The organism is Secundilactobacillus collinoides DSM 20515 = JCM 1123 (assembly GCF_001435975.1).
GTDB lineage: Bacteria > Bacillota > Bacilli > Lactobacillales > Lactobacillaceae > Secundilactobacillus > Secundilactobacillus collinoides.
Genome location: NZ_AYYR01000023.1, coordinates 1 through 110605, shown reverse-complemented (window position 1 = coordinate 110605; position 110605 = coordinate 1). Strand labels below are relative to the sequence as shown.

General features: G+C 46.7%; 114 protein-coding genes and 1 tRNA gene. 31 read left to right on the top strand and 84 right to left on the bottom strand.

What is annotated here, in order from left to right:
* Positions 1 to 271: 271 nt before the first annotated feature.
* On the bottom strand, positions 272 to 688 hold the full coding sequence (locus tag FC82_RS05720) for a MerR family transcriptional regulator (RefSeq protein ID WP_054761987.1): 417 nt from the start codon (positions 686 to 688) through the stop codon (positions 272 to 274).
* A 178-nt stretch (positions 689 to 866) separates the two neighbouring features.
* Here FC82_RS05720 and FC82_RS05715 point away from each other — a divergent pair, with 178 nt between their 5' ends.
* Both FC82_RS05715 and FC82_RS05710 read left to right on the top strand, forming a co-directional pair.
* Complete coding sequence (locus FC82_RS05715) at positions 867 to 1817, top strand: aldo/keto reductase (protein WP_056996447.1); 951 nt, start codon at positions 867 to 869, stop codon at positions 1815 to 1817.
* Between the two features lie 308 nt (positions 1818 to 2125).
* Positions 2126 to 3241, top strand: a complete 1116-nt coding sequence (locus FC82_RS05710) for a low temperature requirement protein A (RefSeq protein WP_054761991.1) — start codon at positions 2126 to 2128, stop codon at positions 3239 to 3241.
* A 115-nt stretch (positions 3242 to 3356) separates the two neighbouring features.
* Here the strand turns inward: FC82_RS05710 and FC82_RS05705 are convergent, their stop codons facing one another.
* Positions 3357 to 3818 (bottom strand): MarR family winged helix-turn-helix transcriptional regulator, encoded by a 462-nt coding sequence (locus FC82_RS05705; protein ID WP_056996446.1) that lies wholly within the window; start codon positions 3816 to 3818, stop codon positions 3357 to 3359.
* Between the two features lie 116 nt (positions 3819 to 3934).
* On the opposite strand from FC82_RS05705, the gene FC82_RS05700 reads away from it, so the two are divergent.
* Positions 3935 to 4474 carry a LysE family translocator gene (locus FC82_RS05700; protein WP_162260925.1) on the top strand — a complete coding sequence of 180 codons (540 nt, stop codon included), beginning with the start codon at positions 3935 to 3937 and terminating at the stop codon, positions 4472 to 4474.
* Position 4475: 1 nt separating this feature from the next.
* Here the strand turns inward: FC82_RS05700 and FC82_RS05695 are convergent, their stop codons facing one another.
* The 3 genes from FC82_RS05695 to FC82_RS05685 all read right to left on the bottom strand — a co-directional run bounded on the left by FC82_RS05695 (position 4476) and on the right by FC82_RS05685 (position 7197).
* Complete coding sequence (locus tag FC82_RS05695; protein ID WP_054761997.1) at positions 4476 to 5243, bottom strand: amidohydrolase family protein; 768 nt, start codon at positions 5241 to 5243, stop codon at positions 4476 to 4478.
* Positions 5244 to 5540: 297 nt separating this feature from the next.
* A complete protein-coding gene (locus FC82_RS05690; RefSeq protein ID WP_054761999.1) occupies positions 5541 to 6227 on the bottom strand; it encodes a fructose-6-phosphate aldolase in 687 nt (228 codons plus the stop codon).
* A 19-nt stretch (positions 6228 to 6246) separates the two neighbouring features.
* A complete protein-coding gene (locus FC82_RS05685; RefSeq protein ID WP_056996445.1) occupies positions 6247 to 7197 on the bottom strand; it encodes a sugar-binding transcriptional regulator in 951 nt (316 codons plus the stop codon).
* Between the two features lie 403 nt (positions 7198 to 7600).
* Between FC82_RS05685 and FC82_RS05680 the strand changes: the two genes are divergently transcribed.
* Positions 7601 to 8707, top strand: coding sequence for a glycerol dehydrogenase (locus FC82_RS05680; protein WP_056996444.1), 1107 nt, complete (start codon positions 7601 to 7603; stop codon positions 8705 to 8707).
* 72 nt (positions 8708 to 8779) lie between these two features.
* Here FC82_RS05680 and FC82_RS05675 read toward each other — a convergent pair whose 3' ends face one another.
* Genes FC82_RS05675 through citD form a run of 4 tightly spaced genes read right to left on the bottom strand, consistent with a single transcriptional unit; the run spans position 8780 to position 12488 of the window.
* Positions 8780 to 9685 (bottom strand): PhzF family phenazine biosynthesis isomerase, encoded by a 906-nt coding sequence (locus FC82_RS05675; protein ID WP_056996443.1) that lies wholly within the window; start codon positions 9683 to 9685, stop codon positions 8780 to 8782.
* Between the two features lie 35 nt (positions 9686 to 9720).
* The gene (gene citF, locus FC82_RS05670; RefSeq protein ID WP_054762003.1) at positions 9721 to 11295 is read right to left on the bottom strand and encodes a citrate lyase subunit alpha; all 1575 of its coding nucleotides are present in this window, start codon (positions 11293 to 11295) and stop codon (positions 9721 to 9723) included.
* Positions 11292 to 12194, bottom strand: a complete 903-nt coding sequence (locus FC82_RS05665) for an aldolase/citrate lyase family protein (protein ID WP_056996442.1) — start codon at positions 12192 to 12194, stop codon at positions 11292 to 11294. Before FC82_RS05665 ends, citF begins: the two co-directional genes overlap by 4 nt.
* Positions 12195 to 12488 (bottom strand): citrate lyase acyl carrier protein, encoded by a 294-nt coding sequence (citD, locus tag FC82_RS05660; RefSeq protein ID WP_054762004.1) that lies wholly within the window; start codon positions 12486 to 12488, stop codon positions 12195 to 12197.
* A gap of 197 nt (positions 12489 to 12685) precedes the next feature.
* Here citD and FC82_RS05655 point away from each other — a divergent pair, with 197 nt between their 5' ends.
* Positions 12686 to 13561, top strand: coding sequence for a LysR family transcriptional regulator (locus tag FC82_RS05655; RefSeq protein ID WP_056996441.1), 876 nt, complete (start codon positions 12686 to 12688; stop codon positions 13559 to 13561).
* A 115-nt stretch (positions 13562 to 13676) separates the two neighbouring features.
* Here FC82_RS05655 and FC82_RS05650 read toward each other — a convergent pair whose 3' ends face one another.
* The 9 genes from FC82_RS05650 to FC82_RS05610 all read right to left on the bottom strand — a co-directional run bounded on the left by FC82_RS05650 (position 13677) and on the right by FC82_RS05610 (position 21453).
* On the bottom strand, positions 13677 to 14486 hold the full coding sequence (locus tag FC82_RS05650) for an SDR family NAD(P)-dependent oxidoreductase (RefSeq protein ID WP_054762007.1): 810 nt from the start codon (positions 14484 to 14486) through the stop codon (positions 13677 to 13679).
* A gap of 129 nt (positions 14487 to 14615) precedes the next feature.
* Positions 14616 to 15167, bottom strand: coding sequence for a TetR/AcrR family transcriptional regulator (locus FC82_RS05645; protein ID WP_056996440.1), 552 nt, complete (start codon positions 15165 to 15167; stop codon positions 14616 to 14618).
* A gap of 142 nt (positions 15168 to 15309) precedes the next feature.
* Entirely contained in the window at positions 15310 to 16158 is an 849-nt protein-coding gene (locus tag FC82_RS05640) for an aldo/keto reductase (RefSeq protein ID WP_054762012.1), read from the bottom strand.
* Positions 16159 to 16186: 28 nt separating this feature from the next.
* A complete protein-coding gene (locus tag FC82_RS05635; RefSeq protein WP_054762013.1) occupies positions 16187 to 17029 on the bottom strand; it encodes an aldo/keto reductase in 843 nt (280 codons plus the stop codon).
* 13 nt (positions 17030 to 17042) lie between these two features.
* Positions 17043 to 17546 carry a MerR family transcriptional regulator gene (locus tag FC82_RS05630; RefSeq protein WP_054762016.1) on the bottom strand — a complete coding sequence of 168 codons (504 nt, stop codon included), beginning with the start codon at positions 17544 to 17546 and terminating at the stop codon, positions 17043 to 17045.
* A 12-nt stretch (positions 17547 to 17558) separates the two neighbouring features.
* The gene (locus FC82_RS05625) at positions 17559 to 18551 is read right to left on the bottom strand and encodes a zinc-binding alcohol dehydrogenase family protein (protein WP_054762018.1); all 993 of its coding nucleotides are present in this window, start codon (positions 18549 to 18551) and stop codon (positions 17559 to 17561) included.
* Between the two features lie 63 nt (positions 18552 to 18614).
* Positions 18615 to 19445: an SDR family NAD(P)-dependent oxidoreductase gene (locus FC82_RS05620; protein WP_054762020.1), complete on the bottom strand. Its 831-nt coding sequence runs from the start codon at positions 19443 to 19445 to the stop codon at positions 18615 to 18617.
* A 6-nt stretch (positions 19446 to 19451) separates the two neighbouring features.
* Positions 19452 to 19967, bottom strand: coding sequence for an SRPBCC family protein (locus tag FC82_RS05615; RefSeq protein WP_054762022.1), 516 nt, complete (start codon positions 19965 to 19967; stop codon positions 19452 to 19454).
* 463 nt (positions 19968 to 20430) lie between these two features.
* Positions 20431 to 21453, bottom strand: a complete 1023-nt coding sequence (locus FC82_RS05610; RefSeq protein ID WP_235809182.1) for a lipocalin-like domain-containing protein — start codon at positions 21451 to 21453, stop codon at positions 20431 to 20433.
* Between FC82_RS05610 and FC82_RS05605 the strand changes: the two genes are divergently transcribed.
* Together FC82_RS05605 and FC82_RS05600 are read left to right on the top strand one after the other, a co-directional pair.
* Complete coding sequence (locus FC82_RS05605; RefSeq protein WP_235809181.1) at positions 21379 to 21837, top strand: amidohydrolase family protein; 459 nt, start codon at positions 21379 to 21381, stop codon at positions 21835 to 21837. The two genes, FC82_RS05610 and FC82_RS05605, sit on opposite strands and share 75 nt — an antisense overlap.
* Positions 21838 to 22203: 366 nt before the next feature.
* Positions 22204 to 22875 carry a B3/B4 domain-containing protein gene (locus FC82_RS05600; RefSeq protein ID WP_056996438.1) on the top strand — a complete coding sequence of 224 codons (672 nt, stop codon included), beginning with the start codon at positions 22204 to 22206 and terminating at the stop codon, positions 22873 to 22875.
* A 41-nt stretch (positions 22876 to 22916) separates the two neighbouring features.
* Here the strand turns inward: FC82_RS05600 and recO are convergent, their stop codons facing one another.
* The 8 genes from recO to rpsU form a co-directional block, all read right to left on the bottom strand.
* Entirely contained in the window at positions 22917 to 23705 is a 789-nt protein-coding gene (gene recO, locus FC82_RS05595) for a DNA repair protein RecO (RefSeq protein WP_056996451.1), read from the bottom strand.
* 286 nt (positions 23706 to 23991) lie between these two features.
* Entirely contained in the window at positions 23992 to 24897 is a 906-nt protein-coding gene (gene era, locus FC82_RS05590) for a GTPase Era (RefSeq protein ID WP_056996437.1), read from the bottom strand.
* 21 nt (positions 24898 to 24918) lie between these two features.
* Positions 24919 to 25308, bottom strand: a complete 390-nt coding sequence (locus tag FC82_RS05585; RefSeq protein ID WP_056996436.1) for a diacylglycerol kinase family protein — start codon at positions 25306 to 25308, stop codon at positions 24919 to 24921.
* The gene (ybeY, locus tag FC82_RS05580) at positions 25292 to 25777 is read right to left on the bottom strand and encodes an rRNA maturation RNase YbeY (RefSeq protein WP_056996435.1); all 486 of its coding nucleotides are present in this window, start codon (positions 25775 to 25777) and stop codon (positions 25292 to 25294) included. Before ybeY ends, FC82_RS05585 begins: the two co-directional genes overlap by 17 nt.
* 64 nt (positions 25778 to 25841) lie before the next feature.
* Complete coding sequence (locus FC82_RS05575) at positions 25842 to 26810, bottom strand: PhoH family protein (RefSeq protein WP_056996434.1); 969 nt, start codon at positions 26808 to 26810, stop codon at positions 25842 to 25844.
* A gap of 228 nt (positions 26811 to 27038) precedes the next feature.
* On the bottom strand, positions 27039 to 27389 hold the full coding sequence (locus FC82_RS05570; protein WP_056996433.1) for a glycoside hydrolase domain-containing protein: 351 nt from the start codon (positions 27387 to 27389) through the stop codon (positions 27039 to 27041).
* Between the two features lie 255 nt (positions 27390 to 27644).
* A complete protein-coding gene (locus FC82_RS05565) occupies positions 27645 to 28091 on the bottom strand; it encodes a GatB/YqeY domain-containing protein (protein WP_054762030.1) in 447 nt (148 codons plus the stop codon).
* A 68-nt stretch (positions 28092 to 28159) separates the two neighbouring features.
* Positions 28160 to 28345, bottom strand: coding sequence for a 30S ribosomal protein S21 (gene rpsU / locus FC82_RS05560; RefSeq protein WP_054710489.1), 186 nt, complete (start codon positions 28343 to 28345; stop codon positions 28160 to 28162).
* A gap of 189 nt (positions 28346 to 28534) precedes the next feature.
* On the opposite strand from rpsU, the gene FC82_RS05555 reads away from it, so the two are divergent.
* Positions 28535 to 29374, top strand: coding sequence for a pyruvate, water dikinase regulatory protein (locus FC82_RS05555; RefSeq protein ID WP_054762032.1), 840 nt, complete (start codon positions 28535 to 28537; stop codon positions 29372 to 29374).
* A 278-nt stretch (positions 29375 to 29652) separates the two neighbouring features.
* Here the strand turns inward: FC82_RS05555 and FC82_RS05550 are convergent, their stop codons facing one another.
* The 8 genes from FC82_RS05550 to hisS form a co-directional block, all read right to left on the bottom strand.
* A complete protein-coding gene (locus tag FC82_RS05550) occupies positions 29653 to 30576 on the bottom strand; it encodes a deoxyribonuclease IV (protein WP_054762635.1) in 924 nt (307 codons plus the stop codon).
* 3 nt (positions 30577 to 30579) lie between these two features.
* Positions 30580 to 31800 carry a CDP-glycerol glycerophosphotransferase family protein gene (locus FC82_RS05545; RefSeq protein WP_056996432.1) on the bottom strand — a complete coding sequence of 407 codons (1221 nt, stop codon included), beginning with the start codon at positions 31798 to 31800 and terminating at the stop codon, positions 30580 to 30582.
* 28 nt (positions 31801 to 31828) lie between these two features.
* The gene (locus FC82_RS05540; RefSeq protein WP_054762633.1) at positions 31829 to 32635 is read right to left on the bottom strand and encodes an ABC transporter permease; all 807 of its coding nucleotides are present in this window, start codon (positions 32633 to 32635) and stop codon (positions 31829 to 31831) included.
* A 23-nt stretch (positions 32636 to 32658) separates the two neighbouring features.
* On the bottom strand, positions 32659 to 33813 hold the full coding sequence (locus FC82_RS05535) for a CDP-glycerol glycerophosphotransferase family protein (RefSeq protein WP_056996450.1): 1155 nt from the start codon (positions 33811 to 33813) through the stop codon (positions 32659 to 32661).
* A gap of 404 nt (positions 33814 to 34217) precedes the next feature.
* On the bottom strand, positions 34218 to 35093 hold the full coding sequence (locus tag FC82_RS05530) for a YitT family protein (protein ID WP_056996431.1): 876 nt from the start codon (positions 35091 to 35093) through the stop codon (positions 34218 to 34220).
* 95 nt (positions 35094 to 35188) lie between these two features.
* A complete protein-coding gene (gene msrA, locus FC82_RS05525) occupies positions 35189 to 35731 on the bottom strand; it encodes a peptide-methionine (S)-S-oxide reductase MsrA (RefSeq protein ID WP_056996430.1) in 543 nt (180 codons plus the stop codon).
* 340 nt (positions 35732 to 36071) lie between these two features.
* A complete protein-coding gene (aspS, locus tag FC82_RS05520; RefSeq protein ID WP_056996429.1) occupies positions 36072 to 37862 on the bottom strand; it encodes an aspartate--tRNA ligase in 1791 nt (596 codons plus the stop codon).
* Between the two features lie 13 nt (positions 37863 to 37875).
* Positions 37876 to 39162: a histidine--tRNA ligase gene (gene hisS, locus FC82_RS05515; RefSeq protein ID WP_054762631.1), complete on the bottom strand. Its 1287-nt coding sequence runs from the start codon at positions 39160 to 39162 to the stop codon at positions 37876 to 37878.
* Positions 39163 to 39682: 520 nt separating this feature from the next.
* Between hisS and FC82_RS05510 the strand changes: the two genes are divergently transcribed.
* Together FC82_RS05510 and FC82_RS05505 are read left to right on the top strand one after the other, a co-directional pair.
* Positions 39683 to 40540, top strand: a complete 858-nt coding sequence (locus FC82_RS05510) for an N-acetylmuramoyl-L-alanine amidase family protein (protein WP_153020975.1) — start codon at positions 39683 to 39685, stop codon at positions 40538 to 40540.
* A gap of 36 nt (positions 40541 to 40576) precedes the next feature.
* A complete protein-coding gene (locus tag FC82_RS05505; protein ID WP_056996428.1) occupies positions 40577 to 41413 on the top strand; it encodes a fructosamine kinase family protein in 837 nt (278 codons plus the stop codon).
* Positions 41414 to 41453: 40 nt separating this feature from the next.
* Here the strand turns inward: FC82_RS05505 and FC82_RS05500 are convergent, their stop codons facing one another.
* The 8 genes from FC82_RS05500 to FC82_RS05465 all read right to left on the bottom strand — a co-directional run bounded on the left by FC82_RS05500 (position 41454) and on the right by FC82_RS05465 (position 49044).
* Entirely contained in the window at positions 41454 to 42098 is a 645-nt protein-coding gene (locus FC82_RS05500) for an HAD-IA family hydrolase (protein ID WP_054762629.1), read from the bottom strand.
* 135 nt (positions 42099 to 42233) lie between these two features.
* Positions 42234 to 42680: a D-aminoacyl-tRNA deacylase gene (dtd, locus tag FC82_RS05495; RefSeq protein ID WP_054762627.1), complete on the bottom strand. Its 447-nt coding sequence runs from the start codon at positions 42678 to 42680 to the stop codon at positions 42234 to 42236.
* Between the two features lie 30 nt (positions 42681 to 42710).
* Positions 42711 to 44948 (bottom strand): RelA/SpoT family protein, encoded by a 2238-nt coding sequence (locus tag FC82_RS05490; protein WP_056996427.1) that lies wholly within the window; start codon positions 44946 to 44948, stop codon positions 42711 to 42713.
* 24 nt (positions 44949 to 44972) lie between these two features.
* The gene (locus FC82_RS05485) at positions 44973 to 45293 is read right to left on the bottom strand and encodes a hypothetical protein (RefSeq protein WP_056996426.1); all 321 of its coding nucleotides are present in this window, start codon (positions 45291 to 45293) and stop codon (positions 44973 to 44975) included.
* Positions 45294 to 46087: 794 nt separating this feature from the next.
* Positions 46088 to 46831 (bottom strand): 16S rRNA (uracil(1498)-N(3))-methyltransferase, encoded by a 744-nt coding sequence (locus tag FC82_RS05480; protein ID WP_056996425.1) that lies wholly within the window; start codon positions 46829 to 46831, stop codon positions 46088 to 46090.
* Positions 46831 to 47790: a 50S ribosomal protein L11 methyltransferase gene (gene prmA, locus FC82_RS05475; RefSeq protein WP_056996424.1), complete on the bottom strand. Its 960-nt coding sequence runs from the start codon at positions 47788 to 47790 to the stop codon at positions 46831 to 46833. Before prmA ends, FC82_RS05480 begins: the two co-directional genes overlap by 1 nt.
* Positions 47791 to 47795: 5 nt before the next feature.
* Complete coding sequence (locus FC82_RS05470) at positions 47796 to 48443, bottom strand: DNA-3-methyladenine glycosylase (protein WP_056996423.1); 648 nt, start codon at positions 48441 to 48443, stop codon at positions 47796 to 47798.
* Between the two features lie 250 nt (positions 48444 to 48693).
* Positions 48694 to 49044, bottom strand: a complete 351-nt coding sequence (locus FC82_RS05465; protein WP_054762065.1) for a hypothetical protein — start codon at positions 49042 to 49044, stop codon at positions 48694 to 48696.
* Positions 49045 to 49434: 390 nt separating this feature from the next.
* Between FC82_RS05465 and FC82_RS05460 the strand changes: the two genes are divergently transcribed.
* Together FC82_RS05460 and FC82_RS05455 are read left to right on the top strand one after the other, a co-directional pair.
* Positions 49435 to 50343, top strand: a complete 909-nt coding sequence (locus tag FC82_RS05460; RefSeq protein ID WP_056996422.1) for a magnesium transporter CorA family protein — start codon at positions 49435 to 49437, stop codon at positions 50341 to 50343.
* A 96-nt stretch (positions 50344 to 50439) separates the two neighbouring features.
* Positions 50440 to 51498 carry a baeRF6 domain-containing protein gene (locus tag FC82_RS05455; protein ID WP_056996421.1) on the top strand — a complete coding sequence of 353 codons (1059 nt, stop codon included), beginning with the start codon at positions 50440 to 50442 and terminating at the stop codon, positions 51496 to 51498.
* Positions 51499 to 51645: 147 nt separating this feature from the next.
* On the opposite strand, the gene FC82_RS05450 is transcribed toward FC82_RS05455, so the two are convergent.
* The gene (locus FC82_RS05450) at positions 51646 to 52230 is read right to left on the bottom strand and encodes a TetR/AcrR family transcriptional regulator (protein ID WP_056996420.1); all 585 of its coding nucleotides are present in this window, start codon (positions 52228 to 52230) and stop codon (positions 51646 to 51648) included.
* Between the two features lie 175 nt (positions 52231 to 52405).
* Between FC82_RS05450 and FC82_RS05445 the strand changes: the two genes are divergently transcribed.
* Positions 52406 to 53152: a sulfite exporter TauE/SafE family protein gene (locus FC82_RS05445; RefSeq protein WP_010078387.1), complete on the top strand. Its 747-nt coding sequence runs from the start codon at positions 52406 to 52408 to the stop codon at positions 53150 to 53152.
* Positions 53153 to 53201: 49 nt separating this feature from the next.
* Here FC82_RS05445 and FC82_RS16445 read toward each other — a convergent pair whose 3' ends face one another.
* Positions 53202 to 53651: a MerR family transcriptional regulator gene (locus tag FC82_RS16445; RefSeq protein ID WP_082620214.1), complete on the bottom strand. Its 450-nt coding sequence runs from the start codon at positions 53649 to 53651 to the stop codon at positions 53202 to 53204.
* Between the two features lie 161 nt (positions 53652 to 53812).
* Here FC82_RS16445 and FC82_RS05435 point away from each other — a divergent pair, with 161 nt between their 5' ends.
* The 3 genes from FC82_RS05435 to FC82_RS05425 all read left to right on the top strand — a co-directional run bounded on the left by FC82_RS05435 (position 53813) and on the right by FC82_RS05425 (position 56137).
* Positions 53813 to 54577 carry an SGNH/GDSL hydrolase family protein gene (locus tag FC82_RS05435; RefSeq protein ID WP_054762057.1) on the top strand — a complete coding sequence of 255 codons (765 nt, stop codon included), beginning with the start codon at positions 53813 to 53815 and terminating at the stop codon, positions 54575 to 54577.
* A 294-nt stretch (positions 54578 to 54871) separates the two neighbouring features.
* On the top strand, positions 54872 to 55153 hold the full coding sequence (locus FC82_RS05430; RefSeq protein ID WP_056996419.1) for a hypothetical protein: 282 nt from the start codon (positions 54872 to 54874) through the stop codon (positions 55151 to 55153).
* Between the two features lie 135 nt (positions 55154 to 55288).
* Positions 55289 to 56137: an SDR family NAD(P)-dependent oxidoreductase gene (locus FC82_RS05425; protein WP_056996418.1), complete on the top strand. Its 849-nt coding sequence runs from the start codon at positions 55289 to 55291 to the stop codon at positions 56135 to 56137.
* Between the two features lie 31 nt (positions 56138 to 56168).
* Here FC82_RS05425 and FC82_RS05420 read toward each other — a convergent pair whose 3' ends face one another.
* On the bottom strand, positions 56169 to 56588 hold the full coding sequence (locus FC82_RS05420; protein ID WP_054762054.1) for a MerR family transcriptional regulator: 420 nt from the start codon (positions 56586 to 56588) through the stop codon (positions 56169 to 56171).
* A 383-nt stretch (positions 56589 to 56971) separates the two neighbouring features.
* Between FC82_RS05420 and galU the strand changes: the two genes are divergently transcribed.
* The gene (gene galU / locus FC82_RS05415; protein WP_082620212.1) at positions 56972 to 57946 is read left to right on the top strand and encodes a UTP--glucose-1-phosphate uridylyltransferase GalU; all 975 of its coding nucleotides are present in this window, start codon (positions 56972 to 56974) and stop codon (positions 57944 to 57946) included.
* Between the two features lie 946 nt (positions 57947 to 58892).
* Here the strand turns inward: galU and lepA are convergent.
* The 13 genes from lepA to rimP form a co-directional block, all read right to left on the bottom strand.
* A complete protein-coding gene (gene lepA / locus FC82_RS05410) occupies positions 58893 to 60731 on the bottom strand; it encodes a translation elongation factor 4 (protein WP_054762052.1) in 1839 nt (612 codons plus the stop codon).
* 686 nt (positions 60732 to 61417) lie between these two features.
* Positions 61418 to 62584 (bottom strand): molecular chaperone DnaJ, encoded by a 1167-nt coding sequence (gene dnaJ / locus FC82_RS05405; RefSeq protein ID WP_056996417.1) that lies wholly within the window; start codon positions 62582 to 62584, stop codon positions 61418 to 61420.
* Positions 62585 to 62765: 181 nt separating this feature from the next.
* On the bottom strand, positions 62766 to 64655 hold the full coding sequence (gene dnaK / locus FC82_RS05400) for a molecular chaperone DnaK (protein ID WP_056996416.1): 1890 nt from the start codon (positions 64653 to 64655) through the stop codon (positions 62766 to 62768).
* A gap of 39 nt (positions 64656 to 64694) precedes the next feature.
* A complete protein-coding gene (gene grpE, locus FC82_RS05395; protein ID WP_054762048.1) occupies positions 64695 to 65342 on the bottom strand; it encodes a nucleotide exchange factor GrpE in 648 nt (215 codons plus the stop codon).
* Between the two features lie 41 nt (positions 65343 to 65383).
* The gene (gene hrcA / locus FC82_RS05390) at positions 65384 to 66427 is read right to left on the bottom strand and encodes a heat-inducible transcriptional repressor HrcA (protein WP_054762046.1); all 1044 of its coding nucleotides are present in this window, start codon (positions 66425 to 66427) and stop codon (positions 65384 to 65386) included.
* A 105-nt stretch (positions 66428 to 66532) separates the two neighbouring features.
* A complete protein-coding gene (gene ribF / locus FC82_RS05385; RefSeq protein WP_056996415.1) occupies positions 66533 to 67495 on the bottom strand; it encodes a riboflavin biosynthesis protein RibF in 963 nt (320 codons plus the stop codon).
* Between the two features lie 22 nt (positions 67496 to 67517).
* Positions 67518 to 68417, bottom strand: coding sequence for a tRNA pseudouridine(55) synthase TruB (gene truB, locus FC82_RS05380; RefSeq protein ID WP_054762044.1), 900 nt, complete (start codon positions 68415 to 68417; stop codon positions 67518 to 67520).
* A 341-nt stretch (positions 68418 to 68758) separates the two neighbouring features.
* Complete coding sequence (gene rbfA / locus FC82_RS05375) at positions 68759 to 69118, bottom strand: 30S ribosome-binding factor RbfA (protein ID WP_054762042.1); 360 nt, start codon at positions 69116 to 69118, stop codon at positions 68759 to 68761.
* Positions 69119 to 69152: 34 nt separating this feature from the next.
* A complete protein-coding gene (gene infB, locus FC82_RS05370) occupies positions 69153 to 71831 on the bottom strand; it encodes a translation initiation factor IF-2 (RefSeq protein WP_056996414.1) in 2679 nt (892 codons plus the stop codon).
* A 14-nt stretch (positions 71832 to 71845) separates the two neighbouring features.
* Positions 71846 to 72151, bottom strand: coding sequence for a L7Ae/L30e/S12e/Gadd45 family ribosomal protein (locus tag FC82_RS05365; RefSeq protein WP_054762040.1), 306 nt, complete (start codon positions 72149 to 72151; stop codon positions 71846 to 71848).
* Entirely contained in the window at positions 72138 to 72440 is a 303-nt protein-coding gene (gene rnpM / locus FC82_RS05360) for an RNase P modulator RnpM (RefSeq protein ID WP_056996413.1), read from the bottom strand. Before rnpM ends, FC82_RS05365 begins: the two co-directional genes overlap by 14 nt.
* A 14-nt stretch (positions 72441 to 72454) precedes the next feature.
* Entirely contained in the window at positions 72455 to 73768 is a 1314-nt protein-coding gene (gene nusA / locus FC82_RS05355) for a transcription termination factor NusA (protein WP_054762036.1), read from the bottom strand.
* 23 nt (positions 73769 to 73791) lie between these two features.
* Positions 73792 to 74268 carry a ribosome maturation factor RimP gene (gene rimP / locus FC82_RS05350; RefSeq protein ID WP_054762034.1) on the bottom strand — a complete coding sequence of 159 codons (477 nt, stop codon included), beginning with the start codon at positions 74266 to 74268 and terminating at the stop codon, positions 73792 to 73794.
* A gap of 778 nt (positions 74269 to 75046) precedes the next feature.
* On the opposite strand from rimP, the gene FC82_RS05345 reads away from it, so the two are divergent.
* Positions 75047 to 75736 (top strand): helix-turn-helix domain-containing protein, encoded by a 690-nt coding sequence (locus tag FC82_RS05345; protein ID WP_056996412.1) that lies wholly within the window; start codon positions 75047 to 75049, stop codon positions 75734 to 75736.
* Positions 75706 to 76647, top strand: a complete 942-nt coding sequence (locus FC82_RS05340; RefSeq protein ID WP_338057154.1) for an IS3 family transposase — start codon at positions 75706 to 75708, stop codon at positions 76645 to 76647. Before FC82_RS05345 ends, FC82_RS05340 begins: the two co-directional genes overlap by 31 nt.
* Positions 76648 to 76711: 64 nt before the next feature.
* Here the strand turns inward: FC82_RS05340 and FC82_RS05335 are convergent, their stop codons facing one another.
* The 10 genes from FC82_RS05335 to rpsB form a co-directional block, all read right to left on the bottom strand.
* Positions 76712 to 81043, bottom strand: coding sequence for a PolC-type DNA polymerase III (locus tag FC82_RS05335; RefSeq protein WP_056996410.1), 4332 nt, complete (start codon positions 81041 to 81043; stop codon positions 76712 to 76714).
* Positions 81044 to 81298: 255 nt separating this feature from the next.
* Entirely contained in the window at positions 81299 to 83023 is a 1725-nt protein-coding gene (locus tag FC82_RS05330; RefSeq protein WP_054761829.1) for a proline--tRNA ligase, read from the bottom strand.
* A 29-nt stretch (positions 83024 to 83052) separates the two neighbouring features.
* Positions 83053 to 84327, bottom strand: a complete 1275-nt coding sequence (gene rseP / locus FC82_RS05325; RefSeq protein WP_054761831.1) for an RIP metalloprotease RseP — start codon at positions 84325 to 84327, stop codon at positions 83053 to 83055.
* Positions 84328 to 84366: 39 nt separating this feature from the next.
* Entirely contained in the window at positions 84367 to 85155 is a 789-nt protein-coding gene (locus FC82_RS05320) for a phosphatidate cytidylyltransferase (RefSeq protein ID WP_056996409.1), read from the bottom strand.
* A 24-nt stretch (positions 85156 to 85179) separates the two neighbouring features.
* On the bottom strand, positions 85180 to 85959 hold the full coding sequence (locus FC82_RS05315) for an isoprenyl transferase (protein WP_054761833.1): 780 nt from the start codon (positions 85957 to 85959) through the stop codon (positions 85180 to 85182).
* A 108-nt stretch (positions 85960 to 86067) separates the two neighbouring features.
* Positions 86068 to 86478, bottom strand: a complete 411-nt coding sequence (locus FC82_RS05310; protein ID WP_056996408.1) for a hypothetical protein — start codon at positions 86476 to 86478, stop codon at positions 86068 to 86070.
* 30 nt (positions 86479 to 86508) lie between these two features.
* On the bottom strand, positions 86509 to 87072 hold the full coding sequence (frr, locus tag FC82_RS05305; protein WP_169790572.1) for a ribosome recycling factor: 564 nt from the start codon (positions 87070 to 87072) through the stop codon (positions 86509 to 86511).
* Positions 87069 to 87791, bottom strand: coding sequence for a UMP kinase (gene pyrH, locus FC82_RS05300; protein WP_056996407.1), 723 nt, complete (start codon positions 87789 to 87791; stop codon positions 87069 to 87071). Before pyrH ends, frr begins: the two co-directional genes overlap by 4 nt.
* A gap of 365 nt (positions 87792 to 88156) precedes the next feature.
* Positions 88157 to 89038 (bottom strand): translation elongation factor Ts, encoded by an 882-nt coding sequence (gene tsf, locus FC82_RS05295; protein WP_056996406.1) that lies wholly within the window; start codon positions 89036 to 89038, stop codon positions 88157 to 88159.
* A 143-nt stretch (positions 89039 to 89181) separates the two neighbouring features.
* On the bottom strand, positions 89182 to 89958 hold the full coding sequence (gene rpsB, locus FC82_RS05290) for a 30S ribosomal protein S2 (protein ID WP_054761835.1): 777 nt from the start codon (positions 89956 to 89958) through the stop codon (positions 89182 to 89184).
* Positions 89959 to 90164: 206 nt separating this feature from the next.
* Here rpsB and FC82_RS05285 point away from each other — a divergent pair, with 206 nt between their 5' ends.
* A complete protein-coding gene (locus FC82_RS05285; protein ID WP_082620210.1) occupies positions 90165 to 90905 on the top strand; it encodes an HAD family hydrolase in 741 nt (246 codons plus the stop codon).
* Positions 90906 to 91036: 131 nt separating this feature from the next.
* Here FC82_RS05285 and FC82_RS05280 read toward each other — a convergent pair whose 3' ends face one another.
* The 3 genes from FC82_RS05280 to FC82_RS05270 all read right to left on the bottom strand — a co-directional run bounded on the left by FC82_RS05280 (position 91037) and on the right by FC82_RS05270 (position 93218).
* Positions 91037 to 92032, bottom strand: coding sequence for a D-2-hydroxyacid dehydrogenase (locus FC82_RS05280; RefSeq protein WP_054761839.1), 996 nt, complete (start codon positions 92030 to 92032; stop codon positions 91037 to 91039).
* A 105-nt stretch (positions 92033 to 92137) separates the two neighbouring features.
* Positions 92138 to 92410: a GIY-YIG nuclease family protein gene (locus tag FC82_RS05275; RefSeq protein ID WP_054761841.1), complete on the bottom strand. Its 273-nt coding sequence runs from the start codon at positions 92408 to 92410 to the stop codon at positions 92138 to 92140.
* Entirely contained in the window at positions 92403 to 93218 is an 816-nt protein-coding gene (locus FC82_RS05270; protein ID WP_420806428.1) for a tRNA1(Val) (adenine(37)-N6)-methyltransferase, read from the bottom strand. Before FC82_RS05270 ends, FC82_RS05275 begins: the two co-directional genes overlap by 8 nt.
* Before the next feature lie 49 nt (positions 93219 to 93267).
* Here FC82_RS05270 and FC82_RS05265 point away from each other — a divergent pair, with 49 nt between their 5' ends.
* Positions 93268 to 93891, top strand: coding sequence for a lysophospholipid acyltransferase family protein (locus tag FC82_RS05265; protein WP_056996405.1), 624 nt, complete (start codon positions 93268 to 93270; stop codon positions 93889 to 93891).
* 491 nt (positions 93892 to 94382) lie between these two features.
* Here the strand turns inward: FC82_RS05265 and FC82_RS05260 are convergent, their stop codons facing one another.
* The 4 genes from FC82_RS05260 to FC82_RS05245 form a co-directional block, all read right to left on the bottom strand.
* Positions 94383 to 96176 carry an ABC transporter ATP-binding protein gene (locus FC82_RS05260; protein ID WP_056996404.1) on the bottom strand — a complete coding sequence of 598 codons (1794 nt, stop codon included), beginning with the start codon at positions 96174 to 96176 and terminating at the stop codon, positions 94383 to 94385.
* Complete coding sequence (locus FC82_RS05255; protein ID WP_056996403.1) at positions 96176 to 97924, bottom strand: ABC transporter ATP-binding protein; 1749 nt, start codon at positions 97922 to 97924, stop codon at positions 96176 to 96178. The genes FC82_RS05260 and FC82_RS05255 overlap by 1 nt, the downstream gene beginning before the upstream one ends.
* Positions 97925 to 98209: 285 nt before the next feature.
* On the bottom strand, positions 98210 to 98443 hold the full coding sequence (locus FC82_RS05250; protein ID WP_191982794.1) for a YneF family protein: 234 nt from the start codon (positions 98441 to 98443) through the stop codon (positions 98210 to 98212).
* A gap of 83 nt (positions 98444 to 98526) precedes the next feature.
* Entirely contained in the window at positions 98527 to 98772 is a 246-nt protein-coding gene (locus FC82_RS05245; RefSeq protein WP_056996401.1) for a DUF896 domain-containing protein, read from the bottom strand.
* 169 nt (positions 98773 to 98941) lie between these two features.
* Between FC82_RS05245 and lexA the strand changes: the two genes are divergently transcribed.
* Positions 98942 to 99571 (top strand): transcriptional repressor LexA, encoded by a 630-nt coding sequence (gene lexA, locus FC82_RS05240; RefSeq protein WP_054761843.1) that lies wholly within the window; start codon positions 98942 to 98944, stop codon positions 99569 to 99571.
* 58 nt (positions 99572 to 99629) lie between these two features.
* Here lexA and FC82_RS05235 read toward each other — a convergent pair whose 3' ends face one another.
* On the bottom strand, positions 99630 to 100799 hold the full coding sequence (locus FC82_RS05235) for a hydroxymethylglutaryl-CoA synthase (protein ID WP_056996400.1): 1170 nt from the start codon (positions 100797 to 100799) through the stop codon (positions 99630 to 99632).
* Between the two features lie 13 nt (positions 100800 to 100812).
* Complete coding sequence (locus FC82_RS17125) at positions 100813 to 101067, bottom strand: hypothetical protein (RefSeq protein WP_235809179.1); 255 nt, start codon at positions 101065 to 101067, stop codon at positions 100813 to 100815.
* A gap of 230 nt (positions 101068 to 101297) precedes the next feature.
* Between FC82_RS17125 and FC82_RS05225 the strand changes: the two genes are divergently transcribed.
* The 5 genes from FC82_RS05225 (at position 101298) to FC82_RS16710 (ending at position 102762) form a co-directional block, all read left to right on the top strand.
* Positions 101298 to 101510 carry a hypothetical protein gene (locus FC82_RS05225; RefSeq protein ID WP_054761847.1) on the top strand — a complete coding sequence of 71 codons (213 nt, stop codon included), beginning with the start codon at positions 101298 to 101300 and terminating at the stop codon, positions 101508 to 101510.
* Between the two features lie 112 nt (positions 101511 to 101622).
* Positions 101623 to 101889, top strand: coding sequence for an HPr family phosphocarrier protein (locus FC82_RS05220; protein WP_162260924.1), 267 nt, complete (start codon positions 101623 to 101625; stop codon positions 101887 to 101889).
* A 33-nt stretch (positions 101890 to 101922) separates the two neighbouring features.
* Positions 101923 to 102288 carry a hypothetical protein gene (locus FC82_RS05215; protein WP_054761849.1) on the top strand — a complete coding sequence of 122 codons (366 nt, stop codon included), beginning with the start codon at positions 101923 to 101925 and terminating at the stop codon, positions 102286 to 102288.
* Positions 102289 to 102305: 17 nt separating this feature from the next.
* Positions 102306 to 102437: a hypothetical protein gene (locus FC82_RS17315; protein WP_268873495.1), complete on the top strand. Its 132-nt coding sequence runs from the start codon at positions 102306 to 102308 to the stop codon at positions 102435 to 102437.
* A gap of 148 nt (positions 102438 to 102585) precedes the next feature.
* Complete coding sequence (locus FC82_RS16710; RefSeq protein ID WP_153020973.1) at positions 102586 to 102762, top strand: 50S ribosomal protein L4; 177 nt, start codon at positions 102586 to 102588, stop codon at positions 102760 to 102762.
* Between the two features lie 112 nt (positions 102763 to 102874).
* Here FC82_RS16710 and FC82_RS05210 read toward each other — a convergent pair whose 3' ends face one another.
* Complete coding sequence (locus tag FC82_RS05210) at positions 102875 to 103315, bottom strand: universal stress protein (RefSeq protein ID WP_054761851.1); 441 nt, start codon at positions 103313 to 103315, stop codon at positions 102875 to 102877.
* Between the two features lie 285 nt (positions 103316 to 103600).
* On the opposite strand from FC82_RS05210, the gene FC82_RS05205 reads away from it, so the two are divergent.
* The 4 genes from FC82_RS05205 to FC82_RS05190 all read left to right on the top strand — a co-directional run bounded on the left by FC82_RS05205 (position 103601) and on the right by FC82_RS05190 (position 106799).
* On the top strand, positions 103601 to 104149 hold the full coding sequence (locus tag FC82_RS05205) for a GNAT family N-acetyltransferase (RefSeq protein ID WP_056996399.1): 549 nt from the start codon (positions 103601 to 103603) through the stop codon (positions 104147 to 104149).
* A gap of 1096 nt (positions 104150 to 105245) precedes the next feature.
* The gene (locus tag FC82_RS05200) at positions 105246 to 106190 is read left to right on the top strand and encodes a phosphoglycerate dehydrogenase (RefSeq protein WP_056996398.1); all 945 of its coding nucleotides are present in this window, start codon (positions 105246 to 105248) and stop codon (positions 106188 to 106190) included.
* A gap of 125 nt (positions 106191 to 106315) precedes the next feature.
* Positions 106316 to 106403 (top strand) — tRNA-Ser (locus FC82_RS05195).
* A 201-nt stretch (positions 106404 to 106604) separates the two neighbouring features.
* Complete coding sequence (locus tag FC82_RS05190) at positions 106605 to 106799, top strand: hypothetical protein (RefSeq protein WP_054761855.1); 195 nt, start codon at positions 106605 to 106607, stop codon at positions 106797 to 106799.
* Between the two features lie 644 nt (positions 106800 to 107443).
* Here the strand turns inward: FC82_RS05190 and FC82_RS05185 are convergent.
* From FC82_RS05185 to FC82_RS05165, 6 genes are read right to left on the bottom strand one after another with little or no spacing between them, the layout of a single operon-like run.
* The gene (locus FC82_RS05185; RefSeq protein ID WP_054761857.1) at positions 107444 to 108556 is read right to left on the bottom strand and encodes a GH25 family lysozyme; all 1113 of its coding nucleotides are present in this window, start codon (positions 108554 to 108556) and stop codon (positions 107444 to 107446) included.
* Positions 108557 to 108558: 2 nt separating this feature from the next.
* The gene (locus tag FC82_RS05180; RefSeq protein ID WP_054761859.1) at positions 108559 to 109101 is read right to left on the bottom strand and encodes a hypothetical protein; all 543 of its coding nucleotides are present in this window, start codon (positions 109099 to 109101) and stop codon (positions 108559 to 108561) included.
* A complete protein-coding gene (locus tag FC82_RS05175) occupies positions 109101 to 109460 on the bottom strand; it encodes a hypothetical protein (RefSeq protein ID WP_054761861.1) in 360 nt (119 codons plus the stop codon). The genes FC82_RS05180 and FC82_RS05175 overlap by 1 nt, the downstream gene beginning before the upstream one ends.
* 12 nt (positions 109461 to 109472) lie before the next feature.
* Complete coding sequence (locus FC82_RS05170) at positions 109473 to 109784, bottom strand: hypothetical protein (protein ID WP_235809178.1); 312 nt, start codon at positions 109782 to 109784, stop codon at positions 109473 to 109475.
* A 42-nt stretch (positions 109785 to 109826) separates the two neighbouring features.
* Positions 109827 to 109997 (bottom strand): hypothetical protein, encoded by a 171-nt coding sequence (locus tag FC82_RS16705; protein ID WP_156405124.1) that lies wholly within the window; start codon positions 109995 to 109997, stop codon positions 109827 to 109829.
* A complete protein-coding gene (locus FC82_RS05165) occupies positions 109997 to 110476 on the bottom strand; it encodes a hypothetical protein (protein ID WP_054761863.1) in 480 nt (159 codons plus the stop codon). Before FC82_RS05165 ends, FC82_RS16705 begins: the two co-directional genes overlap by 1 nt.
* Positions 110477 to 110605: the final 129 nt, after the last annotated feature.

Genomic DNA, 110605 nt, shown 5'->3' with positions numbered 1-110605 from the left:
CTAGTCTAATTGGTCTAGTTATCAAGTGTTGCACTTCAATTTTAAATCGGGGAACTTTCTCCAGAATAAAAAATGTCCTCTATTAAAATCCAAATGTCGAATTTAGATTTTAATAGAGGACGCTTTTATTTAGAAACCGCGCGCTTAGACTAAATACCCCACTGGCACTGCAGTTATAACTTTTTATTCGATGATTGATCTGCATTATATAAACTACGCCTCAAGTGGCCACGATTTTATAGCACAAATGTATATTGCATCTGTTATTTATCTATTGAAATCGTTGCAAATAATGATCAAAGTCCTCATCTTCATCGATTGACGCATCCAGCTTTCCTTGATACCAGTCGATCTTATGCCGAACGATCTCCAGGTTAGCTTCAAGTTCCTTGATCTCATCTTCCGCATTGCGTTTAACACGGTCCAGTAGTTCGACCCGCTGCGGAATCGTCGCATCACCCTGAGCCCGCCAAGTGACATAGTCTTTTAATTCACCCATGCGCATCCCGGTGCCCTTTAAATGCAGGATAAAACCGATCCACTTGATATCCTGATCCGTGTAAAAACGCTGGCCGTTACCATCATAGTGCGGCTTGATCAGCCCTTCGTCTTCATAGTAGCGCAGGGTCGAGTTTGGCAAGCCAACCTTCTTACTAAACGCACCAATTTTATATATTGTTTCTGCCATGTGCGCACCTCCTCGTATCGCTGTCTATTAGCATATTACTTCAAGTACACTTGAAGTCAACAATTTAGGACCCTTTTTTTTGAACACAAATGCCCTGCAAGGCCATAATCATCAGCTATTAGCCAATTTCTAAAAGTGCTAAACTAAGGGTAACAAATCCCTTTTGGAGGTTAGGTCAATGACAACTGAACAAACACCAAAAATTGCATTAGGTACTTGGGCTTGGGGCGATGCCGGTGGTGACGATTACTTCGGAGGTAATGTGAAGACTGAAGTTAATCTGCGACCTGTGGTGGACGCTGCCATGCGTTCCGGATTAACTTTCTGGGACACTGCCTACGCTTACGGCACCGGTGCTTCTGAGAAAATTCTTGGCAACCTCTTGCAAAGTTACAAGCGCCAGGAATATGTGTTGTCGACAAAGTTTACGCCGGGTATGACTGCTGATTCAGAAACGGCCATGAGCGACATGCTGGCGGGCAGTCTCAAACGGCTGCATACGGATTACGTGGATCTGTACTGGATCCATAACCCAACCGACGTTGAAAAATGGACACCGCAGCTGATTCCGCTGGTAAAGAGCGGCCATATCAAGCGGGTCGGTGTCTCAAACCACAATCTGGCTCAAATCAAACGAGCAAACGAGATTCTGGGTAAAGCTGGCATTCAGGTCAGCGCCGTCCAGAACCACTTCAGTCTGCTCTACCGTTCCTCAGAGGAAGCGGGCATTTTGGACTACTGTTTACAACACGACATCGATTTTTTCTCCTACATGGTTTTAGAGCAAGGCGTTCTAACGGGAAAGTACAACGTCGACAACCCGCTTCCAGAAGGCAGCCAGCGCGCCAAAAACTATAATCCGCAACTGCCAAAACTCGAAAAATTGACAGCTGCACTCACCGAAATTGGTGCCAAACAGTGCGCATCAGCAGCTGATGTTGCGACGGCTTGGGCCATTCAAAAAGGCACCATCCCGATTATTGGCGTCACCAAGGCTAAGTACATCGCTGATGAGCAACGGGCCATCAAATTTAAGCTTTCGCTTGAAGAAATGCACCGGCTTGAATCCCTAGCGAGTGAGACGGGTGTTGATACCCGTGGCTTCTGGGAAAAACCAATGACGGATTAACAAACTCTTTATGCAAGGCATCTTGACATTTTAACTGTTAAGATGCCTTTTTGCTATATACAAATGGACTAACACCACCCTGAAATTTCACATGAACCAATGCCTGCATCGTTTTTTAACCAAGAAAGTGTGAAGACGCATTCTTTGAAATAACCGGGCTGGTTCGCTACACTTGTTTTAAGATCATTCGTATCTAAAACCCACAAATAGCTTAATTGGCGGACCAATTTGGCCTTAACCATGAAATCTTTTTTATTTGTATCATGCAATATGCTGATAATTTAGGCTGTTTAAAGAGAAGGTGTGCCATGGAAGTGCCAACAGGTAAACGTGTCTCCATGTTCGAATTGTTTTATGACTTAGTCTTTGCGTACATGATTGCGCAGGCAACTGACCTGATTCACCATCTTCACCACGGCGTACTCAGTTCAACGACCCTGTTGATTTTCGTGTTTGTGATTGTTGTTTTTATCAACTCTTGGATGGTCCAATCGGTCTTCACGAACCGCTATGGAAAATCATCCTGGATCGATATCGGCTTTACTTTCGTTGACATGATGATTCTGCTTTACATGTCCAACGCGTTTGCAGCAACACTCAATACCGACTTGCACCCCTTTTTCATCGCTGCGGGACTGTTATCATTAACCCTGCTGCTGCAGTACCTCATTGTCTTCATCCGAACGCGGGAACCGGTCGACCGGCGCATCGCTGCTGATTTCGCCGCGATTCTTTTGTTACGAACGGTGACATTGTTAGTCGCCGGCATCCTCCCGTTACGGTATGGATTGCCTTTAGCACTCGTCGGAATCCTCGTGAGCTGGATTGCACCGGCCTTCACAGGACACCATACCCGCCAGCATCCAATCATTTTCTCCCACCTGCTAGAACGACTCACACTGTTGACGATCATTACCTTTGGTGAGGCCATTGTAGGCATCGCTACGTTTTTCACTAAGATCGAGCTCTCCTGGACGTCCGTTTGCGTTTTTATGATTATCGCCGCACTGTTTTTCATTTACATTGTTCAGTTTGATCATTTGATTGAAACAAAACGAACTGGTGAAACTGGTAACCTATTGATATATTTGCATTACCCAATCATCTTTGGGCTCAGCCTGGTGACGGTGTCCCTGCACTTCGTAGCTGATGCTGAAGCAAACCTCAATTTTGCGGTCACGGCATTGTACATCGGCATTGGTCTGTTGCTGTTCGGCACCTGGGTTGCTAAGCATTACAATCAGGCAGCTTTTCTGAACCATAACCACATGGGCGTCTGGTTCACACTGACCACTTTGATCGGCTATGCCTTAAGTTTGTGGTTTGACGCGTTTCCCGAAATCGTCACGACCACGGCGATCATGACCGTCATTGCTTGTAGCTACACCGTTTATTACCATTTTCATGCCCAAAATAACTCATAAAAAGACTAGATTGCTGCTGTTTGCTGGCAATCTAGTCTTTTTTAAGTTTGAACCACAGTCAATATTATCTTTAAATCATCCTAAAATACTGGCTCTTTGCCACTAAAACCAACTATTACTTCACATTTTTTTCATCATCAGCCTGCGTCAGTTGAGTGAGTCGTACCCGCTCCAACAGTTGTTTCAACGTTTGAACATCGGTATCCGAAAGATTGCTTAAGTAGGCGTCAAACGTGTCACTCTCAAACCGAAACAACCGGTCCTTCAATCCCTCACTCTTCGCCGTTGGGTACAACACTTTCAACCGGCTCTGCGTCGGGTGATCACGTTTTTCGAGATACCCATCCGCGACTAGCTTTGAAATGGCACGAAAAGCGGTGGTCCGGTCAACGCCAATTGCCGTTGCCAACTCCTGCATGCCAATGCCCGGGTGTTCCAACACCCTGATTACGTAAATAAACCGATTATCGCCTAAATGTTCATCTCGCCATTCACGATTAGCAGTACTATTGACCTCGCGGGCGATCCAACCGATGTCCCGCCAAATTTGTTTACCATTTTTTTCTTCATCTGTCATGGATCTATTATACCAAATAGATGTTGCATATACAACATGAACGTGATATTCTTGTTGCAAATACAACAAGAAAGACAGGTGAACACATGCTCTCATTTTTAACTTTTAATTGGATCATGGCTATCACACCGGGACCAAACACGATCATGGCCCTTTCTGAAGGTCAAAACAAAGGCTTCCGACGCGGTTTATCGTTTAATTTTGGCAGTTTCATCGGCTTTTGGCTGGTCGGCCTCTTGGTGGCTGGACTGTCGGCAACCGTTTTTGATAATCCGCAACTTACAGCAGTACTCAAGGTCATCGGGTCGCTATATCTGGTTTATCTTGCCATTCACAGCCTCATGCCCGCCAGTGCTATTAATACTACTGACGGTCTCCGCCATCCGATTTGCTCGGCCATCCTGCTCCAGGCCGCAAATATCAAAATTTACCTGTATTACATTGCTGGCTTAACCGGGTTTGCGACCGTTTTCCCCAACACCCAATACAGCCTGTGGTTCAAGCTCATTATCATGGTCACCATTGGGATTTTAGGCACGCTGATCTGGACGCTGATCGGCAACTATTTGAAGACGTTTTATGATCACCATCACCGTAGCGTCAACCTGGTTGTTGCGCTGCTCCTACTGGTCAGTGTGATCGATCTGTGGCGCTAACCTACTTCTGATTGATGTACCAATCGTAGGCGTTGTCGTGAAGAATGCGCTGCTGCGCCGTGTCATCAAACAAGCTGTCAAAATGGGCAATATCAGCCTTCTCAAATTTATGGGCTACCCGCGTACCGGGAATATCTGAGCCGAACATCAGTGCCTTTGGATTTATGTCATTGAGCTTGACCAGTACCGGCCAAGGATCAAAGTCTAAGCGACCGAAACCAGATGCTTTAATTTTGACGCCTTTATCAGCCAACTCATACAGCGTTGGAATCGACACCTTGCGCATCCCCACGTGGTCTATGGATAACCGCGGAATTTGTGTCAAAACGGGTACCATGTCGGCTAACTGCTGGGGGTTAACCTGCAGTTCAATCGTCCACCCCGCCACCTCATAGGCTCGTTGCGCAAAGTCAGCAATGGCCGTCACGCTGGCGCCGTTGCCCCGAAACAGATTGAATCGTGCCCCAGCCACACCACGTTGCGCTAAAGCCAGAATATCAGCATCGCTGGCAGTCGTTTTTACGTTAGCAATCGCGACGTACTTGCGGTCTGGGTACTGCGCTGTTAATTCTTTCAGAATCTGTAAGTAGCCGGTATCGTACCCCTGAAATGAACCGGAAATAATCGCGCCGCCATCGACCTTAAGCGCCATGCTGGTCAGCAGATTCTCATAACTGGCAAAGGGAAACGCATCGGGAATGAAGCCATTGTTTGCTTCAAGGTGGAACCGGGTATCAATGACGTGGAAATGTGCGTCAAATAATTTCATTGTTGTGCCTCCGCATTAGGTTATTGTTGTTAAGATTAACTATAGTCCATTTTGGGTACTCACAAACACCTTATTTTATAAGACCGTAAAAGTCTGGGGCAAACGCTCATATTAGCGATAAACGGGGCTAAAAAGCGTACTTTGATGTGTTGTTCTCCCCTCGCATTAAACATCTTTTCTCTTACCCGTATCACACCACGGCAAGCACAGAAGCGGCCTATTTTACAAAATCTCAATCTGAGATCTGATAAAATAGGCCGTTTCCGCGTAGTCTTTATCGAGTTTGCCGATCGCACTCTACTTTAATAGTGAGGTGACGGTTTCACCAGCACCATACAGCGATTCCCAGTCTTCGGTAAACTGGTCGACCGCATTGCTGATTGCTGGGTTGGTCAACGCTGTGTGTAAAACATCCACACCCATAGTGGCTGCTTGAGCTCCGGCCGCAAACGCATCGTTGACCTGCTGAACCGTGTGAAAACTGGCAGCCAGAATCTTCGTTGATGCGTGCTCACGGGCGATTTGGTCAGCCAGTCGGCCAATCACCGCATAGGCATCAACATTCATATTGACCATTCGGTTGACATAAGGTGCTAAATAATCGGCCCCGGCAGCGATGGCCAGGCGACCCTGAAACTCACTGTAAATGGCGGTGGCTGTCAAATGAACACCTTCTGATTTCAGTTGTTTCATCGCAGCGAGGCCGGCCTCGTTTGTTGGCACCTTTATATAAACAGTGTCGTCAACTTCTGCCAGGATCGTATGCGCATCACGCACCATTTGATCAGTGGTCCGGCCAACCACCTGCGCGTGCAGCGTTCGGTCAGGGCCAATCAGTTGGCGGACTTGCCGCAGCTGCTCGAAAAACGGCACCGGCCCCTCCTTTTTAACGATGGACGGATTCGACGTCACACCGGCGATGGGTAACGTTGCGATGGCTTTTGAAATATCATCGAGGTGAATTGTATCTAGTAAAAATTCCATATGATTGCCTTCCTTTACATTATTGTGCTAAGACCCGTTTGGCTGTTTCTTCATCGGTGATCAGCGTATTCAAAATGCCCATCCCCAGTAACGTTTTGATGGCGGGTGCCTTGGTCAATGAGCGCGCCACACCAACGCTGTGCGGCACTGTCTGCAGCTGAGTCAACGGGATCGCAATCGTGCGGTCCAATAAGTCACCCTTCAAAATTTTCCCAGAACGATCAAAGAATGTGCAACAGCAGTCGCCAACAGCGTGCCGTTCTCGTAACAACTGGCAATCCGCGGCTGTCAACAGGTCCCGCCAGCGGCTTGTCGTATTCGTCAGCGGCCCGCCGATACCAACAAACGCAATGTCAAGATTCTGCCAACAGTCTTGAATATCATGAAAGTACTGTGAGCTGATAATCCCATCGCGCACGTATCGCGACTCCTGAACAGCTGCCGCGTCCACAAACAGCGAATGACCGCCAAACTGCCGCGCGGCATCATACACGATACCGTTCACATGGTAGCGGGAATTCGAAGGGCTTGGTCCACCGACCAACGGCACAAACGTTGCATCGGTCTTGATCGGGGCCGACTGTTCCAGCTGACCGATCATGCCAGACAGCACCGACCCCCAGGCAAATCCGACCGTGTTGTGCGGCTTAATGATCTGTTTGAGGTATTGGCTAGCAGCTCGCGACAGCCGCTGATCTTTTTGCTGTGGCGTTTCTTCCCGATTATCGGGGATGATGACCGCTTCGCGAATGTGGAAACGAGCCTTCAATGCTGCTTCAAGTTTAAAAAGAGTCGCGTTAAAATCGTTGATCTCGATTGTGACGATGCGTTGTTCACGCGCTTGCTTGAGCAATCGGCTGATTGTTGTGCGATAGATGTCTAAGTCTTTAGCAATCTGGGCCTGCGTTTCGTTTTCAACGTAGTAGAGATAAGCCACCTTTGCTAATAATTCTCTTCTGGCTGAATTCATTGCACCACCCCGTTTCATAGCTATACCAATTATCGACATTCGGCATCGAAATGTTGTTATTATTTTCACATGTTATGACATAAATCAGGTTTAAAATCATAGTCTATCATGGCGTTCAAAAATGAATCAAGTTTGTTTAGCAATCATTTTTTCAGCTGATTATGAAAGCCTATCGTCAAAATAATTTTCGATCAAATGCTGTTATATCAAGTCTATCACACTGCACACATTTGCGACAGTTTATTTTTTTGCACAAATGTGCACATTTATAGGAACCCGAAATGCAACAAATACCGGTCTGATAGTCACACTTGAGGTCAAGATGACGCTTGTTTCTGAAAACGCTTTCCTTATTGTTTGAATTATCACATAATTAAGACATAAAAAACAGGAGGTCTTTATCATGGTTAAAATTTTTGCTAGTCCATCCACTTACGTTCAAGGTCCCGGTGCGTTGTATGACAGTGCCGACTACATCAAAAAATTAGGCACGAAGGTAATTCTGTTAACGGATAAAATTGTGTTTAACATCGTCGGAAAAGATTTGTTGGCCTACTTACAAGACAACAAGTTTGACGTTAAAAAAGTGTCGTTTGCCGGTGAAGCATCCGACGAGGAAATCACCCGGGTCACCGGAATCGGCAAGGAATTTGGAGCCGAAACCATTATTGGCCTTGGCGGTGGGAAGACCTTGGATAGTGCCAAGGCAATTGCCGACAACCTTGGAATCGCCGTTGCCATCTTGCCGACCCTTGCTTCAACCGATGCGCCATGCTCCCGGTTGTCCGTTATCTACACCCCAGATGGTGCTTTTGAAAAGTACCGGTTCTACACGAAGAATCCCGACTTGGTTCTCGTAGACACAACGGTCGTTGCCGGTGCACCTGCCCCACTATTGGCTTCGGGAATTGCTGACGCGTTAGCCACCAACGTTGAAGCACAAGCTGTGGCAAAGGGCGCCGGTCAAACGATGCTCGCTGCCGACCAAACACTGGTTGGTAACGCCATCGCTGAAAAGTGTGAAGAGACCCTGTTCAAGTACGGAATCGAAGCCTACACCTCAGTTCAGGGGCACATCGCATCAAAAGCCTTGGACAAAATTGTTGAAGCGAACACCCTGATGAGCGGCGTCGGTTTTGAAAGCGGCGGCCTGTCAGCTGCTCACGCCATTCACGATGGTTTGACAGCCCTTCACGGTGAGATCCACACCATGACCCACGGCCAAAAAGTGGCCTTCGGAACACTGACCCAACTCTTCTTGGAAGGTGCCGAAAAGGAACGTGTTGACAAGTTCTTGAACTTCTACCTGAAACTTGATCTGCCAACCACTTTTGCCGATTTAAAGATTCCTGATGTCACTGATGAGGAATTGTTAGCCGTCGGGAAACAATCCTGTGCCGATGGCGATACCATGTCGGAGATGCCGTTTAAGGTTGAACCCGAAGACGTGGTTGAAGCCATGAAGGCTGCCAATGCTTACGCGACTTATGTAAAAGAAAACCAGAAATAACGGCCTGATAGAAAAACACCCAGCTTCCAAATAAAAGGAAACTGGGTGTTTTTTGTGTCCCAATTTAAAAATTCAAACCTCAAGTTTAGTCTGAAAAACGTGTACGATACCTCCAGCTATTTTCACTGCACTTGGCCGGTCGCCCTGCTTTTCAACGGCAACCTCAACCACACCGGGTCTGTGCAGTACGTTGCCCATATAAGCCTTAAAGAAAAATGACGATGTGCCCTTCTCAGAAAAACCATACTTCACTAAATAAGCACCCAATTCACCATTAGCATTCCCCGTTACCGGATCCTCATCATTATCAGAAATCGGCGCGAACATCCGTCCATGAATGTGAAATTCCGGCTGTTTAGCGGTGACCACAAACGGATAAAATCCGTTTGCACCAACCTCTTGGCTAATTTTAGTTAATAATGCTAAATCTGGTTTCAGCTGGTTTAAAGTTGCCAGTTCGACTAGTGGCACCATGACCTTTGAGTGGCCTGTATTGACGATTTGAATTGGCAAATCTGGTATCAAATCCGCCTTCGTCACGTGAAGCGCTTGAAACAAATTTGCTAGTGTCTGGCCTGTAAGTCGTGCTTCAAAGGCAATTTTATTTTGCGTCATTGTTGCGAGCGTTTGCCCATCGTCATCAAGCGCAATCGTAACCGGAATAATGCCCGCCTTCGTCCTGATTTTGAACTGACCGGTTGTCAGTTGCTGCAACTGTGCAAGTAAATTGGCCACCGCAATCGTCGCGTGACCACAGACAGGCGTTTCGCCTGTGGGCGTAAAAAAACGAACCGTAACATCAGCTTCCGTATCCTTCCCTGGAATGACGAAAGCAGTTTCCGAATTGTTTAACTTCCTCGTGATCTGCAACATTTGCGCATCGGTTAAGCCCCTTGCATCCGTGAGAATACTGGTGGCATTGCCTGTGAATTTTGTTTTGGTGAAAGTGTCGACTTGATAGAGATCGTATTGTGTCATTCGAACCCTCCTTGTAATGGCAGCACACTGCTCATTCAGAATTTGTCCAAGGCCTTTTGAGAATAATTCAGGCGCTTTGGTTTACGAATCACATCAATAATTGTCCCATCACGATATTCGACTAAGGCGACCACCTGATCATCAAATTCGACCGGTTCCGGTTTTCCTGCATATTGATAAGCTAAATCACGTAATTCTTCAATCGTCTTTAAAGGAATGTCTGTGTCCGCAAAGGCTTTCAAGAGATCTTGCCGCTTAGGATTTACCGCAACGCCATAATCAGTCACAACGATATCAATGCTTTCACCTGGTGTTGTCACGGAAGTTACCCGGTCACGGACAGTTGGCATCCGACTTCGGATCAATGGTGCAACAATAATTGAAACATCCGCACCAGCCGCGGTATCCGGATGACCGCCCGGCGCCCCGCGAAGGACACCGTTAGACCCCTGGACAACGTTAACGTTAAATGCAGTATCAACTTCCAGTGCGCCTAAAATCACGAAGTTGAGTTGGTTAACGAATGCGCCTTTGTTAAACGGGTTAGCGTACTGCGATGCAGATATCTCAAAGTGGCCCTTAGTATGTGCCGAAGCAACAGCCGCTAAATCAAACGCTTGATCATCCAACACCTTGTTGACGAAGCCTTCATTGAACAAATTAACGATTGGTTCTGTAATGCCACCCATTGCCCAGCCGCATTTAATGTTATCCTTGGCCATATACGCTTTGAGAAAGCTCGTCGTGGCTAACGAAGAGCCGCCAGCACCTGTTTGAAAAGTAAACCCGTTTTTGAAATAGCCAGAATGATACATACACTTTGCCACTTCTTTGGCCATATTCAGCTCGCGCGTGTCCTTCGTCAACCGCAGTGCACCACTGGCGATTTTGCTGGCATCACCAATTGAGTCAACCTTGACCACGTAATCAACGTCGACGCCTTTAATACTGGCTGGAAAATTAGGCGCAGCCACGATTTTGTCAGTAATGATCACGACCTTGTCAGCGTACTTGGCATCACCATCAGCGTATGATAAAACACCGGTATCCGATTGACCGCCTTTGCCGCTGGCATTCCCATATGCGTCACTAGTTGAAGCGCCAATAAAAGCTACGTCAATTTTAACCGAACCATCCTCAATTGCTCGGGCGCGGCCACCATGTGAACGAATGATTGCCGGATGTTTTAGCTTCCCGGCAGAGATTACTTCACCAATTTCATCACGAATGCCGCTGGTTGAGATACCAGTCACCGTTCCGTCTTCGATACAGGGTACCAAATAATTGTGCGCCCTTCCTAAACTGGACGCACACACGGTCAGATTCTTGATGCCAAGCTTATGAATTTCCTTCATGACTAGGTTGACAACGAAGTCCCCATCCCGCAAGTGGTGGTGAAATGAGATCGTCATCCCATCTTTCAGACCAGATTTAATAAGGACATCATGAATTGAATCGACCAGTTTATCACCATTTGGCTTCACATAAGCATGTACTGTCGGCGCGGCTTTTGTATATTCATAGTCGTCACGATAATAGATTCCCTGAAATGGTTCAACACCATCTTTTAAATACACGTCAGGAATATCCCGACCCACTTGATTGATCATACGAGTGCCCCCTTATAAATTCCGGCAGCCTTTGCAAGCTTCAGAGTTCGTTGCGACCCTTCAACCCATGCAATATCCACCATTTTGCCATCCACTGTTAACACACCAACGCCGTTATCCTTACTATTTTGAACAGCCTCTAAAATGTGTTCAGCATGCGCGATCTCTTGAACAGTCGGGTTAAAGACTTCATGCGTGACACCAATCTGCTTTGGGTTAATGCAGGATTTTCCATCAAAGCCCATGTCTTTGATCAGCTGTAATTCTTTTTTGAAACCAGGTTCATTATCAGTATCGGTATAAACGGTATCAAATGCCATGATTCCAGCAGCCCGAGCAGCCATTAATAACTGCGAGCGGGCAACAAATAATTCGGTGCCGGCAACGGTGCGTTTGGCATGCATCGTTCTGGTAAAATCACCTGCACTTAATGCGATACCCATCATGCGTGACTTATCTGCAGTCGCAATTTCATAGGCGTTCATGATACCCAATGGCGATTCTATGGCCGCCATCATCATGGTGGAACCAACCTTTTTCCCGAATTCTTTTTCAGCCGCTTCAATTTTCTTTGCAACTGCCTGAATTTCCGCGGCCGTCTCTGTTTTGGGCAACCGAATACCATCGATGCCGCCAGCAACAGCTGCTCTGATATCTTCGTTGATGAGATCTGAATCTAGTGCATTGACCCGAACCCATCTTTCGACGCCCTGATAATCCACATTTTTTAGTGTTTGATAAAGCTGAATCCGAGCAGAATCTTTCTCACCTGCGGCTACTGCGTCCTCTAAGTCCAAAATGACACAGTCAGGTTTGTAGACGAAAGCATCTTTGACTAAAGCGGCTCGTTGCGTATTCAAAAAAATCATGGACCGCCGTATCCGGTTAATAACTGTCATCTAAAGCACCTCCCAGGGTAACCCAGATTGTTGGTCTATTGCCCGATAAAAAGCGGTTTCAATTCGTGCTTTGATCGTACAGTCTAAGGCGCCTTTATCCACAATCTTCACGGTGGCATCCTCAAGCTGTAATGTCTTGGCCGTTTGTTCAGCTAACGCAATAATATGCTTACCATACTGGTCATAAACACTGCTGTCCAGCGTAATTTTTAACCCGCTCGAATTAGGTAAAATCATGACTTGCGCGTCACTGGATTCTAAGGTCCCAGCGACCGCTTGAGTCTTTATTTTCATGTCGTTACCTCCCGAATTTATTCGTTTACGGCTTCATCATAGCCTGATGAAGTTAAACGGTAAAAGGTAAATAAAGCATTCTCATCATGCCCAAAAAGAATGGCAAATTATCGATTCTCATCATTATTATTCCTAATTAGGTTATAATACAGGCGAAGCCATTTATTATCACGACTCAAATAGGAGAGTGTCATTTCTTGGACGAAAAAGATATTGAAATGCTTTTAGCCATTCAAAAAACACACAGCATCACGCACGCGGCAGAATTATTGTTCATCAATCAATCATCCCTGTCCAAACGACTGCAGATATTAGAACGCCGGCTACACGCAAAGCTTGTTTCCAGAACGAATCAAGGGGTTCAATTCACACCAGCTGGTGAAGCAACACTGCAAACCGCGATTGAAATCAATAAACTCAATAGTGATTTGCAGGAAACCTTGGCGACTGATGAATTAGAGGTTCGCGGAACGCTCAATTTAGGATGTTCCATTAATTATGCGCAATATGAATTACCAGCTTTGTTAGTTGCGTTTCAAAAACAGTACCCCAAAGTGCGGCTCAACATTACAATTGATTATAGTCGAACCATCTATCAACGCTTATTAGCAAACGATGCTATCGATGTCGGCATTATTCGAGGCGAATTTAAAGGCCCACTCCGAAAGATTCCCATTTCAACTGAAGCAATTAATTTAATCTGCCAAAAATCTTCTGACGCTGACAAGCTTCAGGAACTCCCCTTCATTCAACGAAAAACTGATTATCATTTTCAAGATGAGATGAATGATTGGTTAACGGAACACCAATTATCGGTTTTAACCCATCAAACGATCACCGTGAATAATCTGACCTCCTGTGTCGAATTTGTCCGACACGGATTAGGCTGGGCAATCGTGCCAGATATTGCGCTGCACAATTTTGACGGCTACCACCAGGCACTGCAATTAAACCAGCATGCGTTTACACGAACAACTTATTTGATGGCCAAGGCAAATACACTTAACCTGCCTGTTGTCGATGCGTTTTACGAAGTATTAATGCGGGAACGTCAGCAAAATAAAAAGGCATGATCGCTAATGCCTTTTCGTGGCTGCTTCTGTCAGACACAATCAGCTACATTGTAAATGCTCTCTGTACGTCAAAGAGCTTGGGAAAGGTGTGCCTTTCCCAAGCTCTTTTTTAACTTTATTTCGTTTTTTCTTCACCCGTAAACATCTTCATATTAGCCTTCATAGTCCCATAATACCCAGCAGTATACAGCCCACCGTCAACCGGAATATCCAGCCCAGTGATATAGGACGATGCATCACTCGCTAAGAACAAAGCAGCCTGAGCTAACTCATTGGTTTTACCAGAACGGCCAAGCAGTGTCATCTTACCCATGACATCCTGGCCACCAGTCTTTTCCAGAATAGCCTTGGTCATATTCGTGCCACCAATGAATCCTGGCGCAATCACGTTGCTGCGAATGCCCCAATCTGAAAATGAGAACGCTGCGTTGGCGGACAGACCGCGAATTGCCCATTTCGAAGTTGAATAGGCTGTTGACGGTGTCCCGTACATGCCGCCAAGTGACGAAATGTTAACAATGGACCCGCCACCGGACTGTTTCATCAGCGGCGCGCAAAGGTCAATGCCCATCATTGGTCCAGTGACGTTCGTGGCCATCACCTTCTCCCATTCTTTCAGGTCAATATTGGGGTAGGCACAAATTTCATTGGTTCCGGCGTTGTTCACTAGAATGTTTAATTGACCATACGTGTCTTGAGCGAACTGAACCGCCTTTTTCCAGTCGTTCTGTTCAGTAACTTCAAGATGAACGTACGAGGCATCGAAACCTTGATCCCGAATGTCTTTCACGATTGACGTCCCGATTTCGTCCTTTCTTCCGCCAATGATCACCTGTGCGCCTTCGCTGGCAAACAACCGTGCGATTGCTTCACCGATTCCGCTGGTTGCACCGGTCACTAATGCTGTCTTACCTTTTAATGTCATATTAACCACTCCTTTATACTGTTAATGAACATTGTGTCCATCAATTACAAACCACAGTATAAATCCTTCACGGAAAATGACAATCCCTAACCGCAGATACTGGACACATGGCGCAAATCAACCATTAAATCACGACAAAAATAGATTTTTAACAACTTGATTCAACATTTCTGGTGACGCCTTTTGACCAGCATCCACCCACTCTTGGATCAACCCAAAAATAGCGTTACTGAGCGCCACTGCAAGATATTGTTTTTCACTGGCGCTGCTGTACGGAATTTTGAAATGGTCGATTACAAACGACTTAGCAGCTTCAGTCATCGTTTGTTTAATCTGGGTTTGAATATCGGCAGCCCCATTTTTGCCGATTAACAGGGCCAACAGCTGGCCCTCGTTTGTTAATAACTGCAGCAGTGTGGCGAATAGATCATCTTGGGCTAATTGATTCTGAAACGTGATCAATAAGGAGCCGCTCTTCATGAGTTCGTGTTGATACTGATTCACGAGGTCATACTTGTCTTCGTAATGCAGGTAAAATGCGCTGCGGCTAACATGTGAGACGTCGCAGATATCCTTCACAGTTACATCGTCAAACGATTTATGCTGCAATAGCGTAATCATACCCGTGATAATTTTCTGCTTGGTTTTTAAAAACCGCGCGTCGGTGGGTGTCTCTGACATAGAAACGGGACCTCCTTCGTTGAATGATTAGGTTTAATTGTAATCGGTTCACCCGCTGCTGACAACCCGCCCTTACCGTAGCGACTCAGAGACTGGGTCAGCAAGTCAGTCAACGCAAAAAAGCGGCCAACGATGACCGCTTTTACTGTCTTGGAATTTCGGGATCAATGGCTAACACTCGTCGGAGTAAATCACCTGACGTATCGCGTGAGACCGGCTGCTGATTTAGGCCATCGACTGCCTGTAAGTCTTCTGCGGACAGTGTGAATTGCTGTGACGCTAAATTTTCCTGCATCCGTTGCGGGTGCGTCGACTTTGGAATGGTCATGATGCCCTGCTGGGTCTGCCAGCGTAAAATAATCTGTGCGACCGTGGCATCATGGGTCTCGGCAATCCGCGTCAATAGTGGATCATGCAGCAGGTCAGAACTGCCCTGGGCCAGCGGGCTCCAGGCAGCGATCACTGTTCCGTCCCGCTCTGCCTCGTCTCGAGTGACCCGCTGTTGCAGATACGGATTCAATTGAATTTGATCAACGGCCGGCGTCACCCCGCTAAACAGCGACAGATCCGCTAACCGGTTGCCATTGAAATTTGAGACCCCGATCGACCTGACCAGTCCCTGCTGCTGCAGGTCGACCAACGCCCGCCACACACCATAGTAATCGCCAAACGGCTGGTGAATCAAATAGAGGTCGATATAGGCAAGCTTCGTTAAACTGCGCTGTACCGCCCGCTTCGCGCCTTCATAACTGGCATCGGTAGGCCACAGCTTGGTGGTCACCATTATCTGGTCGCGGGGCACTGCACTGTTGCGGATTGCCCGGCCGACCGCGGCTTCGTTGAAGTAGCCCGCGGCCGTATCAATGTGGCGGTATCCCATGGCTAAGGCCAAGGTAACCGCTTGTTCAGCAGCCTTGTCATCCCAAATTTGAAAGGTGCCGAATCCAATCAGCGGGGCCTGAACACCGCCGTTTAATGTGACTGTTTCCAACTCATCACGTTCCTTTATTCATAACCGGTTACATCATTTCAAAGGGTGAATCAGCAGTAGGCCGCGGGTAAGTTTGATCGATCAACCGCAGCTCATCTTGACTAAAGGTCGTCCCAATCACCACCATGTTGGCCTTCATATGCGCCACGGTACTTGCTTTAGGAATACTGAGCACATCGCCGTCGCGCAGGGTCCACGCAAGCATTAACTGGTGCGGGGTAAGCCCCTTATCGTGGGCTAAATCAACCAACGATTGCGGTAAGGTGATCCGACCGCCGTCACCTGACCCAAATGGTGAGTAGCCAATCGTTGTAATACCCTTTTTTATCAGATCTGGTTTTAAACTGTACTCCAGACTGCGTTTATCAAAATTATAGTACAATTCGTCAGCAACCACGGCCTCGCCCCCTGGTACCGCAGCGGTTTCCGCCAAATCTGCAGCACTAAAGTTGGACACACCGTAAGCGCGGATCAGCCCTTCTTGCTTGAGTGCTTGCAGCGTTGCAAAACTTTCCGCCAAGGGCGTTTCGCCGCGCCAATGGTACAGATACAGGTCGAGATAGTCGACCCCTAATCGTTTAAGACTGCCTTCCAACGCAGTTTTAATCGCAGTTGATGAGGCGTGCCACGGCGCAAATTTCGACACCAAATAGACTTGGTCGCGTGCGTATTGGTCAATGGCTTCGCCGACCAAGGTCTCCGAAGCGCCTTCACCATAAATTTCGGCTGTGTCGAGAACCGTCACCCCGTGGTCCAGGCCGTAACGCAATGCGTCAATCTCATTTTGCCGCTGCGACGGTGTTTCACCGAGCCGCCAGGTGCCCATGCCTAATATGGGTACCGTTGTGTTACCAATCGTGAGCGTTTGCATCCAACCACCTCCGTTAATTTTTATTCCGATAATCGCGAACGTTTAAGAATCGTTGAAGCTCTTCCGGATCATCATCCTTCAAATGCGCGATGTATTCCTGATCTAGATCTGGTTTAACCTCGTTTGATCCGGGCACAAAGTGTAACGTTTCAGTTCCCGCATCAACCGCCGTTTCGTAGTACCATTTCTTGAATTTCAGATAACTCAAGGTTTCCTGCAGGTCATTGATCTGCCGTTTTAAATCATCTTCGTGGTCTTCCAGAAGGTGATACCGCTGTTTGAGCGTGCTGTCGCCCATCAGTCGCAGCTGAATGAACTTAGCGATGTCGCTGACCGAAACGCCGGCATTTTTCAGGCAAATAATCGTGCGCATCAGGTGGATATCGTTTTCAGTGAACTGTCGGCGTCCATTGGCGCTGCGTTTTACGAAGGGCAGCAACCCTGATTTATCATAGTAGCGCAGCGTATCAATGCTGACGCCCAAGGTGCCGGCCACTTGGCCGATACTGTAACTCATAGTCATTCCTCCCTATTTTGGCACTTCAACCACAATTTTGCCGACGACCGCGTTGGCCTTTAAGAGGGCGTGTGTCTGGCCTATCGTTGTTGCGTTGATTGGCGCCACAACCCGTTTTGTGAGGGTTGTCTTGATATCACCATTATCCAACAGGCGACTCAGGAGTGCCAGCGCTTGGCCCTGTGACGCCATATCATACCCTAAACTGGATTTAGTAAACATCAGCTCCCAGTCGAAACTGAACGATTTTGCCTGCAACCTGATGATATCGATTGGTTCAGGTGTCAGCGCCACGTTAACGAGGTGCCCAAACGGCCGAACAATCTCGCGGGCAATATCAAAATACCCGGCAGTATCAAAGAAGTTAACAACGGCATCAACACTCTGGTAACCGGCATCATTGAGTTGTGCTTGGATGTCCCCGTGATAATCAATGCAGACGACTGTGCCATGTGTGCGCAACCAATCAAAGTTCCTTGGGCTTGCTGTGGCGATCACCGTCAATCCCAGCCAATTAGCAAACTGCGTCAGGACGGACCCAGCACCGCCTGCCCCATTAATGACCAGAATCGTGTCATTTTTGTTCGCGCCTTGGGCTGGCTGATACCCCAATTTATCCACTAGAATCTCATACGCAGTCAACCAAGTCAACGGCATCGCCGCTGCTTCAGCAACCATCGTTTTCGTTGGTGCCAAAGCCGTCAGCCGCTCATCGACCAGCTGGTAATCCGCGTAACTCCCATTCCGGTTAGTCCCGCCGGCGTAAAAGATCACGTCACCGATCTGGTACTGGTGCGCATCACTGCCGGTTGCTACCACTTCACCTAGTGCATCGTAACCCAACACCCGCGGGTCATCCGGTGTGATCCGGTGAATCCGTTTAATGTCAATTGGGTTAATGGAAATGGCCTTGATCTGCACTAACACATCATGAGGTCGGGGCGTCGGACGTGCGATTTCTACATCCACGAGGTCCCGGTTTTCGTTTACAGCCACAGTTTTCATGTAATAATCCCTTCTGTCGCTAAAAGACCTGGCCAATAAGCGGTCAGGCCCTTTTGCAGTGTTCTATGCTGGTGAATCGGCCTTCAAAGAAAGGTCGTGATACTTGTCGACATCAGCTAGCGTCTTTGTCAATTCCTGTTTCATGCCGTTAGTAGCGAATTCACCCAGTGGCAAATGCGCCGGCACTGGGTCGTCACCCGTTGCAACGTCAAACATCAACTGGGCGATGCGAACTGGGTCACCAGGTGCCTGAGTAGTTCCGCTGGCAGCGCCGTTGATCATGTCCGCAAACTGCTTGTAGTCGTCAATTTGCACGGGCGCCGTTTTACCGGCATTCCACTTGGTCCGAGCACCGCTTGGTTCTGCCAGCATAACGTTGATACCAAGGCCGTTCACTTCTTGACGCAGGGCATTTGAGTAACCCTCCACGGCAAACTTGGTTGCACTATACCAGCCAAAGGTTGGAATCGAAGTAATCCCTAGTACGGAAGAAACGTTAATGATCAAGCCGCTCTTTTGCGCGCGCATCACTGGTAACACGGCCTTCGTGACGTTGGCGAGACCAAATACGTTAACTTCGAACAACTGGCGGACATCCGCTTCGTTTGATTCTTCAACGGTGCCAAAGTAGCCTAACCCCGCATTGTTGACCAAAACATCAACCGTGCCGAACTTCGTCTGTCCCTGTTGAACGGCCGTAGCAATCTGTTCCTTGTTTGTTACATCAATGATCACTTTTTCGATTTTTGTTTGATCGTACGCGTTCAAATAATCTAAATCCGACAATTTACGGGCGGCCGCGATCAAATTTGTCCCATCGTGCTGCGCAACAATTTGTGCTAATGCCTTACCAAACCCGCTTGAAGTGCCCGTAATTAACCATGTTTTTGCCATTTTATATTATCTCCTCTCGGCCTTATCGGACGCCTTTACCAGACCATCTAACCATGCTTGATGTCCGTTCAACATTGGGTTGGGACTCTGGGTTGCCAATTCAGCCGCCGGTTTACCGATTTGTGACTCCTGCGTCAGCAAGCGGATCCGACCGTCTGCCAGCTTTTCAATCACAAAGGCGTGGTAAACGTCAAACTGTGTGTCGGCGTCACCATTTTGCCAGCCATGCCATGCCAGCCGGGCAACCTGACCATCCGTCGGTGCAACTAGTTCCATGACCTGAGCGTCGATTGGAAAGCCGAAGGTGTCAAACCGGAAGTGTTCAGCAAAGTGCAGGTTGGTATCCTGCGTATCATCCAACTTGATGTTGGCTGCGTTGTCGTAATACGTCTCCCACTTGCTGGTGTCCACAAGGTTTGCCCAAACGCCATCTAGGGTGATGCCACTGGCGATCACCTCATTTGACACAAAGTTGTCGGTGGTTCCTGGTAAATATTCTGTTGACCAATTAATTGACTTCATTATAGTGCATCCCCCTAAAAGATAACTTAATTTGTTGATGGATACACCATAAAACCTGGAGTCGACTTCAGGTCAAGGATTTTAATTGTCTTTTTTTACCGAGTTGCATAAAAGACTGTCATAGCAGTCTTTAGTACAATCATTTATTTCTAATCGTGTGACGAAACGCGAGATACTGAAATTGAATTCATGAAAACAAAAAAGCCTCACAAAGTGGCATGTGTCATTTTGCGAGATGTATATTAACAAGCTATTGAATTGGAAATACGTTGCTTTGTTTAAATTCTGAGCACCATTTATTATCATTATTTAAAATAATGCGGGGTAAAAGACATTTTCAACTTGATTTTACGAGCACAGCGACCTGATGAAAAGTAGTATTCTTCCTCACTTAATCATCCATTCAGATTAACCACGCGATAATAGGCTTGAATTATCGGCTAGCAAACATTTAAGCAAGCTCTTAAAAGTTATTAAATTTATCGTATGGTCCATTGTGCACTTTACGAATATCCATGGTTTCAGTCACGGCCCAACCAACTTGATTACCGTATGAATCAAGCAAACGACTTAAGCCCTCGAATAGGACCTCATTTTCCCCCTGCGCAATAACATTTTTTGGACTCAAGGGCACAAGATGATACGCACCATCTTTAACCGGCATGTGATAATCCCAACCATAACTGAACCAAACATTATTTTTGGATTTAGCATAACTATTTTGGACAACTTTAAATGAATTAAACGGCGTGTTTTTACCGTCAGAAGTTTGCAGGAGGCCAACTTGATAACCACTATCAAAATTATATGTGTTCACGCGATCGCCATCAGCGAATCGAAATGAAGTCCATTCCCAATTTCTGGTCAAGAAATCGCCCCATTGTCGATCGATCCAACCCGCACCTGAGACCTGTACGTCACTACTTTCAATAGCTTCAATATTCAAAGCACCAGTCACGGGCAGCTCATGTAGAGAATAATAAAAACTGCGATCACCCTCAACACCTTCACGGATCAATCCATCTGTTTTTAAAGCATTATCCGTCATCCACATGACCCGGTCAGCACCGCTCATCTCTAAATTACATGAATAGGCTTCCGTTTCGGCCTTTAAATGTACATGGCCACCCTTAAAACCAAAGCTGACATCCAGGTTATTTTGAGGCTGATGAATTTCAATTGAATTAGTTTTTTTGTCGAAAATATTTTCTAAATTAACAAAAACTGGCTTCGCAATCGACTGAAACGTGCCAGTTGTATAATCACAAACCTGCGATAAAACAACCATTGGCGACGTGCCCTTTGGCAATTCGGGCAAATTCGGTAATCGATAGTTTTTTGAATCTAAGTTGAAAAGACAGAAAAATTGAACTGTCCACTCTATATCCACCCCGCCATCCCTCCTCAACCTGTGATCAATACCTACTACAATGTTGCCGACCCCTACGCAAAAATGGTGCTCACCTCCGGCGGTTGGGGCTGGCATATCGAAACTGGAACCCACGTTCTGCGCATGATTGCCGGCGGCGTTTTTGACATGCATCCGCATTTAAAGGTGATTGTCGGTCACTTAGGTGAGGGGCTACCCTTCTTTTTAGAACGACTCTATAACACATCCGGCGGGAACCTGGAACATCCATATGGGTACTATTTGCAAAACAACATTTACTACACGATTTCAGGCTTTCACTATCAAAACCTGTTGCAATATGTTCTCAGTGTTGTGGGTGAGGATCACGTCATGTTTTCATCCGATTATCCCTTTATGCCCTTGCAACAGGAGACCGATTTTATTAAAAATGTCAGTTTAACTGATACGATCCGCGAAAAGATTGCCCATAAAAATGCAGAAAACCTGTTAGGCTTGTAGATTGCCTTGTTCATTTTCGTTTTCTCATTGACTTCTCATAATCAACATGCTATAACTAAACCAATTTCAATTTCATAAAAGCGCAAAGAAGAGTACTTACTGTAAGCTGAGCCAGAGAGTCCGGTCGCTGAAAAAGGACACGGCAACCGGTAAGGAAGATGATCTTTGCTATGTTGCCGAATAGTTCACGCTGTCCAGCCGGTAGGAACCGTTAACTTCCCTGGTATCCCATGGGTACCGTTTGAGGCATTTTGTAAATGTAAAATTGGGTGGCACCACGACGCGTTCGTCCCTTGTCTAGTTTGACGAGGACGCACGCGTTTTTTCGTGTCATTCAGTATCAATTATAGAGAGAGGTATCCATTTATGGCATTTAACATTGATCAACAAGTACTAGATCTGGGCGTCACCATTCGCGGCGTTGAATTGACCGGCGTCGATAACAGCGCCTATCCAGCAACCCTGAAGACTGACATCCAAGCACAGATTGCGACCGTTTTAAAAACGCTGGACCGCGACCAAATCAAAACTGACCCGATCATTCAAGGCTTCTGGGATCTGCACAAGGCGGTGCATTTACCAAAACGCAACAACACCCCGGCTCCGGCCACTTTGCTGAAACTCATTTTAAAACGGGGCGAACTGTTTTCAATCAATCCAGTGGTCGACCTCTACAATTTAATCTCAATTCAATCAAAGTTGGCGTTGGGTGCCCACGACCTCGACCACGTGGACGGCAACATTAACCTGCGTTTAACCGATGGTACAGAGCGGTTCGTGCCGATTGGCGGTAACGGTGAACCAGAACCGGTCAAGGCTGGTGAGTACGGCTACATCGATGACAGTAATGAGATCATCTGCCACTTGGAAACGCGTCAAGTTGAGAAAACAAAAGTAACTGCGGCCACCACCCATATTTTTTACATTGTTCAAGGCAATCAGAACACGACGCAGGACTACGTGGATGACGTGGCCCAGCAGGTCATCGATCAAACTACCCACTACCTTGGTGGTGAAGGCCATTTTTTGAACGCCTAATAATTTGAATGCCAAATAAAAAGAACTAAGGTCATTTGGCCCTAGTTCTTTTTATCTGTTGGATTAGGCAGTTTATCCGCCCATTTATTCATTTGATCGATAAAGCGTTTGCTGCGGGGATAGACCCCCACCGTATCGCTGTAAATCATATCCAGTGCCATTCTGAGATGCTGTTTCGTTTCAGGATGAACTTTGATCGATGATAATTTAGTCAAATCCACGGCCGAAAATTGGCGCAGATAAAAGATTGTCCGCTGATCAAGTTTCAACCGATTCGGATCCATGTGCCAGTGTGCCTGACACAGCAGCCCGCCATACGACTCAGAGTAGTCAAATGGCAAGTCCGTCCGCCCGCAGATCACACAGTTGCGCAAATTCGGCGCCACGCCAAACAATTCCAGTAATTGCACTTCAAATATATTGGCAACAATACCGGCATCCAGCCCCTGGTCGATAGCCAAAAGACCATGGTACAGCCGATTATACCAGCCGCCAAGCAGCTCGTTATCCGGAATCGCACGATCCAGCAACGACATAATGTACGTCGCATAGGCGTTTTTTTCGATATCCTGACTAATATTTTGAAAGTGGGCAGTTTCTTTGACGGCGTTAATGTATGACAGTCCCGGATCCCGAAGATCACCCACGTAGGTGCCGTAAGTAAAGGGCAACAGGTCAGCCGTCATTTTAAACCCGCGCTTCTTTGCGCCCCGAACAAAAAACATCCGTTTTCCCGCTTCCATGGTAAAAAATTTCACCAGTAGATCGCGTTCGCGATAGTTCTTCTGCATCATAACGATACCGTTAAAATCCATAATTTGGCCGGCCATTGTGTCACCCGATTCTGTTTGTTGATTGTTGTAACTGGTTCGGATTTCTTGACCACAAAATAAACGCGACTCAGCCACGCCTCTTGTATTAAAAAAATGGCGTTGAAACAACTCCGAATTTGTCTCAAATTTCGGATGGTCGCTTTAAAATGTGCGTTATCGCCCAATTAGAACGCAGCCGTTACTTGTTACAATCAAAATGTGAACGGCGGCGTCCTAATTTTCTGTCATCAACCCGCATCAGCGGAAATAAACGCTGCAGACATCCGATGAAACAGGAGCAATACTAATAATCACTCTTCTTATAACCATAAGCCTGAAGTGCTGACTTCTTGTCTTTCCAGCCTGGCACAACTTTGACCCACAGCTCCAAAAAGACCTTGTCGCCCAACAGCCGTTCGATATCCTGGCGGGCAAGTGTCCCGATCTTTTTCAACATCGAACCGCCCTTGCCGATCAAAATTCCCTTTTGCGTTGGCCGTTCCACGATAATCGTTGCTTGAATGTGAACCTTCTTTTCATCTTGACGACTCATTTTTTCGACATTCACAGCTACTGAATGCGGAATTTCCTGACGCGTTAACTGCAGGATCTTTTCACGAATCAGTTCTGAGACAACGAAACGTTCTGGGTGATCTGTGACCTGATCATCTGGGTAGTATTGCGGACCCTTTGGCAACGTATCGATGATCTTCTCAAGCATTTCAACGACATTGTTACCTTCAAGCGCGGAAATTGGAACAACTTCCTGCCATGGTAAAGCGTCCTTGTACTGTGAAATAATGGTCAGCAAATCATCTGGTTTCACTTGGTCAATTTTATTGATCACCAAGTAAACCGGCTGTTTCACGTTCTTCAATCGGTCGATGATGAAGTTATCACCGGCGCCGCGTTTTTGTGTGGCGTTAACCATCATCAAAACGGCATCGACTTCGTTCAATGAGGAAAGTGCAGACTGCACCATAAAGTCGCCTAACTCACTCTTTGGTTTGTGGATTCCGGGCGTATCGATGAACACGATTTGTGCTTCATCAGTGGTATAAATACCCTGAATTTTGTTTCGCGTGGTTTGCGCCTTATCGGACATGATGGCGACCTTTTGACCCACCACCCGGTTCAATAAGGTTGACTTGCCCACGTTGGGCCGGCCGACAATAGCAACGAACCCTGATTTAAAGTTTGGATTATCCAATTATTTTTCCTCCTGTGCTGATCAAACAAACTTGAGTAGTTCTGGAATATAAACAAAACAGCCGATAATGACCGCAAAAAACGCCGCCAACAAGACGCCGCCTGCTGCCACATCTTTGGCCTTTTTCGCAGCCGCCTCGTAGCGCTCACCGACAACCAGATCAACGATTGATTCCACCACGGTATTGAGGACTTCCGCAGTAACCACCATAAAAATGGCCAAAGTGACCCACAGCCATTCGTTGATCGTCAAGCGCACAATGATGCCAAGCACAACGGCAAGTATTGCAAATACCAGGTGCTTGCGAAAGTTTCGCTCCGTCAGCACCAGACTCTTCACGCCATCAAATGCGTGGCCGAATGACTGCCAAAACGACTTGTTTTTTTTAACTTGTTTATCGTTTAAGCCCATAAGCGTCCAGAATGTCCCTCTGTAGTTTAAACATCACTTTTTCGTCTTCCGGTTTCATGTGATCATACCCGTTCAAATGCAGGAACCCGTGCACGACTAAGAAACCCAGTTCACGATTGTACGAATGTTCCAAAAAATCAGCCTGTTCGCCGACTTTGTCGACAGAAACGAAAATATCACCGATGTTTTCAGGAATCTCCTCACTCAATTCATCATCCATGACGATTGGAAATTCATCATCCTCGGCACTATCCTCAATAGCAAAACTAATAACGTCCGTTGCCCGGTCAACACCGCGGTATTCTTTATTGATTTCTTGAATCCGATCGTTATTCACCAAAGTCACTGACATCTCAGTATTTTCGCCAAGCTTAATGTACTTGCCGGCATACTCCAAGACGTCACGGATCAGCTTCACCTTTTCTTCTGGGAACCCATCGTTTGTTTCATCGTAAATCTCTAAATCCATTTATTTTACGCTCGCTTTTTTATATTTTCTGTATGAATTTTGCCTAGTACGCCTATCGAAACGACTAGTTGCTTTCAAGTTTCTCGTAGGCGTTGATGATGGCCGCAACCACTGGGTGCCGAACCACGTCATCAGCGGTAAACTCAACGAATTCAATGTGTTTAACGTCCTGAAGAATCTTGGTGGCTTGTACCAGTCCGCTCTTAGAGTTGCGCGGCAGGTCGATTTGAGTCACGTCACCGTTGACGATCATCTTTGAGCCAAAGCCCAACCGGGTCAAAAACATCTTCATCTGTGCGTTAGTTGTGTTTTGGGCTTCATCCAAAATGACGAATGCACCCTCCAGCGTCCGGCCACGCATGTAGGCCAGCGGCGCGATTTCGATCACGCCCCGCTCCATCAGGCGGTTCGTATGCTCTGCACCCAGAATTGCATACAGCGCATCATAAATTGGTCGCAGGTACGGATCAACTTTATCTTTCAAATCTCCGGGCAAAAACCCAAGGCTTTCCCCAGCTTCAACAGCAGGCCGGGTTAAAATGATTTTTTCGACGTCGCCGCGTTTCAAAGCAGCGATGGCCATGACAACTGCCAGATACGTTTTCCCGGTTCCGGCAGGTCCGACCCCAAAAGTCACGTCGTTGTGCTTAATGGCGTTAATGTATTGGCGTTGGCCGTAGTTCTTGACCCGAACCGGACGACCCTTGGCATCCTTAATTAAAGTTTCAGTGTACAGGTCCAAGAAGTAATCTAACGTACCGCGATCAGCCATCTTCATGGCGCTCACAACATCGGCACTGTTGATTTGGATGCCCTCTTCAACTAGTTTATCCATTTTTTGTAAAATGGTAATTGCCTTTTCAACTTGGAAGGGTTCCCCAGCAACCTTAATGGTCGTACCAAACGGATTAACCGTGACGTTGAGGCCTTCTTCAAGTAATGAAACGAATTGATCCTGCGCGCCTAATAACGAAATTTCACGTTCAGGATTGGCGAGGATAAATTCTTTTTCGGTTTGTGTATTGTCAGCCAAATATCATTGACTCCTTTGTATTAGAATAGTCTTTCGCTCTATATATTATACGACAAATGCACGCAAAAAGCTTGTCACACTTACCCGTAACAGTGTAAGTTGCGACAAGCGTCTCGGAACGCTCATCTTTGCGGAAAAGCAGGAACGTATCGCACTCATAAAATGCAAGAAAAAACAGGGCTACCAGTCAACCGACCAGTAGTCCTGTTTATTGTCTTAAACCAAGCGTTAGTTGTCTATCGCACTGATTTCATCGATCAAAGCCAGTGTCTCCTTCTCTGCTTGCTCATACTGGTCAAGTTCCTGACCATATTTTTCGTTAAAACCTTCCAACCCGCCGGCAACAAACGCATACTCATAATTAAAGACCTTTTCATAGGCTGCTGAAAACTTTGCCAGCAGCTCGTGATGTTCGTCCCCAGACAACTGCAATGCCATTTGAATCACCCGAAAATCCGTGTAGGCCAGTTCAAACTGAATTGCCCAGGCTCGCATAAAGTCGTGTTGCGCCTGAATGTGCAAAAAATGATGTTCTACCGTCCATGACAACCGCTCAATTGAATTCTTTACATCGAGCATGTCGACCCCTCCAAACTATAATTGACTCATCTAATGGACTTAATTTTCTTTAGGGTAAGCGCTTTTATGATTAATTGCAACGAAACAGCTCAAAGTAATAGAACCGTATGTTATCAATCAATTGTATATGACAACTGTGCCTTATATTAACACTATTTGAGGTAATTGGCGTTTTGATTCAGCCACAGTCTCGCTAACTATGTACGAGCAAATCAAAAAAGCCTGGGCAATACTTGCCCAGACTTCAATATCAATTTACTTGCTCAACAGCGCCTTCACGTGTTTGTTGACAATGGCACCGTCAGCCTTGCCCTTCAGCTTTGGCATAACTGCACCCATCACCTTACCAAAATCAGCCATGGAAGAAGCACCGACTTCACTGATCGTATCAGTGACGATCTGCTTTACTTCGTCATCGCTCAATTGTTTTGGTGCGTACTTAGCAAGAAAATCAAGTTCCTTGTCCAAGCCGTCAACGAGATCCTGACGGTTAGCGGCAGCAAATTCTTCGCGGGATTCTTTACGCTGCTTGATCTCACGTGATAACACGGTGAGTTCATCGTCGGCAGTCAGATCATGGCCTTCCTTCACGCGTTCGTTGGTCAGTGATGCTTTAACCATCCGAATGACGTTCAGTGCCAGCTTGTCGTGGGCCTTCATAGCGGTCTTTAAGTCTTCATTTAATGTAGTCTCTAATGACATTTCGTATTCCTCCCAGAGTTAATTTCATAAAAAAAGGCCCCGCGTAAACACAGGAACCTTTTCAACAACTAGAAACGACGCTTGTTCTTACGTTTCCGTGCTGCTTCAGATTTTAATTTGCGTTTAACGCTTGGCTTTTCATAAAACTCACGTTTACGGTATTCTTGTAATGTACCGCTTTTTGAAACGGTTCGTTTGAAGCGCCGAAGAGCATCGTCAAGAGACTCGTTTTTGCGAACGACTGTCTTTGTCATGTAAATTCCCTCCCTCCGGACTCAAGTAGTAACTTGTAAAAAATGAGCATTACGAAAATAACGTTCACCTCAACAGTTCTTTTTAATTATACATATCTCGAAGCGAATCGTCAATAAAACAAACGCTTTTTTCGAAAGGTTTTATGCTAAACTAGACTTAAAGCTATCTGACATCAGGAGGTAACGAAAATGGCCGAAAATGAACTCATTGAAATCTTTATCATTTCGGATTCATCCGGTGAAACTGCGCTGACGGTAGCCCAAACAGCCGTCGCGCAATTCCCTGATTTAAACGTGAAATACCAGCGGTTTCCATTTATCCAAACGGAATCAATCCTAAAGGGTATTTTAGACTTGGCAAAGAAAAAGAATGCCGTGTTGTATTATACATTAGTCACGAAATCACTGACTGAACAAGTCCGAGATTTTACTAAGGCGAACAATCTCGAATCGTTTGATTGCATTCAACCTGCCATGCAGGTGCTCTCCAACCGCAGCCACGTTCAACCAGCTGCAATTCCAAGCATGAACCACAGTTTAACCGACACCTACTTTGACCGTATCAGCGCCATGGAATTCGCTGTCGCTTACGATGACGGCAAGGACCCCGCTGGCCTCTTAAAGGCGGACATTGTCATTTTAGGCGTGTCACGGACCTCGAAAACACCACTGTCACTATTTCTGGCAAACCGTGGCATTAAGGTAGCCAATTTACCGCTGTCGCCTAAGTCGCAGCTGCCAGACAATCTGTGGAAGGTCGACCCGAAGAAGATTATTGGCTTAACTAATAGTCCAAAAGTTCTGCGCCGGATTCGTCAGCAGCGTATGATTTCATACGGGCTGCCAGCTGAAAGCGATTATTCAGACACCACCAAGATCAAAGCTGAACTCGAGTACGCAGATACGATTTACCGGAAAATCGGTTGTCTTGAGATCAACGTAGCCAATAAGTCGATTGAAGAAACCGCCACCCTCATTCTTGAAAGTTTGAACCTGGAACCGGCTGAAGTGGATACGATTAAGGATTAAAGTAATTATAGCAGGCGGGTATGGAGCGGAATCATTTCCATTCCCTGACCTAGCGAGACTTGCCTCCTAGATGTATCTAATAACAACGCGTGCTGTAACTCGACTGATGAAAGCCACAAAAGCGGCCTATTTTACAAAATTCTTGATTTGAATTTTGTAAAATAGGCCGCTTTTGTTTAAGTCTTTGTCCTGCGGGAAGGAGTGATCTAAAAAGCACAGATGAAACGCAACTACTGAACTGTTATTAGAAAAAGGTGTGGCACACTTCAACACCCCTATTATCTGTTCAAATACGCATCAACCGGCACCCCAGCAAGCACGTCTGCTTCAAGCTGCGGATTAAATTGTTGGTGTTTTAACATCGCAATTTCGTACGCATAAGGCGGTAATTTGTGCTTTTTGTCAATGGCAACCCATGGCGTTTCCATGATTTTCGGAACATTTTCCAGTAGCGGATGATGGGCAACAGCGTTCAACGCATCGAACCCAATCGTCCCATTTCCCAGCAGTTCATGGCGGTCCTTATGGCTGTCACGGGGGTTCTTGGAATCGTTCAAGTGAATCACCTGCAACCGCTCCAGACCAATAACGTTGTCGAAGTGTTTTAACACACCATCAAAGTCGCCAGCAATATCGTAACCCGCATCACTGGTGTGGCAAGTATCAAAACAGACTGACACCTTATCATCCAACTTGATCTGATCAATCATTTCAGCAATCTGTTCAAACGTAATGCCGACCTCGGTCCCTTTACCAGCCATGGTCTCAATGGCGATGTGAACGTGCTGGTCTGCCGTAATGATTTCGTTTAACCCCTTTGAAATTTGTGCAATGGCCGGTTCTGGTCCCGCGCCAACGTGAGCACCAGGGTGCAAAACGATTTGAGTGGCACCCAACGCATCCGCCCGCTTGACCTCTTCCTTCAAGAACTCGACCGCAAACGGATAGTTCTCTGGTTTCACCGTATTACCCAGGTTCACAACGTACGGTGCGTGGACCACGATCTGCTGCAGGCCGTGTGCCTTCATAAACGCGTGTCCAGCTGGAATATTCAACTCGTCGATCGGTTTGCGACGGGTGTTTTGCGGTGCCCCAGTGTATACCATAAACACATTTTCATCATAGCTGGCGGCTTCCTGTGCCGACCCCAGCAGCATGTCTTTACCCTTCATGCTAACGTGTGACCCAATCAAAAATGTCATGTCCTACAACCCCTTTTCGATAACCTGAACAACCTGCGCTGAAGCAGTGCCGTTTTCCCAACTGCAATACTTCTGGTTAAATCCCAAAAGCTCCGTGTGATGATCCTGAAAACCACCGTCACGTTGAAACGCTGCTAGGTCAGTCATCAGCTGATCTTCATTGGTGGCTAGCGGACCAGGTATCTCAGCTTGGTAATCAAAGTAAAAGCCGCGCAATTGATCACGGTAATGTTCCAAATCGTAAGCATAGAACAGCATTGGTCGCTCCAGATTGGCAAAATCAAACATTACTGACGAATAGTCTGTGATCATCAAATCGGTGATGAGGTACAAGTTTGCAATGTCCTCATCAGCTAGAATCTTGACCCGGTCTTCGAACCCGTGAATATCGATTTTATCCTTAACCAAATAGTGTGGGCGCAACACCAAAATTGTGTCCTCGGAAACCTGGTTCAAAAATCGCTGCAGGTCAAACGGCAATTGGAAATGGTACTGTCCCTTCTTAATAGCGTCATCGTCACGCCACGTTGGCGCGTAAGTGATCACGGAGGCATCCGGATTGCCAACAAGTCGCGATTTCAGATCACGAATCGTATCTGGGCGGTTATTTTGATACAGCACGTCGTTTCGCGGATAGCCGATTTCCAAGAACTGGTTATGGAACTGAAAGGCTGACCGGAAAATCTTTTTTGAATACTCATTCGGTGCAATCAGGTAATCCCAGCGACTGGCTTCCCGGGTAAACTGCTGGTAATAATCCTCAGTCGTCGTGCCCGGAATCGACACGTTTTCAATGTCGACGCCTAAGTGCTTCAGCGGCGTCCCATGCCAGGTTTGAATGTAAATCGTCTTGCGGTTTTTGCGCCACCAGTTTGGCATCCGGGAATTAAACACCCAGTAATGGGCGTGTGCCATTAGCCAGACCCACTTGAATGAAAAACGTTTAACCAGCAAAATATGAGGATATTTCGCCTTCAGTTTTGCGTAGTACCGCGGTTTCACACCAAAATACGCCGTTTTCGCTAGTTCCGGGTGTGTTGCCACCAATTGATGATAAATGGCGGCCGGATTGTCATTGATATCGTTGCCGTTAAAACTTTCAAACATTAACAGATCTTTTTTGGGTGAAAACAAAATAAACCCATCGTTTATCACGATGAGTCCATAACGAATCACGATTTTGAGTCCCTTAACGATCTGGTTAATTACCCGAGACAGTGCCATCATGATTCCTCCTAAATTAAAATACTCACTAAATTAAATCAACGAACCGTGCTCGGAACTTGTAGTGCAGGTGTGACCCGACCAACAGGAAGAACAGGACAAAGAACCAGAAGCTCAGTGTCAGCGTTGGTCGTTGCCAGAACCAGCCTTGCCCAAACAACGTTTCCCGGAAACCGGAAACCACGTAGAAGAATGGGTTAACTTGCATGATCCGAACAATAACTGGTGGGAATGAGCCCGTTTCAAAGTTAAACAGCACGCCTGACAGGTAAAACAGTATCCGCATAACAGATTGCAGCAGGATGTGGTAGTCCCGAATCAGAACCGAAACGGCGGAGTTGAAGATCCCAAAGGCCAGCATCAGCATCATCATCGCAAAGAAGTAGTAGATGGACTGGAACCAGTAAAGGTTTGGCCGGACACCGTACAGAAAACCAACGAAAATCGATACCACCAACATGGTCCAAAATGAACTCAGGTTAGAGATGATCCGGATGGAAGGCAGCACCGATACAGGGAACTTCATTTTTGAAACCATGTTCACCCGTTGGTAAATACTCTTTGAAGCATCTAGAGTTGCCCGGTTCATGAAGAACCAAGGTGTGATCCCAATAACCATCCAAGGCAGGTAATCTACGCCGCTGCTCGTGCCGTGCTTCAAGCCGACCCCGAACACTAACCAGTAAATACAAATTTGGATCAACGGGTACAGGTACTCCCAAACTAATCCTAGATAATGACTTTGGTAGCTCGCCATATCCTCATAACGTGAGATTCGAAACACGATTCCCATGTTCTTGAACTGCTCTTTGAATAAGGTGATAACCTCTTTCAAGTTATGACACTCCTTTAAACCGACTATTTTCCTAAATAGCCGCAGTAATATTTCACAACCCGCTGAGTGGCTTGACCATCATTGTAGGTGTTCCAATGACGGTTAAACGCTGAATAATCAGTAGCTTGATCAGCAATAATTGCTTGCCTAAGTTCCGTCGGCGTCTTTAAGGGCTGCGCTGGCAACCACTTTAAGAAGTGCGGCTGGATGCCCGGATTTTTCGCATAGGATTCTAAGTCCGACATGTAAAATAATAAACTGTGGGCTGAATGCAGTAAGCTAAAATCAAAGGCAATTGACGAATAATCAGTAATCAGCGTTTCGCTAACTGCCAATATGTCCGTCGTGGACAGATTCGGGTAAAACCGGATCTGGTGGTGCGAGGCCTGGCTAAACTGCTGCTCGTATTTTCGTAACACGGGATGCAGCTTCACAACAACGATAGCATCTGGATCCGCCATCAAGGCCTCTTTCAAGTCCTTCGACAGCTCAAAATGCATGTTCTCCCGGTATGTTGGGGCATACAAAATGACCCGGTGCTGCAACAGATCCGGTGCGACACGCTGGACGCGCCGGACTGCAGTTTGCCGCCAGTTCTCCGAAAAGAATCGGTCAGACCTTGGATAACCAAGCAGTTGCATGCGGCTTGCGGGCACTCGGTAGCTTTCTTCAAACACCTTGCCCATCGCCTGTGATGCAACGACGTAGTCATCAAACTGGTTATAGACCCGTTGAAACCGGCGCTGGTCTGTCTTTGAACGCTGCACGGTTTTGGGGTCGCCCCAGCCAAAACGCTTTATAGCGCCATTGGCATGCCACAGCTGCACGATTTTTGCGTGCCGCGGGTGTACCATACCGCCTAAAAACGCATAGTAGTTATCGCAAAAAATCAGCTTTGCCTGCATTAACTTCGGGATTCCCTCCAAGACAAAGTGAAGATTATCTTGAAACGGCATCACCTGAATGCCCAACGCAGCTAATTCGGTGGCTTCCACCTCTGCTGAAGGCCGATACAACACTAGTAACCGTTCCCGGTCAGGCAGCTCATCAGCTAGTTTGGCGATAAAATGCAAATTATTGCCAAAACTCATCAGATAAATAACCCGCTTGGTCTTGGAACTGGAAAAATAGTGCAGGATCGACACAAAACGAACTAACCATATATAAATTGCTTTCACGACAACCACCAATTCTATGAATTCTCGTGCCCCTTCCGACGCACAACTTGGTATTATACCACATCACTTTAAGCTAACCGTAATTTTAAGCAGAATTTAATGCTTATGAATTGCTTAAACTTTAGGACTTGGCACAAAAGCCGAGAAGTTGGCTAGAATGACAACACATACACATCTTCCTGGTGATTAACTGACGCACTTACACATTGTTGTATCCCACCTCAGACGACAACCTTTGCCAGTTATCTCTCATTAATAGCATTAATTATACTGGCTGTCTGATTTTTAAGGCTACGCAGGTCAATCAGCAGTTCTGGTTCCAGACCATTACACCCATTTTACCCTGTTCGACAGTAAAAGCCTAGTGTGGAATTTTTCCACACTAGGCTTTTTGCGGTCTTATCCTATAGTTTCGGTTCGTAGAAGTGCCCCAGAACCTTGTACAGCTCTGAGATACTGACGAAGGCACTGTTATCTGCCTCGTTCATCGCTTCTTCCAAATCGTTCATTTCATACTGTGAAATAACGGTAAATAAAATTGTTTTGTTATCGTGATGGTACGCACCTTCGGCATCGTGCACAATGGTGATTCCCCGCCGAATGTGGTTTTGTATGGAATCAATCACGGTTTTTGGCCGGTCAGTGATGATCATCACCTGCATCAGCTGCTGTCGCGTATACGTCATGTCCATGACCCGCGCATTAACCACCAGCCCAATTGCGGAATAAAACGCATAGGGCCAGCCGTACATAAAGCCAGCCGCGATAATGATCAGTGTGTTAAAGGCCATGTTGATCGTCCCGATAGAGCGCCCCGTTTTGCAACGAATGACGATACCGAGAATATCAAGCCCCCCGGTAGAAATACCGTTTCTGAGTGCTAATCCAGTCCCAAACCCGTTGACCGCCCCACCGAAAATCGCACAGACGATCGGGTCCGTGGTTAAGTGAACTGGGTGCAGCATTTTGATCATTAAACTGGCCATAAAGACTGTGATCATCGTGTACATTGCAAACTGGTGGCTGATTTTTCGCCAGGCCAGAATGAATAATGGCACGTTCAGTAAAAACAACCCAATGGCCGTTGAGATTGAAAACGACAAATGCCGTTCAGACAAGGTCGTGACCAGCTGGGCCAGCCCAGTGATCCCGGAAGAATAAATGTGACCCGGTGTCCAGAAAAAGTTCATGGCCACTGACACTAAAATACCGTAAATAAAAGCAGTTGAAATCTTTCCAATTGATTGATGGCGTTTAATTAGGCGCTGTACGTCGTCCATGTAGTAACCCTCTTTGATTATTGTCTCTATCTATGCTCCAACAATCTTACCATAACTTATCGCTTAAACCGATTCAACTGTCATTTTTTCATGGTTTACTTAATTTTAGTGTTATTTTCCCAGTATTTCTTAACAAAATCGGCCCGACCAGCAGCTTCTTCGGCCGCCATCCGCTCTGGATGAAACTTGTAGAATTCCTGATGCTCAGGCTCTGCATCGTAAAACGGTCTCACGTCTTCGATCTGCGTCACGATCGGCTTATCGAACAGGCCGCTGGCTGCTAATTTGGCCTTAGAATCTTCAGCAATCCGACGTTCCGTTTCATTTTGAACAAAAATTACTGGGCGGTAGTTGTCGCCGCGGTCTTGGAATTGGCCCATGGCATCGGTTGGATCAGTCTGTTGCCAGTAGATGTCCACCAATTTAGCATAGGAAACCACCGTTGGATCATAAACGATTTTGATGGCTTCGGTATGACCCGTTTTGTGTGCCTTGACCTGTTCGTACGTCGGGTTGGCCACGTGTCCGCCCGTGTAACCGGAAATCACCTGCTTGATACCAGGCAACGTATCAAAGGGCTGAACCATGCACCAAAAACAACCCCCAGCAAAAATTGCTGTTTCTTCATGTTCACTCATGTACTTCACCTCGAAATTTAATGCCATTTATTTTACCGCAGTTGTCACTGGCTTACAAGCTATGTGTGTCGCAGGTCTGACCACACAGGCAAATCACGTGATGCGAATTAAACCGGTAGATCTGCAAAATGAAGTGAGACACCAACCCGTCCACGTATAAATAGACGATTGCCTCACGCCCACAACGTCGACCAGGCTTGAAGCAATGAAATTCGATACTCAGTTTTAACTGGACTGCAACATCCAAAATTTCTCTGATAGCAGAATAAAGCGGACCTCCTATCACCTACTCGATGACATTAAAAAAGCACCGCCGCAACGGCAGTGCTTCATATGAATATTATTTTTTATCGTCGTCTTCCTTAGTCACAAACAAGCTCAAATCTTGCAGTTGCTTGTCTGAAACCGTGGTAGGCGCTTCGGTCAGCGGTTCGACAGCCTTTGAGTTCTTAGGGAACGCAATGACGTCACGAATGTTGCCGCGCTTAGCCAGCAACCGGGCGAACCGGTCGAGACCGATGGCCAGACCACCATGAGGCGGGAAGCCGTAGTCCAAGGCATTCAGGAGGTAACCAAATTGATTTTCGGCCCGTTCCTTAGTAAAGCCAAGGGCTTTCAACATCTTCATTTGAAGCTCACGAGTGTGGATCCGGATCGATCCGCCGCCAAGTTCCAAACCGTTTAAGATGATGTCATATGACTGGGCGTAAGCTTGATGAGGATCTTCGCCTTCGTCCAAGTAGTGCTCATCACCCTGCTTTGGCATCGTGAATGGATGGTGCGCTGGAACCCAGCGCTTCAAGTCGACATCGTAGTCGAACAGTGGCCAGTTCACGACCCAGAGGAACGCAAACTTGTTTTCGTCGATCAAGCCAAGTTCATTAGCAATGGTCCGACGCAAGTAGTCCAACGTTTGGGCAACGACCCGCTTTGAATCACAAGCGAACAGCAGCATGTCGCCAGGTTTGGCACCAGTGCGTTCAGTGATCTTTTGGTAAAGGTCGGCGTTGTCCTTAAAGAATTTGGCAATTGGCCCGGTGAAGTTATCTTCAGTGACCCTTAACCAAGGCAAGCCCTTGGCGCCAAAACGGTCGATGTGTTCAACGAACTTGTCGATATCTTTCCGGGAGTACTTGTCAGCACCGCCAGGAACAGCAATCGCCTTAACTTGGCCGCCATCCTTCAACACGTTGTTGAAGACGTTGAAGCCAAGGTCATCGACTAAGTCGCCCAAGTCCTTCAGTTCCATACCGAAACGAACATCCGGTTGGTCGGTCCCAAAGCGGGCCATTGAGTCGTCCCAGTCGAGACGGTCAAATGGCAGCTTGACATCAATGCCGAGGGTTTCCTTCATAACACGGGCAATCAAGCCTTCAGTCAAATCTTGAATTTCTTCAGCATCGAGGAAGGATGTTTCCATATCAATTTGGGTAAATTCTGGTTGACGGTCGCCACGCAAATCTTCATCACGGAAACAACGGGCGATTTGGTAGTAACGGTCAAAACCGGCCCCCATCAGCAACTGCTTGAACAGTTGCGGCGATTGTGGCAAGGCGTAGAAGTGCCCTGGATAGACCCGTGAAGGTACCAGGTAATCCCGAGCCCCTTCAGGCGTTGACTTAGTCAGATCTGGCGTTTCAATATCAATAAAACCATTCTCATCGAAGTAGCTGTGGACTGCCTGAGTGATTCGGTTACGAATCAGCAGACCGCGTTGCATCTCAGGCCGACGCAGGTCCAAGTAGCGGTACTTCAGCCGCAATTCATCAGACACGTTAATGTCATCTTGAATGTAGAATGGCGGGTTTTTCGCCTTGTTTAACAGGTTAATTTCAGTGACCCGTACTTCAATTTTACCGGTCTTCATCTTCGGGTTGATCTCGCGGTCGGCCCGGTTTACAACGTGGCCCTTCACTTCAATGACGTATTCGTTACGAAGTTGGTCAGCCACGGCCAACGCGTCCTTGTCATATTCTTCTGAGAACACAAGTTGAACGATACCTTCCCGGTCACGGAGGTCGATAAAGATCAATCCCCCGAGATCCCGGCGCTTTTGTACCCAACCTTTGAGGACAACGTCTTGGTCGAGGTACTGCTCGTCAACGAGTCCTGCGTATGTTGTTCGCTTCATTAAAAATTTCTCCTTAGTCAATATTGGCAATAACTGCCGCAAAATCAGATGTCACGTTGGCCACCGGAACCGTGACTTCATTACCAGAAGCCATGTTCTTCACGTGGATCGTGTTCGTCTTTAATTCTTCTTCACCAATCGTCAGGGTGTACTTGGCGTTTAACTTATCGGCCGTTTTAAACTGGGCCTTTGGTTTACGTGCCAAATAGTCGCGGTCAGCTGCGAAGTCTTGGCCTCGCAAGGCTTGAACGACTTGCAGTGTAGCAGCGTTAGCGCCCTCACCGATACCTACCAGGTAGGCATCCAGTGGGTGCTGGTCAGGAAATGCAACGCCCTCGCCCTGCATCAATAACAGGAGACGTTCAACACCCATCCCGAAGCCGACACCTGACATTTCGGGGCCGCCCAATTCTGATACCAGACCATTATACCGGCCGCCAGCACAAATTGTCGTGTAGCCATGACCCAGCGCCTTTGAGTTCACCATAAATTCGAAAATCGTGTGGTTGTAGTAATCCAACCCTCGAACCATTGTCGGGTCGATTTCAAACGGAATGTCCAATGCCTTCAACAAATTTTGAACCTCGTCAAAATGTGCTTGTGCTTCCGGCGTCAGATAGTCGAGGATCGATGGTGCGCCCTCAACAAACTTTTGATCCTGTTCGTCCTTGCTGTCAAGGACCCGCAGTGGGTTCTTGTAAAGCCGGGTCTTGGAGTCGTCACTCAGTTCCTCATAGTGGGGTTCCAAGTAAGCCACAAGTGCCTTACGGTAGTCGTCACGGGTTTGTTGATCACCCAATGTGTTTACCGCAAGCCGAACATTATCGATGCCGAAATGCTTCAGCAGGTCGCGACCCACTGCAATCACTTCAACGTCAAGAGCCGGTTCGTCACTGCCGAATGCTTCCACCCCGATTTGATGGAATTCACGCAGCCGGCCGGATTGCGGCCGTTCGTAACGAAACATTGGCCCCATGTAATAGACCTTGTAGGGCTTTTGCGTTTCGGGACCGTATAATTTATTTTCAACAAAGGCTCGCACCACGCCGGCAGTCCCTTCAGGCCGCAGTGTGATGTGACGGTCACCCTTATCTTTAAAGTCATACATTTCTTTTGTCACGATGTCTGAAGTATCCCCTGAGGTACGAGAAAAGACTTCAAAGTTTTCAAACATCGGCGTGCGGATCTCTTCAAACCGATACTTGGCAAAGACGTCGCGCGCGATGCCTTCCACGTACTGCCAGTGACGCGTGTCAGCTGGCAACGTATCGGCGGTTCCTTTTGGTCGTTGGTAACGCATATAAAACTCCTTTCTTGATTATCGGTTCATGTGCGAATGAAACTAAAAAGCACCCTTGTTTTCACAAGGGTGCTTGGCACGGTACCACCTTAATTTTACTCATCCATAACGTTGGACACGAATAATCTGCATTATTCACCTCGAAAGTGTCTTGAGCGGTCACACTGCTGTATCCTTTCATCAACCGGATACTTTCTGAAAGCTGGCAGCCGCCTACTGGTCTTCGTCATCGGTGTATCTTATTTAACTATGGTTAAGATTAACGATTTCACAGATAAAAGTCAAGGCTATCTTAATTTTTAATTTCGTAACAAGTACACTATAATATAGGGATAATGTCTCACCAAAATTATTGCGTGGTGCAAAATGCCCAGCCAAACATCTCGGCTGGTCAGTGCCATCATGCAAAATCGTGAAACAATTTCTTCACATAAGCATCACCCACGGGGGTAACGCACAACACATTCGCAGACGGGCTGCCTAGCCGTTCTGCAACAACGTTAGGAATAGAGGACGTATCGTGAACTATCTCAGAAAACATTGGCTGCCGATGGTGGTCGTTATTGCAATTCTTATTATTGGCGGCGGGACAATTTTGACCACCATTTGGAAAAATCGCCTCACCGTCCCCATGAGCAACATCAACGTTCGTAAAGGACCCGGCATCAGCTATCAAGCCACCGGCACCCTAAAGAAGGGCTCAGCCGTGTACGTTGTTAAAAAGAAGGATAACTGGTACCGTATCCGCTACAACGACCACCATTTCGGCTGGGTAGCCAGCTGGCTGATCAATCAGAACACAAAGGTCAAGAGTGCCACCAGTTTATCTGAGGCAACCATTGTATTGGATCCAGGTCACGGCGGCAGCGACTCCGGTGCCCTGTCGATCGACCAAAAACACGATGAAAAAACGTATACGCTGCGATTAGCTAAGAAAGTTCGCAAACTGCTGAAGGCCCGCGGCGCGCACGTGATTATGACCCGCACTGGCGACCAAACGGTATCACTGGGTGCTCGACCGGAACTGGCCACGGATAACCACGCGGACGCCTTCATTAGTTTTCACTTTGACTCCGCCCCATCGGATAATCTTGGTTCCGGCTTTACAACGTACTACTATCACAAGTCGACGTCCCTGAAATTAGCCAAGACAATTAACAGCCATCTGACCGGATTGCCGTTGACCAATCGTGGTGTCGAATTCGGCAACTTCGAAGTGATTCGCGACAATCTGCGGCCTGCGTTGCTACTGGAAATGGGTTATATCAACACCGCAAAGGATTTCAAACACATCCGCTCAGCGAAATACCAAGAGCATGTAGCCAAGGATGTGACCAAGGGCTTAGCCGCCTATTTTAAGGCAAAAGCAAACAATTGATTATTAACACTCACTAAAAGAAAGGTCGCTTCAGTTATGGTTTCAAACACATGGTTAGCACAGTTGCCCATTGCGCCGGTGGATACCGCCACACCCGTTTCCGGCGGGGACATTAACGAGGCTTACCGACTCACCAAGGGCAGTGACACTTATTTTCTGCTCGTCCAGCCGCATCGCGAGGCTGTTTTTTATCAACATGAGATCGACGGGCTTAACTTGCTGGGTCAAGCAGCACTGGTACCGCAAGTGATTGCCAACGGCCAAATCGACGGCGACGCTTACTTGATCCTATCTTGGCTGGAGAGCGGTTCCGGCAGTCAGCGTGATCTCGGCCACCTCGTTGCTCACGTTCACCAGGTGCACAATGACCAGTTTGGGTTTGCCCACAACGTTGATGGTAAACTTCCTAAAATCAACACCTGGCAGGACAACTGGGGTGAATTTTATGTTTATCAACGGTTAGATGTATTGGCCAAACGAGCCAGTGAGCACGGGTTATGGTCTCCTGATCGGCAAACCCATCTCGATCATCTGCGCACCATTATTCTCGATTTTTATCACCAAAACAAGACTGAAGCCAGTTTGCTGCACGGTGACTTATGGGCGGGCAACTACATGTTTACCGCCGATGGGAAGCCTGCGTTGATCGACCCAGATGTGGTGTACGGTGACCGGGAGTTTGACCTTGCGATGACCACGATTTTTGGCGGCTTTGATGCCGATTTCTATGCCGGCTACAACGAAGTTTACCCAGTTAAGCCTGGGTTTAACGATCGGTTGCCATGGTATCAACTGTACTACTTGATGGCGCACCTGAACCTGTTTGGCGAAACTTACGGTGGCGCTGTTGACCGCATTCTTAGGGCCTACTAAACAAAAAAACGTTTGGGCAAAAATGCTCAAACGTTTTTGTTTATGCCAATAATGCTTTGCTTAGGGCTTGAATATCCGTCACATCGATTTCTGGATGGCTGGCGGCCGCGTTGATGACCCGGTGCGGATCAAATAACGCGCCCGCGATGCCAGCGTTATGGCCAGCATCAATATCTAAAGTCCGGTCGCCCACCATGATGGCCGTTGCACGGTCCACGTTGTTTTTCTCAATCAGATAATTCAACGACCCAGGATTAGGTTTCCGTTCAAAGGGCTGCTCCTTTGTCACAAAATCCTCAAACAGCGATTTGATCCCGGCCGTTTCCAACAGTTTCAATGAACTCTTGTCGCGGTGTGTCAGCAGAAGATGCAGACCACCAGCATCATGAATGGCTTGCAGCAGTACCACCATGCCGTCAAACGGTTGCGCTGCATCGATCATCGTCGGCTCGATAGCACGATAATCCCGTTCTAACTGACCTTTATCGATTGAAAATTGCGCACTGAACTGTGATAACGCCGTTCCCAGCGAGTGTTGGCGCATCACTTCGTATATTTCAACTTCGTCTAATTCATATTCCGACACGCGCTGTTTCAATAGCGCCTGCATGAACGCTTGAACCATAATCGGATACGTGTCGAACAAGGTCCCATCAAAATCCCAGAAAAATGTATGTCGTTGCATGGTTTTCTCCTTTTTAATACGCACAAAACGGATAGTAGCCTGTGTGCGCTGCTATCCGTTTTTTCGGTATTGCATTATCAATATCCGCTTCACAGGGTCAGGCACTTGAAAAGAACCATTGATCTCTCTGTTCCGCTATTTATTATCCGTATCAAACACAATCGTAACCGGTCCATCATTCACTAAACTAACCTGCATATCAGCACCAAACTCACCCGTCTCAACAGGAATACCTTCCTGCTTCAGCTGAGTATTAAACTGCTGGTAGATCTTATCAGCGTGATCTGGGTTACCCGCCTTCACAAAACTTGGGCGATTGCCCTTTTTAGTGTCGGCATAGAGTGTAAACTGTGACACAGAAAGAATTGATCCGTGAATGTCTTGAATGGACAGGTTCATCTTACCCGCATCATCAGAAAAGACACGCAGCCGACTGATTTTTCGAACAAGGTAATCGATCTCCTCAGCACCATCGGTGTCTTCAGCGCCCACCAGCAACATATATCCCTGGTTAATGGCGCCGACCTGTTTCTCATCAATACTGACTGAAGCTGAACTTACCCGCTGTAATACAACTCGCACTATAGTTTCCCTCCAACGATGGTGACAGGCTTATCTAAACGGCCGTTTCACCACGTAAACGTCTTGAACATTTTTGATGTTATCAATGAGCCGCTGCAGTTGCGCCACATTCCGTATTCCCAGTGAAATGGAGATGATGACCATCTTGTTATGGTCGACCTTCCCGTTAACCAGGTTTACTTGTTTAGTCGTGTTGTTCACGATACGCAGCACTTCGTTTAACAGACCGTTCCGGTTATATCCCTGAACTTCCAAATCAGCGTTATACATTGACGTGGTTTCATTCGGATTCTCCCAGTGCACATCAATCAACCGCTCGCCATTTGCTTCAGCGTGGGCCACGTTAGGACAGTCTTTGCGGTGAACGGAAACACCGCGGCCCTTTGTGATATAGCCGACGATCTGGTCGCCTGGTACTGGTGAACAACAGTGACTCAACCGCACCAGCAGGTTATCAACACCCTCGATAATGACGCCCTCGGAAGCCTTTTGTTTCCGTTTACGTTGTGTGTCGGTCTCCTGCGTGTCGTTTTTGATCGACTGGTGTTCCTCCAGCAGTTCGCGTTCTTCCTGCCGTTGGCGAGCTTCTTCCCGTTCGTGACGAACGTCTTCCGTCAGTCGGTTCACTACCCCAACGGGCTGCAAGTCGCCAAACCCAACCGCTGCGTATAAATCATCGACGTGTTGGTAATGTAAACGACCAACCACCTTGGCCAAATTTTCTTTGGTCATGATTTCTCGCGGATCAAACTTCTTTTCGCGCAGTTGACGGGCAATAATATCTTGGCCATCAGAAACGTTTTGTTCACGGTCTTTTTGCCGGAAAAATTGTTTAATTTTATTCCGTGCCCGACGTGTCGAAACCAGTTTAAGCCAGTCACGATTAGGACCCGCAGAGTTCGCAGACGTTTTAATATCGACAATGTCGCCATTTTTAACTTCGTAATCCAGCGGCACGATTTTACCGTTAACGGTCGCGCCAGTTGTGTGGTTCCCGATATCGGTGTGAATTTGATAGGCCATGTCCAGCGGGCCGGCACCCTTCGGCAGTTCCAGCACGTCACCCTTTGGTGTGAAGGCATACACGTGGTCACCAAACAGTTCACCCTTGACACTATCCATGAAATCGGAGGCGTCATCAGTTTCTTCCTGAAGTTCAATAATTTCCTTGAACCAATTGAGTTTATTCCCGGTGTTTGTGGTCTCGACTTTGTCAGTCATACCTTCTTTGTATGCCCAGTGCGCCGCAACCCCATATTCAGCCACGCGATGCATTTCTTCAGTTCGAATTTGAACCTCCAACGGGCGGCCTTCAGGACCAATGACCGTGGTATGCAGCGACTGGTACATGTTGGCCTTTGGCATTGCGATGTAGTCCTTAAACCGGCCAGGCATTGGCTTCCACTGCGTATGAATGGCACCTAAAACAGCGTAACAATCCTTAATCGTATGCACAATCACCCGAATTGCCAATAAATCATAGATCTGGCTAAACTGCTTGTGCTGGTCGCGCATCTTCCGGTAAATAGAATAAATATGCTTCGGCCGGCCATAAATTTCCGTGTCAAGATCAAGGTCGCTGATGGCGGATTTAATGTCGCCAATAGCTTCAGCAATGTAGGCTTCCCGTTGATCCCGCCGTGAGTTCATCAAATGCACGATACGATAATACTGCTGCGGATTCAAGTAACGCAGGGAGATATCTTCCAGTTCCCATTTAATCGTACTGATCCCTAACCGGTCGGCCAATGGCGCATAGATTTCCAGCGTTTCGTTAGCGATCCGACGCTGTTTATCTGGCCGTAAATGCTGTAATGTGCGCATGTTGTGCAGCCTATCAGCTAGTTTGACGATCATCACCCGAATGTCCTTTGACATCGCCAACAGTAATTTCCGGTGATTTTCTGCCAATCGTTCCTTGTTTGATTTGTATTTAATTTTTCCAAGTTTGGTGACACCGTCAACGATCATCGCGATATCGTCACCAAATAACTCCCGCACATCGTCTAACGTGACACCGGTATCCTCAACAATATCGTGAAGAAACCCAGAAGCCACGGTGGTTGGGCCCATTTTCAAGTTCGCTAAAATACCGGCGACCTGAATCGGGTGCATGATATAGGCTTCGCCCGACTGCCGTTGCTGATCACGGTGGGCCACGGCAGCAAAGCGATAAGCACGCTCAACGATGGCGACATGATCCTTATTCATATATGAAGAAACGGCAGCAATCACACTATCTGCCGTCCATGTCTGTTCTTTTGGCATTTAAGCATTTCCCCTTAAAAACTATTAGTTTGCTGCACTTAACCCGTAAGTCAGGTACGCAACACAGAGATACACTGGCGCAAAGTAGGTTGCATGAAGCGGACCAACAAAGTAGAGTCCCACAGCGAAGATGACTGGTAAGATCCAAATCACCCACACCGACTCGTCATGCCGTTTGACATACCAGCCAATAAGGCCGGCTAGTATTGGATACACGATGCCAAAGATAATGCCAAGATGTACCATTGCTCCTAACGATATGATTTTTTCCAACAAGTAAGGGATAACGACCCCTAAAATCAGGCTAATTACCCAGTAAGGCCAACCAATTCGTTTTAAAAACATTCCCATCAGACTTCCACTCTCTTATCTTAGTGTATGTTGCGCCGGTTCGAGCCAATAAATCCGATAAAACAGGATCTCAATCCCCTATTTTAACTGGTTTATTCAGATACTTCAAAGAAAACCCCCGAAGGAAACAGCCCGTTTCGTTACAATATTAGTACTCATTCTACGCTATAAGTTTGGGCGGTTCAATGCTGGAAAAATTAAGAATTTGCAGAGTGTGAAGCAAGGCGTTTAAGGGGCGGAGCGTAAGGGTCTTTGACCCGAAAAGTCCGGGCCTGACTTTTTGGGTCGAAGTCCCTTACGCAGGAGCCCCTTGCCTTGCGGAACACGTTTCGACGCCAAATTAGCAGAGCACCTATGAAGACCGGGCCTTTGGAAAAAGTAACAGAGTCGTAAGAGTGTGAAGCAAGGCGTTTTGAGGGCGGAGCATATGGGTCTTTGACCCGAAAAGTCCGGGCCTGACTTTTTGGGTCGAAGTCCCTTACGCAGGAGCCCCTTGCCTTGTGGAACACGTTTCGACGCCAAATTAGCAGAGCGCCTATGAAGACCGGGCCTTTAGAAAAAGTAAGATTATAAAATAAGGCGTTTTGAGCATGGAACGCGGTCTATCCTTGCTAAACAAGTCAAAGCACTATGAAATCAACACACAACTGAACCCAAGGCTTTATCCCATTATACAAAGCACAAAAAGAAAGCCTCCAAATCGAAAACAATCTCTCGTCCCCAAAATCAAAAAAAGCACCGACCAAAGTCAATGCTTCAACAACGCAATAGAAATCATATCCAACCGATCATAATGTCCCCTGCAGCTCCCAAACCGTGGAAGCCGCTGCCAGCAAATACAGCGGCGCCGTTTCGGTTCGCAAGATTCGCGGTCCCAAACCAGCTATCACGCCATCATTGGCCTTCAAGATTTCAATCTCAGCTGGCGAGATGCCGCCTTCTGGTCCAAAAACGGCCACGAGCTTTTGACCAGGCTTCATCTCTGACAGTGTTTGAGTGAGCTGGGCTTGTTCCCCCTGCTTAGCTACCTCTTCATAGGCCACCAACAGTTTGTCATAGTCCAGTGCCTGCAGGGCCGCCTTTAGAGATGGTGAAAACTGCACGACCGGCACATGTGTCCGGTGCGATTGCTCACTAGCTCCGTGCGCAATTTTTTGCAAACGCGCCAATTTTTTGGTCACTTTGTTATCCTGCCAGCGGGCTACGGACCAGTCACCGCCAAAAAACACAATCTTATGAGCGCCTAGTTCGGTCGCCTTTTGAACGATCCATTCTGCTTTATCCTGTTTCGGCAAACCGGATAAGATTGTGACGTCAACCGGTAACTCAACGGTCGCAGGCAGTGTTTTAAGGATCTTCGTGTGGTTACCCTCACCAAGCTGGCCCAGAAACAAGTGCTCAGCCTGGTCAACGAACTCGGCCTGCGCACCCGGTTCGGCCCGGAGTACCTGGCGCCAATGCTTGCTGACTGTCGTGTCCAATTCAAAAGTTTCTCCAACTTTTAAGGTCTCATCAATAAAATACCGTTGCATTAGTCATCCGCCCCCGGCTTTTGAGCAATCACACCGTACCAGTCACCCATCTTCAATGTTTGGACGATTTTAAACCCTTGATGCCGTTGGGCGACAAGCACATCATCGGCCTTCTCAGCAATGATACCGGAAGTCACAAAGTAACCATGCACTGGCAGCAGATTCCACGCTTGCGGAATCAGCGGCATGATGATCTCAGCTAAAATATTGGCAACAATGATGTCAGCTTCGCCTGAAATACCGGTCAGCAGGTTATTGGCAGCAACTTGAACATCCTTTGCGACCGGGTTCAAATCGAGGTTTTTCTGCGCGGAATCTACGGCTACCTGATCCAGATCATACGCGCGCACATCACCGACACCGAGCTGTTTTGCGGCAATACTCAAAACACCAGAACCCGTGCCGACATCAATCAGCCGTTCACCGCCGTGAATAACCATTTCCAAGGCTTCCAGTGATAATCTGGTGGTTGGGTGAGTACCCGTCCCAAACGCCATTCCTGGGTCAAGCACGATCAAGCGCTCATCTTTAGATTCTGGCTCATACTTCTCCCAACTAGGGACAACCGTAAGAAAACGCGTGACCTGAACGGGATGATAATACTTCTTCCAAGCCGTTGCCCAGTTTGTTTCATCAACTGCGGTCGTTTCTACTTTTGCTGGTTCTACCGCCAATCCAAACTTGGTAAGTCCTTGTACCTGCTGGGTAATTTCGGGCACGATTTCGGGCACAAAAATAGTTTCTGGGAAGTAGGCGCTGACCTTCGCACCGGTCGTTTGGTGAGGTATTTCATCAACATTGATGATCTTGCCTTCCTGTTCCCAATTGCCGTCGCGCAGTTTGTCAAAATCCTTAACGTCATCGATCTGCACGCCGGTGGCGCCGTGGGTCATCAAAATGTTCGAGACAGCTTCCACAGCCTCGCTAGTCGTTGTAACGGAGAGTTCGGTCCAATCCATAAGTCTTAATTCCTTTCTGCGGGATCAACCCGCCAGCCAAGCGTTTCTGTATCAATCGTTTTTTTCGTTATTTTTGAAACATAGGGGTTTCCGGCCACAAAATAGCGCAACGGTGCATCCGTCCACTCGCCCTTGTTGGGAACGCCAATCCGGGCACTGGTCGCAATTTGTTTCGGGTATGCAGCCGCGGGCAATTCTAACGATAAGGCATCCTCGTTTAATCCCTTTTGATTTAGAGCTAAGGTCATCCCAAATGCCTGAGTCAGTTTACCGGGACCATTTGTGAGTGACGGCCCCTTTACCGCGCGATTCTGGTACATGAGGTCAAGCCCGTTTTCAGGCTGCACCCCGCGAATTAAAATACCTTCAGGCACCTCCGCCGCTTGGGTAATGAAATTCAGCAAAACATACTGACGCGACTGAAACATGTAAATCGTGCCGGGTTCGCCATAGAGGGCTTCATTGCGGTGGGTGCGCCGGCCAGCAAATGCGTGAGCTGCCGCATCCTTCGGCCCGACGTAGGCCTCGGTCTCAACGATGAACCCAGACAGTTCGCCCGCTGGTGTTTCATAGCGAATACGACAGCCGAGAAGTTGTTTTGCGAGCTCTGGGGTTGGTGCAGATTTAAAAAATTGGGTTAGTTCTGGACTGATTGTTGGTCATCTCCTGACGCGTTTAAATGGCAATGGGTACTGGGATTTGGAACCTTGGGTGTCTGGCTCCAGATACTGAATCCGAGGCTTCTTGTGAACCGTTTCATGCCCGTTTTGCTATGAGTGCTTGTGGCCTTTATGATGCTTTGTTAAAAGCATGCCTTTGCTGCCGGCCATGTTCATGAGACTGATAGTGCTTCACGGGGAAAGGCGCTGACCTGATTTTTGCACGCTACAAAAAAACGCACCCTCACTTGGATGCGTCTGTTTGCTCGTTTTGATGCTCGCGCCGCTCTTCTTTGTCGGCTTCCTTCTTTTCACGCTGAGGTAGTCGTGATTCAAGGTAATCTAATAATTCACTTTCAGTGCGGAAAATGCGGGGGTGCTTTTGCTTGTGCAAGCGCAGATCAATCTCATTAATCCGTTGACGACCAGTCCATGTGTGACTGTATCGAATGATTACCCGATTATTTAATGCCTCGCGACCAAACTTAAACACGTAAACAGATTCCGGCGTCATCAGCGGTCTGATATAGGACTTTTGATAATGATAGTTACGGTCTTTTAAGTACTGTTTAGTTCTATTTAGCACGGTAACCACCTCCCAACGATTAAAATGTAAGCACTATCTTCTAAGTATAATAATACCATATCCAACAAAAGTCTTCATAAAATAAAAGACAGTTTTAAGTAGTTCTAAAATTAACATGTTAGTGAAAAAATGCCCATTTGTCAACTATTTTGTTTAGCCTGTCTTTATTGAATAATCACTCGTTTTCAACTAAGATGAAATTATCATTAAATAAGCGGAAATTTCTTTAAAACCGCCCGTTTTTTTGTCAATAACACTCGTTTTCAGCCAGTGCCATGACGGTGAGGTATATGCCTAAGAAGAAGTTGTAGCCCCTTTTTCGTATTTAAATAATAAGCAGGTCTTCGGGCCGGCTCAACAACAGCCTGATAAAAATAAGGCCCTAGGAGGATCTAAATTGTGATCAAACCCGCAAAACAACTCGGTAATTTTGAATGGATCGCCACATCAGCCATCACCGTGCCAGAACAGCAGCAGCTGATGGATGATTACGGCATCACCGACGATATCATTACTTACGTGACTGATAAAGATGAAAGTGCTAATTACGTTTACGATCCAGAAAACAACCAGCAGCTGCTGATTGCCCTTGTACCGTACCGGTTAAAGGGTGAAAAAATGCGCTATATCGCCCGTCCCGTTGGCTTTTTGATTCATCGGGGCCGCATTTTCACCTTTAATGACAGTAACTTGGACTTTATCGATGAAGCCCTGGAGAAAGCGTTCGTGGACGACGAAGTGACCACCCCCGCCAGTTTTATTCTGGAGGCACTGTTCGCTTTCATCGACAGCTATATTCCCATCATCAAGCAGGTCACAAAACAACGGAATCAACTGGATAAACAGCTGAATCGCGACCCCAAAAACAACATGCTTGTCGATTTGTCAAATCTCGGTCAAACGCTTACGTTCTTCTTTAGCGGAGTAGAATCTAACAGCGACCTATTTGTCCGCATCCCCCGGACCTACTTTGGCGTCAATAACTCAAGCTATGAACGCGATCAGCTGGAAGATGTTGCCATTGAAGCTGATCAGGTACGGCGAATGATTGAAAACGAGTCGCAAGTGGTGGATCGGATCATCAACACGTTTGATTCTATCATTAATAATAACTTGAATGACACGATGCGGTTTCTGACCATCTGGTCGCTGACGATGGCCGTGCCCACCATCGTGACTGGCTTTTACGGGATGAACGTCAAGTTACCTCTGGCCGGTCTGCACGATGCTTGGCTCTTTGTGGTCGGTCTGTCTTTGGCCGCAATTGTTTGGCTTCTGCTGACCATTAAATTTCACCATAAACCCTAATTTAGCAATAATGAAATCGTTTTCGACAAATCTTCACACTCTCGTCACAATTAACGGGTATAATCTAGTTAACGACATAAAAAGGAGTGCATGTGTATGGCAAAAATGGTGACGCTAAAAGAACTCGCAACTTTGAAACGACCTGAAGCTTCTGTACTAACTTTGAGTGTGAACCTTGATAAACTCAATTATCAAGAAACCGAGCAGTTGAAATTAAAGAATGCGCTGCAGGAGATCCATAATCTGACCACGGTCTCGACTGAAATTCCAGGTGATGAGATCGTAGCACAGATCAACCACCTGTTTGATCAGGGGTTGCCCTACCGCGGACTCAGCATTTTCGCCAACTTAGATGGTGACGAAATTCTTTACCTGCCGCGAAACAGTGTCCAGACCGTCCATCTGAGTGTTGCGGGTGGTCCCGACCTGTTATCGATTTTAAAAGAAGCCCCAAACCAGGACTACTACCTGTTGCAGCTGGAGCAAACCGACTTCAGCGTATACAGTTTAGAAGAACAGCAATTAACTACTCTGAAATTGCCGGATTCACCAGGTAATTTGACCGATGCGTTAGGCACGGAGAAACGCGGCGGCAGCTTAAATTACAAAGCTACACCTGGTCAAAGCCAATACCATGGCCACAATGAAACGAGTCGTGAAAAGGATATTGACCAAGAGCGTTATTACCGGATCATCGTTGATTTCTTAGCCGCTGATCCTAAGTTAGACAACCGGCCGATCGTGTTAATGGGGTTACCGCAAAACCTGACCCTGTTTACCCAAGTGGCAGGCAATCGTTTGAACTTGGCTGATATCAGCATCCGTCGTTCGGTGACTGACCTGTCGCCAAAGGAATTAGGTTCACTGGCTGGTAAGACCATTACCGACCACGAAAAGGACGCCACGTCCCGTGATGTAGCCGGCTTGGATACCCACCGTCTGCTGACTGAGATGGCCCAGATTCGTACCGCTTTGATGGAAAATCGTATTCAACAACTGGTCATCAATGCGCAACACCACATTGAACCCACCGAACGTGAGGAATACGATGCCATCAACGGCGTGATTTCCGAAGCGCTCGCTAAGAATGATCAGATTATTGTCCTACGTGACCAGGCACCCGAAATGGCACCTGTGAGTGCGGTAACCTACTAAGCGTTGAAACCGGCGTCAGCATCAAACTGCGCCAGATAATCAAAAGGTATTAAAAGCCCCATCTAACCTGCCAAGTCGGCAGGTTAGATGGGGCTTTATTTTGCCGATAAAGTGGTCTTATCAGGCCAGCTCAACGGACTGAAGCTCTTAAACGTCCTGTGTGTCTTGCTGGTCTTCCAGTGTAAGCCTGTCCAAACTAGCTGTCAGGGCTAATTCGAAGCTGTCATCTGCAGAAATTTCCTGATCAATAAACCACCCCGCACCAATGTTGACCACATCGCCGACGATGAGGTCACGTAACCAACGCGCGGCAATCAGCCGCACCCGTGAGTGCTGAAAAACAGGCCGGATCATACCGTCCAGCAAGTCGCGAAACAAGTCCGTGCCCTGTTGCATATCCGCATTCGCTGTGTCCCGCGGAATGCTGAGTAGATACTGAGTCAGCCGCACGTGGGCCAGCCCTTCCCGCCGCATCGCAACAGCCAGCGCAATGAGGCCCTCCCGACCGCTTAACCCAAACAGTTCTGTTTTTATCTGATCATTCAACTGTCTGGCGACCCAGTCAAAAATCGCAAAACTTAATTCGGTTTGATTTGCGAAATACGGATACAGGGCCTGAGAACGACTTCCAAGCCGCCGGGAAATGGTGGAAAAGGTGGGTGTGCCACCCGCTTCAATAATGGCAACGGCAGCCTGAATAATGCGATCTTTTGATAAAATTTGGCGTGACATGTGGATCACCTCGATATTTTTTGCTTGCAATTTACATGTTGTAAACTATAATAACATATTGTAACGTAAAACAAAATTTAATTGTCGTTTGATAGCCACCTTGTTTGTGTCAAGGTGGCTTGCTACGGCGCCGAATAGGCCGTACCGACCTATTCGTTTGAAAGGAAGTTCTATCTTGGAGATTGTATCACTCTTACTTATTGGCCTGATTGTCGGGTTTGTCGTCATTTCAATGGGTGGTGGCGGTGCTGCCATTTATTTAGGTGTGTTAACTGCGGTATTTCATCTCGCACCTGCAGCCGCTACCGCTACCTCGCTGGTCACCGCGCTGCCTTCCCTTATTCTAGGCTCATTGGGCTACTATCGGCAACGGGCAATTAATTTCAAACTAGGCAATCAAATGTTGATCGCGGCACTGCCCGCAGTGGTGGTTGGATCATTACTGTCGCCCTATATCCCTGAATCAATCTACACCTGGGTCGTGGGCATTATCTTAGTCTTACTGGGACTTAACATCATGCGCAATAAACAAACGGGGTCGACTCAGTTGCAGGCGCACGGTCGACTTAAAGCCAGCAGCTTTGGCATCCTAAGCGGGTTGATGGTGGGGGTTGCCGGTCTCAGCGGCGGCGGTCCCATCCTCGCCGGGTTATTGATCCTCGGCCTGAACATGGTCAATGCCGTTGCGACCTCGTCGTACGTGTTGGTCGGGATGACCATCGTTGGCGCAATCTTCCACACCGCTGGCGGACAAGTCGACTGGCACGCTGGCCTCGGCCTCATGATCGGCGCACTGATCGGTGCCGCGATTGCCCCATACGTGATGAGCCGCTTTGTTGGCGGTTCTAAGAATGCTGGGGGTAAACTCAAACCAATAATGGGCATCCTGCTGATATTGATGGGCATAAAAACCATTTGGTAACACAAAAACGTCAGTCCAACATTTAGCTGACTGACGTTCATCGCATTTATTATTGACCGTTTGGTTCCTTGTTCAAAACAACATCGTCGTTGCTAACATCCGCAATAACGTCAAACTTCTTGTCATTTTCCAGCGGACCGAGGTTCAAAATCGTACTATCACCATCATGCGCGATGCTGTTGACCCGGTTGCTGATAAACAACCGAATAATATCGACATTTGCGAGCCGTTCCTTAGCCATTTCTGCAGCCTTATTTAAGGTGTAACCATTATCCAGCATCATTTTAAGGTACAGAATTGTTGAGATATTTATCAGATTATAGCGCTTATTTTGACCTTTGCCGTGGCTAACGGATTCGATCAAGCCGCGTTTTTCCCAGTACCGAATCTGGGTGGTACTGGCTTCGGTCACCCGGCTTGTTTCACTAATACCCATTGAAATATCTAAGTCTCTTAATCGTTTTACAAATCCGGGATTTGTTTCTTCGCCAAACGACATTCAATTCACTCCTGTCTATTTTCTACAAGGGGCATTATAACATTGTGTGATACGTTGCGCCTACTTGATTGCATGGTTTTTGTACAATTTAGTCTTTTTTACACAGTCTTACCAGATTTAGCAGTACACTTGATCTAAATTAATCAAAAGAGGTCTTGATAATGACAACTCACCCACTAATCAAAGGTATGGCTCTCGCCAGTGCGGGGCTCATAGCAGCACACTTTGCGCCGCGTCCGCTAAAAGCGGTCGTGTTGGGAAACGCCCCACAGTATAGTCCAGACCAAGTAACACTCAATCCCGCTTCGCCGCTGTTTGGCAAACACGTCGGCTACCTTGGCTCATCGATCACCTATGGTGCCGCGGCCCACGGCAAATCGTTTGCAGACTACCTTAGCGCCGAAGACGGTGTTATCACAACTAAATCCGCAATTAGCGGAACCACGTTGGCCGGCAGTGAACCAAAGACCTACGTCAGCCGGCTCGTGAGTGATTTCCCGCTGACCAGTCAGTACGATGCGTTTGTTGTCCAGTTATCCACTAACGACGGCCGACAAAATAAGGCTCTGGGCACCATCACAGCCGATGATCAACAGTCTGGTTTTGACCGAAACACCACCCTCGGCGCCATCGAATTTATCTGCAGTTATGTTCGTGACCATTTTAAGGCACCTATCATCTTCTATACTTGTTTACGAAAAACGGATGTAGATTACGCTGCGCTGGTGGCGCAATTATACATCTTACAGGCAAAGTGGCACTTTACCATTCTTGACCTGTGGGCCGATCCAGTGGTCAAATCTTTAACGGCAGCCAGTCCAATGGCCATGTTTGACGATGCGCACCCAACTCAGCTGGGTTACCAAACAATTTGGACGCCGCTTTTTGAGCAAAAATTGACGCAATTACTTGCTGTCGAAAACTGACTTTTAAATTAATAGCCACTGTTCACCCGTAGTATAGCCTGTTCACTACTGAATTGAAACCATTTAAAATTTTCATAGATAATGAAAATCATTTGCAAAACTGGCATTTGAAACGAACCGTTAAATCTACTGAATAGTGTCGCTTAATGAACATCTGTCTTTTTGTGGCCTTAAAATAATTGAAAATTGGTATGTAAATTGGGCTTTTTTGCTCATATTTTCAGAAAAGACTATCTTTTTGAAACTTCTCTGCTATAATAAGCTCATCATAATAGTAATCAGGGGGATTCAAACATGACTTTAAAGGATACATTAACTTACAACGAACAATTAGCCGTCGCAAAAAGCTTACTGAAGCAACCCGTTAGTGCTGACGACGCTGCCGCCCACTACGCTAACTTACAAGATTTGAAGCAGGAATTGGACCAGGAATTAAGCCGCTTGGACATCCGTTTACACCCAGTAGCTTCAAAGGGCTTGGTCAACGCACCCCACTACGAAGACTTTGGTGAAACACAAGCTGACACCGCCGAAAACGATCACAGCAATGTGATGATGGGTTTCTTAACAAAATAAGCAGTTATGAACCGCGACAATTGTCGCGGTTTTTTTATTAATAATTTTAAAATAAATAACCGTTTTTGCTTTACTTAGAGCAACTCTAATAAGCTATACTACCTCTCGTAATCAAAATTCAGGAGGTTCTTTGATATGACAAAGATTTGGTTTATTACAGGCAGTGCTCGAGGTCTAGGGCGCGCAATCACTGAAATGGCGCTGGCTTCTGGTGCAAGCGTAATTGCAACCGCTCGCCATACGGATTCCTTAGCGGATCCCACCGCCCAGTACGGCGATCACCTGTTGCCGTTGCAATTAGACGTGACCGATGAAAAGGCAGTCACGTCTGTCATTCAAACGGGTTACCAGCATTTTGGCAGTATTGATGTCCTAGTCAACAACGCCGGGTTCGCACAGATGGCGGCGACCGAGGAAATGCGCACCGAAGATTTCAAAGCACAAATGGATACTGATTTTTACGGCACATTATTTACCATTCGCGCTGTGCTGCCCATCATGCGTCAACAGCGGGCTGGCCGCATCATCAACATTAGTTCCATCGGCGGTCGTGTTGGCGGGCCCGGACTGAGTGCTTATCAAAGCGCTAAATTCGCGGTCAACGGACTCACTGAAGTCGTAGCGTCAGAGGTCAAGCCGTTTAATATTCAGGTCACCACTGTGGAACCCGGCGGCATGCGCACAGATTGGGGTGGCAAGTCAATGTCCGCCGTACCATCTGACATATACGCCGAAACTGTCGGGCAGTGGATCAAACTGGTGCACGACGGTTGGGATGCCCCTGATGATAACACGCACCCCCGCTACGTCAGTGAACCAAAAAAGGTTGCAGCAGCTATCGAGACGCTAGTTAAGATGCCGCAAGCGCCAACCCACCTGTTGCTTGGTAAGGACGCTCAGGCATCCGCTAAAGCGCACGCCGATGCACTTGCAAAAAGTGATGCCGACAACGCAGCACTTACAGAATCAACGGGTAATTTTTAGGCCCAATATACTGCGTGTGAAAGAAGCAGCGCTATACCCAATTCTGGTATGGCGCTGCTTCGTTTTTCAGACTCGTTTTCTTTGTAAGTTCAGCCTTCGTTGCGCTGTAATTATCAATCTTCCACTGCAGCAATTTCTTTTTGTCGTTTAAATCGGTAATCTGCTTATCAATTTCGGATTGTTGATGAACCAGCATCGTCAACCGTTCATCTATGGTGTCTGTCCCCTGACTGGTTAAGTCAACGTAGTGTCGAATTTCCTTGATCGACATCCCAACACTTCGAAACGCAAGGATGTAACGTAACCAGCCCTGAGCATCTTCGGTAAAAACCCGCCGGCCGCGGGCGTTGCGAATCACACCCGGAATCAGGTGATTATTGTCGTAATAACGCAAGGTGTGAGCTGAAATGTCAAACTGCTGGCTCACTTGTGTCATTGTTAATTCTGGCATAGTGCCACCTCCAATTATGCTTAGAATAGCACGTGGTGATTCATTTAGCCAGTTCTGTATCGGGTCAACGCAATTTTAAAAAAATGATGCCCACTAACGCCAACTTTTCTGAAATTTTTTCATTTTGGAACCCTGTTATTTCGGTATCCGTTGTAATTAAGACTACCATCAATGAAAAAAACTCATTTTCAGTTTAGATAACCTCGCTTTTTACAGGCCGCCGCCTGCCCTAAAATAAATGCATCGTCAATAACCGGTAACGACCGGCGCAGACCACAATGTATCATTTCCCAATGGTTCACTTAAACCATCACCGGAACTGCACAATTTCAGCGGTGCACGATCAACCCCATAACCGTGACATTAAGATAGGAGTGTTTTTTATGAAAAAAGTACGCAAAGCAATTATTCCCGCTGCCGGACTCGGTACCCGCTTCTTACCTGCTACCAAAGCCTTAGCGAAAGAAATGTTACCCATTGTCGACAAACCAACGATTCAATTCATCGTGGAAGAAGCTCGCCAGGCTGGCATTGAGGACATCGTAATCGTAATCGGTAAGAATAAGCGGTCGATTGAAGACCACTTTGACGCCAATCCTGAATTGGAAGATGCCCTTTCCGCCAACCATAAGGAAGAGATGTTAGAACTGGTTCAGCAGACCACCGATATGAACCTTTACTTCATCCGTCAGTCGCATCCACGCGGGCTGGGTGATGCCGTATTGACCGCTAAAGACTTCATCGGCAACGAACCCTTCATGGTCATGCAGGGAGATGACCTCAACGAAGGTCGGACATCGTTGACCCAGCAGCTGATCATGAGTTATCAGCAGACCGGCGCCTCAACACTTGGCGTGATGCAGGTCCCCCACGAAGAAACGGCTAAGTACGGTGTCATCGACCCCCTGACTGCTGTTAATGATGACCTCTATCAAGTCAAACAGTTCGTAGAAAAACCGCAACCAGAAAATGCACCATCAGACCTGGCGATCATTGGCCGTTATCTGTTTACACCAGAGATCTTTACCGCGTTAGAAAAGACCCCCATCGGTAAGGGAAACGAATTACAGCTCACCGATGCCATCGACCGGTTAAATCAAACTCAGCGCGTTTTCGCCCACCGCTTTGAAGGGCAGCGTTACGACGTTGGTAACAAACTCGGTTGGCTGGAAACCAACATTGCGTTTGGCTTGCGTCATCCGGAAACACGCGACGGTCTGCGCAACTACCTGAAAACGTTGACCACCCTGTTAGACGCCGAAGATGCCGCAAAGTCACAAACGGTACCGCAAAAGCATTTGTCAGCTGCCGTTAAGAAATCTGCACGGCCAAAAATCAGCGTTAGTATTCACCAGTAACTCATTTGTCACCATTAAGGAGGTGGTGTCATCACCAAGAATCAACCGTGGTCACGATACAGCATTGTCACTGGTCATGACTGATTGCGCACACTCCCCGCGCCGACCAGATTTACCTGACCAACCCATAGTGACGACTCTGTCCCCGACCCGGTGACACGCGTTACTGATCACCAGTAGCTGCAAGCGGTTGTTCACATTGAAACCACCACTCGCTTATGACCTGTCGCCGCCAACCCACTAATAGGGTTTGAGCGAATCACCGGTGCGTCCATCACTGGTTGCGATGCGTCTCGTGGTTTTCCAAACATCGGTTCCGCTTGTAACCGTCTGATGATCAGTCTAGTGACCAGACGCCATAAATGCCTGTTGTGCACGTTTCCCAATTAAACGTGCGCAGTTACCCTCAAGTGACTTCAAAACAACCTCAATGACTCAGTAAATTCCTCGCATCACCACTGGAGAGGTAACGAGTGGGCTATTTGGTGCCAATCACTGTTCGCTAGCCGTACATTTTTTTGCTCACTTTCCCTGTGTTGACTACTGAACGCGAACGCAAGCGTTTCTTGGTTTTGAAATAAACAAAAGTTTAATAACACCTGTCAATACTGCAAAAGCGATTGAGAATTTGTTCTCGATTGCTTTTTTTGTTTACGATTCTTGTAACTGAGTGCTATTTTAGCATCTTTCATTGGTTATCGCAGTTTCTACTAGGAAGGAAATATATGGGAAAAGACTGTTAACGAACGCCTAGTTAGAACATTAACGATGCCGTTTGAGCGACAGCTTAATTACCACCCCATCGCATTAAATTAAGCACTAGGCCCTATAGCACCCGTGTTCGCAAAACCGACAGAATTGAAATGATACTCAAAAAACACCCCATAGCCAATCGACTATTGAGGTGTTTTTTGCGTTAAAGTGCTCATTCGTTACAGGTAAAAAATTACTTACCGCCATTTTCTTCTTCGTCAGTTTGCAGAACAGCCATGAACGCCTCCTGGGGCACATCCACCGTTCCGACCGACTTCATCCGTTCCTTACCACGTTTTTGCTTATCCAGCAACTTCGCACGGCGGTCCGGATCACCGGTATGGATCTTGGCGGTAACATCTTTCCGGTAGGCACGAATGTTCGTCCGAGCAATGATTTTGGCGCCGATCGCGGCTTGAATTGGAATTTCAAAGTTTTGGCGTGGGATGATTCCCTTTAGTTTTGTGACAATGTCCCGGCCCCGTTTCTCAGCAAAAGTTCTGTGAGAAATAAAACTCAGCGCATCGACCTTGTCGCCGTTCAGTAGAATATCGATCTTGACCAAGTCGCTTTGTTGGTAATCATCCAGTTCGTAATCCAGCGAAGCGTACCCTTTTGTACTGGATTTCAACTTATCGAAGAAATCAAAAATAATTTCTGACAGCGGCATTTCATAAATGACGTTGACCCGATAATCATCCAAGTATTCCATGGTGATAAATTGTCCCCGGCGGCGTTGGCACAGTTCCATGACTGGACCGACATAGTCGTTCGGTGTCATGATAGTGGCCTTCACGTAAGGTTCTTCGATATTTTTAATGGACGACACTTCCGGCATTTCGGACGGGTTTTCAACTTCTTTTTGCGTCCCATCCGTCAAATTAGCATGGTAGGTCACCGATGGCGCAGTGGTGATCAGATCCAAGTCAAATTCGCGTTCCAAACGTTCCTGCACAACATCCATGTGCAGCATGCCTAAGAACCCGGCCCGGAAACCAAAACCCAGCGCCTGTGACGTTTCTGGTTCGAATTCCAAAGCCGCATCGTTTAATTTTAATTTTTCCAATGCTTCTCGCAAATCGCCATACTTTGCGTTGTCCGTTGGGTAAAGCCCAGCATAAACCATGGGCGCCATCTCACGGTAACCCGGTAAAGCTTCCTTGGCAGGGTTTGCTGCGCCAGTGACCGTATCACCCACACGCGTATCAGTAATATCCTTGATGCTGGCCGTGATGTACCCAACTTCGCCCGCCATCAGCATGTCTCGCTTCAGCGGCTTTGGTGAGTTCACCCCAACTTCAGTGACTTCGTATTCTGAACCGCTGTTCATCAGTTTGATCTTATCTCCGGGTTTAACCGTCCCTTCGAACACACGGACACTCAGCACAACGCCACGGTAATCATCATAAATTGAATCAAAGACCAGTGCACGCAATGGCGCGGTCAAATCGCCGCTTGGTGCCGGTACCTTATGCACGATCTGTTCCAGCAGGTCTTGAATGCCGATACCCTGCTTGGCACTTGCCAACACAGCTTCAGACGCATCGATCCCGATAACATCCTCAATTTCTTGACGAACCCGCTCCGGGTCTGCTGACGGCAAATCAATTTTATTGATGACTGGCAAAATCTCAAGGTCGTCATCCAAGGCCAAATAAACGTTGGCCAACGTTTGTGCTTCCACACCCTGAGCAGCATCAACCACCAGGACGGCGCCTTCACAGGCTGCTAGGCTTCGTGAGACCTCGTAAGAGAAGTCCACGTGTCCTGGTGTGTCAATGAGGTGAAACTCATAGGTGTGCCCATCTTTTGCTTGATACTGCAATTCCACGGCGTTAAGTTTGATCGTAATGCCGCGTTCCCGCTCAAGATCCATGTTATCCAGCAGTTGATCTTGCATGTCGCGCTTCGCAACAGTATCCGTCAGTTCCAAAATCCGGTCCGCCAGCGTTGATTTACCGTGATCAATGTGGGCCACGATGGAAAAGTTCCGGATGTACTGTTGGTGCTCCTTCATTTGTTCAAGATCCATATTTATTAAGTCCCTACTTTCTCAGTTAAGCTCGTTTCGTTAATCAGTCTATTATACCAACTTGGAGGGGGGTTAGACAAACATTTTGGAGAGGTTACGCAAGTCTTAGTTTTGTGGTGCGCGTTGCTGCTTGGTTATCTATACTGGCCTATGAATCTCAAATAGGTAACTAAATGTTGATGAATCTTGAAGAAAGTGGCCGGCAAGTGACAGACGTGTCCTCTTATGCAACCGTTCCAACGATTTTCAGTAATACAAGAGAGACCCCATTTCAATAAAATGAAATGGAGTCTCTACTATGGCCTTAATGGTCGTTTCACTATTTAACTGAGACAATTTTTGGAAAATTCGATAATCAGTGTGCTGAGGGTAGGCGTTGGTTTGGATAATCACAGCGTTATTGTTACGCTGTGGTTTTGACCTCGGCTGTTGCCCCATCTATAGCGGAAACGTGTTCCAGAAGGCAGGAGGCTCCTGCATAAGCAACTTCCGACACCAAATCCAAACTAATCACAGCTTTTTTTGCACTGTGGTTTTGGCCTCGGCGGTTGCCCCATCTGTAGCGGAAACGTGTTCCAGAAGGCAGGAGGCTCCTGCATAAGCAACTTCCGACACCAAATCCAAACCCGGGATTTGATGCCGAAAGTTACTTATGCTCCGCCTCCTAAACGCCTTCTTCCACACTCTTAATTATCAAACGCATCCCTCATCTTATCGAAGAAATTGCCCTTCTTACCTGATACCGGCTTATCACCGCCGGCTTCAGCAAAGGCTTGCAGCGCTACTTTTTGATTTTTATTGAGGTTCTTTGGTGTCACGATGCGAACCGTTACACGTTCATCACCGTTACCGTTGCCACGAAGCCGCGGCGCACCCTTGCCCTTCAGACGGAAGATCGACCCTGTTTGCGTGCCAGAAGGCACCTTCATCTTAACGTCGCCGTGCACGGTCTGCACATTGATCTCGTCGCCTAAAGCCGCTTGAACAAAACTAATGTCCTTGTTCAAGTAAATATCTGCTCCATCTCGGGTGTAGACCTTAGATGGCGCCACTTCAAACACGATAAACAGATCACCATAAGGGCCGCCATTTGTGCCGGCTTCCCCCTGACCCTGCAACCGCATTTGTTGGCCATCGTCAACGCCGGCTGGGACGTTGACTTCCACTTCATGCCGTTCTTCTTCACGGCCTGAACCGCCACAAGTTGGGCATTTTTCTTTGATTTCCTGACCTGTCCCGTGGCACACTGGGCAGACTTGTTGACTCCGCATCCGACCCAATGGCGTGTTAGTTTCACTGACCACGTAGCCGGAGCCACCACAGTTTTGACACGTTTCTGGGTGAGTTCCAGGCTTTGCGCCAGACCCGCCACAGGTGTGGCATTGGGCTTCACGACTATACTTGATCTTCGTCTTCTTACCGAAGATGGCCTCTTCAAACTTCAGGTTCATTTGGTACTGCAGGTCACGACCTGCCTGTGGCGCGTTGGGGTTTTGTGAACGGCCACCGCCGCCACCGCCAAAGAATTGGCTGAAGATGTCTTCGAAGCCGCCACCGGCACCGCCGCCGAAGCCACCGAAATCACCAAAGCCGCCGCCAGCACCACCAGCGCCACCGCCGCCAAATCCAGTAGGGCCGTCTGCCGAACCGTATTGGTCGTAGTTCGCTTTCTTCTGGTCATTACTGAGGACTTCATAAGCCTCGGTAATTTCCTTGAATTTCTCTTCAGCACCTGGTGCCTTATTGATATCAGGATGGTACTTCTTTGATAATTTCCGGTAGGCTTTCTTGATCTCATCTTGGGACGCATCTCTGCTGACCCCGAGTGTTTCATAATAATCCTTGTCAGCCATTAATTAACCTCCAATTACGCGTTTCATTCTTGATTTGTTGTTATCCGTTCGAGTCATTTCATAACACCTAAATATACCATATTCTCAGTGTTAGGCCAACTAGGGATAACATAATTCGCAATGAAACAAAAAGCCAAAGCCCACCAGAGCCTTGGCTTTTTGCCAGCTTGTTTAAACGAGACTACTTCTTGTCGTCATCGTTAACTTCTGAGAAGTCACCGTCAAAGGTCTTGCCGTCACCCTTGTCATCAGACTTGGATGAATCGTCAGTCTTTTCACCGGCATTTGCGCCATCGGCACCAGCAGCACCGTCAGCGGAACCCTGTTCTTGTTGGGCTTGTTGATATAATTTAACGGAAAGGTCTTGAACAATCTTGTTCAAGTCGTCCTTCTTCGTCTTCATTTCTTCAACGTTGTTATCTTCTTGGGCCTTCTTAAGGGCATCACGCGCGTCCTTAGCCTTTTGAATTTCGTCGTCAGAAACCTTACCCTTGACTTCGTCTAAGGTCTTGTCAACAGTGAACAAGAGTTGGTCGACTTCGTTCTTCAAGTCAGCTTCTTCCTTACGCTGCTTGTCGGCTTCTTCGTTTTCTTGGGCTTCCTTCATCATCTTGTCGATTTCGTCGTCCGATAAACCGCCGGAACTCTTGATGGTGATCTTTTGTTCCTTGCCGGTTCCCTTGTCCTTAGCGGAAACGTTAACGATCCCGTTACGGTCAATATCAAACGTAACTTCGATTTGAGGAACGCCACGAGGCGCAGCAGGAATGTCAGTCAATTGGAAGTTGCCCAAAGTCTTGTTGTCAGCAGCCATTGGCCGTTCACCTTGCAGCACATGAATATCAACGGCTGGTTGGTTGTCAGCAGCAGTACTGAAGACTTGTGACTTGCTAGTAGGAATCGTGGTGTTCCGGTCGATCAGTTTGGTGAACACACCGCCCATGGTTTCGATACCTAATGACAATGGCGTAACATCAAGTAAAACAACGTCCTTAACATCACCGGTCAGAACACCACCTTGAACGGCGGCCCCTAAAGCAACGGCTTCGTCAGGGTTGATTGAATGACTTGGTTCCTTACCAGTCCACTTCTTAACAGCTTCTTGAACGGCTGGGATCCGAGTTGACCCACCGTTTAAGATAACGACGTCAATGTCGCCTGCTGACAAATCAGCGTCCTTCAAGGCATTTTCAACAGGGACACGTGTCTTTTCAACTAAGTCAGAAGTGAGTTCGTTGAACTTTGCACGGGTCAATGTCTCTTCCAAATGCAGTGGGCCGTTGTCGCCGGCAGAAATAAATGGCAGGCTAATTGAAGCTTCAGTAACGCCTGATAAGTCTTTCTTAGCCTTTTCAGCAGCTTCCTTCAAGCGTTGCATAGCCATCTTGTCTTGTGACAAGCCGATGCCGTTTGCTTGCTTGAATTGGGCAATCAGCCAATCCATGATTTTCTTATCGAAGTCGTCACCACCAAGGTGAGTATCCCCGTTAGTAGACAGCACGTCGAACACGCCGTCACCTAAATCAAGGACGGAAACATCAAATGTCCCACCACCAAGGTCATAAACCAAAATCTTTTCATCAGCATCCTGCTTATCCAAGCCGTATGCCAGTGAAGAAGCAGTTGGTTCGTTGATGATCCGCTTAACGTCTAAGCCAGCAATCTTACCGGCATCCTTAGTTGCTTGACGTTGTGAATCGTCAAAGTAGGCTGGAACCGTGATAACCGCTTGGGTCACCGTGTCACCGATATAGTCTTCAGCAAAGCCCTTGATATATTGCAGGATGAATGCTGAGATTTCTTGTGGGGTGTAGTCCTTGCCTTCGATGCTAACCTTGTAGCCGGCTTCGCCCATGTGACTCTTGATTGATGAAACCGTGTTTGGGTTAGTGATGGCTTGCCGCTTGGCAACTTCACCAACCTGTGGCTTGCCGTCTTTAAATGCGACAACTGAAGGTGTCGTCCGACCGCCTTCTGGGTTTGGAATGATCTTTGGTTCGCTACCTTCAAGAACAGCCACTGCAGAGTTCGTCGTTCCTAAATCGATACCGATAATTTTATTACTTGCCATTTATGCAATACCTTCTTATTTATAATTTAGTTCAAAACTTTATTGTGAAACAACAACCATCGCCGGACGTAAAACCCGGTCTTTGAGCTGATAGCCCTTTTGCAGGACCTGAACAACGTGATCTTTATGGTCATCGTCTTCAGCTGGAACAGTTTGCACCGCCTGATGGATGTTCGGATCAAATTTTTCACCGTCTGCTTTGATTTCGGTTACACCGTTTTTAGTCAACGCATCCAGTAAATGTTTTTGAACCATTTCAATTCCCTTTTTCAATGACTCGCCTTGTTCGCCTTCGACCTGCGTTTGCAAGGCACGTTCCAAGTTATCCAAAGCGGGTAACACATCGTGCGCCAGTTGTTGGCCATCGTACTTGATGAGCGCTGCCTGGTCCTTCTTATTACGTGCTTGAATATTTTGAATCTCGGCCTGTGAACGTAAATTACGATCATTTAAATCAGCAACTTGCTTTTGCAGATCGGCAATTTTACGCTGGGCCTCTTGAAGCGGATCAACAGTCTTGGCATCCTGATCATCAGCCTTTGCTGCTTGATCATCTGATGCGGGTTCAGTTGTATCAGACTTTGGATCCTGCTTGGTCTCAGCCGCCTTTGTCTGGTCGGCCTTGGTTGCATCAGTCTCGTCAGCCTGAGCTGAATCTGCTGGATTGTTTGCTTCGTCTTTAGCCACTCATAACACCCCTTTACTACTTATCAAATTAATGACACAAATTACTGATCAAAATAACGATAATAGTCGGTCAACCGTTTGGCAAGCTCCTGCCTGAACGTTCCGACCAGTCCAATCATCCGCGAGTACGGCATCCGGGTCGGCCCCAGTAAGGCAATCACGCCTTTACCGTGGTCGCCAACTTCGTACGTTGCCGTGATCAAACTGTAATCTCTTAGGATCGCATTGGTCATTTCACTGCCAATCTTCACCTGAATGTGATCGCTCGGTCGGCCCAAAACATCGGCCATGTCATCGGTTCTGTCCATTAACGTATAAAGCGACTTCAGTTCGTCAACGTCGCTGCTATCCGAGAAGTTCAGCAGATTCAGCCGGCCGCCAACGTAGTAACGTTCTTGCGCCGCCTGAGTCAGCACATCTCCAAAAATCTTCAAGAACCCTTCTGGACTCTGCAGATACTTGGTAACTTCCTGGGGAATCTTGGTTTGCAGTTCCTGCAGGACTTCCCGCAAGGACTTGCCTACCAACTGGTCATTGATCAACCGAACCACAGCCTCAAGCTGTTCACCAGTGACCCCGGGCGCCAAGTTAAACGTCTGGGTCTCAGCATCGCCGTTGTCGGTGACGAGCACCGCCATGACTTGCCGTTTACCCAGCGGCACAAGCCGAAAACCGCTTAACTTGCTGTCCTGAAGTTCTGGTTTCAACGTAAACGCCGTGTAGGAGGTCAGATTTGATAGGATCTGGGCTGAGGTCTCAATGATCTCATCGATCTTCAGAAACTGGCCATCCAGTGAGGACTTAATGATATCAATATCATTTGCCTTCACTGGGTCTGGTTGGACCAAATGATCCACGTAGTAGCGATAACCCTTAACAGATGGAATTCGACCGGACGAGGAGTGGGTCTTGTTGATCAACCCTAACTCTTCCAGCGCAGCCATCTCGTTACGCACGGTCGCTGAGCTCACATGCATGGGCAACTGTGCCGCTAAGGCTTTTGACCCAACCGGGACACCGCTGCTGGTATAGTCGCGAACGATCGCCTTTAAAATCATCTTCTGTCTGTCCGTTAACGTGATCATCACCTCTTTTTAGCACTCATCTAACCCAAGTGCTAAGACACATATATAATGTATCAAATGGTGTTTTTTAAGTCAAGCATTAGACAGTGATTTTTAGCAATTAATTTAGTCGAGTGCTAATTTATGAAAACCATTTGCCAGATACTGCCGTGCATGCTCGGTATCGGTGGTCATTTGAGCCACCAGATCATGGACCGAATCAAATTTTTTCTCACCGCGCAATCGATAACACCATTCCACAGTGGCGATTTCACCATAAACGGCTTCGTTAAAGTCAATGATGAACACTTCCACCGTTACTGGCCGGCCTTCCCCAAAGGTGACATTGCGACCGGCCGAGGTGACTGATGGATACCAGGTATCCCCAATCTTGATTCGCGTGACATAGACGCCAACCGCTGGCAGCCAATCCTGTACACTATGGCTGACGTTGGCCGTTGGAAACCCGATCGTTCGGCCACGGGCTTCACCGTGGACGACCGGTCCAGTCGTTTGATAATGGTACCCTAAAAGGCTGGTCACCGTCTTAATATCACCGGCTGTAATGTTACGACGAATGCGACTCGAGCTGATTTTTTTATCATCGCTCTCCTGTTCACCGACAGTGACAATTTCAAACCGGCCCTTTGCATAGTCTGGGAGTTTTGCCATGGTGGCAACGTCCTTTGGACCATACGTGTGATCAAACCCCGCAACAACGACTTGAACATCGAAGGCCATCAGGTACTGGTCCACGAAAGCTTGTGGTTTCAACGCGGCAAACTGACTGGTAAAGTTGACCATGTAAACGATATCCACCCCTAATTTTTCAAACAGGGCCATTTTACGCGCTGTTGTTGTGAGATATTTGTTCTCATCCGGCCCTAATTTGGCGTATACCAGCTTGGGATGGTGGTCATACGTCAATACGGCCAATGGTAATCCGCGGGCTTCTGCAATCTCTTTTGCCCGTTTAATGACGGCCTGGTGTCCCAGATGAACACCATCAAAAAAGCCCATGGCTAAAACAATGGGCTTTTTAACTGGGGTTTCCGGCGACATTGGGTGGTGGATCTGAATGACTTGCATCGTTTGATCATCTCGACTTTCTCTACTTCGTACTAAACATTTTAAGCGGCTTGTACTTATGGTCAACTAATTTGTACAAGGCTTTGATTTCGTTATCATATCTTAAGGCAACGATTGGCGCATCGCTATTCACTTCGCGCTGTAACAACCAGACCCCATTTTGCACACCGCGCCACAACGGCGTTGTCAGCGTGATTTCAGGATAGTCATCCAGGGCGCGGTCCAGCGGTTGCAGGAAGCTTAGGTCATCGCGGTCAACGGCGTCTTGAATCTGATCCAGACTAAGGGTCTCGTCAAGCTTAAACCCGCCGCTTTCGATCCGCGTCAGCGTCGACATCACTGATGGAATACCCAGAGCTTCCCCCGCTTGAACAGCGAGTGTCCGGACGTAGGTACCCTTCGAACATTCCACTTCAAACGTGAACGTCTGCGTGCCCGCATCAGTATCAAACGTACTTGGTGCTAGCCGGTCAAACCGGGTGACATGAATCGTCCGTACCGGTCGTTCAACGGTCTGGTGTTTACGAGCATATTCGTAGAGCTTCCGGCCGTTCACTTTCACGGCAGAATACATTGGCGGGGTCTGCTGCAGATCACCCGTCAAGGTTTGTAAAACAGCGTCAATGGTCTCATCGGTAACGGGTTCAGTGAGAACCTTCCGGGCCACTTTGGCGCCATCCAAGTCTTCCGTTTCCGTTGAGAATCCAAGGGTCACGCTGCCACGGTATACCTTGCGATGGGTCAGCAGGTAGTCAACGACCTTCGTTGCACTGCCGACACAAATGGGCAACACGCCGTCAACGCTCGGGTCAAGGGTCCCAGAGTGACCAACCTTTTTTTGGTGTAAAATTTTACGCAGCCGATTGACACAGTCGTGACTGGTCATGCCGCGTTCTTTATACAGTGGGATAATTCCGTTCATCGCAACTTAATGCTCCATTCTACATGTCATTTAACAGTCTTTTGAAACAACTGGTGTTTAATTTACACACATAATGCATTATATCATAACCGCCTCTCGATAACGGGATGACGCTTAATTTGATTTAACAATGCCTGTTGGGATGTCCAAGAGCTTAATTTGACGGAAATGTTGCTGATATCGACTTGCCCATTCATAAAACGCCAACGTCATTAGTGCCTTAGTCAACCAGGCGAGCCGCAGCTAATCGGCATTAACCGCACGCAAAAAGACACTTCACACCGATTCCATCGTGGAATCACCGTAAAGTGTCTTTTTAAATTGCAAGGTTCCAAAATAGATTACAGTTTTGGATCGTCGCGGTGTAATTGATTCAGTAGTTGGTCAATATGACTCCCGTATTGAACTGATTCGTCGCGTTCGAAGAATAGTTCTGGGGTCTTGAAAATGTTTAGCCGAGCGCCCAATTCACTGCGAATCAGACCAGTAGCCTTTTTCAAGCCGGCGTCTGCCTTTTCACCGTCAGATGCCAGATCAGATAAGATACTGTAGTAAATCGTTGCCTGTTGCAGGTCACCCGTCACAACAACGCCCGTAACGGTAATACCCTGAACCCGAGGATCCCGGACCCGCTTCAGTAAAATGTCGTTGACTTCCCGTTGAATTTCTTGTTCTAGTCGACCAATTCGATAATGTGCCATAGTTTCACCACCCTATATTAATTGTCGATCTCAATTATTCGATCGGCACTTCTTTCATGACGTATGCTTCGACAACGTCGCCGACTTTGATGTCGTTGTAGTTTTCGATGGTCAGCCCAAGTTCGTGACCCTGCTGAACATCCTTCACATCGTCCTTAAAGCGTTTCAGACTGCCGAGTTTGCCTTCATAGATAACCACGCCGTCACGAATCAAACGGACATCAGCGTCGCTTGAAACGTGGCCGTCGGTAACCATCCCACCGGCAATGGTCCCAATCTTAGAAGCCTTGAAGATCTCACGGACTTCAACTTGACCGATCACTTCTTCTTCATACGTTGGTTCCAACTTACCCTTCATGGCATGTTCAATTTCATCAATGGCATTGTAAATGACACGGTGAAGCCGAATGTCCACTTGGTCCTGGTCAGCTTGGGACTTAGCCTGCGGCGTTGGCCGGACGTTAAACCCAATAATGATGGCGTTACTTGCTTCAGCTAAGGTCACATCACTTTCGTTAATGGCCCCAACCGAGGTGTGAATGATATTCACGCGAACGCCCTCAACTTCGATCTTGTTCAAACTGTTTGCTAAGGCTTCAACAGAACCCTGAACGTCAGCCTTGATGATGACGTCAACTTCCTTCATTTCCCCTTCTTTCATGGTATCAAAGAGGTTATCAAGGGTGACACGATTCTTAGACTTCCGTTCTTCCATCAAAGCGTTCTTAGCACGCTCTTCACCAGCAGCCCGGGCAGTCTTTTCATCATCAAAGACCACGAACCGGTCACCGGCTTCTGGCACGTCACTCAACCCGGTAATTTCAACTGGTGTTGATGGACTTGCCTTTTTAATATCCTTACCACGTTCGTTTTGCATGGTCCGGACACGGCCAAAGGTGTTCCCAACAACGACAGGATCACCCACGTGCATGGTCCCTTGTTGAACCAGCAGCGTAGCAACGGCGCCAAGTCCCTTATCCAAACGTGCTTCGATAACTGAACCGGCAGCGTTTTGTTCAGGATTGGCTTGTAATTCCATCACTTCAGACTGGAGCAAGATCATGTCCAGCAATTCATCGATGTTCGTCCCAAACTTAGCTGAGATCTGAACAAAGATAGTGTCGCCACCCCAGTCTTCAGGGATCAAGCCGTATTCAGTGAGTTGTTCGATAACGTGGTTCGGGTTGGCACCCGGCTTATCGATCTTGTTAACGGCCACGATAATTGGTGTTTTGGCAGCCTTAGCATGGTTGATGGCTTCAATCGTTTGCGGCATGACACCATCATCAGCTGCAACAACCAAAACGGTAATGTCGGTGATGTCAGCACCACGAGCCCGCATTTCAGTGAAGGCCGCGTGTCCTGGTGTGTCCAAGAAGGTAATGGTCTTACCGTTGTGTTTCAGTTGGTAGGCCCCGATAGCTTGCGTGATCCCACCGGCTTCACCAGCTGTAATGTGCGAATGACGCAAGTGATCCAGCAACGTCGTCTTCCCATGGTCAACGTGACCCATGATAGTGACAACGGGTGGCCGGTTTTCAAGATGGTCGGTGTTTTGTTCCTCTTCTGCAAAGAACTTGTCGATATCAGAAACATCGACTTCAACCTTTTCTTGGGCTTCAATCCCGTACTCAGCTGCCAAAATCTCAATCGTATCCTTGTCCAATGACTGGTTTTGGTTAGTCATAACGCCAAGCATAAACAATTTCTTAACGATTTCAGCGGGTTCCCGGTGCAAGATTTTCCCAAGGTCTTGGGCGTTCATTCCGACACTGTAGTTCAGTACTTCAGGTAATGCTTTGTCCTTCCGTTCTGGTGCGCCCTTTGGATGATTTACTTCTTTGATCCGTTGGTTCTTCTTGTTGTACTTCTTGTTATTGTTACGGCGCCGGTTATTGTTGTTGCGGTTGTTCCGGCTGTTACCGTTACGCCCGCCGCGACTGTTGTTATTGTTCAAACTACCGCCGAAACGTCCTGAACCGCTACGGTTTTCTGAAGATCCGCCGTTTGACCGGTTACTGTTGTTACGATTTTGAGAATTGTTTGACCGGTTTTGAGAGTTGTTTGAACGATTTTGACCGTTGCTTGACCGGTTTTGACTATTGTTTGAACGATTATTGTTGTTGCTGCGTTGACCGCCGTTATTGTTCGAACGCTGGCCATTGTTTGCGCGTTGGCCACCGTTATTTGAGCGTTGACTGTTGCTGTTGTTTGACCGCGTAGTATTGCTCCGGCCCTGGCTATTGTTTGAACGCTGCGTGCTGGCGTGTTGCGTACCAGTTGTGCTGCGTTGGCCATTGTTATTGCTGTGCTGATTGTTAGAACTGTGAGTCGTGTTCTGACGGTTTTGATGGGTTTCATCGCGATGCTGACGGTTTGCACTGCTGCCGTTACCACCGTTGTTTGAGGTGTTTCGATTATTGTTAGTTGTCATATTATGATTATTATTACCATTATCCTTAGAATGAGCACTCGATTGGTGAGATGCGCCTTCAGAGTGCGAGTGACTTGCATTTTGCGCTTGTGCGGGTGACTTGGAGGCCGAAGCAGGTTTAGGTTTACTGAACGCCGCCCTTAGTTGCCGCTCTTCATTATCACCCAACGATGACATATGATTCTTCACAGCAAACCCTTTTTTCTGGGCGGTATCAACAATCGCCTTACTCGAGACATTAAGCTCTTTTGCTAATTCATAAATTCGCTTTTTGCCCATATCTTCACGCTCCTTTATTCGTTTACTAGTGTACTTAACTTTCTAGCAAAACCAGGATCTTTCACGCCGTAAGCCGTACGGGACATCCCCGTTGCTTGGCTAAGGTCACTTTTAGTATACCGGTCGATCAACGGAATGTGGTAGTAAGACGCCTTATCCCGAAGCTTTTTGGCACTTGTCTGGCCGGTATCGCTGGCAATGATCACCAGCTGGATACTGTTGTTGCGAATCGCTTTTAAAACGAAATCTTCACCAGTCTCCAGCTGTCTTGCCCGTCGTGCCAATCCCAGTAATTGCAGAAAGGCATTAGGCTTTTCCATTGTCAAATAATTCTCTCCGTGCCTGTTGGTGATCCACGTACGAAATCAAATCATCGTAGAAGGTATCATCGACTTTAGTTTCAAAGACTTTGTCAAACGTGCGGTCCTTTTTGGCCTTTTTGGCGACGTCAACATCTAGGGTGATGTAAGCACCACGACCGGACATTTTCCCCGTTGGGTCAACCGCGACGTTATTTTCTTTGTCCCGGACGATCCGGACCAATTCCTTTTTGGGAGCCATTTCGCCAGTCACAATGTCTTTACGCATTGGGATCTTTCGTTTTTTCACTGTTACATGCCTCCTTAAAGGGTCTCGGAATCGTCATTACCATCGTCGCCGTCAGCGGTGTCATCGGCGTCATCGCCAGCAGCCGAATCATCAGTGTCGTCAGTAGTGTCAGTGGCATCATCATCGGCTGAGTCAGTCGCTTCGTCTGTGTCGTCTGAAATGATTTCAGTTTCTTCTGTCACTTCTTCAGATTCGACCACCGTATCGTCTTCAACAGCATCTTGCGCAGAATCATCAGCGTCAGCATCGGCCGCTTGGGCTTCAGCCGCAGCCTTGTGTTGAGCCAAAAATTCTTCCGCTTCAGATTCAGACTTGATGTCGATCTTAAAGCCGGTCAATTTAGCAGCCAGACGGGCATTTTGGCCCCGCTTACCAATGGCTAATGACAGCTGGTAGTCCGGCACGATGACGGTGCAGGCCCGTTCGTTGTTTTCGTCAAAGATCACGTCGATCACTTCGGCTGGATTCAAAGCGTTCGCAATGAACGCTGCTTCATCGTCCGTCCATTCAACGATATCCATGTTTTCGCCACCGAGTTCGGAAACGATTGCCTGAACCCGTTGTCCACGGGGGCCAACACTGGTTCCAACTGGGTCAACGTCTGGGTTGTTAGAGCGAACAGCGACTTTAGCCCGGTCGCCGGCTTCGCGCGCAATGGACATGATTTCGACGGTACCATCGTAGATTTCCGGAATTTCTTGTTCAAACAGACGCTTCAGTAAGCCTGGGGCGGTCCGACTGACGAAGACCTGTGGCCCCTTAGCGGCGTTTTCAACACGGGTCACAAAAACTTTAATGTGATCATGCATCTGGTAAGCCTCGTTAGGCATCTGGTCTTGACGACCCATGACGGCCTCAACGTTGCCTAAGTTAACGTAGACAAAACGATTGTCTTGACGTTCAACTTCACCAGTGATGACTTCGTTTTCGTACTGGCTGTATTGGTCAAAAATTAATGACCGTTCAGCTTCACGAACCCGTTGCATGATGACCTGCTTAGCAGTCTGAGCAGCAATTCGGCCAAAGTTCTTTGGGGTCACTTCGAACTTGATGTCATCGCCCATTTCATAACCGCGGCTGATCGTCATGGCGTCATCAAGGCTCACTTCCAAGCGTGAATCATAAACTTGGTCAACGACCTTTTTCACTGCGTAAACGTGAACGTCACCCTTCTTTTGGTCAAATTCAACGTCAACGTTTTGTGCTTGGCCGTAGTTCCGCTTGTAAGCAGAGGTCAAAGCAGCCTCTAACGCATCGATCACGATTTCTTTTTTGATACCCTTTTCTGTCTCTAATGTATCTAGGGCACCTAATAATTCTTTACTCATTATTAGTAGTCTCCTTTAAAAACTTAAAACTTAATTGCCAGTCTGGCTTTCGCAATTTTTTCACGCGGAATGGTCAGGGTTTTGATACGGCCCTTCAAATTCACTTTTAACGTGAGCTCATCCGGCGTCAGGTCAGTCATGGTACCTTCATAGGCCTTTTCACCGTCAAGCTTTTGGTACAAGGACACATGGATGTAGTGGTTCAGTGCCCGTTCATAATCTTGTTCCTTCTTCAGGGGCCGTTCTGCACCCGGTGAAGATACTTCTAAAAAGTATGCTTGGGGAATTGGATCCGGATCAAGTTCATCCAGTTTTTCGCCCACTTCATCGCTAACCAGTGCACACTCATTAATGGTGATACCACCAGGCTTATCAATATAGAGCCGTAAATACCAACTTTTTGCTTCCTGCACAAATTCAACGTCAACCAACTCAAACTTGTGAGCATCAACGATTGGCGTTGCCAGGTTAGTGACAATGTCTACGACGTTATTATCCAATCTTTTACCTCCGTGTCCATTTTTCCATTAAAAAGAGTGAGCATTGCTGCTCACTCCTTTCCGAAATATCTACAATAAATAGTCTAGCACAAATTGTATAAAAACGCAATTGCTTGCTGTTAACTCGGCGTTGCTTCGCGATTTTTGTTCTTGTTGATGACCGTTTTTGTTCAAAAATCGCAACCGTTATTACCTAAAAAAAAGCGCATTATTGGCTAATATTTGGGAATTTTTAATATTTTTTGACATTTTTCTTTTGTTTTTCTGCTGGTCTGCGAGGCAATGCCACGCTTCTTCATGCAAAAATAGACGCGCTGCGTGTGAGTTGTGTCTCACATACAGCGCGTCTATTAATTTAGAGATTGGCATTGTTTTTAGGTAACGTTTGCCAAACGGCATTTCCACAAACAGCGGATTGCTAGGTCAAGCAGTTCTGGCGACTTTTTTTGTACTAGTCGTTCTGCCTGTTTGGGCGACATTGTTGAAACGTGCTCCCAGCAAACAGTGGATTACTTGGTCAAGCACTTCCGTCGGCATTTTTTTATGCAAGTCGTTTTGTTTGCTTAGGCTTCATTGCTGATACGTAGTCGCTCAGGCCTCATTGCTGAAACGTGCTCCGCAAGGCAAGGGGCTCCTGCAGAAGCGACTCTGGGCAAAAAAGTCAGGATCGGACTTTTCTGCCCAGAGTCGCTTCTGCTCCGCCCCTTAGGCTATACTCCTGTTTGAGTAGACATCCAAATAATTAAAACAAGGATGGACTTAGAAAAGAGGTTGTTGCTTGAATGGGAAAAGCATCCGGTACAGCGTTGAAGAGAAGCTGAAGTATGTTCAGCTGGTAGAACAAGGAATGACTGTCACCTCTATTGAAACGCGGTTTGGAATTAGACATAGTAACATGAAGCGTTGGGTAGAAAACTATCAGAAGGATGGTATCGAAGGCTTAAAGCAAAAAGATACCCATCATCAGTATCCGGTTGAACTTAAGGAAGAAGTCACACAAAAGTACCTTGCCGGTTACACCTCTTATGATCAGTTAGCTAAAGAATATCAAATTCCTAACATAGCGGTTATATCTCGTTGGGTCGCCCTGTATACTAGTGGTAAATCATTAGACACCACTAGGAGGAAAGTCATCATGAAAGATGGTCGAAAAACAACCCAATTAGAACGAATCGAGATCGCCCAGTGGATTATCGCACACCAGATGGATTACACTACTGCTATTCAAAAATTCAACGTTTCTCAAGGTCAGGTATATTCCTGGGTAAAAAAATTCAAACAAGGTGGCCAAGAAGCTCTTGAAGACCGTCGAGGCAAGGCTAAAGAGGATCATGGACAACTTAGCGAGAAAGAGAAACTTATCCTTGAAAACAAGCGTCTAAAAGCCCAACTAGAAAACATGGCGACCGAGAAGGCCGTTATTTTAAAAATCCAGGAATTAGAGAGAAGGAATGCCCACAAAAAATAAAATTTCAAACCATTAAGGAACTCCTTTTAGAGATCAATGAAGCAACCGGAAACACATATACAATCGGTCTGCTCTGCAAATATACTAAAGTCCCTCGATCAAGCTATTATAAATGGGCCAACGGGGTTCGTAGTAAGCGTACGATTGATAATGAAGCCATCGTGGACTATATGTTCAAACTTGAAGAAGAACATGACTACATCTACGGTGTTGAGTCACTGACCATGTACATTAATACCAAGACAAAATATCATGCCGGTCACAATAAGGTTCGTAGGCTGATGAAAGAGAACGGCATTGAAGCCTCAATCCGGAAAAAGAAGCATGATCGCCACGCTGAACATAAGGATCAAATTTTAGCCAATTTATTGTATGACAAGGACACTGGGCATCACTTTAATTCCGGACAAAGTAACCAAGTCTGGGTAACTGATTGTACTGAACTTCGATACGGCTCAAAAAGCCAATACAAGCTCCGCTTAAGCGCCATTAAAGACTTACATGATCACAGTATTATCGCCTGGCAAATCGCTGATACTGAGACGTCGGCGCTAGTAACCGATACGCTGCAACTAGCACTCAAAGTGACCAATGGACAAAAACCCAAAATTTTACACAGTGACCAGGGAGCCGCGTACACCTCTGGCGAATACAACACACTCCTCGCCGGTACTGGTATTAAACACAGTATGTCACGGGCTGGAACACCAGGCGATAATAGCCCGATGGAAGCTTTCTGGAGTCACATGAAAGACGAGTTCTTCGCTTTCAAAAAAACTCTTTCAAAAGATGAATTATTCCAGCAGATCAATGAATTTATGAGATGGTACAATTACGAGCGCTTACAGTTAACATTAAACGGCATGACCCCGAATGAATATCGGAGCCATACCGTTCAAAAATGTGCATAATCTATCTAATTATTTGATTGTCTCCTTGACAGGAGCCGAGCCCTTAACCGCCTTGCTCCGCACTCTACATCATGTCAAACAAACTCAACTGATTCTCATCCGGTAATCCTTCAAGAACGCCGTTTTCGGTCATGAAGTCGATCAAGGTCTTTGAGACCTTACCGCGCTTAGCTAAGTCTTCCTTTGACAGGAACGGTTTGTCTTCCCGGGCTGCAACGATTTGCTTTGCCACGTTCAAACCAAGGCCTGGAGCTGAGTTGAATGGTGCAATCAATGTGTCACCGTCAATCAGCCACTGGTTGGCTTCAGATTTTTCAATGTCGATCATCTTAAATTTGAACCCGCGTTCAAGCATTTCGTTGGCCAGTTCCAGAACTGTCAGCAAATTTTTATCCTTTGTGCTGGCATCCATTCCCTGGTCGTTGATCTCCTTCATCCGTGCTTTGACGGATTCCTTTCCCCGCGACATGGCGACAACGTCAAAGTCATCTGCCCGCACTGAGAAGTAAGCGGAGTAGTAAACCAGTGGGAAGTAGACCTTAAAGTAAGCGACCCGCAGCGCCATCAAATCGTAAGCAGCCGCATGGGCCCGTGGGAACATGTACTTGATCTTTAAACAGGAATCAATGTACCAATCAGGCACGTTGGCTTCCTTCATCTTATCCTGCCACTCGTCGGGAATCCCACGTCCCTTCCGCACGTGTTCCATAATTTGGAAGGCAATTTCGGAATCCATGCCCCAGTGGATCAAGTCGGTCATGATGTTATCACGACACCCGATCACGTTGGCGATGGTGGCAGTGCCATTTTTGATCAGTTCTTCAGCGTTTCCTAACCACACATCGGTCCCATGGGACAACCCAGAAATTTGCAGGAGGTCGGAGAAGTTTTTCGGGTGGGTCGCTTCGAGCATACCCCGGACGAACCGGGTCCCGAATTCAGGCACACCGAACGTCCCCGTTTTTGATTGAATTTGTTCCGGTGTTACACCAAGCGCTTCCGTCCCTGAAAACAGCGACATGACTCCCGGATCATCCATTGGGATCGTGTACGGATCAACACCGCTTAAATCTTGCAGCATCCGCACCATCGTCGGGTCATCATGGCCCAGAATATCAATCTTCAAAATGTTGTCATGAATCGAATGGAAATCGAAATGGGTCGTTTGCCAAGCTGCATCTTGGTCATCAGCTGGATACTGAATCGGTGTAAAGTCATAGATGTCCATGTAATCCGGGACAACGATGATGCCGGCCGGATGTTGGCCAGTGGTCCGTTTGACCCCAGTGGCACCCTTAGCTAGCCGGTCGATTTCAGCACCGCGCAAATGCTGCTCCGTATCGCGCTCATAGGCTTTAACGTAACCGTAAGCTGTTTTATCAGCCACCGTGCCAATGGTTCCGGCCCGGTACACGTTTTTTTCACCGAACAACACCTTCGTGTAGTTGTGGGCAATCGGCTGGTAGTCCCCAGAGAAGTTCAAATCAATATCAGGCACCTTGTTTCCAGTAAAGCCCAGGAACGTTTCAAAAGGAATATCATGACCGTCGCCGATCATTAACGTCCCGCATTCCGGGCAGTTCTTTTCTGGCAAATCAAACCCGGAGCTGTACTCGCCTTTAGTAAAGAACTCGGAGTGCTGACAGTTTGGACACCGGTAGTGCGGCGGCAACGGATTAATTTCCGTGATTCCAGTCAGCGTTGCTACCAGACTAGAGCCGACAGACCCACGGGAACCAACCAGATACCCGTCCTTGTTACTCTTGGCCACCAGTCGTTGGGCAATCAGGTAAATAACGGAAAACCCGTTCCCGATAATACTCTTCAACTCCCGGTCAAGCCGGTGCTGCACGAGTTCAGGCAGATCTTTACCATACCATTCATGGGCGGTGTTCATGGTCCGGCGTTGAATTTCGTCTTCCGCGCCTTCCATTCGTGGTGTGTATAACTTATCCTTCAACGGGTGAACGTCTTGAATTTCATCGGCAATCTTGTTGGAGTTCGTTACAACAATTTCCTTTGCTTTCTCTTCCCCTAGGAATTGATAGTCATCCAGCATTTCATTTGTCGTTCGAAAATGCACGTCTGGCAATTTTTGCCGGTTCAGCGGGTTAGCCCCGCCTTGGGAATTGATCAGAATATGCCGGTAAATACCGTCTTCGGGATTCAGATAGTGCACGTCACCCGTAACGACAACTGGTTTACCAAGCTCATCACCCAGTTTGACCATGTTGCCTAAAATCTCTTCCAAGTTCGTGCGATTTTGAATCAGGCCGCTATCAATCAGTGGTTGATAGGCCGCTTTGGGCTGCACTTCCAGATAATCGTAAAACTTGGCCTTTTCCTTAGCCTCCGCATAACCTTTTTGCATCATCGCAGTAAACACTTCACCGGAATCGCAAGCGGAACCGATCAACAGCCCCTCCCGATACTTCTCCAGTTGACTGCGAGGAATCCGCGGCACCCTGTAGAAGTAAGCGACGTTAGACATAGAGACCAGTCGGAACATGTTTTTCAATCCGGCCTGAGTTTGTGCCAACACAATGGCATGTGACGGCCGGGCGTGCTTATACGCATCATTTTCACTCATGTGTTCGTTTAACTGATCGTGGTACTGAATGCCATACCGGTCCTCAGCATCCGTTAAGAACAAATAATTTAAATGACCGGTCGACTCGGCATCATCTACGGCCCGGTGATGGTGTTCCAGGACAACGTGGAATTTTTTGGCCAGCGTGTTTAACCGGTACCCCTTCAAATTCGGGTACAGGAATCGTGCTAGGGTCAGTGTGTCGATGATTGGATTCGTCACCGGCGGCATGTCGTAGCATGCATAGCCGGCGTTCATGAACCCGATATCGAAGGTGACGTTATGGCCAACGATAATGGCGTCACCGTAAAATTCACGGAACAGTTCAAAGACTTCTTTTTCTGACTTTGATCCGTGCACCATGTCGTCCGTGATACTGGTCAGATCAGTGGTGAAATCAGACAAATGAAAACCGGGATCGATAAATTCCTCAAACTGGTCAATGACCTCTTTCCCCTGCATTTTAACAGCGGAAAGTTCAATGACTTTGTCGTAGATGGCAGACAACCCTGTGGTTTCAACGTCAAAAACAACATAGGTGGCACCCTTTAACGGCCGGTGGTCACTGTTGTAACCGATTGGGACACCATCGTCAACGAGGTTAGCTTCTACCCCATAGATCATTTTTACACCGGTTGCCTCACTAGCATGATAAGCTTCAGGGAACCCCTGAACACCAGCGTGGTCGGTAATGGCAATTGCCTTTTGCCCCCATTTTTTGGCTTGATTGACATAGTCGGTGATTGGATTAGTCGCATCCATCGTACTCATTGAAGTGTGCAAATGCAGTTCGACCCGCTTTTCATCAGCTGGTGCTGTATCCTGCCGACTTGGCACCTTCACCTGATTAATGTCATAAGCGTTCATTACCAGGCCACGCATAAAGTTGTCTTCTTGGACACCACCGCGGACCCGGATCCAGTCGCCCTCATTTAAGCCGTTAAACTGAGCCTCATCACTCTCATCACGGGAGAATTTTTTGATGGCGATCGATGACGTGTAGTCGGTGATCTCCAAAATCATCAATTTTCGGCCAGACCGGAGTTCCCGAACCTCTTTACTGAATACGTAACCCTGAACGATAACAGATTTTTCTTCTTCCTGAATATCGATCAGCTTAGTTGCGTCTTCATCAGGTTTAATTTTCCGGCCGATGACCGTTGGCCCTTCAGCAATGTTTTCACTGGCGTTCTTTTCACGTTTTTCATTGGCCTTTTTAATTGCAGCCACCGCTTTTTGTGCCAGTTCGGCATCCGACTGGGCCCGTTGCTGTTTAAATTCCTGAATTTTTTGCTGGGAAGCCGTTTCGTCCACCATCGTGTGAATGGAGAACTGTGGAAACCCGTATTGTTGATACTGCGTCTCGATTGGTCCTAACGCCTGATTAACAAGGAAATTTTTAACCACTTCATTTTCGGCCATAAAAATCACTCGGCCGTCGTTCATTGTGGGCACCTGTTTGTGACACAGTTCCTGAACGAGCGGTGAATGTAAACCACTATGTTGCACCACCCATTCCCAATAATCACCCAGCAAGCGGTCGTTAAGTTCCTGCTGATCAGTTTGGATACTAAAATCAACCAGCGCAATTTGTTTAAACGCGGTGTTTAATTGGCTTTGAAACGTCAAGAATGTTTCAAAGGGTAAAATTTGGGGCAGCTTGAAGTCAAAGTGCCACCGTTTTGATTTTTCGTGAATCGTTAATTTTTCGAGTTGAGCCCCCGCAAAATATGGCTGATTCGCTTCATCGTTTAACTGCAGCTGTTGCAACAACTTGTCAAACAACTGCTGATGATTCAACGCCATATCAATTCCTCCTTCTCAATTGCCAATTACTGATAAAGAAAGCCCGGAGACAAAACAGGGTGTTTTGTTTTCGGGCCTTTTTTACCGTCATAAACGATTATAAGTTTAACACATATTTTGTTCTTAGTAGCGTGATTTAGCTACCAACGTTGAAACGTATTTTAAAAGACAATTGATGATTTTCGGAAGGGCAGCATAGCCCAGCCTATATCACCAAAATACAAAAACGGCTTCCTAAATGCGTTTCAACCCGTCCTATTCTTCTTCTGGGTTATCCGTTTCTTTAAGCAGAATACCAACTGAATTTTCAACTTCGTCAGTCTTGACTTCAATGGTTTCACCGGTTTTACGGAGCTTAATTTCGACGATCCCGTCAGCAGCTTTTTTCCCAACGGTGATCCGGACAGGCAAGCCCATTAAATCAGAGTCAGCAAATTTCACGCCGGCCCGTTCCTTCCGGTCATCCAATAAGACTTTATAGCCGGCTTTTTGCAAACGCGTTTCAAGCTCAGTAGCAACCGTCATTTGTTCGTCATTTTTAGCGTTAACTGGAATGATGTGCAAATCAAATGGTGAAATGGCACGCGGCCATACCAGCCCATTTTCATCAGCTGTTTGTTCAGTGATAGCTGAGAGCAACCGACTGACACCAATACCGTACGAACCCATAATAACCGGAACGCTGCGACCATTCTCATCCAGGACGTTTGCCCCCAACGATTCAGAATAACGGGTGCCCAGCTTAAAGATGTGGCCGATTTCGATACCTCGGGTAAACTTCAGCACGCCGGAACCGTCTGGTGACACATCGCCCTCTTGTACGGTGCGAAGATCAACAAATTTGTCGACCCGGAAATCACGTTCCAGATTAGCATTCCGATAATGAAAACCGGTCTCGTTAGCTCCGACTACGGCGTTAACCATGTCTTGGACGTACTGGTCAGCTAAAATAGTGACCTCTTCACTCACGCCAACGGGACCCACGTTGCCAAAGGAAGCACCGAGGTACTTTTCTGCGTCTTCGTTGCTTGCTGGAGCCAAGAAATCAGCTGACAAATAGTTTTTCAACTTGGTTTCGTTCAGTTCATGGTCGCCGCGAAGCAAAGCTAAAACTGGCTTGTCATCGGCAATGTACAACAGGCTCTTGATCAGTTGTGATTGGTCGATTTCAAGTTTTTCAGCAACTTGGTCGATGGTCTTAGCATCGCCTGTCTCAACCTTTTCAAGATCCTGTTGGGCAGCGTGTGACTTCTTTGGAATGTACAAACTCGTTGCCATTTCCAGATTAGCTGCGTAATCTGAAGAATCAGAGTACACGATGGTGTCTTCACCAATCGGTGCAATGGCGGAAAATTCCTTCGAATCTTTACCACCCATGGCACCCGCATCACCAATGATCGTCCGGTAGTTTAAACCGATCCGGTCAAAAACGTTACGGTAGGCTGATTCCATTTGCCGATAGACCTTATCCAGATCATCGTAGTTCGTTGAGAAGGAATAGGCATCCTTCATAATGAATTCACGGCCACGTAACAGACCGTAACGCGGACGTTCTTCATCACGATATTTGGCTTGAATTTGGTACAAAACCAGCGGCAGTTTCTTGTAGGACTTGATGTTATCACGAATCAGCGTTGTAAACGTTTCTTCGTGGGTCGGGCCCAAGATAAAGTCAGTGTCGTGACGATTCTTGAACTTAAACAGGGTTGGTCCGTATGTGTCGTAACGACCAGATTCCTTCCAAAGAGACGCTGGCAATACTGTCGGCACCACCATTTCAACCGCATCAATTTTTTCCATTTCTTCACGAATAATGTTTTCGATGTTGGTCAAGGCCCGAAAGGCCAGCGGCAGATAAGCATACATCCCAGCCGTCACTTGACGCACATAACCGGCCCGCAGCATCATTTGATGGCTTAAGGCCTCAGCGTCGCTTGGTACCTCTTTCAAGGTCGGAATAAGCATTTTTGACTGTTTCATATCAGAGAAAACCCCTTTAGTTTAGTTATTTACCTAATAAAGTAACGTTCGATATCGTTCCACGTAACTAGCACCATTAAGATCACTAGAAAGACAACCCCCACCAGTGTAATGCCTGTTTCGACACTTTCTGGCAATGGTTTACGTCGAATTCCTTCGATGACATTCAATAATATTTTACCACCATCCAACGCTGGAATCGGCAGTAAATTGACAATTCCCAAGTTCAGTGACAGGAATGCCAAGAAGTTCAGCACACCGGCGATCCCTTCAGACGCAGCAGTGGACGTTGTCGCAAAGATGGCAACGGGTCCGCCTAAATCGTTGAGACTAAAGTGCCCGGAGACCATTGACCAAATGGCACCGATCAGCCGTTTTGTCATATCCCAAGTCTGGGTAAAACCGGATACTAGCATCGCGCCGATTGCGTGATTATGATACTGCGTGATACCGATTTGCCCCACGGTCTTCTTTTCGACCGTCTCAGCTTTCGGTGTCAGTGTCACCCGCTTAGTCGCGTCGTTTCGCTTAATGGTCAGCGTTGTCTTTTTATTAGCCCGCTTTTGAATCTGGGTGGCAAGCCCATCCCAGGTCGTGACTTTCTTGCCATTGACTGCGGTGATGTAATCGCCGTTTTTAATGCCGGCATCACGGGCAACGGTTACCCCCGTTGACGTCGGGTCGATCCGGTTGTTATTTGTGGTCACCCCACCCACCACGAAGGTGAGAATGGTGTACACGATAATCGCCAGAATAAAGTTGTTCATCGGCCCGGCAAAATTAGTCATTAACCGGTGGCCAAGACTTGCCGATTGAAATTGGACATCAGTTGGTGCAATGCGCACTTCTGTGCCGTCAGATTCAATAATGGTGGCGTCGTGAGCAACTGCGTAACGCTTTGTTTCTGATTCATCGCCGTTTTCGTAGCCTTCGATCCAAAGTTCATTCTCCAGATCTGTGGCAGTCACCTGCATTGGAATCCCGTTGAACAGGGTGGTCTTTTTACTGGTGTTGATCCGGGTTACTTTGTCCTGGTCACCCACAAACAGGCTGACCGGCGTCCCCGGCTTCAGTTCATCTTCGTCATCTTCACCGCCCGCCATCCGAACGTACCCGCCGACCGGTAGGAGTCGGATCGTATACGTGGTTTCAGCGGTACGATAATTGAACAGCTTAGGGCCCATCCCAATGGAAAATTCACGCACCAGAATGCCCGCCCGCTTTGCAAAGTAAAAATGACCAAATTCATGGATGAACACGATGACACCAAAGACGATAATAAATGTAATGATGGTCGTTAGCACAAGCGTCGATCCTTCCGTGTTAGTTTTGGGTGCCTAATGTTAAATAAACGCCAGCAGATGTAATGCTGGTAATACAAGCAGCAAACTGTCGAATCGGTCAAGAATACCACCGTGACCGGGCAATATTTTACCGGAGTCCTTAACACCGTAGTAGCGTTTCAAGGCGGACTCAACAAGGTCGCCAATTTGACCAATAATCGATAAGACCAAAATCAGCAGTAAAGTTACCGGGAAGCTGAAATTACCGACTGGATAGAAGTAGCAATAGATACCGACAATAATCACTGCAACCACGGTACCCCCGATCGACCCTTCCCAGGTCTTGTTTGGGCTGATGTTTGGTGCCAATTTATGACGGCCCAGTTTCCGACCAATCATGTAAGCCCCGGAATCCGTGATCCAAACAATCAGAAGCGCAAACAGCAGCATTGTAAAACTGACGGCCCGAGCCTCAATAAAGAAGTGGAACCCGAAACCAATGTACAGCACACCCAATGTCAGGACAGCCGCATCGTCAAACGAGAACCGGTTTCTTGAAAAAACAGTGTACATTAACATTAACACCACAAGAAAATATACGATAAATGAAGTCTCAATGTTTTTAGAAATTAACTGTTGCCAAAAATCTGGCAGGATGACCACTAACACGGCCAATCCCGAGAGAAGTGCTTCCCATGACACAATTAATTTATTCCGCATTACTAACAGCTCAGAGAGCGCAATCAATCCCAAAACTGCAGCGGCAATATCCACCCAAATGCCGCCCGCAATAATGATTGGGATAAATATGATCAGCGCAACCACGGCTGTGATCACCCGTTGTCTCATAAATACTAACCCCTTTTTCCCAAATTACTTATTTTTTAACCCGCCAAACCGGCGTTTCCGGTGCTGGTACGTGTAGACTGCCTCTTGCAGCAGTTCTGGTGTAAATTCTGGCCAGTGCGGTGTCATGAAAACAAACTCGCTGTAAGCAATTTGCCACAGTAAAAAGTTCGATATCCGCTCTTCACCTGAGGTCCGAATAATCAGGTCAGGATCGGCATACTCGCCAAGGTTTGCGGTCATGAGATGTTGGCCGATCATATCGTCGGTGATCGCATCCGGATCTAATTTGCCAGCCGCGACCTCCTTAGCAATCTCTGTCACTGCTGTGGTGATTTCAGCCCGACTACCGTAGTTCAACGCAAAGTTCAGTACCATGCCAGTACAGTCTTTCGTATCATCCATTGCATCATAAACAGCCTTTTGTGTTTGCTTAGGCAGTTTGTCAATGTAGCCCATCACGTTGACCCGAACGTTATTTTTGATTAAATCAGGGACAAATGTATCAAAAAAGTCTACCGGCAATTTCATCAAGTAGTTAACTTCGTCTTCCGGACGCTTCCAATTTTCAGTCGAAAATGCGTACAGCGTCAACACCTTAACCCCAAGGTCGCTGGCGGCGATGGCAATCGTTTTGACGGTGTTCATGCCCTGTTTGTGTCCGGCAACTCTTGGCAAATGACGTTTTTGGGCCCAACGGCCGTTGCCATCCATAATGATGGCAATGTGCGCAGGAATGTTATCGGGGTCCAGTACCAACTCATCTGGTGAACTGGGCACCGTATCTTTTTTTAACCATGAAAACACAGTGGCACCTCCATATTGACTTCCAAAAGCTTATCATACCAAAAAACAGAGTTGGCGACTATTCCAACTCTGCCTGAACGATGATATTTAACAGAATTTAAAATAAGCTTACTGAAGTAATCGCCATTCGCCGCGATTGGCGTCTGATAATGTATTGAAGTATTGTAACAGCTTGTTCGCATCATCAGGACTTTGGTTACCCAACATGTTTAACCCTTTACCAGTTGGAATGGGTTCACTTAAATCCGTAATATCACTCTCATTTTCAATCGTTGCTTGAGAGAAGGCAACGATCCAGTCGTCCTCAATCAATTGAGTGACGATAAAGAATAAGTTAAAGTCATCGGCAACATAGGCGGGTTGTGCATAAACGCCCTTTTCGATTTCTTGTAATTCGTTACCATCGTAGTTCAAGATTGCTAAGTTTTCTGCGTTGACCTCTTGGTTCAACTTAAAAACCATTTTTTCAAACTCGGGGGTGCCTGGCGTTAATTCAACAGCTTCATCGTCTTGTGCCATTTAATAATCCCTTCCTTTTTCGATTCCGGATTAACCAGAAATGATTTCCGTTTCTTTTTCTTCAGTCAGTTTATCAATACCCTTAATGGCATCGTCAGTCACATTTTGAACTTTCTTTTCCAAATTGTGAAGATCATCGTCGGTGAAATCACCATTTTTATGACCCTTTTTAACAGCGTCCATCGCTTCGCGCCGAACGTTACGAACGGCAACTTTGCCGGTTTCAGCAACGGCACGAACCTGCTTAGCAAGTTCTTGACGACGTTCTTCAGTCAGTTGCGGCACAACTAACCGGATCGCAGTCCCGTCATTAGCGGGTGTGATGCCCAAGTCAGATTCCATGATACCCTTTTCGACATCTTGCAATGAAGACTTATCAAATGGGGTGACCATGATCACCCGAGGTTCTGGGGTGGTAATGGAAGCCACCTGATTGATTGGTGTTTCGACACCGTAATAGTCAACCGTAACACGGCTCAATAAACTAGCGTTAGCGCGACCAGCTCGGATCGTACCGAATTCGCGGCTAAGCGCTTCTTCAGCCTTCTTCATCTTTTGTTTTGCTTCATCAATAATTGGTTCAGCCAAAATTATTTCCCCCTTACAGTTGTACCGATTTGTTCACCTAAAACGACTTTTTTAATGTTACCTGGCTTGTTTAAGTTAAAGACTTCCAGCGGAATATCGTTGTCCATTGACAACGTGCTGGCAGTAGAATCCATAACGTGCAGACCTTTGTTGATAATGTCCATTTGGGTCAAATGATCATACTTTACGGCGCTTGCGTCAATGTTAGGATCGGCAGAGTAGACCCCATCAACACCGTTCTTAGCCATCAAAATAGCGTCAGCGTTGATTTCAGCTGCCCGCAATGCAGCGGTCGTATCAGTTGAGAAGTACGGGCTACCAGTACCACCCGCAAAAATAACGACCCGGTTTTTTTCAAGATGCCGAATTGCCTTACGACGAATGTAAGGTTCAGCAATTTCTCTCATCTCGATTGAGGTCTGGACCCGCGTAGGCACGTCCAACGACTCCAAATTATCCTGTAACGCCAGGGCGTTCATGATGGTAGCTAGCATCCCGATGTAATCCGCTTGGGCACGTTCCATTCCCATTTGGGCACCAGATTCGCCACGCCACATGTTACCGCCACCGACAACGATGCCGATCTGAAGACCGAGTTCATAGACATCCTTCACTTCTTTAGCAACCGTTTTGATAACCGGTGGGTGAATCCCAAACCCTTGGTCACCTGCTAAGGCTTCACCACTCAGTTTAAGTATGATGCGCTTATACTTTAAGTCCGTCATTATGATCCTCCTATTAGCTTGTCTGTGATTGATTTTATCATAATTGACAACAATTCGATACCGGTAATCCGGTTAAACTACATAAAAGCTTGACGTATTTGTGCTTTTTTAACACTTGTGTTTTTCAATCATCGGCAAATAAGTCATCGACGTTGTTTGAGAACGGTAAGCTGCCCACGATTATATTTCACGAAAGAACACTTTTTGGTACCGTCAATCGCTTGAATTGTATAACGAGTGACTACGAACCCTCAATTGTAGGCTACAACGAAACCAGTGGTCCGTGCAACCCTCTTCAAAATTTCTAGCCACACGAAAAGAGACTGGGAAATCTACCATTCCCCAGTCCCCCTTTAATGTACAGATTAACCGTTAATTTGGCTGTTCACTTCGTCTTCGAAGTTTTCAACCTTCTTTTCGATACCTTCACCAACTTCGTAACGGACAAACTTTTTCAGTTTGCCGCCCTTTGAAGCCACATACTGGCTAACAGTTTGGTCAGAATCCATAACAAATTCTTGGTCAGCTAAACTGATTTCTGACAAGAACTTACGGAGACGGCCTTCAACCATCTTTTCAACAATCTTTTCAGGTTTGCCTTCGTTCAAGGCTTCCTTCTTCAAGACTTCGCGTTCGTGATCCAACCGTTCTGCGGGAATCTCGTCACGTGAAACGAATTCAGGATTAACGGCAGCAACGTGCATTGCGACGTTCTTAGCCACTGATTCATCAGCACCCTCAAGTTCTACCAAGGCAGCGATTTGGCCACCATTGTGCAGGTAGGCGCCAAAGACATCACCATCGGGCTTTTCAAGAACAGTAAACCGACGCAAAGTCGTCTTTTCTGATGTCACTTGAGTTTGTTCAACAATCAAATCGTTGATTGATTGGCCTTTGTCGTTCTTCAAAGCCATGGCAGCATCAAGATCAGCTGGCTTGTTAGCAGCAATCAGGTCAGTGATTGTGTTCACCAAGTTGATAAACCGGTCGTTAGTTGCAACGAAGTCGGTTTCTGAGTTGAGTTCAGTGATAGCAGCCACGTTACCATCAACAGTAATGTGTGCTAAACCGTTAGCAGCAACGTTGCCGCTCTTCTTTTCGGCTTTAGCGATACCCTTTTCACGTAGGAAATCAACAGCCTTTTCCATGTCGCTATCAGTAGCAACCAAGGCCTTCTTAGCGTCCATCATACCAACGCTGGTCTTGTCACGTAATTCTTTAACTAATTTTGCAGTAATGCTTGCCATTTAATTGGCCTCCTTATTGAGTACTGTTTCAGTAATCTTCAACACAATAAAAGGCTGACAGAAAATATCAGGCCGCGTGGGTCCACATTTTTCAGCCAGCCTAGTACTGATATTGTTTTTAACTTAATGGTAAGTGTAAAAAATTATTTTGCGGCGTTTTCGTTTGAAGCGTTGTCGCCTTCAACAGCGTCAACAACATCTTGCATGTCAGTGTCGCCTGCTTGGGCTGCTTCGTCTTCGCCTTGACGACCTTCGATGATAGCGTCAGCCATCTTGCTGGTGATCAAACGAACGGCACGAATAGCGTCATCGTTAGAAGGAATGATAACATCGATATCGTCTGGGTCAGTGTTGGTATCAACCATGGCAACGATAGGAATGTTCAACTTTTGAGCTTCCTTAACGGCAATTTGTTCCTTGCGAGGATCAACAACAAACATAACGTCAGGCAGCTTAGGCATATCTTCGATACCGCCCAAGAAACGTTCCAACTTGTCAGTTTGCTTCTTCAGTAAGGAAACTTCCTTCTTAGGAAGACGATCAAAGGTCCCATCTTCAGCCATCTTCTTCAAATCTTTAAGACGCTTGATCCGAGTTTGGATGGTGTTCCAGTTGGTCAAAGTCCCACCTAACCAACGGTGGTTAACGTAGTATTGACCAGCACGGGTTGCTTCTTCAGCGATTGAGTCTTGCGCTTGCTTCTTAGTCCCAACGAACAGAACAACAGCACCCTTAGATGCTTCGTCCTTAACGAAGTTGTAAGCAGCATCGATCAACTTAACCGTCTTTTGTAAGTCAATGATGTAGATCCCGTTACGTTCAGTGAAGATGTATTCCTTCATCTTTGGGTTCCAACGACGCGTCTGGTGACCAAAGTGGACCCCAGCTTCAAGCAATTGTTTCATTGTGATAACAGCCATGAAATATAGCCTCCATTAAATTAGTTTATATCCTCCCCCACGTTCATTTACACCGGGAACTCCGAAGAGCACCGCCCAGCGTATTGCGCGAGGTGTGAATTGTGGCAATTAGCCGGTAATTAGTATACCTGTTTTTTAGCGCTATCGCAAGCCAAATTGACACGAATTCCAAAATTAATTTTGTAAAGTGTTACGATTATGTTACAATGGATGTCGCAGAACTGCGTGAGGAGGAACCAACCATGATCAAAGCCGTTGTTTTTGATCTTGATGATACCCTGTATGACCAGCTAAAGCCCTTCAAACGAGCAGTCGAAGCAACCCATAAGGATCTCCACCTATCAGAGGTGATGGTTCAACGGTTGTATCGCGCGTTTAAAGTAGCAACTGACCAAGCAATTCAGGCAACCGACACAGCGACTTTTGCTCGTCAGGTTGACCCAGTCCTAGATGAATTAGGACTACCAGCGTTTACGAGCGACCATAGCGAAAGCTTTTGGGAACACTACCGACAAGAATTGACCCATATCGATTTATTTGCCGATATTCGGCGCTGTCTATCATCATTGAAAGAGCACTATCAGCTCGGCGTGATTACAAACGGCGAGACTGATCTACAATCAAAAAAGGCACTCCAGTTAGACCTGCACCACTGGATTGACCGCGATAAGATGTTGATTTCCGATGAAGTCGGGTTACAAAAACCCGATGCGCGGATTTTCACCTACTTTAATCGCATGTTGGATCTGCAGGCAAACGAAGCAGTCTATATTGGTGATAATTACAATACGGATATGATTGGGGCTAAGCAAGCTGGCTGGCAAGCCTTCTGGTTTAACCACCGCCACGCCGAACTGCGTGGCGCAAACTTCATCCCTGACCAAACCGTCGAGACCACTGAAGAACTGGCTGACTTGTTGGAAGCCATGTCCGTAGCGACATATTAGACATTTAAGGCCAACCTGAATTCGGGTTGGTCTTTTTTTGATGTATTTTTTAATTTGGCGATGAAAAAAGAGGTTCTCAACATTATTGTCGAGAACCTCTTCGTTTATTTCACTTTATAGGTGAGGTTAAATTAAAATTTAACTTCGCTTTCGTCAGTACCCTTAGAAATCAAGTTGACGTTGCTAGTCAAGGCAAATTGTGTCATGTTCTTAGCAGCGGTCTTGGTGTAGAAAGCAATATGTGGGGTAACCAAAACGTTTTCGCGCTTCAGCAAATTCTTAAGACGTTCGTCTGGAATAGCATCGAATGAACCAAAGTCAGTGTTGAAAATACCAACTTCGTCTTCGTAAACATCCAAGGCAGCAGCGCCGACCTTACCAGAATCCAAGGCACGAATCAAAGCGTCGGTATCGATCAGGGCACCACGAGCAGGGTTCAAGATGTAAACGCCATCCTTCATCTTGCTGAATGCTTCATCGTCCAACATATGTTCGTTTTCCTTAGTTGCTGGTGAGTGCAAGGAAATAACGTCGGCCTTAGCATATAATTCATCCAAGGTGTCAACGTAGATACCTTCTTTTTCCAGTTCTGGATTATGGTAGATATCGTAAGCAACGATCTTGGCACCAAAGCCTCTGTAAATGTTGATTGCTTTACGGCCGATACGACCAGTGGCAATGACACCGACAGTCATTTGATCCAGTTCGTCAGCAATGTCTGGTGCCCAGCGAAGGTCACCATTAGCGATTTTACGATCGAACGTGTTGGTCCGACGAATCAAACGCATCAATTGCGTTGCTGTTAATTCAGCAATGGCGTTTGGTGAGTATGCTGGGACGTTGGTAACCTTGATGCCGTCACGCTTGATAGCGTCTGCATCAATGTTATCAACACCAACGTTACGCAATGATAGTGACTTGATACCGAAGCTAGCCAATTTGTCCAATACTTCAGCGGTGTAAGGCTTTTGTTGATAGACAACCGCACCATCGTAGCCGTTAGCTAAGTCAACAGTGTTTTCGTCCAACAATTCTTTAACGGCCTTAACCTCGATGTTGTTGTCTTTTGACCATTGTTCCAAGTAAGGCATTTCATCGTCACGCATACCATATGCAATAATTTTCACAATTGTTTCCTCCATTCAAAGAATCTGTTATCATTCTATCACGTTTTAAAACCTTTGATAATCGTTTTTATAGAAATATATGAATTACTTCACAAGAAACCGCTTTCACTCTACTGTCACTCCGTGTTGTGCCAAAAATGCAAGTTTTTGCGAGCGCGGTTGATGCTTAAACGCATACTCTGCCTTGAGGGCCGCGGACTTCGAGTCAAATGTTTGTGAATAGATCAGTTTCAGCGGGTGTCGGCTTTTCACTCTGGTATACTTAGCGCCTTTACCGATCTCATGCTGATGGAACCGTTGGGCAACATCATTGGTAAACCCGCCGTATAACGTGTTGTCTGCGCATAGTAGCACGTAGAAATAATAAGTGTCACTCATTGGTCGTCGACTCCCCGTAAAGCATCTTGTGAATGATTGGCGAGTACTCACCATGATCACCATGATCATCATAGGTCATGATGGGCGGCAATATCTTCAAGCCCGTCGCCTTACCATCCTTGATGGCTTCAACCAAGACAATATTGGCATCACGTCCCGCCTTTGGATAAACGAATTGGAGCCGCTTGGCCGCTAATCGATTGGCCGTCATCAGCGCCAATAATTCTACTAATCGATCTGGTCGGTGCACAAAATAGGCCTTCCCGTTCATCTTTAGAAGATCGCTGGTAGTTGCCAGAACAGTATTGAGTGTTGTCGCAATCTCGTGGCGTGCGATGGCCAAGTAATTGTTTGGATTCTTCTTGCTATCCGGCAGATCTGAAAAATACGGCGGGTTGCAAGTTACCACATCGATGCTGTCCTTAGGAATCTGTTCAGTGATGATAGCGAGGTCCTGGTTATACACTGTCACCTTGTCGGCTAGGTCATTTAGCACGACTGAACGTTGCGCCATATCCGCCAACCGCGGCTGAAGTTCGACCATGGCAATCTTTCCGCGCGTTCGCGGCGCCATAAACAAGCCCACCGCGCCGTTGCCTGCACACAGATCCACCAGTTTTCCCTTCGGACTCGCTGGTGCCTTTGCAAAGTTAGCCAACAGTACGGCATCCAGAGAGAACGAAAAGACCTGGCTGCTCTGTATGATTTGAATATCTTGACTGTACAGCTGATCGACGCGTTCGTCAGCCAAGAGTTTGACATCCCCCAAATTATCACCCATTTCATTGATGTTTGTCGCTATTATCATTATAATATAGGCTATCATTATACAACATTAAAGTTAGTGAGGTTTCACAATGTTCTACTCGTTTTTACGTGTTCTTGTTAGAATCATTCTTTTTGTTGTCAACGGCAACAACCGTTTCATCAATATGGACCGCCTGCCAGAGGGTAACTACATTCTGGTCGGCCCCCACCGGACCTGGTTTGACCCGATCTACTACGCACTGGCTGCCAGCCCGAAAAAATTCAGCTTTATGGCCAAAATCGAACTGTTCAAAAACCCAATTCTCAGGTTTATTTTGAACCACGCCAACGCTTTTCCTGTCGATCGTGAACATCCTGGTCCATCAGCAATCAAGACCCCGGTCAAAATGCTGCGAAATGACGATCTGTCACTGGTCATGTTTCCGTCAGGTACCCGCCATTCACAGGAACTTAAGGGCGGTGTGGCCGTGATTGCTAAGCTGTCGAAGGTGCCAATCGTGCCGACTGTGTATCAAGGCCCGTTAACCTTCAAGTCGCTCTTCAGCCGCAAACCCGTTACCGTGTCCTTCGGTGATCCGTTCTACGTAGATCCGAAGCTGAAACTAAACGATGGCGGTTTGGCACAGGTGGAAAAACAAATGCAATCCGCTTTCGATAAGTTGGATAAGGAAATCGATCCGAATTTTCACTATGAGGATGTAACGGAAAAATAAACGTGCTTCAAGGGGACGCCCGGTCTTGTTGAAATACGTTTTGGTACAGTAGTCCGCCCGCCTCTTCGACTAACAGTCAACCAGAAGTTTTACTTGGTTTGCTAATTCTCAGTGCCCACAAAAAAGCTCAGCGTATAATCGTACGCTGAGCTTTTTGTAATATACACATGTTAGTGACACCACCGCTTTTTCTGACACTAAAGGAACGATGTTTGATTAGCATTTCTGAGTTGTTTTGGTAAGGGTATCAGCTTATGTGATTGGCAAAAAAACAAGAAGTGCTGAGTTGAGATGGTAATCATATTATCTCAGGTATCCTGCACTTCTAATAGAGACCCTTTATATACAGCTCATCTCTGTCCTCGAGACTAAACGCGCTCCGCAAGGCAAGGGGCTCCTGCCTAACGGACTCTGAGCCAAAAAGTCAGACCCGGACTTTTTGGCTCAGAGTCCGTTAGGCTCCGCCCCTTAAGCGCCTTGCTCCGCGCTCTCTAATCCAAATGCGCCGTATTCTGCAACTGGATCATATCGTAATAAACGCCATGCTGCTGCATCAGTTCATCGTTTGTACCGCGTTCAACAATGCGGCCCTTCGACAGGACCAAAATCAAATCAGCATTTTGAATCGTTGACAGGCGGTGGGCAATCGCAATGGTTGTTCTACCGGCACGCATTTGATTCAGGCTGTTTTGAATCGTTTGCTCCGTTTCCGTATCAATATTGGCAGTCGCTTCATCCAGAATCAAAATCTTTGGATCAGTGGCGACCGTGCGGGCAAACGAAATCAATTGTCGCTGCCCACTAGAGTAGCCGCTGCCGCGCTCTATCACCCGGGAGTCATACCCGCGTGGCAGGTTTTCGATAAAGGTGTCAGCATTCACAAACCGCGCAGCCGCTCGAACCTGTTGGTCTGAAAGCGACTCGTTAAACATTCGGATGTTTGACGCTACCGTGCCATAAAAAAGAAACGGTTCCTGCAGGACCAGTCCCATTTTTTGCCGCAATTCTTTTATTTCGTATTCCCGGATACTATGACCATCGATCAGTACATCACCTGATTGATACTCGTAAAAACGCATCAAAACGTTAATGGTTGACGTTTTTCCGCTCCCAGTCTCACCAACCAAGGCAACGGTCTGCCCCGGTTCGGCAGTAAAGGAAACGTCGTTCAAAACAGGATTTTCACCATCGTAGGCAAAGGTCACGTGGCGAAACTCGATCTTACCATCCGTTATCGTCCTGTCAGGTTGCGGAGTTTGGGCGGGGGCAGCCGTTTTATCGTTTAACAGTTTAATGACACGTGAGCCCGAAACAACCCCATCTTGGAAATCACTCAAATTATCCATCATCGAAGTCATAGGATTATAAAAATTATCCACGTACGTAATAAAGGCGTAGATCATCCCCGCTGGGACGTAACCGTTGAGGCCCTTGACACCAAATAATCCCAGAACAACGACGACCCCTAACGCATAAAACAGATTAATGATGGGACTTAACAACAGGGCGTTGATACGAATCATGGCTTTTCGGGTGTCAAAATAAGCGTTGTTGGTGTGACTGAATTCGTTGCTCATCCGCTTGCCCTGTCTGAACTGCTGAATGGTGCTGACACCGGTAATGGCCTCCGCAAGTCGTGCATTAAGTTCACTTAACCGTTCCCGCATCCGTCGATAAACTCGTGAGCTATAGCGCTGGTAGTACCAGATAACGATCAAGAGAAGCGGCATGAAGACCAGCAGCCACAGGGCCACCGTTTTGTTTAACATAAACATCGCGACCGCGCAGGACACGACTGAGAAAGCCGCCACGATCAAACTGCTGAACAACTGCCAAAACGTTGAAAACGACATCGTATCGTTCGTCAGCCGAGAGACAATCGACCCGCTTGGCACCTGATCAAAATACCGCATGCCTAAGCGGTGCAGTTTAGCAAATATCCGCCGCCGAACATTTTCCAGCATGTACTCGGCACCCATGCTGTACAAAAAGTCTTGGCCGAACTGCATGACGGCTTTGACGATCATCGCAAATAAATATAAACCAGCAAAGAACCACATAATACCGTAATGCGCTTTGCCAACCTTGAGGTAAGTATCCATGTAGATTCGAATGATTGTCGGGAGATAGATGTTGACAACGCTGACAGCCGCCGCCAAAACGATGGCAGCAATGAAGTGCCGCCAGTACGGTTTCGCGAACCCGATCAGCTTGCCGACAATTCGAAACTGGTCCTTGACGGGCAGTGATTTCGCCCATGCTGATTCGTGTTTTGTTTCCTTCATCACTCTTCCCCCCTAACCTTGAGTTGCAAAGCTTGCCGGTCAAACATCTGCCGGTACCAGCCATTGCCAGCCATCAGCGACGCGTGATCGCCGCGCTCAACAATGTGCCCGCCGTCCATCACAATGATCTCATCTGCGTGCATTACCGAACTCAACCTGTGGGCCGCAATAATCGTTGTTTTGTGTTGACGGTCTGCCCGAAGCTGTCCCAAAATCTGACTCTCCGTTTCGGCATCGACAGCTGATAAAGCATCATCTAAAATCAATAATTCCGGATCGATCATCAGAGCCCGGGCAATTGCCAACCGCTGCCGTTGACCACCGGACAGCGAAATACCATCTTCACCGACCTGCGTCTCATATCCATCCGGAAACTGGCTGATCTGGTGGGCAAGGTCGCTCTTTTCAGCCACGGCTTCCACCTCAGCCATCGTTGCATCCGGTCGCGCAAACGCGATGTTTTCACGAACTGAATCAGAAAACAAGAAACTATCCTGGGGCACGTACCCGATTGCTGGCAGATAGGCATCCAACTGGTAATCTCGAATATCATCGCCAGCCATTCGAATCCGGCCTTGGTAGTGTTCAAACTGCCTGAGGATCAACCGCATAATTGTTGATTTCCCGGACCCGACCCGGCCGACAATTCCCAGCGTCTGACCCTGTTTCACCGAAAATGTCACGTCATGTAAACTCGGTTGATCATCACCAGGATACTGAAATTGTTGAATCGCAAAATTCAGATCACCTTCTGGCGCAGCACTGCGGCCACTGTTACCAAGGCTCACTTCCGGTTTTTCGTTCAGCAAATGCATGACCCGGTCATAACTGGCGTTCCCGCGTTCAAGCGTGTTGAACAGCATGCCAACGGCAAAAATCGGCCAAACCATCATGGCCAAATACGTGATAAAGGTGACCAGATTCCCAATCGTGATCGTTCCGTGAACAACGAGTGACCCGCCGATAATGATTGTGGCGACATAGGCCAGCGCAATGATCAACGTTGTTAATGGATCAAACATCGCATCCAGGCGATTAACTCGCCAATTCACGTTAATGGTTTCATCGACCTGCTGGTTAAAATCAGCCATATCTTCGCGCTCTTGTCCCAAACTTTTGATGACCTTGATTCCGGTGATGCTTTCCTGTGCCTTGTTGTTCAGCCGAGAAAAAGCTGCCTGCGAATCACGAAACGCGATGTTCATTTTTTGACCAAGATAAAAAGCCATCACTGCAAGTAACGGAAACGGCAGTACGGCAATCAGCGTCAACCGCCAATTCACCAGTGTCATCATGGCGATCAGCGTTGTGCCACCAGTAATAATGGAATCCGCAAATTGCAAAATCCCACCACCGGCAACCCGTTGAATAGCTTGCAGATCATTCGTTGCCCGAGCCATCAGATCACCTGTCCGATAACGCTGATAAAACGCTTGATCCATAATCATGTAATGCTTGAATAATCGGGTCCGCAACAACCTTTCCAGCTCAGCTGCTGCCCCCCAAATAGCGGTGCGCCACATGTACCGGGTCACGTATTGACCGATTGCCGCAACGACAAGTATCGTTAAAAATAAGGCCAGTCGCTGACCAGTTAAACTGTGGTCATGAATCGCATCCACGACCATCCCGATCAGCCGTGGTGGGATGATGGCAAATAAAGCGGTCAGTAATAAGCCCAGCACACCAATCAGATAAGTGCGCCGTTCCCGTTTAAAATACCAGCCCAGTTTTCGAAAAATTCCCATGGTACCTTCTTCACATCTCTTTCCAATACTTAAATATCAAATAGGTCTAGCGTATCACAGTCCGTCACAGGAGACTTAAACGACACCTTAACGGCCGTTTGTTCTTAAAGTTGTTACCCGCACGCGTGACCAAACCAAATAGGAAGCCTCGGTTAATGATTCAACGTGGAATAATTAGCTGAGACCTCCTGGGTTGCGAACACGACTTGTTTGCGTCAGGCTTCAACGTCCCAATGCTCAAAATAAAGAGTCAGGACCGATTTCGGTCCTGACTCAATTATCGACTTATTTTTTGCTCGTGTCTTGTTGTTTCATGCTGTTCATCATCTGACGCAGTTTCTTTTCAGATGGGCGTTGTCCCATCTGCATCATCATCGTCCGAAGTTGATCTTCGTTAAACGGTGGGTTTTCTTTGATGTACTTCTCCATGTAGCGACGTGCACCGAAGAACCCGCCGGCAAGACCAACAATCAGTGCGATTGCAACGATCAATATCCAAATACCAGTTGACAAGCGGATGTGCCTCCTTTTTTAAAACTTCCTTAAACAATATTACACAATTCCGCTTGAAATGAAAAGCGGTTCTGGAAATATCTCAAAAATTAGTCACGCAGGCCCTTCTTGCGTTGAATTTTTTGAACCTTTTTAGGGGTGACTTCTTTTCCTGCTTTATCGAAAACACGAACCATTTCGATTTGACTCTTAAAACTCTCACGGAACTTTTCTAAATAACGTTTTCGTAGTTTCTTACGCTCGAGCTCTTCGACTTCACTTAAGCCGTCCTCTTTAGCCTTTTTGGCTAATTCATTGATTCGAGGAATTAATTTTTTCATTTCATCATCTGCCATATGATCACTCCTTACACGCAGTTAAACATTTTACCAGCTTTCGACTCAATTAACAATTGAAATGACCACTAATCATGTACAAATGCTGTTAACCGAACGTTTGTTTGAAGTTCACAAGAAATCATGGTACAATAAACCCAATAAAACAACGAACTTTCGAGGTAAATCCATGACAAAATCTTCCGAGACAAAACAACTCTCCATTTTGCAATATATTTATGATCAGACACAGGAACACGGCTATCCGCCGACTGTTCGTGAAATCGGCGAAGCAGTCGGTCTCAGTTCTACGTCCACCGTTCACGGCCACATTGCTCGGCTAACTAAAAAGGGGTACCTGATTAAGGATCCGACAAAACCTCGGGCTCTGGAAGTCACTGACAATGGCATTGACGCGTTAGGTATTCAATTGACACCCACTAAAATTCCCGTTTTGGGAACCGTCACTGCCGGTCAGCCGATCTTAGCGGTTCAGGAAGCCGTAGATTACTTTCCAATTCCTGACGAACTTGAGGATGAAGCAAGCGACTTATTCATGCTGACCATCCGTGGCGAAAGTATGATCAATGACGCCATCTTGAACGGCGATAAAGTCATTGTCAAAAAGCAGCACAGCGCTGACAATGGCGACATCGTGATTGCCATGACTGAGGACAACGAAGCCACTTGCAAACGATTTTACAAGGAAGACAATTATTACCGTTTACAACCAGCCAATGACACCATGGCACCCATTATTTTAGACACTGTCACGATTTTGGGTAAAGTGATCGGTGTTTATCGGGACCACATTCAATAAGGAACTATAAAAGACCCGGGTCATCATTGCGATGGCTCGAGCCTTTTTGTATCTTACATTATTCAGTGTGGCTCCGATCAACATATTGCCGCTGATCATGTTTGATGCCAGTTAATACAAACCGTGCATCATCCGCCTTTGTGTCAAGCAGAACGTCATGGTTTGGCAATTGCCGCTTGAAGCAACTTTCATACTCGGCAACTGACAATTTTGTTCGCTTTTTAAAGTAGGCATCGAACTGTTGCTTGGCAGCAAGTGCTGGTGTCGATTGCACCAAGGTGCCACTATAAAATTCGCCTTCAGCACCTGACCCGTAGCTAAACAGCCCGATGCGATCTCCAGTCGCTAACGCAGCGTTCGCCAGCAATGACATTAAGCTCAAATAGAGTGACCCAGTGTACAAGTTGCCGACGCGACGATTGTAGACCCGACTAGCTTCAAAGTTAGCCTTCAATCGCGTTTGCTGAGTGTCGCTAGCCTCAGGCAAAACTGACCGTAACCCCTTCAATCCCATTTTTGTAAATGGCAGATGGTAGGTCAGCGCGGCAAAATCAGCAATCGTTCGGCCTGTCGTTTTGCAATAATCGTGAAAAACGGCCTGAAAGAAATCTACGTAGATATTTTCTGAATATCGGCCGTCAACCAGTGCCTCGGTTCGATACAAAGGCCGCCAAAAGTCCATGATATCCTCAGAACGAAAACTTGTCGCGTCATCCAGAGCCAAAATTTGCGGAGCTGCAGCAATCGTCATTGCCACGGCACCGCCGCCCTGCGTCACCTCGCCAGGGGTATTCAACCCATAACGGGCAATGTCAGCACCAATCACCAACACCTGTTTTTCTGGATTTGCCTTAACGTAATCCTTAGCCGTTTGGACCCCGAAAGTGGCTCCATAGCACGCCTGTTTAACTTCAATGGCACGAATCTGATCTGGAAGATGCAGCAGCCGTTTTAAATACATCGCAGCTGACTTTGAGTGATCAATGCCTGATTCCGTCCCAAAAATCACCATCGCAATTTTCTCGCGATTATCGTCCGTGATCACCTGACTTGCCGCACTGGCCGCCATAGTCACAACATCCTGCGTCACTGGAATCACAACTTGTTCACTCTGACCGATGCCGATCAAATACTTGTTTGGATCTTCGCCTCGAGCCTGTGCTAACTCAGTCAAATCTAAATACTGACTGGGTGCGTAAAAGCCGATCTTGTCAATTCCTACTTGCATCTTGAGTACTCCTTTAATCTAGTTGTCCGTAACCTAAGTAGTGATAATTATAATCCTTTCCATGGGTGTAGAGCGCAAACGCGGCTTCGCGTTCATCGGCAAACGTAACCACGATTGCGGGGGTCGCCCATGAAGAATAGCCCCAAAACACTGTGTCATCATAGTCATAGGTATCGTTGGGCCGTCGATGAAAGCCCTGTTTCACATCCCAAACAGTGCCATGGGTGCGTACCCAGTCCTCTGCCAGACCAGCTTTAACTTCCAGCAACTGTTCAGAATTATCATTTATGAGTGTATAAAGTCGTCGCCAGTCAAGCTGTCGGTCGTGTATACGCGGTCTGGGTTGTGAATTGCTATATACAGATGATTGTGATAATACACTTAACTCAATTGGTGTTAAATCCGAAAAGCGCATTTGGCACCCCCCTTTAAACCACACTTGTAATGTGCGTGAACCATGCTAAAATAACTTTAACACGTAAAGTGAGGATGTGTCCTGTGAGACTTCTAACTTCAAACACTTATAATATTTTGTTTGCCGGATTGGTGATTATTGCCGGATTGGTTGGCGCTCATTTTTGCGAACGCCCAACGTTGCAAAAATGGATGCGCGCCCTTGGCATTATTGGCGCAATTTTACTCGTTTTTGCCGGTGCGTTTTGGCTTGGGCTTGTTGTAGCATACAATGGATTTGACGCCATCGTAAATTAAACAAGTGTTATACTTTCGTCCAAATTACTTGTCTATGAAAGCGTCATTATGTTAAATTTAACGTAGTGTGTAGCGATTACACATCCAATTTGAGAATGTTGAGGTGTTCAATTTGAAAAGTACAAAAGTACGTGTCATTGCTAACGGTGGTCTAACTGGCGACACTGTTAACCAACTTACCAATGAATTATCAACCTTTACCTTTAAGATTATGCTCAAGTATAACGGGACCACCACAATTGCGAACAGCAGTCTTGGCGTCATGAGTCTCGGCGTTCCTGCTGACGCTGATATTGAAATCAGCGTTGAGGGCGACGATGCGCAACTACAAGAAGTCATTTCTGCTCTAACTGACAAGAAATTCGTCAAAACGCTTTAGTCTCGTATCGCTCATCGCTGGGGAGGAATCGCGTTGAATCAGTACACTATCAACTTTAATAATCGAGTCACCCGTGAAACGGTCACTATCAATTATAAAGTCATTCTTGCCGATCCCGAAGAACATAAAAGCATCACCCAGTTTGGCAACGTGTCCTACCAACGATTTGCCGCACCGGCGTCGTTCTTTATGTCAGGCAAACCGGCCCTCAACCTCATTCGCGATATTGATGACGCAATGGATGCCGAAAAATATCTGCTGTGCAATGTAAACTTCGCCACGAGCGAGGACGAACACGTCCTTAAGGTCCCTTCTAAGGCCGATATTTTACAAATCGTCGCCGACCATCAAGGCCAAACGCCACAGATTAAAGTGGCGCATCAATTGCTCCTCGGCTGATCAGGAGGTTTTATCAAATGGCAGACACTAATTTTGAAACAACGTACAGTACCTTTATCGATGCCTTTACTAAGCTCGATTACGAAAAACAGCAACAAGTGATTCAAGCGCTGACTGAACTTTCTGCAGCCCGCAAGGATTGCCACTAAGAAGTTGCGTTATACAAGTTGCTATTGAACCAGCATTCATATGCTGGTTTTTTTTATTGATAACCAGTCGTCTATGTCGTCATTGATACGCAATTATTATCGTAAACACGCATAAAAGCGTATACTAAACGTGAGGGAGGCCTTAACCATGACCGAAGAAAAAACGACTCATGCTGATGAGCCAAAGAAACCCACATTTAAAAAGATTGCCCGCGGTGTCCGTGGCAGTTGCCCTCAGTGTCGCCGTCCAATGACCATTTATCATGGGATGAACCACTGCCCTTCCTGCGGCTATATTTTTAAATCGAATTTTACAGCGAAATAGTTTTGTCCATTTCTGGTACGAAGCAGACCCATCTAAAAACGCCTTTGGCATTTTCAGATGGGTCTGTCTTGATATGGTCAGGATGTTTGCAGTCACACCCCTGTGTCGTTATTTATTCAGAAGTATCATCATCATTAACAACGAGAACGCGCACCGACGCATTCCGGACAACATAGGCAGTAGTTGACCCAATCAACATGCGGTTGATGGCATCTGCCCCCGATTTACCGATAACAATCAGATCGATTGCGTGCTCTTTTGCAAATGAGACAACCACATTCTTTGGAATCCCCGTCTCAATGACCGATTCTGTTTGAATGCCGGCTTTTTCTGCGATTTCACTTCCCTGCGCTAATAATTTTTCCGCTCTTTCCCGATAATCCTTCGTAAAATCATAAGTGATACTGCCGGAAGCTGCCAGCCAATTACTGTTGTTGACCACGGTTAATAACGTGATTTGCGAGCCGAAATAGCGGCTAAGCTGAATGGCTTCTTGTAATGCTTCATCGGCGTTTACACTGCCGTCTAAGGGCACTAAAATATCTTGATACATACGCGACTCCTTTCAGTGTCAAATAGGTCTTGTGTGTGTCTTTCCCGAACGTCATCCTATACCATTATTATCACTAAATTTCTGTCAAATCGCAACGTAAATGCTCTGAGTAAGCGTTCATTGACCATGAATCTGGTTGCTAGCGTGAAGCCGTTCATTAAAACGTTTCAGCAAAAATGTTTTATTTATGAAAATACTATCAGGGTTAAACATTAATGCTGGTAATTCAAGTCATTATCAGTTACATTAAACGTTGTGATTTCTTTGCAAAAGGAGTGTTAATAGATGAAATTAACAAAAGCAACGCTCGCTGATTTAGACACCATTTTGGCGATTCTAAGTGACGGCCGCGATCAACTCGCTGAAAAAGGCGTCGATCAATGGCAGGGTGACTACCCTTCTACCGACCAGATCACATATGATATTAACCACGGGTTTGCCTACCTCGCAAATTCAGATGATAATGAAACGGTAGGCGCCATTGCCATCGTCACGGCCCCTGATCACTCATACGACACCATGACGGGTGATTGGCTCAATCACAATGACAATTACCTCGTGATTCACCGGGTTGCCATTCATTCCAACCATGGTGGCAAGGGCTACGCCACGCAATTATTTGAAAGTGTGATCAGCCACGTCGAAGAGAATCACCCTGAAATCGACAGTCTTCGGATCGATACCCATGCTGACAATCAAGCCATGCAGCATCTGATCAACAAAATGGCTTTCACTAAAGTTGGTGAAATTTATGGCGTCTATCACAAAAATGATATTAGCTACGTCTATGAACGGCTGACGTCTAACCAAAGTTCAATGCCACATGCTAGCTAGCCTGACGGAAAAAATTTAACGGCCTTTTTCGGCCCAATAAAGCGCCCAGCAATAATTCTTTCTTGGATTATTGTTGGGTGTTTTTTTGAGCGGTCGGCGTTTTTAGGTTATACACACTATTCTTATCGTTTGCCGGCGAGCCTTCAATTCTCGCATACTTGATAACTTATTTGAGGTTGGTCCGGAAAGGCAATGTGTGACCAAATAAAGGGCTCTGAGCCAAGGATCAGACTCGGATTTTTAGTTTTTTTCACCTTAGTGGTGCTTGCGATGATCGCCCCGGCAGCCTAGTTGAAACGAGCTTCCCAAGACTAGCGGCTCCGCCCTTCAAACAACTTGCGCCCCTCTCTGCACAAAAAAAGCCCATCCCGGAAACCCGGGATCGACTTCTTTTGGTAGTTGAGAATAAGTACATTCGTACTGGAAAGTATGCTGTTAACAATACACCCAATAAATTTATTTGTAAACAATTTGTACGATAATTTTCGACTTTTAAAGCGCTATCATGATGGTTATGTGGCCTTTTTACTTTTAAATTGTAAGTGAAATGCTGATGTGGCGGGATTTACTCCCCGACAATCGAAAATTTATTTTATTTTAGTTTTTTTCTTTTTTTAAATCATTTTGGTGTTGGGACAATGTTAGATCACTTTGAAATCAGGGCTGTAAATAATCTCACACGCTTCACCAGTTACGGCCTCGCACATAAATGGACCTCAGGCGACAAAAAGAGTGCCCCACCACACCGGCAAAGACACTCAACCATTTATTTACCTAACATGAGTCTCATTGTACTCAAGTTATTCTGCCATTTTAGACCGGTTCATTATGAATTTCAAGTGTCTTTTTTTATTAATACAGCGCGTTCCTGAGTATCAATTTAGACAATTGCGGGTTGTCTTGGTTTTAGTACCAGAAGCGCACGATTTAAGCTTGTTTTAAGCTTGTTTTAAGCCTATTTTAGTTATTATAATAGTGGCAATAACTAATCTCATTTTGACTCTAATTTGCATATCTCCTATCCGCCAGTCACGAATTGTTTAATTGTGCCCTTACTGGTTGGAAAGACGATAAATAAAACAAAAGGATGCGCGATATGACCGAAAAAATAATTATGCCAGCCGTGGCTGACGAACTGACCGAGCACTACTTAACAAAACAAGGATTTGAAGTCCTCACCGTTGACAATCCTGACGAAGAAAACATCTTGGCAACTGCGCCAGATGCTGCCGCAGTCATGATGATCAGCAATAAGATTCCAAACAGCATGTATGATAAAATGCCAAACCTAAAAGTTCTGGCCCGCCGCGGTGTTGGTTACGACAACATCGACGTGAATTTTGCTGCCAAGAAAGGCATATGGGTGACCAACACGCCTGGTGCTAACGCAGTGAGCGTTGCGGAAGCAGCTGTTTTGGACATCATGCTGCTGGCCCGGAAGTTTGATCCCATTTCAAAGAAGCTTCGCGCTGGTGACTGGACTGGCGGCTATCATATCATGGGCCATGACCTCATCGGCGCAACAGTCGGCATCGTTGGCTTCGGCCATATCGGTCAAGCCGTTGCGAAAATCTTAAGCAGCTTTGGCGTTAAAATTCTGATCTATAACCGGACCCACTATGAGACGGATTACGGCGAATACGTTGACTGGGACACCCTGTTTAAGACGGCCGACTTTGTCTCACTGCATCTGGCTGCTGTTCCAGAAACTAAAGAAATCGTCAATGCCCAAACCCTTGCACTTATGAAGCCGACCGCCTCGCTGATAAATTTAGCCCGTGGTGCCATTGTGGATGAAGGTGCCTTAGTGGATGCCTTAAAGTCCAAAAAGCTCGCAGGCGCCGCTTTAGACGTTTATCAGCACGAGCCAATCACAGCTGATAATCCGCTGCTGGCATTGGATAATGTGTTTGTCACTCCACACGTAGGATCGAACACCGTTGAATCCAACCAGCGTATGGCAATGGGTGCTGTGAAGATGATCGAACAAGTCCTACGTGGGCAGACACCACAATGGGCTGTGAATGAACCGAAATTGTAAAATCATCAAAAAATTATCGTTGCCGCTGATCCTGTCAAAATCAATTGATCTCTCCCCAAAATGATAGCTAAAGCCCTTGCAAGTTTTCTCAGCTTTGGTATAATTATTTAGTGCTGTTGATTAATGGAGAGTTGGCAGAGTGGTAATGCACCGGACTCGAAATCCGGCGAACCGGCTAATACCGGCGCGCAGGTTCAAATCCTGTACTCTCCTTAGTAGAAACCCAATAGTCCATGATGGTTACCTAAAGCGGTGCTATTATGGACTTTTTATTTTTTATCAGATTAAATAGCTCATAATAATCTAACTCTTTATCTAACCACATATCTAACCACTAAAACTGCGTCTAACCAATCAAGTTCTGATTTATAACACATTACTTATACCTATTATGTTATGTAGGAGGGATGAATTATGTTTGAGATGTATTACATGGTGTATGGCGATTACTCGTCGATGATTGCCATGCATGACGTATATGTAAAATCGTATGAGGACGGACACCTAGTCTACGATGAAGAATTTACTACCATCGAAGAAGCATACGATCACTACGTTGACGAGGTGCTAATGTACCAGTCCATAATGCTGGAGTATATAAGAAAATAAAAAAGGGCCACCCACCTCGCAATGAGATGAGTGCCCCTTTTTTGTGTCCAATGATTAACTTTCAAGGTGCCTCAAGTATAACACTATTTTTGCTTGAGTTCACTAACATCTTCTTCAATATTATCAATTCGTTGATTGATAACCTGGTGTTCACCTTTACTAGCAATCAATTTTATGCACTCTATTTAAGATTCAATAAATTGTTCTATTGACTTTATACCTTCACGAGACAGTAACAATTATAGTTAGCAACTTTTTAATTCAATAAATTTAAAGTGACAAGCTTGTAATTTCCTTTTGCGGTATCGCTTGTATGCTGTGTTATCTTCGCCCCCTTTTTCTTAATCAAGTACATTTTTGTGGCTTCCGTGTAACTTATATTTTACATACTCATTTTACAATTACTAAAACACCTTTTAGCTATTAAATTGGAATGGATTATAAAGCTCCCTTCTGCAATTTCTTAGTTACTATAGTTTGACTGCTAACAATTGTTAGGCTAGTGGCCGATTTTAGTTTGTCCAATCATATTTAAGTTGGTATATCAATTAATTTATAGAAGAGTAATTTAAGCATTCATCAAAAAAACCTCCCGACCCATTACAGGTCCGGAGGCTTCGAGATAAATTTGTAATTCAATTATATCAAGCAATCTTCTTTACGTAAAGTTTGTATCCGGTACAGTAGTACCCGTTGCTCAATTTAAGTAACCATTTGCCATTGTATGCTATGGCTTTATCGACAGTGAACTGCGTGTTCTTCGGCCACTTGTTAGACTTGAATCCAGATCTTTTAACTACCTTAGTTCGTTGTAAATCTTTATATAAGTAGGTCGCTTTGATCACTTTAATAGCTTTCAGAGGTGATTCATAGAAGGCGTTGATCACCATGTCGCGATTAGCAGTGATGTAGCAGCCGTTGGCTAACTCAAAAAATGGCACAATACCTTTACTGTCGAAATGTACTTTGGCAATATCCACCGGAGTGCCAGCTTTGATTTTAAGACCTCTGTTCGACTTACTGGAGAGTTTGGTAGTCCTATGCTGGTAGATAGTCGTCTTGGTAATGATCCGACCAGAATTGTACGTGAAGTAGTAGTCATGCACGTTGTCCTTGGTATAAGTCTTAGGCTTGGCTTTGACTGTACTAGTAGATCCAGTTGTGTACTGTCCGCTATAATCCAGTGAGCCATCCACACCTAAGCCTTTCCAGTTGTCGGTGTATTGCCATGCCTTAGCACCGCTCACACCGGAACCAGAATTGTTATACGCAGCAGGCCAGCCGTCAAGACCGTAGCTTGTGCCAATCTTCAAACGTCCGGCCCAGAACCAGCTACCGGGACCGTAGATGTCAAAGTGTGAGTATCCGCGCCGTTTAAGCTCGTTATAGAAAAGGGCAGCATCAGCACTGGCCTTTGTCCGTAGTGAACTGTCTTCGGCGTCAAGCACCATGACGGTATCGTAACCGCAACCCCACGCTTTGGCCACGTCGGCCATCAAATGAGCTTCGGTAGCTGGATCACCGCTCCCGTATTTGAGGGAGTTAAAGGTGCCGTAATGATACAGTGCCACCTTCAGGCCAGCTTTCTTCGCGTTAGCTATTTGTGCCTTGCCCTGTGGATTGATGTACGGTGTACCACCATATCCACCCTGGGAGGTCTTAACGACAACACCCTTAGCACCGCGGGCCTTCTTATCTTGAAAGTACGCCAGTGTATCAGGCTGATAACCTGATACATCAATGAAGTATGAAGCCATTGTTACCCCTCCTTTGCAGTTAAGAAGATGCCGTTATCGGCGTTGAGGGTGTATGTCTTATTACCAATTTTAACTGCATCACCATCGGCTAGTTTAATGGCTGGTGGATTCATCACGTCAAAGTTGGCTGCCGCCTGTTGAACAGCTTTTACAGCGTCTTTTGATGTCAGTTGCGTTGCTTCAGCTGTAGTGGCTTTAACAGCGCCGTAATTAAGCTGGTAGGCCTCCTCGATGTAGTCGTTGGCCTTGTCACTGTCTAGATCGACGTTAAAGTCCTTAGCAAGTTCGACTAGGCGTTGTGAAGCCAGCTTCTTTTGGTCGGCGCCGGGCAATGCCAATGGCTGGATCGCAGTGACTAACGTCTGTGCCATGGACTTGATACGGTCAACCACTTGATTATCCTTGTTCGTCTTCGTTTGGTCAGCAAAGTTTTCCAAGGCGCCAATAATCTTCGGCCAGTTTTTCAGAATGACGGCCAGGGTCAAAGTGCCACCGCCACCAATCAGCCAATTGAGTGCGTCTGAAATAATCTTAGTCCAGTTCATTAGACTGCCCCCTTTGTTCCCTTTACTAAATCAATAGTAGCTTCCTTGTCGTCTGATTCCACGATAGGTTGCGTATTAACTACACCACCTTGGTTTACGGCCGGGGTTGTTTCTGTTTTGGTGGGTGCGGCTGCCATGCTTGAAACAGCGTTAGAATACGTTTTAGCGATGGCGGTATCGGTTGATGCTGGAGTGACGGTGTTCTCAGTAACTGATTGAGTGCTAGTGGCTAAGCCATTCGAAAAATACGTTACTAAATAACCCACATCGTCTTTAAATTGAGCCGGTACCAAGTCCAGTGTGAATTTCTTGTCCAAAATTAAAAGTGCATAAGCTACAATTGTTTGATTAACTACCATAAATGATTCCTCCTAATGAATTGAATGAAAAATTTGTTGAATGATTAAATACAAAAGCGAGCTTGAACTAATCGTGATTAACAATACTTTCCATATATTTTGCCGATTAATCGTTTCAAGCTCTGCCTTATGAGTGTCACTTTTTTCGTTACCTCGAATAACAGCTTCAAGAATTCGATTGTTCTGCTCACGCAGATACTTGTTACTTTCATCTACTCGATTCAGCGTATCTGTCATTTTGTCGCTCAGATCATTGATTCGACGTTCGTGATCTGATAGTTCAGTGTCATGTTGCATGAGCAATTTATGGTCTGCATCGTTCAAACTATCCCTTCTTTCACAAAAGTATTCTTACAAAACGTCAACTTAATTAACAGATGTGGAAGCCCCCACGGTAGCCTTAGTATCGGTGGTCGCAGAATCAGTCATAATGTACTGTTGAGCATCAGCCTTGAAGAGGGCTGGCACATCATCAATGGTGATCGATCTGGATTCCACTGCGCTTGCCCAAATACGTGAGATTGCAGGAAATTTCATTAGTTTGCACCCCCATTCGTAGTGTCAGTGGTGTTCGTATCAGCAGTATCATCCGTGGGTGTAGTAGCCGCAGTTGATATGTTTGGCGTGGTAGTTGTGGCCGCTTGATCAGCCGTTCCAGTGTTGGCGGCCGGTACGGTCACGTACATAGACAGCTCCATAATGGCGCTATTAGTTAATTTGGTTTGACTTGTTAGTTGTGTTTTTAGGTTATCAACCATAGCAGTAGATGCATCCAATTTAACTGCCTGCTGATCGATAGTATTCCGTAAATAATCAATACTTAGATCCGGACACCATGGTGCGCCTTGAAGATGACCAGCATCGTCCTTAACCGCAAAAACCGTTGGCCACCGGAGAAAATATTCTTTAGATGTTTCTGGAACCAAACAGATGTGTAGTCCATCGCCAGCACTATCTTGTGGAACTCCTGTAACTTGTCCAGTATCCTGATTAACAGCTGCATAATAAATTAACATTGGTGTTCCTCCTTAATTTTTAGGCAAAATAAAAACACCTATCGCTATAGGTGTTAAAGTTTATCATCCAAATAAATGGCTGTAAAATTTCTGGTATTGGTGGTCACGCCAATGCCAGTTTTTTATTGT

Coding starts and splice junctions, on each gene's coding strand:
- FC82_RS05720 (WP_054761987.1), bottom strand. CDS start 688: ATGGCAGAAACAATATATAAAATTGGTGCGTTTAGTAAGAAGGTTGGC.
- FC82_RS05715 (WP_056996447.1), top strand. CDS start 867: ATGACAACTGAACAAACACCAAAAATTGCATTAGGTACTTGGGCTTGG.
- FC82_RS05710 (WP_054761991.1), top strand. CDS start 2,126: ATGGAAGTGCCAACAGGTAAACGTGTCTCCATGTTCGAATTGTTTTAT.
- FC82_RS05705 (WP_056996446.1), bottom strand. CDS start 3,818: ATGACAGATGAAGAAAAAAATGGTAAACAAATTTGGCGGGACATCGGT.
- FC82_RS05700 (WP_162260925.1), top strand. CDS start 3,935: ATGGCTATCACACCGGGACCAAACACGATCATGGCCCTTTCTGAAGGT.
- FC82_RS05695 (WP_054761997.1), bottom strand. CDS start 5,243: ATGAAATTATTTGACGCACATTTCCACGTCATTGATACCCGGTTCCAC.
- FC82_RS05690 (WP_054761999.1), bottom strand. CDS start 6,227: ATGGAATTTTTACTAGATACAATTCACCTCGATGATATTTCAAAAGCC.
- FC82_RS05685 (WP_056996445.1), bottom strand. CDS start 7,197: ATGAATTCAGCCAGAAGAGAATTATTAGCAAAGGTGGCTTATCTCTAC.
- FC82_RS05680 (WP_056996444.1), top strand. CDS start 7,601: ATGGTTAAAATTTTTGCTAGTCCATCCACTTACGTTCAAGGTCCCGGT.
- FC82_RS05675 (WP_056996443.1), bottom strand. CDS start 9,685: ATGACACAATACGATCTCTATCAAGTCGACACTTTCACCAAAACAAAA.
- citF (WP_054762003.1), bottom strand. CDS start 11,295: ATGATCAATCAAGTGGGTCGGGATATTCCTGACGTGTATTTAAAAGAT.
- FC82_RS05665 (WP_056996442.1), bottom strand. CDS start 12,194: ATGACAGTTATTAACCGGATACGGCGGTCCATGATTTTTTTGAATACG.
- citD (WP_054762004.1), bottom strand. CDS start 12,488: ATGAAAATAAAGACTCAAGCGGTCGCTGGGACCTTAGAATCCAGTGAC.
- FC82_RS05650 (WP_054762007.1), bottom strand. CDS start 14,486: ATGACATTAAAAGGTAAGACAGCATTAGTGACCGGTGCAACCAGCGGA.
- FC82_RS05645 (WP_056996440.1), bottom strand. CDS start 15,167: ATGTCAGAGACACCCACCGACGCGCGGTTTTTAAAAACCAAGCAGAAA.
- FC82_RS05635 (WP_054762013.1), bottom strand. CDS start 17,029: ATGCAAACGCTCACGATTGGTAACACAACGGTACCCATATTAGGCATG.
- FC82_RS05630 (WP_054762016.1), bottom strand. CDS start 17,546: ATGAGTTACAGTATCGGCCAAGTGGCCGGCACCTTGGGCGTCAGCATT.
- FC82_RS05625 (WP_054762018.1), bottom strand. CDS start 18,551: ATGAAAACTGTGGCTGTAAACGAAAACCGGGACCTCGTGGATGTAGAA.
- FC82_RS05620 (WP_054762020.1), bottom strand. CDS start 19,445: ATGGCAAAAACATGGTTAATTACGGGCACTTCAAGCGGGTTTGGTAAG.
- FC82_RS05615 (WP_054762022.1), bottom strand. CDS start 19,967: ATGAAGTCAATTAATTGGTCAACAGAATATTTACCAGGAACCACCGAC.
- FC82_RS05610 (WP_235809182.1), bottom strand. CDS start 21,453: ATGCCAGCCCCAACCGCCGGAGGTGAGCACCATTTTTGCGTAGGGGTC.
- FC82_RS05600 (WP_056996438.1), top strand. CDS start 22,204: ATGGCATTTAACATTGATCAACAAGTACTAGATCTGGGCGTCACCATT.
- recO (WP_056996451.1), bottom strand. CDS start 23,705: ATGGCCGGCCAAATTATGGATTTTAACGGTATCGTTATGATGCAGAAG.
- FC82_RS05585 (WP_056996436.1), bottom strand. CDS start 25,308: ATGGGCTTAAACGATAAACAAGTTAAAAAAAACAAGTCGTTTTGGCAG.
- ybeY (WP_056996435.1), bottom strand. CDS start 25,777: ATGGATTTAGAGATTTACGATGAAACAAACGATGGGTTCCCAGAAGAA.
- FC82_RS05570 (WP_056996433.1), bottom strand. CDS start 27,389: ATGCTCGATGTAAAGAATTCAATTGAGCGGTTGTCATGGACGGTAGAA.
- FC82_RS05565 (WP_054762030.1), bottom strand. CDS start 28,091: ATGTCATTAGAGACTACATTAAATGAAGACTTAAAGACCGCTATGAAG.
- rpsU (WP_054710489.1), bottom strand. CDS start 28,345: ATGACAAAGACAGTCGTTCGCAAAAACGAGTCTCTTGACGATGCTCTT.
- FC82_RS05555 (WP_054762032.1), top strand. CDS start 28,535: ATGGCCGAAAATGAACTCATTGAAATCTTTATCATTTCGGATTCATCC.
- FC82_RS05550 (WP_054762635.1), bottom strand. CDS start 30,576: ATGACATTTTTGATTGGGTCACACGTTAGCATGAAGGGTAAAGACATG.
- FC82_RS05545 (WP_056996432.1), bottom strand. CDS start 31,800: ATGGCACTGTCTCGGGTAATTAACCAGATCGTTAAGGGACTCAAAATC.
- FC82_RS05530 (WP_056996431.1), bottom strand. CDS start 35,093: ATGGACGACGTACAGCGCCTAATTAAACGCCATCAATCAATTGGAAAG.
- msrA (WP_056996430.1), bottom strand. CDS start 35,731: ATGAGTGAACATGAAGAAACAGCAATTTTTGCTGGGGGTTGTTTTTGG.
- aspS (WP_056996429.1), bottom strand. CDS start 37,862: ATGAAGCGAACAACATACGCAGGACTCGTTGACGAGCAGTACCTCGAC.
- hisS (WP_054762631.1), bottom strand. CDS start 39,162: ATGCGTTACCAACGACCAAAAGGAACCGCCGATACGTTGCCAGCTGAC.
- FC82_RS05505 (WP_056996428.1), top strand. CDS start 40,577: ATGGTTTCAAACACATGGTTAGCACAGTTGCCCATTGCGCCGGTGGAT.
- FC82_RS05500 (WP_054762629.1), bottom strand. CDS start 42,098: ATGCAACGACATACATTTTTCTGGGATTTTGATGGGACCTTGTTCGAC.
- FC82_RS05490 (WP_056996427.1), bottom strand. CDS start 44,948: ATGCCAAAAGAACAGACATGGACGGCAGATAGTGTGATTGCTGCCGTT.
- FC82_RS05485 (WP_056996426.1), bottom strand. CDS start 45,293: ATGTTTTTAAAACGAATTGGTTGGCCTTACTGGGTAATTAGCCTGATT.
- FC82_RS05480 (WP_056996425.1), bottom strand. CDS start 46,831: ATGCAACGGTATTTTATTGATGAGACCTTAAAAGTTGGAGAAACTTTT.
- prmA (WP_056996424.1), bottom strand. CDS start 47,790: ATGGATTGGACCGAACTCTCCGTTACAACGACTAGCGAGGCTGTGGAA.
- FC82_RS05455 (WP_056996421.1), top strand. CDS start 50,440: ATGGCAAAAATGGTGACGCTAAAAGAACTCGCAACTTTGAAACGACCT.
- FC82_RS05450 (WP_056996420.1), bottom strand. CDS start 52,230: ATGTCACGCCAAATTTTATCAAAAGATCGCATTATTCAGGCTGCCGTT.
- FC82_RS16445 (WP_082620214.1), bottom strand. CDS start 53,651: ATGTCGTTTGGCGAAGAAACAAATCCCGGATTTGTAAAACGATTAAGA.
- FC82_RS05435 (WP_054762057.1), top strand. CDS start 53,813: ATGACAACTCACCCACTAATCAAAGGTATGGCTCTCGCCAGTGCGGGG.
- FC82_RS05430 (WP_056996419.1), top strand. CDS start 54,872: ATGACTTTAAAGGATACATTAACTTACAACGAACAATTAGCCGTCGCA.
- FC82_RS05425 (WP_056996418.1), top strand. CDS start 55,289: ATGACAAAGATTTGGTTTATTACAGGCAGTGCTCGAGGTCTAGGGCGC.
- FC82_RS05420 (WP_054762054.1), bottom strand. CDS start 56,588: ATGCCAGAATTAACAATGACACAAGTGAGCCAGCAGTTTGACATTTCA.
- galU (WP_082620212.1), top strand. CDS start 56,972: ATGAAAAAAGTACGCAAAGCAATTATTCCCGCTGCCGGACTCGGTACC.
- lepA (WP_054762052.1), bottom strand. CDS start 60,731: ATGGATCTTGAACAAATGAAGGAGCACCAACAGTACATCCGGAACTTT.
- dnaJ (WP_056996417.1), bottom strand. CDS start 62,584: ATGGCTGACAAGGATTATTATGAAACACTCGGGGTCAGCAGAGATGCG.
- dnaK (WP_056996416.1), bottom strand. CDS start 64,655: ATGGCAAGTAATAAAATTATCGGTATCGATTTAGGAACGACGAACTCT.
- hrcA (WP_054762046.1), bottom strand. CDS start 66,427: ATGATCACGTTAACGGACAGACAGAAGATGATTTTAAAGGCGATCGTT.
- ribF (WP_056996415.1), bottom strand. CDS start 67,495: ATGCAAGTCATTCAGATCCACCACCCAATGTCGCCGGAAACCCCAGTT.
- truB (WP_054762044.1), bottom strand. CDS start 68,417: ATGAACGGAATTATCCCACTGTATAAAGAACGCGGCATGACCAGTCAC.
- rbfA (WP_054762042.1), bottom strand. CDS start 69,118: ATGGCACATTATCGAATTGGTCGACTAGAACAAGAAATTCAACGGGAA.
- infB (WP_056996414.1), bottom strand. CDS start 71,831: ATGGGCAAAAAGCGAATTTATGAATTAGCAAAAGAGCTTAATGTCTCG.
- FC82_RS05365 (WP_054762040.1), bottom strand. CDS start 72,151: ATGGAAAAGCCTAATGCCTTTCTGCAATTACTGGGATTGGCACGACGG.
- nusA (WP_054762036.1), bottom strand. CDS start 73,768: ATGAGTAAAGAATTATTAGGTGCCCTAGATACATTAGAGACAGAAAAG.
- FC82_RS05335 (WP_056996410.1), bottom strand. CDS start 81,043: ATGGCGTTGAATCATCAGCAGTTGTTTGACAAGTTGTTGCAACAGCTG.
- FC82_RS05330 (WP_054761829.1), bottom strand. CDS start 83,023: ATGAAACAGTCAAAAATGCTTATTCCGACCTTGAAAGAGGTACCAAGC.
- FC82_RS05320 (WP_056996409.1), bottom strand. CDS start 85,155: ATGAGACAACGGGTGATCACAGCCGTGGTTGCGCTGATCATATTTATC.
- FC82_RS05310 (WP_056996408.1), bottom strand. CDS start 86,478: ATGGCACAAGACGATGAAGCTGTTGAATTAACGCCAGGCACCCCCGAG.
- pyrH (WP_056996407.1), bottom strand. CDS start 87,791: ATGACGGACTTAAAGTATAAGCGCATCATACTTAAACTGAGTGGTGAA.
- tsf (WP_056996406.1), bottom strand. CDS start 89,038: ATGGCAAGCATTACTGCAAAATTAGTTAAAGAATTACGTGACAAGACC.
- rpsB (WP_054761835.1), bottom strand. CDS start 89,958: ATGGCTGTTATCACAATGAAACAATTGCTTGAAGCTGGGGTCCACTTT.
- FC82_RS05285 (WP_082620210.1), top strand. CDS start 90,165: ATGGATGTCGCAGAACTGCGTGAGGAGGAACCAACCATGATCAAAGCC.
- FC82_RS05275 (WP_054761841.1), bottom strand. CDS start 92,410: ATGAGTGACACTTATTATTTCTACGTGCTACTATGCGCAGACAACACG.
- FC82_RS05270 (WP_420806428.1), bottom strand. CDS start 93,218: ATGATAATAGCGACAAACATCAATGAAATGGGTGATAATTTGGGGGAT.
- FC82_RS05265 (WP_056996405.1), top strand. CDS start 93,268: ATGTTCTACTCGTTTTTACGTGTTCTTGTTAGAATCATTCTTTTTGTT.
- FC82_RS05260 (WP_056996404.1), bottom strand. CDS start 96,176: ATGAAGGAAACAAAACACGAATCAGCATGGGCGAAATCACTGCCCGTC.
- FC82_RS05255 (WP_056996403.1), bottom strand. CDS start 97,924: ATGGGAATTTTTCGAAAACTGGGCTGGTATTTTAAACGGGAACGGCGC.
- FC82_RS05245 (WP_056996401.1), bottom strand. CDS start 98,772: ATGGCAGATGATGAAATGAAAAAATTAATTCCTCGAATCAATGAATTA.
- lexA (WP_054761843.1), top strand. CDS start 98,942: ATGACAAAATCTTCCGAGACAAAACAACTCTCCATTTTGCAATATATT.
- FC82_RS05235 (WP_056996400.1), bottom strand. CDS start 100,799: ATGCAAGTAGGAATTGACAAGATCGGCTTTTACGCACCCAGTCAGTAT.
- FC82_RS17315 (WP_268873495.1), top strand. CDS start 102,306: ATGGCAGACACTAATTTTGAAACAACGTACAGTACCTTTATCGATGCC.
- FC82_RS16710 (WP_153020973.1), top strand. CDS start 102,586: ATGACCGAAGAAAAAACGACTCATGCTGATGAGCCAAAGAAACCCACA.
- FC82_RS05210 (WP_054761851.1), bottom strand. CDS start 103,315: ATGTATCAAGATATTTTAGTGCCCTTAGACGGCAGTGTAAACGCCGAT.
- FC82_RS05205 (WP_056996399.1), top strand. CDS start 103,601: ATGAAATTAACAAAAGCAACGCTCGCTGATTTAGACACCATTTTGGCG.
- FC82_RS05200 (WP_056996398.1), top strand. CDS start 105,246: ATGACCGAAAAAATAATTATGCCAGCCGTGGCTGACGAACTGACCGAG.
- FC82_RS05190 (WP_054761855.1), top strand. CDS start 106,605: ATGTTTGAGATGTATTACATGGTGTATGGCGATTACTCGTCGATGATT.
- FC82_RS05185 (WP_054761857.1), bottom strand. CDS start 108,556: ATGGCTTCATACTTCATTGATGTATCAGGTTATCAGCCTGATACACTG.
- FC82_RS05180 (WP_054761859.1), bottom strand. CDS start 109,101: ATGAACTGGACTAAGATTATTTCAGACGCACTCAATTGGCTGATTGGT.
- FC82_RS05175 (WP_054761861.1), bottom strand. CDS start 109,460: ATGGTAGTTAATCAAACAATTGTAGCTTATGCACTTTTAATTTTGGAC.
- FC82_RS16705 (WP_156405124.1), bottom strand. CDS start 109,997: ATGAAATTTCCTGCAATCTCACGTATTTGGGCAAGCGCAGTGGAATCC.
- FC82_RS05165 (WP_054761863.1), bottom strand. CDS start 110,476: ATGTTAATTTATTATGCAGCTGTTAATCAGGATACTGGACAAGTTACA.